Source organism: Mycobacterium aquaticum, from assembly GCF_002086485.1.
GTDB lineage: Bacteria > Actinomycetota > Actinomycetes > Mycobacteriales > Mycobacteriaceae > Mycobacterium > Mycobacterium aquaticum.
The window spans coordinates 171,248-286,590 of sequence record NZ_MVHF01000001.1 but is presented as its reverse complement, the minus strand read 5'-3'; the positions used below and the strand labels follow the sequence as shown (position 1 = coordinate 286,590).

Below are 115,343 nucleotides of genomic sequence, written 5' to 3'. Positions count from 1 at the left end.
CCGAGCGACGCAAGCGCCAGGACGTCGAGCTCGGGCCCGGCGAACGCAAGGTTCGTCGGAGTCGGCGCGTACACGCCCGACCAGTCGTCGACGACGATGTCGAGCGTCCCGTTCGGATCGAGGCGGTATACGCGGTTGGGCTGCCAGCAACCGATCCACAGACCGCCGGTGGCGTCGAAGGCGATGCCGTCGGGGACCACCCGGTCCAGTACCACGACCGGCTCCGGCTCACCGCCGGACAGCGGGACCCGTACGATCCGCGGCCAGGTCGACTCGACGATGTACAGCCAGTCACCGTGCAGCGCAAGTCCGTTCGCGAAATGCAGGCCGCCCAGCACCTGTTCGGTCGCGCCGTCGGGATCGATCCGTACGATCCGGCCTGTCGCTTGACCCCATTGACCGGAGTCCGAGACCCACAGCCGGCCGTCGCTGTCGAAGACCGGGTAGTTCGGGTAGCCGATGGCGGCACCGTACTGCTCGATGCGGCGGTCCGGCGCGATCTTCTGGACGCACCCGTTGCCGACGTCGCACACGTACACCGCACCCGCGCCGTCGAGCGCCAGGCCGAGCATGGAGCCTCCTGGCACCGTGCATACCGTCTCGAAGGTCCCGCCCTCGAGCCCGAATCGGTACAACTGGCCACCCTCGCCGCCCGCGTAGAGCACCTGCTCGGTCGGAGACCAACACACTCCCTCTGGATGCTGCAAGCCCTCGACCACGGTGCGCAGCCCGTGCCCGACGACCGACGCGGGAACACCCGCGGTGGTCTGCGGAGCGTTCGAGGGTCCCGTCACGACGCGACCTCGATAACAGTCGCCGCCCGCCGCCAACGAGCCAGTCCGACAACCTGATCGACGAGCATGCCAAGCTGCGGCGCAGCTGCCACGATCGGATCCGCGTCGCCGACCGGGGTCGAATTGATCGTGACGCCCAGGGGCGTCGGCCAGCCGCGCAAGGCGTGCGCGGTCTGCCTCAGCGCCGCCAGTGTGGTCGTGGTTGCCTGCCAACCGGCCGCGCAGACGATGCAGCCGATCGCGCGACCATCGAGGTAGGGGCGTTCGTCGTCGCGCAACTCCTCCAGATGGTCCAGCGCGTTCTTGATGAGCCCTGAAGGGCCGCCATGGAAACCCGGACTGGCGATGATCAACCCGTCTGCACGGCGGACCAGATCCAGCAGGCGACCGGCCCGCGGTTCCAGCGTGCCCCGCTCGGGTGCGTATGCCCGGAATTCCAGATCATCGGCCAACAGGATGTCGGTGTGCGCGCCGGCACGCTCGGCAAGGTCCAGAGCGGCGCGCAGCGCACGTTCCGACGACGAACCCTGTCGGGTCGTACCTCCGAGACCGAGGATTCGGGGCTCCCATTCACGTTCCACGTCAACCATCGTGGGTCTTTCTGTCCACCTTCACCATTAGCGCAGTGCACCAACCTCGGCCGGCTTCTTATCGCCCCATATAAGCGACCCGCTCCATCGCGAGTCGCGGGCTCGACAGCACGTGAGTGCCACCCGTGGGCCGGGCAGCGGCGATCCGCGCCATCGAGGCCTGCGCGAGCACGACCACATCGACCGCGGCCGCCAAACGGTCGAGTTCCTCGGCGACAATCGCGTCGTGTCGCGCCCGGTCACCGCGTTCCAGCGCGGCGAACGCACCATCACACAACCGCGAGACGACCTCGACGCCGGTGCGGCCGGCCTCGTGGGCGGCGGCTGCTACGAGATCTGTCGTCGGCACAAGCGTCGTCGGCAACGTGGCCAGCACACCGATGGTGGTTCCGAGCTCCACGGCACGCTCGGCCATGGCGCGGTCGACCCGATGCACGGGAATGTTTGTCCCCGAGGCGATCTCATCCACCACCGCGCCCACCGACGAGCATGTTACGAGTACCGCTTCGACACCGAAGTCGGCCAGCGCGGCAACGTGGCCACGAAGCCGCTCGCGCGTCACGTCGTCAACCGCACCGTCTCGGACCGCCTGCTTGAGCAGGAGCTCGTCGGCGATGACGATCGGCTGTACCCCGGGGAGCAACTCCGCGGCGAGGTCGGCGAACATCGGTGCGAGCTGGGAGACGGTGTGGACGATGCCGAGCTTCTGCATGGGAATCTTCCTTCGTGGGTGGGCCGGCACGTCGGTCAGTAGCACTCGGCCAGCAGGCCACCGTCAACGACGAGCGCTTCACCGGTAACGAAACTCGCGTCGTCGGACGCAAGGAACAGGACCGCTCGGGCGACCTCACGCGGCTGGCCGATCCGGCCGAGCGGGTACTCCCCTTCAGCCTGAGCGCGCAGGGCGGCGGGGTCCTCGGCCGCGGCGAAGTAGGCCTCGACCATCTCGGTCTGCATGTCCCCGGGCAAGACGGTGTTGCACCGGATGCCGTCCCGGCCGTACTTCACAGCAGCCGATTTGGTCAGGGCGAGCACACCGCCTTTCGCCGCGCCGTAGGCGGCGAGCATGGGGTCACCTGCGACGGCCAGAACCGAGGAGATGTTGACGATCGCACCACCGCCCGAGCCACGCATCGCGCGGATCGCATGCTTACAACCGAAGAACGGGCCCTTCAGGTTGACCGCGAGCACGCGATCGAGCTGCTCCTCGGTGGTCGCGGCCAGCTCCTGCTCGACCTGGATCGCGGCATTGTTGACCATGACGTCGAGGCGGCCGAACCGCTGTACTGCATCGTCGACGAGCGCCTCGACCTCATGCTCCTTGGAGACGTCGGTCCGGCGGTAGATACCGATGCCGTCCATCACTTCCGCACCGGCCTCGTCGTTGATGTCGCAGCCGAGGACATTCGCACCCTCGGCTGCGAACTCGCGCGCCAATGCGCTCCCGAGACCGGAGGCGATCCCGGTGACGATCACACTGCGTCCTTCGAACGTACCCATACCTGATCCTTCTCCTCTTGGTCGTCGGTCGCAGTCTGCCAACCGCCGGCGCCACTGCCCACTGTGTCGCGAAATGACCTGTGGGGCACGGCTTATACCGACAAACATGTGCCCGTTCGAGCGGTCAGGTGGTCTGAGCCAACGCGAGCGCCCGTAGCGCGAACCAGAGTTCGCTGACGTCGCCGGTGGAGCGCATCGAACGGCCCGTCAGCTCTTGTATCCGGGTGATGCGGTAGTTGACGGTCTGCGTATGGATGAAGAGCAGTTCGCTGGCCCGGGTGGGCGAACGGTCGCACTCCAGGTATGCCCGCAGTGTCTTGATCAGATCGGTGCCCTGCTCGCGGTCGTACTCGATGAGCGGGCCCAGCACGCGGTCGGCCGCCAGCTTGGATTCGGAGAGTGTGCGCGGGAGGAAGGACGGGCTGCTGTCGCCGTAGAGTGCCAGCGCCGAATCGTTCGGACTGATGGTCTCCAGCGCCCACCGCGCCTGGCGCACGGCATCGCCGAGGTTGCCGGGGCCCGCGAACGCGTCGCTCAGCCCAGCCCGCCACCGTTCCAAGGTGGTGCGCTCGGCAAGATCCACCTGCGGGACATCGACGGACCGGACCACCGCGACGGCGACCTGGCCGATTTCACCGAGCAGGAACGGGATTCCCCGGATCAGCCAGCGGCGCGCGAGTCTCTCGATCGCGGCTGGTCGACCGTCGATCGCCAGCGCGCGCAGGTCCCCCTGGAGGCGCCGCTCGCGGAACAGCGCAGTCAGGACCGCAGGCTCGAGCCGGGCGTTCAGGGTGTCGTTCAGCAGGCCGGCGCCCGCGCGGCGGGATCGTTCCACGGCTGCGTCGACGCGCCCGATCTCCAGTGCGCACGCGGCGGCGACCTGTTGCAGGACCGCAAGCCGCGGCCTCGAATCACCTTCCGGGAAGGCGATCAGGCACGCCGAGCGTTCGCTGACGATGGGCATTGTCAGCGCTGTCCGATCGCCGACAGCCAGGTTCATCACGAATGGCGCACGCCCCGATGAGCGGTGGACCTCGGCATCGTAGGCAGCCTTCCACGCACGGTCGGGAGCTTCTCCGCCGCGTATCAACGGATCCCACATCTCCGGGTCGACGACGTGCAGCCGGCAACTCACCACCCGGCTGAGACGCTCGACGAATTCGGTGCCGACGAGCGTCTCGCGAAGGCTCGCCATCACCTCGCCGTTCACCCGGGCGATCTGAGTGAACGACTGGTCCTCGCCGCGGGCATTGGCGGCGGCAACGAACCGTACGTACTGCGCGAAGCCGACGGCGTGCGCGCCATGGATCACCGGGAACCCCGCCCGGTCGGCAGTCGTGAGCATCTCGTCCGACAGGTGCGGACACCGATCGTCCTCGCCGATCACGATGCCGCTCAGGCCGGCCGCAACCATGCTCTCCACGAACTGCACCTGCGCCGACGCATCTTTCGGAACGATGTACCCGCAGGTCAGCACAAGATCGCCGGGGTCGAGCCAGTTCCATGGGTCGAAGGCGTCACACACATGCGCCCATGACACACGGCGGTCGAGCCCCGCCTCACCCGCAAGCAATGTCGCCTGGAGATGCCGCAGCTCGACCACGTCGCGGACGCTGACACTGCCGGGCACAGCAGTGGGCTTGCTGATCGGACGAGGCACATCAGCCGTCATGATCGGCCTGGCCCCGCGATCGTCAGGGTCCCTCGACTTGGGGTGCGTCGCCCGCCGGCACGACGATGCGCGCGGCAGGCAACGCTGGTCATCACGCGATTCTATCCAGCGGCAGCCCAACCGGCCCTATATCTGGACATAAATCCTCGCCATCGAACTGTGTTGGCACATAGCCGCGCCGGTGAAGTCAGATCTGAATCTGCCCGCCGTCGACGGCCAGCTCCGCACCGGTCATGAAGCTGCTCTCGTCCGAGGCCAGGAACAGCACCGCGGAGGCGATCTCCTCGGGGTGCCCCAGCCGCTTCATCGGCACCTGTGCAGCGAAACCGTCAAGCAAGCCCTGCTTCTGGTCGGCAGGCACCAAGTCGGTGAGTCCCGGGGTTTCGATCGGACCTGGGATGACGGTGTTCACCCGGATCCGGCGGTCGGCCAGTTCTGCGGCCCATGTGCGGCCGAGGGACCGGATGGCGGCCTTGGACGCCGCGTAGAGGCCGAACGCGGGTATGCCCTTGGTTGCCGCCGTGGACCCGGCGAGGATGATCGACGCGCCTTCGTTGAGCAGCGGCAACGTCTTCTGCACGGTGAACACGGTGCCGGCCACGTTGCGATCGAAGTTGTCCCGGTAGTGCTTCGGGGTCACGTCGGCGAGTGCCGCGAAATCGCCGCCTCCCGCGTTCGCGAAGACGACGTCGAGCCCTTTGCCGCGCTTGGCGATTTCGGCTGCCAAGATGTCGAGCTCTTCGGGCTTGCTGATATCGCTCTGCACGCCGTGGGCGCCGATCGAGGCAGCCGCCTCGTCGAGGCGAGTCCGGTCCCGGCCGGTGATGAAGACGTAGGCGCCTTCCTCGGCCAGGCGCCTCGCGGTAGCCAGGCCGATGCCCGAGGTGCCACCCGTGACGAGTGCTGTCTTGCCTTCTAGTTGTCCCACGATTGGGCTCCTTCTGTTTTGCGAGTTTCGGCGTTGCGCGCGCTATAACCTCGGTGATAGATCACCTATTCCGGCGAGTTCAGCACCGTCCACAATCGGTGGATGCGGCCATCGGATATCTCGGCCACGTCGAAGCCAGACGCCACAGTGGTGTCGTCTGGGGTGCGCACCTCCCAGGCCAGGAACCCCAGACCGCGTGTTTGCCGAACCACACCCGCTTTGACAAAGTGCAGTCCGGGCAATTTTGCCTGCAGCTCGGCCGCTTTGGCATTCAGTTCGACATGGCCCGTGGCGACACCTTCGTCATCGGTCCACCGCACATCGTCCGCGTAGGTCGTTGCGATCGCCTCGGCGCGGCGCCCCGGGTCACGCTCGTTGAACACGGCCAGCAGGTTGGCCTCCATCAGGCCGGTGATCTCGTCACTCATTGACTCGCCCTCCCTAATTTAGGTGATACTTCACCTAAATACTAGCTCGGTGCAGGCGGGAGTGAGCTGTTGTGATTGAGGTGGACCTCGATGTGCTCCAACGCGGCGGTGAACGGTGTGAGCAGGCTCTCGGGCAGCGGTTCGAAGAACAGGCTGCGTACGAGGTCGACATGGCCGGGAGCCGCGTCCTCGATGGCCCGCCGCCCGTTCGGGGTGAGCACGACGTTCGTCGTGCGACCGTCCCCGGCGCCCGTGCGCCGTTCGGTCAGGCCACGTTCTTCCATGCGCCGCAACTGGTGTGACAGTCGGCTGCGTTCCCAGCCGATCTGCGCGGCCAGATCACTGATGCGCATGCCCTCGTCGCGGTCACCGCTCAACGCGACGAGCACGTCGTAGTCGGACAGCGAGAGACCTGAATCCGCCTGCAACTGGCGGTTCATCTCGTAGCTCATCCGCAGCTGCACCCGCATGAAGGCGACCCAGGCGCGCTGCTGCCTGGGCGTCAGCCACTGCTGCTTGGGTGACGTGCCACGCACTTTTCTTGGCGTCACGAATGTCAGTATGACGGTCCGCGCGCAAATTTGAACCGGAACCTACGGCGGCACACAGCCCCGCAGCCGGTGTCGGCGTGGGGTGTGCACTCATTCCGACCGCCGACCAGGCACATTCAGCCCTATTCAAAGCGATCTGATGAACCTGTCCACAATCGAAATATACGATGATCGCCATGGTGCGACTTTTGTTGCGGACTGCAGTCTTTCTGGGATCGGCGGCGGTCGGGTTATTGGTGGCGGCTTGGCTGGTTCCCGGTGTGTCCGTGTCGATCTCGGGATTCGTCGTCGCCGTGGTGATATTCGCGGTCGCTCAGGCAATCCTGTCGCCATTCATCGCGAAGATGGCCTCGCGCTACGCTTCGGCATTCCTGGGCGGCATCGGACTGGTATCGACACTGATCGCTCTGTTCCTGGCGTCGACCCTTACCCACGGGCTGACCATCAGGGGGCTTGGTTCGTGGGTCTCGGCGACGGTAGTGGTCTGGCTGGCCACTGCGGTAGCCACTCTCGTGCTGCCGATGCTGATGATCGCACAAAGGCCTGGCTCGGCGCGCTCCAAAGGCTGAAGGCAACTGCAAATACGGGCCTTACCAAAGTGGCAGCGGAGTCACCCGGATTCATACCTGAAACACGGGACCTTCCAGCCGGTCTCGACGGCCTCAGCGGCGCGTGCTCCAGAGTGGGCATTGTAGAGCGCACAAGTCCCCGACGCGCCGATCCGTTCCGCTCAGCGGGACACCGTCATGACATTCTCCGGTTCGCTATTCTCCGAACGAGTTCGATCGAACTGTGCGGTGAATTCACGTCTTCCAAACTGGAGTAGCGACCCCTCTTCGGGGGACACCGGATACCAAGAATTGCGGCAGATAGCCCTATGCCGCACCCTCGGATACCGGTATATTTCGCCAGACGAACGGCCCCGGCGCCCAGAGGGAAGGGAGTGGGCCCGTGCATGAAGATCATTTCGGTCCAGTCGATTACGTAATCGTGGAGTTCTCCGACAGCTCGTCGGTGGCCGCCGGGTTCGATCGCTTGTTGGACCTGGTCGACCACGACCGGATCCGGGTGCTGGACTTGGAATTCATCACCAAGGCCGACGGTGTCGTCAGCTCGGTGCCTGCATCGCAATTCGGATCCCGATTTGCGGTCTTGGAGGGTGCGAATTCGGGACTGCTGGATCGCGATGACCTCGACACTGCCACGGCCGATCTGACACCGGGGATGACTGCCGCAGTGCTGGTATACGAGGAGCTCTCCATCCTGCACGTCATCGAGGCCTGGGAAAGCGCAGGTGCCACAATCCTGTCCGAAGGACCCGTCGACGTCGATGACATCGACGCTGCACTGCTAGGAGAATAGTCATGGGCCTGCTGAAAACCGCCGCTCGCGCTGCTGTGGCCAGCTCAGTACACGGCCGGGTCCAGCGGCGACAACAACAACGCTGGGCCGCCGCGATACAGCCCGTCGCCGCCGAGCATGCTGTGCCGTCGGCCGGCCCGGCGGCAGCACCACCGCCACCGGCGGCTGCAACCGATGACCTGCTCGCCGCACTCGAGCGACTGGGCAACCTGCGCGACAGCGGCGTACTGACGGAGGCGGAGTTTTCAGCCCAGAAGGCACGCCTGCTGGGCTGAAAAGCGCGGCAGCACACGGCGCCGACCTGGACGGTCGTGTCCCGCCGCATGATGTGGACATTGCCCACTCTCCGTCGTAGTCTGCCCCGCAACGCGGCCGAGCATGACGTCCATCGCGACGCCGATCGGCCCGAATGTGTCCCAGCCCATGAGGATTGGCCGAAACCAAGCGTGCCGCAGGGTCTGTCCGGTGCTCAACTGCTCACGCCGCCAAGCATTTGGGAGCGTTGCCGCCTGGCTTGTCCTTGTTTTCTTTTGCACCGCGAGATCGGTTTTCGGAGGCTACTGCGAATCAGCGTCGCCGGATCCAAAGTTGTGCCCCCTATTCGGGGGACAACACGAAGCGCGAGGATCGCAGATTGCTGCCGGGCCCGACATCACTGCTCTAGGCTCCGGTGATGTCCAATCAGTCACTGCGCGAACGGGTCATCGATATCGAAGATGCCGAGCAGGACGTCGCGCGCGGACGTGCACTGCGCAAGATGGCCCCGCGGCGAAGCCTGGCGCAGCTGGTGCCCAGCAGCCGGAGCGCGACGGAAATCCTCAGCGAGCAGAATCGCAACCGCGTGCCCGAGCTGGTGCCACTTCGGTTCGCGCGGATGCTCACCGACCCGTTCTCCTTCTACCGCGGCACCGCGGCGGTAATGGCCGCCGATCTGGCCACCAGCCCGTCCAGCGGTGTCCAGGTGCTGTGCAGCGGCGACGCACATCTGTCAAACTTCGGCATCTACGCGGCACCGGACCGCGAATTGATATTCGACCTCAATGATTTCGACGAGGCAGCGGTCGCGCCGGCGGAATGGGATGTCAAGCGTCTCATCACCAGCGCCATTGTGGGCGGCCGTCATGCCGGCTATCCCGAGAAATCGATCCGCACCCTGGCCGGGCAGGCGATCATCGCCTACCGGGACGGCCTGCAAACGATTTTGGACATGTCAGTCCTGGACCGGTACTACCTTCGGTTCGAGCCGGAACGCTACCGGCACCAGGTGTCCGGGTGTCTGGAAAAGGTCATCAACCGCACGGCACGACGGGCCCGTAAGCGCACATCGGTGCGGGTATTCGAACGGATCATGGCGCCCGGCGCGGACGGGGGGTTACAGCTGCGTGAGGATCCGCCGGTCCTGGAACACCTCGACATCGACCTGGAAACCGCGCTCATCGAGTCGTTCCAGGAGTACCTGGCCACCGTGCCTGCCGACGTGGCGCTGCTGCTATCTCACTTCCGCGTCACGGACATGGCCCGGCGCATCGTCGGCGTCGGCAGCGTCGGCACCCGCTGCTATCTGGTCATCCTGACCGGTCCCGCGGGCGAGCCTCTGATTCTGCAGGTCAAGGAGGCAAGCACCTCGGTACTTGAACAATACGGCGGTGTGCAGCAGCCGAGCCCGTTGCTCGCCGCAGCGCAGGCAAGCGGCGAAGGTAGACGGGTGGTCAGCGGGCAGCGGGTGCTCCAGGCGATGTCCGACGTGTTCCTGGGGACGGCCCGCGCTGACGGGCGCGACTTCTATGTACGCCAATTCCAGGACATGAAAGGCACCATCGAAACCGAAGGCATGTCCGTGACCGCGTTCGGAGACTACGTGTCCGCCTGCGCGCTGGCGCTGGCCCGCGCGCACGCCCAGAGCGCGAACGCGTCGGTCTTACGCGGCTATGTGGGCAACGGCGAGAAGGTCAGTGCCGCGCTGATCGAATGGTCGTACTCCTATGCCGACAAATCACTTGAGGATTTCTATCAGTTGCGGGCAGCCGCGAAAGCCGGCGAGATCGAGGTCGCCGACGACCCGGCTCGATAACCGTCACCTGCGGTGTCCCCCATTCTGCGGACAATCGAGATATCGGCGCCGCCCTTTGCCAATCAAGGTCACCGCCGGTGCCTAGAGTCGAGTCGGTGACCGTGAGCCGGGATTACGCCACGGGCGTGCAACGCGCCCTGTCGACGGCCGGTCTGTACTTCGCGGGCGTGGCTCCCATCGTCCAGTTCGCGATCTTCCACGCCGGCACGCCGGGCACCGCGGATCGGGGCGTGGTCTGGGTCGGGTTCACCGCACATGCCGTGACATGGCTTCTCGCGGTACTGCGTAAGGTGCCCGCACCGCTGGTACTGGTCACCTGGTCACTCATCGGTGTGATCCTCGCCGTAGAGGCGACGACGGCAGGCGCCACGGAACCTGTGGCGCCGAGAAACATCTCGCTCACCATCGCTGCGACCGCGGCCCTTCTGCTGCCCACCTGGCGGGCGATTGCTGCCACTACAGCCATCAGTCTCGCGAGTGCTGCAACGCTGCTGCTGACGGCCGCGCGAACGACCACTGCACTGTGGAGCATGGCTGCGCAGATCCCGGTGTACGCCGTCGGTGTGGCAGCGGCACTGGCCCTGGCGATGCGGGAACTCACAGGTGTCGCGCGAGCCGCCGACGACGAAGCTCGAACCCGGCTCGCAGCTGATCGGACCGTGCGCCGCAAGGAACTCGCGGGTGAGGCATCGCGGCGGCGCGCCCGGATCATCCACGACACAGTTGTCAACACCCTTGGTGCGATAGCAAACTCACGTATCGCAGCATCGGACACATTGGTGGCGCAACGGTGCGCCGAGGATGCGCGCCTTCTCGCGGCGCTGAGGTGCGGTGCCACCCCAATCGACCCCGCGGTGGGTGACGTGTTTACGCACGCCACCGAGGTCGGAATCACCTTGCACGGCGCCAACGTCGAAGTCCTTGCCGCGCGCCTCGATTCCGAAGAGTCGTGGCGGCGCCGTGAGATCGTCTCCGCGCTGAAGGAGACAGTCACCAACGTGGCCAAGCACGCCGAGGTCAGCGAAGCCTGGATGGTCTACGACGCAAGCATGTTCACTGTCACCGTGACCGACCGGGGCACCGGCATGCTGGATACCGGACCACTCACAGGCAGTTTGTCGGCGCGTGCCCAGGACGCGCAGGCGGAGTTCGACGCGACCAGCGACCCAGGGCGAGGCACCACGGTACGAATGCGGATCGCGCCGTTGCGCGACGGTTCCGCAGGCGTTTTCGAAGTGGCCGCGGCCAGGATGGCATCGGCCATCGCCGGGGTGATGCTTGCGCAGTTCGCAGCGGTCAGCGTAGTGACACTGTCCTTCGATTCCGCGTGGACTGTGCCGAACGTGCTGGCACCAACGGCGACCTGGCTGGTGGTCGCTGGGATACTGGCCCTCATCATCACGGGCGCCGCGGACTCACAGCGGCTCCCGGCCCGCAGGGCGATCGCAGTCTATCTGGGCATCATGGTGATGGCGGCGATCTACAACGCGACCAAGGCTGCGCCCGGCGCCTGTGGCCTGCATCCGCACCTGGCGTGGGTCGGCGACGCCGTGGCGACCATTTGCGCGGTGCTCGTCCTGATGGACGGGCGGGCCAGGGTGGTTCTTCCTGCCGTGTTGCTGACCGTCGTCGCGGTAGTGACATCACTACGAGATGTGCACGCGGAGTGCCGAGCGATGACGTTCGGTCTGTTCATCACCGACCTTCTGGTGATCGGCGCGTTCTACATCCTGCGTCGTCAGACGCTGAGGCTGTCGAATATCGTTGCGGCCCAGCATTCCGAGCAGATCCGGCGCCGCGAAGAACAGGAACGCCTGGCCGTCGAGTCGGCGTTGAACGACGACGGCTTCGACGCCACCCTGAGCCATTCCGAAGATATCCTGCAGGCGGTAGCCGACCGGCCGGCCCGAGTCCGGGACACATACATCCGTACGGCAGCGGGCCTGGAAGAAGGTTATCTGCGAGCCCTGATCGGTCTGACCACCGATGTCGTCGCCCCCGGTATCAAACAGCGCTTCGTCACGGCGATCGACACCGCGCGCACCGCGGGTGTGCGGGTCGGAGTCCATGCCGAGCCGGGCGTGATCACGGAGCAGTTCGCGGAATTCGCGGTCACTGCGGTACGGCCCGTCATCGACCGGTGTGCCGCGGGAGACGAACTGTCGATCGGTATCTTCGGCCCGGCAGTCGAACCAACTCTCATCATCGTCGCACCGCCGCATTCGCTGCGCGGCTACGCTGTTCGTTCACAGGATCAGGGGACGCAGATCAATGTCACCGCAGATCTTGGGCTGGTCGAGGTGAGGTGGTTCAGTGGCACACATCGCGATTGTCGATGACCACCTGCTGGTACGCGACGCCCTGGCACACGCGATGCGGGATGTCGGGCACGACGTCACAGCCGCGCGTACCTTGGCCGAATTCGTGGCGGATCCTTCGATCGAGCTGATTCTGCTCGATCTCGACCTCGGTGCTGCCGGACTGGCCGACGCGGGCTTCGTCACCGAGATGCGCGCCCGTGGAATTCCGGTGTTGATCGTGTCGGCGCTCGGCAGCGCGCGACACGTGCGCCGCATGCTGCAGGCCGGCGCGGTCGGGGTGGTCGCCAAAACCGACAGCGTGGCCGATCTGTCGGACGCCGTGGACGCCGCGCTGCGCGGCGAGCAATGGATGAGCCCAATGCTGGCGCAGGCGATCGCGGTCGACAACGTGGACCGCCCGAAGCTCTCCGATCAAGAACTCCTGGCCCTTCGGCTCTACGCCTGCGGCCTCAAATTGGACAGTGTCGCGCGTCGGATGGGTGTCGCCAGCAGCACGGCAAAGCAATACATCGACCGGGTGCGGGACAAGTACGCACAAGGCGGACACCAGGTACGCACCAAAGCCGAGCTCTACGCCATGGCGGTGCAGGACGGGTTCATATCGCGCGAATCGGATGCAGACGCCCAGCCGTAATCCCTGACCCCAGTTCGGGGGTCAAATACGGCCGGATCGACATTTCGGCCGGTTTGCCGCGGGGCTGCCCGCATAGGGTGGTCACCCGTGCAGTCAATTGGACTGTCGGACAACCCATCTGTGATGAGGAGCCCCCGCGTGTTGAGCACGTTCTGGAACTTTCTGTGGTCCACCCTGGTGATCTTCGCGGTCATCGCTTACCTCATGATCCTGTTCACCATCCTGGTCGACCTGTTCTGGCGGGACAGGTCCACGTCGGGCATCGTGAAGGCGATTTGGGTTGTGGCCCTGGTGGTTCTGCCGTACCTGACCGCGTTGGCCTATCTGATCGTGCGCGGCAAAGGCATGGCCGAACGCGCTGTGAACCAGGCAGCCTCCGAGAAGCGGCAGGCGGAGGACTACATCCGCGAGGTCGCCGGGCGCTCGCCGGTGCAGGAGATTGCTGAGGCCAAGAAGCTCTTCGACGAGGGAACCATCACGAAATCCGAATTCGAGCGGCTCAAGTCCGCGGCGTTCGCCGGATAGGAAAGGTCTACCGATGAGCTTGAGACGACGAGCATTTCTCGCGGGCGGCGCAGGAGCCGTGGCCGCTCTGTCCACCCAGACGCTGGCGGCATGTTCGAAACCGGAAGACGCCGCCATGCCGAATCCCGATGGCACTGCCAGCGCGGTGGCCCAGCTGCGGGCACAGTACACAGCCCAGTTCGACGCCGATTACGTCGACCACGTCATCATTCCGAATCACCTCGTGAGCGTCTATGACGGGCAGCGACCCGTCTTGCCGATGATCGACCTCGCGTTGTCCAAGGAGAATGCACTGCCCACCGATCTGTGGGGCTTGTTGAGCAAGACCTGGGCGCCCGATCCTCAGCAGGGCGTCACAGTCTTCCTGCAAGGGCTGGACAAACGTGGGCCAGACAACCTGCGCAAGCGCATCTACATGTCGGCGGTCACCCCGGATCTGTATGACACGAGGTATCGCAGCAAGGTCGTGCGGTTCTGGGACGGCTTGTTTGCACCTGCCAACGCAAACAAGCCACTGATGCACATTTATCTCGATACCTTCTGGGACCTGTACTGGGACTTGCACCTCGGGGTCAGCGGCCACGAGATTCCCGACCAGGTCCGCCAGATCGGATCCAGCTTCAACACAGTGCTGGCGTTCCGGGACCCGACTCAGAAGGTTGTCTACGACAACTACATGACCGTCCGGAAGAACCTCGACTTCCTCAAACAATGGATCGACGGCAAGCTCGCCGACATCACCACAGGCAAGCTCGTCGACCGCGACCAGACATTCGCGTGGTACTGGCTGAAAAACGGTGAGGAGAGCGAACACTTCAACCACCAGGACGTGGTGTTCGAGTGCTTCCACAACTTCGTGGCATTCAGTCAGTGGGGCAACAGTCTGTACAACATCATGGCCAAGCTTGCCGACGACGGCGGCGATGCCAAGGCCAAAGACTGGTTCACGAAGACCATGTCGGCAAATCCCGATAGCGCGGGTGCGCCTCCGTTCAGCCCACTCGAACGGTTCACCATGGAGCTGTTTCGCACTATTTCACCCAACGGCGGGAGCATTTCGGCGCTGACTGAACCTAACTCGCCCGCTTTCGAACGCAGTGGTTACATCGTCAGCCCTCACACCTCCACCAGCCATGACCCCGTCCAATGGAAGAATCCTGACGAGTTCGATCCGACTCGTTACACCGGAGTCCCAACCAGCAACGACGTCGATGAGGCACGCATCCGTCAGATTGGCTTGGCCAACTGTCCTTTTCCCCCAACAACATTCGCTGTCAAAGACGGACGCGACGCAGCAATGCACAACAGCGGCTTCGGCACGGTCTTCGGGGTCGTCGACAACCGACCGCTGCCGGTCTGCGACTATGCGGGATTCGCGCCGTTCGGGTTCGGCTATCGGCGCTGCCCCGGCGAGCAGCTGACCCTGATGGCCTTCGAGGACCTGCTCCGCAAGGCGCACAAGGACAAGCTGTCCTTCATCAAGATGCCTCAGGGCGGCGACCAACTCCCGATCGGGCCGAACACGGTGATCACCGACGACCTGGGATTCATCAGAGGCTGACCATCGCATCGTGACCGGTGGTTCACGGCGACGCGGTCACGGCACCACGCCGCCGAACCCGCCACCCTTAGCAGGGGCAGGACGGCGGCCGTCGAAATGTCGACGGCCGCAAGGGATCATCGTCCCGCGATCGCGTCGTGGATTCGTTGGGTCTTGGCGGAATTCCATTGCGGCGGATCCAAGATGTCCACCCAGAGTTCGGTCGCGTCGGGCCCGAACGCATGTCCGTAGCCGTAGGGCACGTCGGCTGAGAAGATCATGTCGAGCGTCACCTGCCAAAACGTCACGAACGGCAGCCACCGCATGCCCGGGTCCACATCGGGCCCTAGCGGTTCGCGCAACCAGTCCGGCCGGTGCAGCAGCAGATCGAACGACCACCACGTGATCGGATCGCTGGCATGCTGCCAGAACACCACTCGCGGAAACTCCCATGGTCCGGGCAGATTCGCGTCATCGACACGGGATGCAAACCTGATGTGGCGGCCCTCGTCGACGATCGGCAGGCGCTCCAATGACCCGGCATCCCGGCCAGCGGTGATTCTCCCCCATGGCTGAGCGAAGTTCGGCGTCCCCACCAACAATGCTCCGTCAGTGCGGCTGACGATGTCGGCGCCCGAAGCGAAGGCTGATTGTCCTCCGAACGAGCCCAGGCTCTCCCCGAATACCACCAGCTTGGGCCGCTTGCCCTCGGGCAACGTGCTCCACGTCCGGTGCACGGCTTCGAACAACGCCTGACCGGCCAGCCGTGGCGTCTCCCGGTCGGCGATGAACGACAGAGCGCTGGGCAGAAATGAATACTGCATCGCGGCGATGGCAGTGTCGCCGCCATTGACGTATTCAAACGCCGCCGCGACATTCGGATTCACCCAGCCACGACCCGTCGTCGTCACCACGGCCAGCACTTTGCGGTCGAAAGCGTGCGTGCGGTGAAGCTCATCGATCACCCGCTGGGCAATGCCATCGACGCTGTCTGCGGATTCCCGCCCGGCGTAAACCCGGATGGGTGTCAGCGCGCGGGCGCCGGTCACCGTCGAGATCTGTTCAGCGGTAGGCCCGCTCGCGACAAAGCTGCGTCCTTCCCGCCCGAGGCTGTCCCATGCCTCACGAGAAGCCGGTGAGCCTGAGCGCTCCGCAGCGCGCGGTTGAGCCACTCCCTCGGCAGTGCTCTCATCGACGGCCTGGGCAGATCGCTCTGCGACACTCAACAGTCCTCTGTGCAGCGCGCCGTCGAGGGCAACGACCATCACCACCGCGACGATCACAACGGCCGCGAGCCGCGCGACGGGACCGGGAACGATGCGACCTCCCACCGCCGTCAAACGACCGGCGACCCACCGCAGTCCACGCCCGATCGCCAGGAGCACTGCCGCCACCCCAACCGCGATCAGCAGAACGAGGACATAGAACGACCGTGACGCACGTGGCAGGCCGACCAGATCACGAAGGATCTGCTGCCACCACGACCCGAGTACCAAGAACGTGGGAATCACCACCAGCGCCGTCAGCGCGAGAGCCCACCATCCGAGCGTTCGGGTGCGCGCCGACCAGGCTGGCCTAATGCCGCACCGCCGAACCACCCACGCCATAGTGCACCCGAGGCCGTATCCGATCGCGACACTGATGCCCGTCGCCACCCCCTGCAGATACCACGCCCGCGGCAGCAATGACGGGCTCATCGACCACGCGAAGAACAGCAGCGCCATTGACAGTCCGACCGGATGCAGCGGGCGGGGGCAGCGGGAGAATCGCGAAAAGACGGGTGACATGACAAGAGAATTGCGAACGGTACGCGGCACGAAGTACCCATCCTTTATCCAACTGGTAACAATGGCGAAGGCTCCGAATCGGTTTCGTAGCAGCCATCCAGACCAGGTTTGTTGCAGTTGTCCACTGCAATCATGACAACCTACGTCGTCTCGCTGGTGTTCGGAACCAAATCCGAGCCACTGCGCGTTCGGCTGGCCCCCACTGTATTCGGCGAGAGACCGATCGACGGGCTCGCTGTCCGTCCCGCGTCGGCCCACCCTGTGGCCCGCTGACGGCAACCCGCTTTAATAGCTCAATGGCCACCTCGCGTGTCCGCGCCACCGCACTGGGCTACGCGCTTGTCGCGCCCAGCCTTTTCGGCGTCGTCACCTTCCTGTTGCTGCCCATGCTGGTGGTGGCGTGGCTGAGCCTGCACCGGTGGGATCTGCTGGGCCCGATCACGTACGTCGGGTTCGACAATTGGACTGCGGTGCTCACCGATTCGTCGTTCGCCACCTCACTGCTGGTAACCCTGTTGTTCGTGCTGTTGGTGGTGCCGGCACAAACCGCGCTCGGTCTGTTCGCGGCGACACTGCTGGCCCGCGGCCTGCCCGGCAGTGGCTTCTTCCGCACCGTGTATGTGCTGCCGTGGATCTGCGCACCGCTGGCCATCGCGGTGTTGTGGCGCTGGATCCTGGCACCGACCGACGGCGCCGTGAGCACCGTGCTCGGCCACCAGATCGACTGGCTCACCGATCCGGGACTGGCGCTGCCCCTGGTGTCGGCCGTGGTGATCTGGACCAACGTCGGCTACGTCACGCTGTTCTTCCTCGCAGGCATTCTCAACATCCCCGAAGACGTCCACAACGCCGCCCGCACCGACGGCGCGAACGCCTGGCAACGGTTCCGCCACATCACGTTGCCCATGTTGCGGCCCACCATGTTCTTCGTCCTGGTCACCGGAATCGTCAGCGCCGCCCAGGTATTCGATACCGTCTATGCGTTGACCGGTGGCGGACCCCAGGGACGCACCGATCTCGTCGCGCACCGCATCTATGCCGAGGCATTCGGCGCGGCCGCCGTGGGGCGCGCATCGGTGATGGCGATCGTGTTGTTCGTCCTGCTGGTCGGCATCACCGTGGTCCAGCATCTCTACTTCCGTCGCCGGATCAGCTATGACCTCACGTAACGTCGCGATCTACACCGGACTGGTGATGGGCGCGGTCATCACACTGCTGCCGTTCGGGCTGGGGCTGCTGACGTCGTTCACCTCGGCGCAGCAGTTCAACACCGATTCACCGTTGTCGCTGCCGAAACCGCCGACGTGGGAGAATTATCTGGGGCTCGCCGACGCCGGCTTCGGCCGGGCGATCGTGGTGACCGCACTGATGACCGCGGTGATCCTGATCGGACAGCTGGTGTTCTCCGTGCTGGCCGCCTATGCCTTTGCCCGGCTGCAGTTTCCGGGACGTGACGCGCTGTTCTGGATCTATATCGCCACCCTGATGGTGCCCGCGACGGTGACGGTGGTGCCGCTGTATCTGATGATGGCCGAAGCCGGTCTGCGTAACACGTTCTGGGCCTTGGTGTTGCCCTTCATGTTCGGCTCGCCGTACGCGATATTCCTGTTGCGCGAGTACTTTCGGTCCATCCCGGGCGACTTGATCAGCGCGGCCCGCCTCGACGGGGCCAACACGCTCGACGTGATCACCCATGTGGTGGTCCCCGCCAGCCGACCGATTCTGGTCACCCTGGGGCTGATCACCGTGGTGACCCAGTGGAACAACTTCCTGTGGCCATTGGTCATCACGAGCGGGCAGAAATGGCAGGTGCTGACGGTGGCGACCGCGGGCCTGCAGACCCAGTACAACGCGCAGTGGACGCTGGTGATGGCGGCGACGACGGTCGCGATCGTGCCACTGCTGGTGCTGTTCGTCGCGCTGTCCCGCAACATCGTTCGCTCGATCGTCGTGACGGGAATCAAATGAGGCCCCGCTTCTCGACGCTGGCCGCCGCGGGTCTGGCAATGACCATGGCGGTGCTCTTGGGGCTGGCCGTACTTCTGGGCCGCGACACCGAACCGTCGGGACACGTCGTGGTGACCGTGCGACTCTGGGATCAACAGGCCGCCGCGGCCTACCGGGAATCGTTCGCCGAGTTCAGCCGTGAGCATCCCGACATCGAGGTGCGCGTCAACACCGTGGCGTACTCGTCGTATTTCGACACCTTGCGGACCGACATGGCCGGTGGCAGCGCCGACGACATCTTCTGGTTGTCCAACGCCTACTTCGCCGGCTACGCCGACAGCGGTCGGCTGATGGACATCGGAAAGACCTTGGTTCCCAATGCCGCCCGCGCGTGGGAGCCCTCGGTGGTCAACCAGTTCACCCGCAGCGGCGCACTGTGGGGCGTGCCGCAACTGACCGACGCCGGCATCGCCGTGTTCTTCAACGCCGATCTGCTCGACGCCGCGGGGGTCGACCTCACCGAACTGCTCACCCTGCGCTGGTCCGATGGGGCGGACGACACGCTGCGTCCCCTGCTGGCCCGGCTCACCGTCGACGAGGACGGTCGTACCGCCGCCACCGAGGGGTTCGATGCGACCCGGATCCGGCAATGGGGCTACAACGCGGCCAACGACATGCAGGGCATCTACCTGAACTACATCGGGTCGGCCGGCGGCCAGTTCACCGTCGGCGATCGGTTCGCCTTCGACAACCCGCAAGCCGTCGAAGCATTCACGTATCTGGTGCGACTGATCAACACCGACCACGTCGCACCTCCGGCCTCGGTCACCAACGGCAACGGGGACTTCTCCCGCAACACCTTCCTGCAGGGTCGGATGGCGTTGTTCCAGTCCGGCACCTTCAACCTGGCGGCCATCGCCAACCAGGCGCCGTTCCACTGGGGTGTGGTGATGCTGCCCGAAGGACCGAAAGGCCGGGTCAGTGTCACCAACGGCATTGCCGCCGCTGCCAATTCGGCCACCAAGCATCCTGATGCGGTACGCCAGGTGCTGCAGTGGATGGGCAGCAAGCAGGGCAACGAGTTCCTCGGCGCGCACGGTGCCGCAGTGCCCGCCGTGCTGGCGGCACAGCCCGTCTACCACGATTACTGGAAATCGCGCGGGGTGGATGTGACCCCGTTCTTCCGCGTGCTGCGCGGACCGCATGTAGCGGCGCCGGGCGGGCCGGGATTTCCCGCCGGGTACCAGGCGCTGCGGCCCTATTTCGACGAGATGTTCCTGGGCCGTGCGGATGTCGCGACCAGCCTCGCCGATGCGCAGTGGGCCGCGAACGGCGCTGCGGCACGCTAGCCGGCCCGGGACATCTCCTCGGCCCAGGCCAGATGTCCTTCGAAGCCAAAGGATTTCGCCTTGTCGCGGTACTGCCGGACCAACTCCGGATACGCCGAGTCGCCCCGGGCCCCGGCCAGCAAGGCCCGCAGGCGCAGGGCCATGACGTCGAACAACACGAACCCCGGCTCGCCCGGCTCCGCCTCCAGCCGTTCGACCGCGGCCTCGACCTCGGCCAGGTCGTCGGCCGAACCACGGGCAACCAATTCCTCGGCCAGCGCGGTGACCGCGACCCCGCGGCCCAACCACCCGCCCGCGCCGATCTGCCCTGCGACGATACCGCGCAACGCGGTGATGGCACCGTCACGATCGCCCGCACGCACCTGCCTGCGAGCGAACGCGATATCGATGGGCGCCAGGACGGGCATCGTGAATCGCTCCTGTACGACAGCCTCGCGCGTCTGCTCCAGCAGTTCGAAACCCTCGGCGCTCTCCGGATCCGCCGCCACCAGCGCCAGTCCGCGTGCGCATCGCGCCGCGTCCAGCGCGTAGCCCTCACCGAGTTGTTCGGCGAATCGCAGGGTTTCGGCAGTCTCCTGCAGGATTTCCTCATCCACCCGCAGCGTGCCGTAAGCCCACCCGACATTGAAGCTGTAGACCAGCAGCACGCCGCGCGCCGCCGGGTTGATATCCCGCAACAACACCCACGCCCGGTCGAGTTCGTCGCGCCAGCCGGGCTGCCCCCAACTGGATCGTGCGACAGCCCCCAGCATCATCGCGATCAGCAACGGCGACTCCGTGACGATGCTGCCCCTGCGCGGATCCCCGCCCGACAGATCGATCACCCGTTGCGCCAGCCGCACCAGATCAGCCATCGCACCCATCGCGAATTTGGCGATGAGCGTGGTGTGCATGAGCCCGACGATGAGATCCGGGTCAGCGATCGCATCGAGAATGCCGACGAGCTCGGACGCCAACTCGTCGGCGGCTCGGAACTGGCCGTGTCCCAGCAGGGCTCCCACGTGTCCTGCCATGCCGATGGCCAGCGACCGCTTGTCGTCGGCCTCCTCGGCCAATGCCCTCAGTTCATCGAAACCGGTATCCGAAATGGCGCCACCGGAGCGAAAACTGGTGCCGGAGATCAACGCCCGCGGCGCGATCCGCAGGGCCGGTCGCTGCGGATCGTCGAGGGGCAACCGATCGGCGACCTGACCGGCGCGTTGCCAACTCATCCGGGCCGCCCGCACATCACGGAATCTGGACCAATCTCCGGCGCGCATGTGCCAGTCGTAGGCCTGACGGAGTTCGCCGCCGGCTTCGAAGTGGTCGGCGATCAACGCGGCGTTTTCGTCGCGCGGCTCGATGGCTGCGGCGACACATCGATGTAGCTGTGCGCGTTCGGATTTCAGTTGGGCACGGTACATGACCGACCAGATCATCGGGTGCCGGAACGCGTACTGCGCCTTGGGTGTGGACGCCACCTGTTCGATGAGCTCGGCCGTGATCAGCCTGCTGAGCTGAGTCGTGTCGGCGAACTGGGCCAGCAGAGCCTCGTCGAACCGGGCGCCCACCACAGCGGCGGCGCTCAACGTCCGCTTCGCAGCGGCGTCGAGCCGGTCGACCCGCGCGGCGATGGCAGCCTGCAACGTCGCGGGCACCGCCACATCGTCGGCGCCGGTCGGACACAGATAACAGCCGCGCCCACCGGCGAGGACACCGCGGTCGGCAAGATCGCGCACGATCTCCTGGACGAAGAACGGATTACCCGCGGCGCGTTCGGCGATCTGGCCGGCCAGGCCGCCGACCGACGCGTCGCGCCCGAGCAGCCCGGTGACCAATTCGGCGGTCTGTTCATCATCGAGCGGCGACAGCGCGATGGTCTGCGCGCCGGGATGCCGGCTGAGCGCCCCGTCGTACTCGGGCCGGTATGTCACCAGCACCAGCGACCGCGCCCGGGTCAACGTCGTGAGCAGATCCACCAGAACCGCGTCGCTGACCGGGTCGATCCAATGCACATCCTCGATCACGTACACGCTCGTGGCGGGGCAGGCCGTCACGACGGCGTCGACCAGTGCCGTCACCCGTCTGCGCCGGGTGTCCGCTCCGATCTCGGACAGCGGGGCGTCGGGGTCAGCGATGCTCAGCGCGTCTTCCAGCAGCACCCGGTCGGCATCGTCGATGTCGGGTAGCCGGGCCCGCAACAGATTCCGCGCCGTCGCGTCGTCACCGACCCCGTCGACGCCGAACATCGCCCGCATCAACTCCGAAACCACCGAGAGCGGGACGTCGGCGGTGTGCGACTCACAGAACGCCGAATACACCTGGATCCCACGGCCGACCGCGACGCCCACGGTCTCTGCGATCAAGCGGCTCTTCCCGATTCCCGGCGGCCCGACCACGCCCGCGACGCATCCCGCGCCGCCGGCGGTCCGGTCGAGCATGCCCACCAGGGCAGCCAGTTCCCAGCTGCGGCCGACGAGATGGGTGCTGCCGCGTCCCATGCGCGCCTGCTGATGCGGGGCGATCCCGACCAAGCGGCGAGCAGGCACCGGTTCGGTGGCCCCTTTGATCCGGACCTGCTGGGGTGCGTCCAGCACGACGGTGTGCTCGACCAGACGGGCGGTCGACTCGCTGAGCATCACCCCGCCGGCGGGAGCCACCGACTCCATCCGCTGCGCCAATCCGACCTGGGCGCCCACCGCGGTGTAGCCGAGCGGGCCGGAGCCGATGTCGCCGGCGATGACCTCACCGGAATTCAGGCCGATCCGCAGTTGCAGCGGCAACCCGTCGCGGCGGCCGACGTCGACGGCCAGCCGTTGCACTTCCTGCTGGATCTCCAAGGCCGTGAGACAGGCACGAAAAGCGTGATCCTCCAAGGCAACCGGAGCGCCGAACAACGCCATGACGCCGTCGCCGGTGAACTTGTCGACCGTCCCGCCGTAACGCTGGACCACCTCGGCGCAGCGCTGCACCAATTCGGTCATGATCTCGCGCAGACGTTCGGCACCGACCGCGGCCGCGATGTCCATCGAGTGCACGACATCGGCGAACAGAACCGTCACCTGCTTGTATTCGGCGGGCCCAGCCGGCTCGGCGAGCGGGGCGCCGCACGCGTCGCAGAAGCGCGCACCATCGCGCGCCACCCGGCCGCATCGTCGACACGTCACTACCGTCATCTGGCTCTCTACCGACCCCGAACTCCCCGCTCAGGATAGGTCTGCGGGCACGCCCTGATCGGTAGATTGTGCTGATGCCCGCCTACAACAGCCGCGCCCGGCGTCGTCTCGCCGCGGCGACCCTGCTGGCCGTGACGGTTTCGCTGACGACGCAAGCCTGCGCAGCCGGGCACTCCCCGAGCTCCACGGCACCGGAGGCGCCGCCGGCCGCGGCAACGGCGGCCCCCGCACCCGCGGCGCCGTTCACCGCAGCTCCCCCGCTCAACGGGCCGAACGACAACACACCGAAACCCGCCGCCGACGAGGACCGTGACATCGTCAAGACGGCGTCGCTGACGTTGACCGCCGTGGACACCACTGCGGCCGCCGACAAGGCCACCGCCATCGTCACCGATGCCGGCGGGCGCGTCGACAGCCGCTCGGAGGATGCCGGCTCCAGTTCGGGCCGCGCGCATGTCGCGCTGGTGTTGCGGGTACCGGTCGCCAAACTCGACAAGACGCTCACCGACATCAAAGGCCTCGGCACCGTCAATACGCTGGAGATCAAGGCCGACGACGTGACCAACCAGCGGGTCGATCTCGATGCGCGGATCACCGCACTGCAGACCTCGGTCGACCGGCTGCTCGGCATCATGCGCGACGCCAAGGATCCCGACGCGTTGATCAAGGCCGAGAACGCGCTGTCGCAGCGGCAGGCCGACCTGGACAGCCTGCGCGCGCAGCGGGCTCACCTCGGTGAGCAGATCGCGTTCAGCACGCTCAATCTCGATGTCTACGCCGAGAACTTCGGCGGCCCGATCAAGCAGTATCACGGGTTTTTCGGCCAGGTCGAGCGCGGCTGGGACGGCATGGTCGGCTTCGCCTCAGGAGCGGTCATGCTGTTCGGGTTGCTGCTGCCGTGGCTGGCGGCGCTGGCGCTGGCCGGCGGTGTGGGTTACGCGGCCATCCGGTTACTGACGCGGCGCCACTGACCCGTCACCGCCGAGGAAGGCTGGTGCCGAGCACCGTCAGCTCCAACGCCAACGCACTGCCGCACACCACGACCAACACCGCGAACGCCACCCAGTCCCGCGCCTTCGGCCGCGACGGCAGCGCCGAGATCTGGCCCGTACCACCGCGCGCGGTGATCGCATCGCCCATCTCGTCGGCTCGGCGCAGCGCCACGGTGACCGACGCCGCCAACAGATCGACGACGTCGCCGACCCGTTGCTTGCGACGGGCCCGGAACGACTCGGCGCGTTCCTTGGGCCGCAGCCTGCGTGCTGCATACAACGTGCGGAATTCATCGATCAGCATCGGGAAGGCGCGCAGCGCCAAGGCGATTGTCACCGCCCAGTCGTTCACGGGGATGCCAACGAACTTCAGCGGGCGGCCCAGTGTCGCGACCGCCGGGGCGATGTCGGCGACGTTGGTGGTCCAGGACACCAGAGCTCCGAGGCCGAGCAGGACGATCGACAACGCGGTGATGCGCAGGAAGTTGAAGAGCCCGCCGAGGCCGATGTGCATCGACCCGACATCGACGATCGGACTGCCGCCGGCCAGCGTTGCAGTCGCCGCACCCAGCGCCATCAGCACCCACAACCAGAACGGCACGGAGGGCACCGCGCCGCGCGGGATGTGCGCCAGCCGGGCCACCACGAGCACCAGTACCCCGACGAAGGCGATGGGCACCCAGCCGGGATAGAAGGTCAGCAGCACGCCGATGCCTGCCACGGCCAGCAGCTTGGTGCCGGCCCACAGTTGGTGGATGACGCTGTCGCCGGGCACCGGCCGCAGCAGCACCATGGGTCGGCGTTGCCCTCGTGTCGGCGCGGTCATCGGGCACCTCCTGCCGCGGTGGGCGCCATGGCCAGTTCCCCGTCCCGCAGATGCAACGTGCGCGGGCAGAGTCCCTCCAGGCCGGAGAAGTCGTGCGATATGACCACGACGGTCAAGCCGGTGTCACGGCGCAGATCTTCGAGCAATCGCAGCAGGCCCCGCTGGCTGGCGGCGTCCAGACCGGCCAGCGGCTCGTCGAGGATGAGCGCACGCGGGGCCCGGCCCAGCAAGCCTGCCAGTACCACCCGGCGCATCTGACCGCCCGAGAGCTGATCGATCCGGCGTTTGGCCAGCCCCGGGTCCAGGCCGACGGTGGCCAGCGTCGCCGCGACGCGAGCCTGGTCGTCGACCGCGAAGCCCGCGGACGATGCGATCTCGCGTTCGACACTGCTGCGCATCAACTGCAGCCGCGCCGCCTGGAACGACATCGCCACGGCCCCGACCTGACCGGACACCGGCGCGCCGTCGAGCAGGCACGCCCCGTAGGTGGGCACGGTGAGGCCGGCCATGATCCACGCCAGGGTGGATTTGCCGGATCCGTTGAGGCCGTGGACAAGCAGGCCGTCGCCCTCGTTCACGGTGAACGTGACGTCACGCAAAGCCGTTTTCGCCCACGGAGTTCCGCTGGCGTACTCGTGGCCCACGGCGGTCAGCTCCAACACCGGTGCGCCGGCTTCGTGCCCGGGAACCGAACCGGCAGGCACCGCGGCGGTCTGCACCATGTCGGTGTTGTCGCTCGTGCCGCCGAGGTTGATCGCGCGGTCGGCCGACGATGCTTCGGCGTCGTAGTGGGTGATGTGCACCAGTGACATCTCGTGGCGCCGGGTCAGTCCCGACAGCACGGTCATCAAGGTGTCGCGGCCGTTCTGATCGACCATGCTGGTGACCTCGTCGGCGATGAGCAGTGCGGGTTCGCGTGCCAGGGCCGCTGCCACAGCCAACCGCTGCAGTTCGCCTCCGGACAGTCCCCCGGTGTCCCGGTCGGCCAACCCGTCGAGGCCGACCTCGGTCAACAGCCGGTCCACATCCGTCGTCGTACCGGGCGGCAGTCCCCACACCACGTCGTCGGCAACCCGGGTACCGAGCACCTGACTTTCGGGGTGCTGCATGATCACCGCGGTCCCGCCGATGCGGCCGAGCCCCACCACACCCGAGCGTTCGACGGTGCCCGCGGTGGGCTCCCGGCCGGCCAGCACCAGCATCAGGGTGGTCTTGCCCGAGCCGTTGGGGCCGGTGACCGCGACGTGCTCGCCCGGCCGCAGGTCCATCGACAACGGACCCAGAGCGTCGTGGTCGACGCCCGGGTACCGGAATCGGACGTCGACCAGACGGGCCGGGACGGGCGCCACGGTTCCCGTGCCGCCGGGCGTGTCGAGTTTGTGGACGTCGGGGACGCCGGCCAGCCGGGTCAGCACCCGCGACAGCGCCCACCAGCCGACCAGGCTGACGAAGCAGATGCTGAAGATCCCCGAGCCCAGGATCAGCACGGGCCAGTAGTCCAGCAGCGTGGCGAAGCCGTGCTTGAGCGGGTCGGCGAAATCGCGCAGGACGGGGACACGGGCCATGGCCACGGCCAGACCGTCCATGTTCGCGGTCATCGATTCAAACGCGAGAATGCGCAGCCGCGACAGCACGGTCAGAGCCCCGACCAGCACCATGCCGAACAGCGCACCGGCCACGACGGCCGCGGCCAGAACGGTCGGGGTGCCGCGGCCACGCCGTTTCACGATCCCCGTCAGGCCACCGATGTACGCGCAGTTGACGACGGTCATGAAGCCACCGAGCCCGGCGATGAGGAACGCGATGGTGGCTCCGGCGACGGTCGCGGCCAGCAGCACCCGCATCCGGTAGCGGTACGCCAGCAGGCCCATCGGCACGGTGCCCAGCATCGAGAGGCCCGCCGCGAACGGAACCACCACCGCGATGATGGCCGTGGCGGCACACAGCGCCGCCATCACAGCGGCCTGGGCGAGTTCCCCGGGGGTCAGCGGACCCGCTTTTCGTGGCTGGGTCGCCGATCCCGGAGCGGTCATTTCTCGATTCTGCCAGCCAGAATTGGTGTGGTTCGGTGGCCGTAGTGTGACAGGCGACACGACGAGGTCCATGGACTACATAGAAATTCTATGTAATTATGAGGTATGCCGACCCCCATCGCGGAAGACGCCGCGGCGCACCACAAGACCGAACTCGGCGCGGAATTGCTCTCGGTCGTGGCGCGACTCAATCGTCTCGCCAATCAACGTACCCGGCTGCCGCTGCCATGGGCCCAGGCACGGCTGCTGTCCACCATCGAGGACCAGGGCCAGGCCCGCATCTCCGACCTCGCCTACCTCGACCACTGCTCGCAGCCCACCATGACGACGCAGGTGCGTCGCCTCGAAGACGCCGGACTGGTCTCCCGTACCGCCGACCCGGGCGATGCCCGCGCTGTCCTGATCCGCATCACCGACGAGGGCCGACGCACCCTCACCCGGGCCCGCATCGACCGGGCCGCCGCGATCAACCCGCGGCTCGATCGCCTGGCCCCCGAGGACCGCCAAACCCTGGCGGCCGCCGTGGAGGTCATCCGGCGGATCCTCGAAGACCGCGACCCGGCCGACGACAACTAGAACCGAACCGACAACAGACAAGGAGTTCTCGCCCTCATGTGGCGCCAACCCAAGGCCGTATGGGCCGTAGCCTTCGCCTCCGTCGTTGCCTTCATGGGCATCGGACTGGTGGACCCGATCCTCAAACCGATCGCCGACAACCTCAACGCCTCACCGTCACAGGTGTCGCTGCTGTTCACCAGCTACATGGCTGTGATGGGCGTGGCGATGCTGATCACCGGGGTGGTGTCGAGCCGGATCGGTCCGAAACGAACGCTGCTGCTGGGCCTGGTCATCATCATCGCGGGTGCAGGACTGGCCGGGATGAGCGAGACGGTCATGCAGATCGTCGGCTGGCGCGCCCTGTGGGGATTGGGTAACGCGCTGTTCATCGCGACCGCACTGGCTACGATCGTCAACTCCGCCAAAGGCTCTGTGGCACAGGCGATCATCCTCTACGAGGCCGCACTCGGCCTGGGTATCGCGGTCGGCCCACTGGTCGGCGGAGTGCTGGGGTCGATCTCCTGGCGCGGGCCGTTCTTCGGGGTGTCGGCGTTGATGGCGTTCGCCCTCGTGATCACCGCCTTCCTGCTGCCCGCCACCCCGCGCGCCGAGCGCGCCACCACGCTCGCCGACCCGTTCCGGGCGCTGCGCCACCGCGGGCTGCTCGGCGTGTCGATCACCGCGCTGCTGTACAACTTCGGCTTCTTCACCCTGCTGGCCTTCACCCCGTTCCCCTTGGACATGAGCGCCCATCAGATCGGGCTGATCTTCTTCGGCTGGGGCCTGGCGCTGGCGTTCACGTCCGTGGTGGTGGCCCCGCGACTGCAACACCGCTTCGGCACCGTGCGGGTGCTCATCCTCAACCTGATCGCCTTCACCGCGGTGCTGACTGCGATGGCGGTGTGGACCGATTCCAAGGCTGTGCTGGCAACAGGAGTCGTCGTCGCCGGCTTGTTCATCGGCGTCAACAACACGCTCATCACCGAGACCGTCATGAAGGCCGCCCCGGTCGAGCGCGGCGTGGCCTCGGCGGCCTACAGCTTCCTGCGGTTCGGCGGCGCCGCTGTCGCGCCGTGGCTGGCCGGCCTGCTCGGCGAGCAGGTCAGCGTGCACCTGCCGTACTGGGTGGGCGCCGGCGCGGTGCTCGCCGGGGCGGCCGTGCTGTTCGCGAGCCGCGCTCAGCTGAGCCACATCGACGACGACCACGCCATCGAGGACGAACTCGACGAGCTCACCGACGAGGCGACCGCGGTCACCATGGGCAGCGAAAGCTGAGTCTTCTCAACGTCGAAATCGACGCCAGGGTTGTGATTGTGTGAAAACAACGACCCTGGCGTCGATCTCGACGATCCACCGGGGGCTCACGCGCTACCGTCGGGTATGACCTCCACTGCCGAGCATCTGCGAAACACGCTGGACGGACGCTGGCGAGACACCAAAAACGCCATGCGGACCAATCTGTCGGACGAGAAGTTCCGGCCGCATTACACGCCGAACACCGCCATCGCCCGGGCCAAGGTCGCCGCGCAACTCAAGATCATGGCCGCAGCCGGCGCCGCGGAAGACGGGTTCCGTAAAGAGCACGGCGGCAACGGCGACGTCGGCGCCGCGATCAGCAGCATCGAGATGCTCGCCATGTCCGACCTGTCCCTCATGGTCAAGGCCGGCGTGCAGTGGGGCCTGTTCGGCGGTGCCATCGAGAACCTCGGCACCGAGCGCCACCACAAGGCCTACGTCCGGCGCCTCATCGACCTCGACCTGCTCGGTTGTTTCGCCATGACCGAGACCGGACACGGCAGCGACGTGCAATCCCTGGAGACCACGGCCACCTACGATCCCGCGACCGAAGAGTTCGTGATCCACTCCCCGACCCCGACAGCGCGTAAGGACTACATCGGCGGAGCGGCCGAAACCGCCCGTGTAGCAGCAGTTTTCGCACAGCTCATCACGCCCGACGGGGTCAACCACGGCGTGCACTGCCTGGTGGTGCCGATCCGTGACGACATGGGCAACGACATGCCCGGGGTGACGACCTCGGACTGCCACTACAAAGGCGGGCTGCCTGGCGTCGACAACGGCCGCATCGTGTTCGACCACGTGCGGGTACCGCGGGAGAACCTGCTCAACCGCTACGCCGACGTCGCGCCCGACGGCACCTACAGCTCACCGATCGAAAACCCCGGCCGCCGCTTCTTCACCATGCTCGGCACGCTGATCCGCGGCCGCGTCACCGTCGGCGGCAGCGCCGCAGCGGCGGCCCGCGTCGCTCTGGACATCGCCACGCGATATGCGTTGCAGCGCAGGCAGTTCGAAGCACCCAAGAGCGACAACGAAGTGCTGATCATGGACTACCTGGTGCACCAACGCCGACTGTTGCCGCTGATCGCCAAATCCTATGCACTGCAGTTCGCGCAGAACGAATTGGTGGCCAAGTGCCACGACCTGCAGACCTCGGACAATCCGGACGCCGAGGAACAGCGCGAACTGGAGGCCCGCGCGGCGGGACTGAAGGCCGCCAACACCTGGCACGCCAGCAAGGCCATCCAGGAAGCACGCGAAGCATGTGGCGGCGCAGGCTATCTCGCCGAGAACCGGCTGATCGCACTGCGGGCCGACACCGATGTATTCACCACATTCGAGGGTGACAACCACGTGCTGACCCAGTTGGTGGCCAAGGAGCTCCTGACCGCATATGCCGACGACATCAAGGGCATGAGCCCGGTGGAATGGGTGCGGTTCGCCGCCAACTTCGCCGGCGAGCGCGTCCTCAAACGCACCTCGGCCGAGACCATCATCCAGACCGTGCTGGACAGCCGCCAGGACAACGAGGAGGAAGGCAGCCTGTTCAACCGCGGCACCCAGGTCAAGATGTTCGAGGACCGCGAGGAGTACCTGTTGTCGACGGTCGCCCGGCGGTTGCAGGGCAAGGCCAAGGAGATGAGTGCCTTCGACGCGTTCAATGCCGTGCAGGACCACGTGCTGCACGCCGCGTCGGCGCACATCGACCGCATCATCCTGGAGGCGTTCGTCGCAGGCATCGCGGCATGCGAGGACGACACCGCGCGCGAACTGCTCGAAGACGTCTGCGACCTGTACGCGCTGTCGGTCATCGAGGACGACAAGGCCTGGTTCATGGAACACCGGTATCTGTCCACCGAACGGGCCAAGGCCGTCACCCGGGGCATCAACGAGCGCTGCCGCACGTTGCGGCCGCACGTCGAAACCCTCGTCGACGGCTTCGGCATCCCCGAGCAATTGCGTTACGCGGCAATGCTCGATCCGGCCGAACTGGTCAACGGCTAAGGGCTGGGCGGCAGCGGGTCGACAGCCTGCAGCTTGCCGTCGTCACCGATCCGGAACCGCACCGTTGCGATACCGGTGGGCGCCTTGGGCGAGTCCTGCCCTTGCTGCCACTGGTAGTTGACCACCACGCTGTCGTCGGCGTTGGTCACCACGTTGATGTACGGGCGCGGCTGCGGGGTCGCCGGGCCCAGCGGCGTCTGCCGGTCGAAGAACAGCAACTGGCCGACGCTGTTGGGCTGCGGGTTCTTCTGGCCCACCTGCACCCAGTACAGCCGGCAGTTGCCGGTGTGGCCGTCCCTGACCTGAGTCCACTGCGCCCCGGCTTCGGGATTGGGCAGGCTGGCGATCGCTTGGGCGACAGTGTCGGCACTTGGGCCGTCCGTCGGTTTGCAGGTGTCCGGTTTCGGCGGCGGCGCCGAGGACGGGCTCCAGCCGCAACCGGCCGCGACGAGCCCGACGAACGTGGCGATGGCGATCAGCCGAGGGTGCACGCCACGAGCCTAGCGAACCCTGGACAGTTCCTGGGGGCGCGCCGTCCTGGTGCGCGCGTACCGGAATACCGGCCTTCTGAGAGGGCTGATCCCTTACAGTGACGCCCGACCCCGACCGAAGGAGACGCTGATGGCCTGGTTCCTCGCCATGGAAGGACCATTCAACAAGGCTGTGCTGTACCAACTGCAGGAGTCGGCTGACGTCGACAAGATCGCCGAAGAATTGGCCAGCGCCGCGACCCTGGACCGCGCTGTGCCCGTGCCGGCCGTCCTGCAGAACAACACCCGCCAAGAGGTCACGGTGTACATCCGACCGGCGGCGTGGGGCGTGTGGACCTTCTATCAACTCACCGACGAGGAACGGCAGGCGCTGGCGTCGGCGGCTAATCCGTTGGTGGAAGCACTCGCCCAAGCTGCCCGGCAACAGCAGCAGGGCAAGAAGTAGGGCGTGGTTGCTCCCCCGGATGGACTCGAACCATCAACCGCCCGATTAACAGTCGGGAGCTCTGCCAATTGAGCTACAGGGGACTATCTTCTGCGTTAAGTCCGCGCGGAGCGTGCTCCGTGCGGGCCGAGCGTTGACTCTAGCGTACGGACCGCCGCTGCCGCCAATGCGCTCCCAGACGGGCGCGTCGGCGTGGCGGTGAGGCAGGATGGAAGCACATATTCGCCGTCTGGGAGGAACGCCGTGATCCGCTATGCCGCCGTGATCGCCGTCGGCTACGTACTGGGCGCCAAGGCGGGCCGACGCCGCTACGAGCAGATCGCCAGCACCTATCGCGCGGTAACCGGCAACCCCGCGACCAAGGCCGTGCTCGACGCCGGCCGTCGCACCATCGCCAAGCGCGTGTCCCCGGACCCGCAGTTCGTGACGATGACCCCGATAGACGCAGAAACGTCGGTGCTCTCCATGGAGAACACCGACGTTTCGAGGGCGAAACGGGCCCGGTAGTTAGCCGATGCCCTGATTGATGGTCTGGCCGGGCAGCAGCGGGCCGGTGGTCAGGCCGCCGTTCTGACCGGTGCCCTGCGGGCCGATCGAGAACGACGGGGCATAGCCGTTGCCGTTGTTGGAGTACGACAGGCACTTGCCGTCGTCCTTGTTGCCGAACCAGGCCAGGCAGGCCGGCCCCGCCGTGACGGTCTGCTGGCTCATGAATGCCGGGGCGGCCACCGAGGCGACCCCGGCCGCCACAAATGCGCCGACCGCGACGAACCGCCGCGTGCGGGTGCTGATCAATGTCACCAGAGTTGCCTTTCTCGCGTCGTCCAGGTCGACAGCGGGTTCACCATATCGTGATGTGAGCAATCACGCAGTCAGGTCGTCACCACTGGCCTGTTCCAGCAGGCTGCGGCGGTACGACTCCATCGCCACCAGGTCACCGAACAAAGCGTGGTATTCATCACCCTGTTCGACCGGCGACATGCGCTGCAGCTTGGATTTGACCTCGGCGATCTGCCGTCCGACCCACACCTCCTGCAGGCGGGCCAGCACGCTGCCGATGTAGCGCGGCAACTGCTCGTCGTCCTCGACGTTGATGGCCTCCACGCCCAGCTCGTTGACCAGGCTGGCCGCCGCAGGCGAGGTGGTCTGCTCGCGGACAACCTCGATCCACTGCGCACCCGAGAGCCCGGCCGCCGTACCGCCGGCCGCCTCGATCGCGGCCCGCACCGCGGCGTAGCCCGGATGAGTGAAGCTCTCCACGGTCAGCGAGTCGAACACCGGCCCGGCGAAGCCCGGGTACTGCAACCCGGCCTTGAGCGCCTCACGCTGCGGCCACAGCGTCGGGTCCGTGGGGTTGGGCCGTTGCACGGGTGGCGCTTTCGGACGCTCCTGCGGTTCCGGGGTCCGACGATCGTCACGGCGCGCCGGGCGGCCGGCTTCCTCCCGAACCCGACGGATGACCTGGGCCACGTCGTCCCAACCGACCCAGCCGGCCAGCTGGCGGGCGTACTCGTCACGCAGCGTGGGGTCTTTGATCCGGCCCAGCATCGGCACACACCGGCGCAGCGCACCCACGCGCCCCTCAGCGCTGTCGAGGTCGTGTTCGGCGAGCGCACTGCGAATGACGAACTCGAACAACGGGGTTCGCCGCGCCACGAGATCCCGCAGGGCGCCGTCACCTGAGCGCAGCCGCAGATCGCAGGGGTCCATCCCGTCGGCAGCCACTGCCACGAACGACTGCCCCGAGAGGTTCTGCTCGCCCTCGAACGCCTTGACCGCTGCGGCCCGCCCGGCCGCGTCGCCGTCGAACACGTAGATCAGCTCGCCGCGAAAGAAGTTGTCGTCCATCATGAGTCGTCTCAGCATGGACAGGTGCTGGTCACCGAACGCGGTGCCACACGAGGCCACCGCGGTGGTGACGCCGGCCAGGTGCATGGCCATCACGTCGGTGTAGCCCTCGACGACGACGGCCTGATGCCCCTTGGCGATGTCGCGTTTGGCCCGATCGAGCCCAAAGAGAACCTGCGACTTCTTGTAGAGCACGGTTTCGGGGGTGTTGACGTACTTCGCCTGGTTCTGATCGTCGTCGAACAACCGGCGTGCGCCGAACCCGATGGTCTCCCCAGACGACACCCGGATGGGCCACAGCAGCCGCCGGTGGAAGCGGTCCATCGGACCGCGTTTGCCTTCCCGGCTCAGCCCGGCCGCTTCGAGCTCCTTGAACTCGAAACCCTTGCGCAGCAAGTGCTTTGTCAGCTTGTCCCAACCTGACGGGGCAAACCCGCAGCCGAACTGTGCGGCCGCAGCGGCATCGAAGTTGCGCTCGGTCAGATACTTGCGCGCCTCGGCGGCCTCGTCGGACTTCAGCTCTTCGGCGTAGAACTCCTGCGCGGCGGCGTTGGCGGCCAGCAGCCGACTGCGGCTGCCCCGGTCGCGCTGCACGTTGGTCGTGGACGAACCGGTGTAGGTGACGGTGTAGCCGACGCGATCGGCGAGCAGCTCGACGGCTTCGACGAAGCTGACGTGCTCGATCTTCTGGATGAAGGCGTACACGTCACCGCCCTCGCCGCAGCCGAAGCAGTGGAAGTGACCGTGATTGGGCCTGACATGGAACGACGGCGACTTCTCGTCGTGGAACGGGCACAGGCCTTTGAGCGAATCCGCACCCGCGCGGCGCAGTTGGACGTAGTCGCCGACGACGTCTTCGATGCGGATTTTTTCACGGATGGCCGCGATATCGCGATCAGGAATCCGGCCGGCCACCGGCATAGTCTATGCGGCGTTTTCCCGGCGACCGACCGGGTTTGCTCCCGGTACCGTGACATCGTGAGCTATGGCGGGGGCCCGGGTGTGGATCCATTCGGCGGACAACGCTTCGGTGGACGGGTGCAGCCTCCGATCCTGGACAAGATCACATGAAAGAGGGCTGGGTCGAATCCCGCGGGCGCCGAACGGCTTACGCCAGCTACGGGCCTGACTCCGGCGAACCGACAGTGTTCATCGCCGGCGCAGGCTGCGGCAGGCGCATGGCGTTCGGGCTTGAGGTGCTCGAGGCGGCAGGCATCCGGCTGATCTCTGTGGACCGCCCAGGCCTCGGCGCATCCACCGCCGACCCGAACAAGACCCTCGACAGCGTGGCCGCCGATATCGCCGCCATGATCGACACCATCGTCGGGCGCCCGGTCCCTGTGGTCGCCAATTCGCAGGGAGCCCCGTTCGGGCTGGCTCTGGCCGCCACCGGCCGAGCCTCTCGGCTGGTGCTGGTGTCCCCGATCGACGACCTCGGTCATCCGCCGGTGGCCGCACAACTGCCACCGGCCCACCGCGAGTTCGTCGCCGCGATCGCCGCGGACCCCGAGGGTGCGATGCAGGATCTCTGCGGCTATACCGCGACCGCCCTGTTCGACATGATCATGGCCGACTATCCGGCGTCGGACGCCGTCGTCTACGACCAGCCCGGCTTTCGCGCGACGTTGCGGGAAGCCCTCGACGACGGTTTCGCGCAAGGGGCGGCCGGTTACGCCCGCGACACCGTGCTGGCGACATCGCCGTGGCCGGCGCACGTGCTGTCCCCGGGAGTCGACGTGCACGTGTTGTTCGGCGCCGACGACACCGTGCACTCCCCGGACCTGGGTGCCACGCTCACCGCGAGGATCCCCGGGGCTACGCGCAGCGTCATCGCCGATGTGGGTGGCGCGCTGTTGTGGGCCCGCCCGGAACTCGTGGTGGACCGGCTGCGCGGCTGATCAGCCCAGCGGGCGGGGCGAGCGTGCCTCGTGCACACGTTCCAGCCGGCCCTCGGTGTAGGACGCGATCTGGTCGATGACCACCCGCAGCCTGGCCCCGTCGTCGGCGGCTGCGATGAACTCCGGCGCGAAGAGGGGATCGAGGCTCACCGGGGCCTGCGCCCACAACGCCAGGGCGACCTCGTGGATGAGGGTCCGCTGGTCGGTCTGGATCTGCAGGTGCTGGTGGTCCGACATGATGAACTGCAGCGCCAGCATCTTCAAAACCGCCACCTCGGCCCGCACCGTGGCGGGAACCGCAAGGTCGGTGTCGAAGCGTCGCAGCGGGCCGTCGCCTGCGACCTTGCGGGTCTCGGTGATCGCGGCGTTGGCGAACCGGCCGACGAGTTCGCTGGTGAGCCGCTTGAGGGCGACCGACGCGGCCAACGTCCCGTCGTACTTGCCCACCCCGGTGACCACGGGCATACGCGAGAGGCGGTCCGCGGCGGCCAAGAGGTCGTCATGGCTGAGCACCGGAAACGATTTGGCACCCAACTGCGCGAGCGACGCCGCGGCGTCGGCGTCGGCGAGGATGCGCAGGTCGATGCGCCCGGAGATCACCCCGTCCTCGACGTCGTGCACCGAGTAGGCGACGTCGTCGGCCCAGTCCATCACCTGCGCCTCCAGGCAGGGCCGCTCGGCGGGAGCGCCGTCGCGCACCCATGCGGCGGCTTGAGCGTCGTCGTCGTAGAACCCGAACTTCTTGCGCCCACCGGAGCGCTGCCACGGGTACTTGGTGACCGCGTCCAGCGACGCCCGAGTCAGGTTCAGACCAGCCGAACGACCTTCACTGTCAAGGGCTTTGGGTTCCAGCCGGGTCAGGATGCGGAAATTCTGTGCGTTGCCCTCGAACCCGCCGAAAGACTGCGCGATCTCGTCGAGCGCGCGTTCGCCGTTGTGTCCGTACGGCGGGTGGCCGATGTCGTGGGCGAGGCCGGCCAGGTCGACCAGGTCGGGGTCGCAGCCCAGCCCGATCGCCATGCCCCGCCCGATCTGGGCCACCTCGAGAGAATGGGTCAGCCGGGTGCGCGGCGTCTCGCTCTGACGGGGCCCGACCACCTGCGTCTTGTCGGCCAACCGGCGCAAGGCCGCACTGTGCAGCACCCTGGCCCGGTCCCTGGCGAAATCGGTGCGGTGCACGGTGTCGGTTCCGGGCAGCGCGGCAGCCTTTGGCGCTTCGACCACGAGGCGTTCCCGGTCGAAGTCGTCGTAGGGGTCGTACCCGTCGTCGTTCACCGAGGCACAGTCTGCCAGGACGCAGCAGCAATACCGTGCAGCACATTAGATTGGCCGTCATGCGCATCGCCCGTCTGCTGCCCATGCTGCTCGCGGTCCTGATGGTCGGGCTGGTGGTGGCCCCGGGTGCCGGTGCGGAGCCGCCGCTGCGGTTGTCCACCCAGCTCACCGACAACGCGGGCGCGCTCTCGCCGCAGCAGCGCACCAGTGTGCAGAACGCGCTCGACAAACTCTACGACCAGCGGCGCATCAAGCTGTGGGTGGTTTTCGTCGAGGACTTCTCAGGGCAGAACGCGCTGGCTTGGACCCAGCGCACCATGACCATGAGCGATTTCGGTGACGACGACGCCGTGCTGGCGGTGGCCACCGTGGACCGTGCCTTCGCGTTCCAGGTGCCATCGACCGTCACCAACGTCAGTTCCTCGGACACCGACGACATCCGGCGCAACAGCATCACCCCCGCGCTGCGGCGCGACGACTGGGCGGGTGCGGCGATCGCCGCGGCCAACCGACTCAACACCGAACCGCAAGCCGCGGCAGGCATGTCGTGGCCCGCATTGGTGATCGCCCTCGGCGTGGTGCTGGTGCTGGCCGGGCTGGTGTTCTGGTGGGCGGCACGCCGACGGGCCAAGCGCCGCAAGGCCGAATTCGAGGCCGCCAAACGCGTCGACCCCACCGATCCGAATGCCCTGGCGACGGTACCGCTCGAGGCCCTCGACGAACTGTCCCGCTCGATCGTCGTCGACGTCGACAACGCGGTACGCACGAGCGACGCCGAATTGCAGCTGGCGGTAGAGGAATTCGGCCCGAAGCAGACCGAGGCGTTCAGCCGTGCGGTGGCCAACGCGAAAACCGCACTGGCGCAGGCGTTCAACGTGCGGCAGATCCTCGACGATGCGGTGCCCGAGACCCCGCTGCAGCGGCGGGACCTGTTGACCCGCGTGATCGTGGCGGCCGCCAAGGCCGATCGTGAACTCGACACGCAGAGCACGGCTTTCGACCAATTACGCGACCTGGTGATCAATGCTCCGACCCGGCTGGACGGCATGACCCAGCAGGTGGTGGACCTGACCGCGCGTCTGACGCCGGCACAACAGATGTTGGACACGCTGCACCAGCAGTTCGATGCGGCCGCACTGAGTTCGGTTGCGGGCAATGTCGATGCGGCCAAGGAACGGTTGGCTTTCGCCGACCGCAACATGTCGTCGGCCCGCAGTCTCGTGTCCCGTCCGGCCACCGACCAGACCGCGCTCGTGGACGCCGTGCGGGCCGCGGAGTCCGCGCTGGGTCAGGCCCGCACCCTGCTCGACGCGGTGGACAGCGCCGCGAGCGACATCAACCGGGCGATCGCCGGCCTACCCGCGGCGATCACCGATATTCAGGCCGGCATCGACCAGGCGAACACCCTTCTGGGACAGCCGGATACGCCGCAGTCCGCGGCCCTGGCGACCGCGCGCGACGCCGCCATGAAGGCCGCGGATGAGGCGCGCAACAGCGGCACTGCCGACCCGCTGGGCACCTTCACGCGGCTGACCAAGACCGACGCCGACCTCGACCAGCTGCTGGCCAGCGTGCACGCCCAGCGCGAGGCGGCCGACCGGCTGGCGCGCGCCCTGGACCAGGCCATCGACACCGCACAGTCCCGGATCAAGGCCGTGTCGGATTTCATCGACACCCGGCGCGGGAGCATCGGCCCGGAGGCGCGCACCCGGCTCGCCGAAGCCGGCAGGCAACTGGACGCCGCGCTCGCGAAACGCGGCGCGAACCCGAATGAAGCTGTCGCGCATGCCAACGGGGCGTCGACGCTGGCCGCGCAGGCGCAGGGGCTGGCCAATGACGACGTGCGCGCCGCGCAGCGCAGCTACACCTCGCAGTATGGCGGCGGTGGTGGATCGGACATGGGCGCGGTGTTGGGCGGCATCATCATCGGCAACGTGCTGCGCGGTGGCCTCGGCGGAGGGTTCGGCGGCGGTTACGGCGGTGGTCGCAGCATGGGCCGCCCGACGTCCTACGGCGGCGCGTCACGCTCGTCGGGCCGCAGCTACAGCGGTGGTAGCGGCCGGTTTTAGCTGCCGGCCTTGGTGACGAGCGCGACCTGCGTCGGCGCGACCGTGGTGCCGTCCTTGCGCCGGAATCCGATGCCCACCGGGTCGCCGGTCTCGGCCTCGATGAAGCGGTAATCACTGCTGTGCGGCCGGGCCAGGTGAACATGCCCCCATTGCCCGATGGCCGCCAATACCGGGATGAGGTCATGGCCGGCGTCGGTCAGCACGTACCGGCTGCGGGTGCGGTCACCCGGCTGCTGATAGTCGACGACTTCGAGGATGCCGGCCTCCACTAGTTCGGACAGCCGGGCACTGAGCACATCCGGGGCCACCCCCAGGACTTCGCGGAATTCCGAGAAACGTGACTTGCCCAGCAGCGCCTCGCGAATGATCAGCACGGCCCACCGCTGCCCCAGCACAGCCATGGTACGGGCGATGGGACAGGCGTTATCTGTCCACGGATCGGTACGCATACCGCTATTCTAGCTGAGTTGGGAATACCTACTCAGCGTGTCTGCTTGATGAAGGTGATGTTCGGGCAGTCAACCCACTTCGAAGGAGAATCGAATGTCACACCAGATCAAGGGATCGACGGCCGTGGTAACCGGTGGCCAGCGCGGGCTCGGCAAGGCGATCGTGGATGAACTCCTCGCCCGCGGCGCCGGCAAGGTCTACGCCACCAGCCGAAGCCCCGAGCCCAGCACCGACCCCAGAGTGGTCGTCGTCCAAGCCGAGGTCACCGATGCCCACTCGGTCGACAAGCTCGCCGAACTCGCCGGTGACGCCACGATCGTGGTCAACAATGCCGGCGTGACGGGCGGCAAGTCACTGCTGAGCAGCGACCTCGACGAAATCCGGTCCGTCATCGAGACCAACCTGTTCGGCGCATTGCACGTGACCCGCGCCTTCGCACCTCAGCTGGCAGGTGGCGGGACCCTCGTCAACATCGCCTCGGTGCTGTCCTGGCTCCCCGGCTTCGGCGCCTACGGCATCTCGAAAGCCGCACTGTGGTCGGCCAACAACTCGCTGCGACTGGAACTGCAGAACCAGGACACCGATGTGATCGGCGTGTACCTCGGTTACACCGACACGTCGATGGTGGCCGATCTCGATGTACCGAAGAACGATCCGGCCGACGTCGCGCGGCAGATCGTCGACGGTATCGAATCCGGTGCCGCTGAGGTGCTCGCCGACGAGCTCACCCGGCAGGCACGCGTCGGGGCCTTCGCCTGAGCGCCGGAGAGGGACAAGCCATGACGACGTATCGGGCCTTTCAGGTCACCGGCCAACGCAATTTCGAACTTGTCGAGCGCGAGGTGTTGCCACCCACCCCGGGTCACGTGCGAGTACGAGTCGACAGCTGCGGCGTCTGCCACAGCGATTTCCTCGCCGTCGAAGGACTGCGCCCCGACCCCGAGCGGCCGGTGGTTCCCGGCCACGAAGTCGTCGGCGTCATCGACGCTGTCGGCGAGGGTGTTACGAGCTGGGCGGCGGGCGACCGCGTCGGTGTGGGATTCCTCGGCGGCCAGTGCGGCGAGTGCGAGTCCTGTCGGCGAGGCGATTTCGTCAACTGCTCCGATCAGCCGCAGCCCGGGACCACTGAGGACGGCGGCTATGCGGAGATGCTGTACGTCAGGGCCACGGGACTGGTCCGCGTACCCGATCAGTTGGCCGCGGACGTCGCCGCTCCCCTGCTGTGTGCGGGCGTCACCACATTCAACGCTTTGCGCGCCACTGCCGCACCGCCCGGAGCGCTGGTCGCGATCCAGGGCCTCGGCGGCTTGGGGCACCTCGGGGTGCAGTACGCCAAGAAACTCGGGTACCGCGTCGCCACGATCGCTCGCGGCGCCGAGAAGGCCGAGCTGGCAATGACTTTGGGATCGGACCACTACATCGACAGCGCCGCGCAGGATCCGGGCGCGGCGTTGACCGCCTTGGGCGGCGCCGCCGCTGTCATCGCCACCGCAGCCAGCGGCGCCTCCATGAGTCCCCTGGTGGCAGGGCTGCGACCGCACGGACAGCTGGTCGTCGTCGGCGCCGCGCCGGACCCGATCGAGGTCAACACCGCCGACCTGATCTTCGGCGGCCGGAGCGTTGTCGGTAGCCTCACAGGTTCGTCGATCGAGAACGAGGACAGCCTCGCATTCAGCGCCGCCAACGGCATCGCGCCCATGATCGAGGTCATGCCGTTCGAGGAGGCTCCAAAAGCCTACGAGCGCATGATGTCCGGGCAGGCACGCTTTCGGATCGTCCTCGATGTCGCAGGATCACGGCAGTGACGCGGCACAGTAGCACCGTCGAGCACCCGAGCCGACGGCTGCTGATCGCGCTGCCCGATGAGTACGAGCAGGCCCGCCAACGTTACGAATCACTGGTTCCTGCCGTAGATCTCAGCGCGTATACAGCTGCGGCGAACTGGGACGAGGTGGTCGCGATCGCGAAACACGAAGCCCCACATGGCTTCATGCGCTACCACAGCATCGACGTCACGCCGACGATGGCACTGTCCGGTGCGACACGGCGCGCCACCGAATACCTGATGGGCAATCACACCATCGCCGAACGCATGTACCGTCACGACCCCGCGGTCATGCTGCACGCACCGCTGCGCACCCTTCTCTACGACGGGCCAGACGGCACCGTGCTGGCCGTGGACCAGCCCAGCCTGCTGTTCGCCAGCTACGACAACCCGGCGATCGCCGCAGTCGGCCGTGAACTAGACGGCCTGTTGGCAGCACTGGTCGAACTGCTCGACGGCGACGTCCCGCCGCAGCTGCGCTAGCCCCGTTTCCTCGGCGAGCAGACGCCGCGGTACCCGAAATGCGGCGTGTCGGGGACCGCAGCTGGGGGCCCCTCCCGCTTGCGGGGGACTGCTCGGCGGGGAAAGTCAGCAGCCCTTGAGGCGCACCGCGAGGTAGTCGGACACCTTGTCCAGCGCCACGCGCTCCTGGGTCATGGCGTCACGCTCGCGGATGGTCACCGCGCCGTCCTCGAGTGTGTCGAAGTCGACGGTCACGCAGTACGGCGTGCCGATCTCGTCCTGGCGGCGGTAGCGACGGCCGATGGCCCCGGCGTCGTCGAACTCGACATTCCAGCTCTTGCGCAGCTCGGCGGCCAGGTCGCGGGCCTTGGGCGACAGGTCGGCATGCCGTGACAGCGGCAGCACCGCGGCCTTGACTGGGGCCAGCCGCGGATCGAGCTTGAGCACCGTGCGCTTGTCCACGCCGCCCTTGGCGTTGGGCGCCTCGTCCTCGGTGTACGAGTCGACCAGGAACGCCATCAGCGAACGGGTCAGGCCGGCTGCCGGCTCGATCACGTACGGGACGTAACGGGTGTCGGTGGCCTGGTCGTAGAACGACAGGTCGGTGCCGGAATGCTCTGCGTGCGTGGACAAATCGAAGTTGGTGCGGTTGGCGATGCCTTCCAGCTCACCCCACGGATTGCCCGCGAAACCGAACTTGTACTCGATGTCGGTGGTGCCTGCGCTGTAGTGCGACAGCTTCTCCAGCGGGTGCTCGTAGAGGCGCAGGTTCTCCGGGTGGATGCCCAGGTCGATGTACCACTGCAGCCGGGTGTCGATCCAGTACTTGTGCCATTCGCCTGCGGTGGAGGGCTCGACGAAGAACTCCATCTCCATCTGTTCGAATTCGCGCGTGCGGAAGATGAAGTTGCCGGGCGTGATCTCGTTGCGGAAGCTCTTGCCGATCTGGCCGATGCCGAACGGCGGCTTCTTGCGCGCGGTGGTCACCACGTTGGCGAAGTTGACGAAGATGCCCTGCGCGGTCTCGGGCCGCAGGTAATGCAGACCCTCCTCGCTCTCGATCGGGCCGAGGTACGTCTTGAGCATCATGTTGAAGTCACGCGGCTCGGTCCACTGACCCTTGGTGCCGCAGTCCGGGCAGACGATCTCGTCCATCGGCACGGAGTCCGGGTCGTCGATGCCCTTCTTCAGGGCATAGGCCTCTTGCATGTGGTCCTGGCGGTGGCGCTTGTGGCAGTTCAAGCACTCCACGAGCGGATCGTTGAACACGTCGACGTGGCCGGAGGCCACCCACACCTGCCGGGGCAGGATGATGGCGGAGTCCAGGCCGACAACATCATCTCGGGACGTGACGACCGATTTCCACCACTGCCGCTTGATGTTCTCCTTGAGCTCGACACCAAGTGGCCCGTAATCCCAGGCGGACTTCGTGCCGCCGTAGATTTCGCCGGACTGATAGACCAGACCACGGCGTTTGGCCAGGTTCGCAACGGTGTCGATGATGGATGCCACGGTGCAACAGACTAGCGATACCGCCACGAGCACCGATAATCCGCCGGAACTGTTGACATGCGATTCCGTGCATGTATTCTGGCGGTTAATGAAAACCGTTTCCAACTTCGCCGATACTACGCCCCCGGATCCCCACGCCGATCACGACGCGGAGCACGATCACGCCGGCGTCCCGGCACCGGAACTGCCGCCGCGCCACGTGCTCGACACCGCCGGCGAACTGCTGCGCGCGCTGGCCGCGCCGGTACGCATCGCGATCGTGCTGCAGCTACAGCAGTCGGGGCGCTGTGTCCACGAGCTGGTCGACGCCCTCGACGTGCCGCAACCCCTCGTCAGTCAGCACCTGAGGATCCTCAAGCAGGCCGGCGTGGTGTCCAGTGAGCGGGCCGGCCGTGAGGTGCTCTACCGCCTCGTCGACCACCACCTGGCCCACATCGTCGTCGACGCGGTCGCCCACGCCTGCGAGGACCGGCGGTGACGGGCGCGGTCCGGTCCACCCGGCAACGGGCGGCGATCGCCGAATTGCTCAACGAGACCGAGGGCTTCCGCTCCGCTCAGGAGCTTCATGACGAGCTGCGCCGGCGCGGCGAGGGCATCGGCCTGACCACGGTGTACCGCACGCTGCAGACGATGGCCACGGCAGGCGTCGTCGACACCCTGCGTACCGACACCGGCGAATCGGTGTACCGCCGCTGCTCGGAGCACCATCACCACCACCTGGTGTGCCGCACCTGCGGCTCGACGGTCGAGGTCTCCGGTGGTGACGTGGAATCCTGGGCCGCCGAGGTCGCCCGCGAGCACGGGTTCTCCGACATCAGCCACACCATCGAGATCTTCGGGGTGTGTGGGGAGTGCGGCGGGTCGGCCGACTAGCAGCGCAGATATGCCAGCACAGCGAGAACCCGGCGATTCTGTTCGTGGTCGGGCGGCAACGTGAGCTTGGCGAATATGGAGCCGATGTGCTTCTCCACCGCACCGTGACTGATCATCAGTGTGCGGGCGATACTCGTATTGGATCGGCCCTCGGCCATCAGCGCGAGCACCGCTTGTTCCCGCTCGGTCATCTGCCTCAGCGGGTCGTCGCGACGGCGTCGTACCAGCAGCTGGCCCACGACGTCCGGATCGAACACCGTGCCACCCGAGGCCACCCGGTGCACCGCGTCGAGGAAATCGTCGATCGCCGCGACCCGGTCTTTGAGCAGATAGCCGATCGCACCGGCCCCGTCGGCCAGCAAATCATCGGCATACGAAACCTCGACGTACTGGGACAACACGAGCACAGGCGAACGGGGCACCCGCCGACGCGCCTCGACCGCGGCGCGCAGACCCTCGTCGGTATGTGACGGCGGCATCCGGACATCCACCACCGAGACATCCGGCCGGTGCTCTTCGATCGCCCGCACCAGCGACGGCCCATCACCTACCGCGGCGACGACGTCATGGCCGTTCTCGGTCAGCAGCCGGATCAGGCCCTCCCGCAGCAGCACGGCATCGTCGGCGACCACGACTCTCAACACGGCATCTCCACCCCGATCGTCGTCGGTCCACCCGCAGGGCTGACCACGCTCAACGCACCGCCGACCGCCCGCACCCGGTCGGCCAGGCCGGACAAGCCGTGGCCTTTGGCCACATGTGCACCGCCGTCGCCGTCGTCGACGATCTCGACGCCGAGCCGACCAGGCCCATGCGCCACGGTGACCCAGCAATTCGCGGCGCCGCTGTGCTTGGCGACATTGGTCAGCGCCTCGGCGACAGAGAAATAGGCAGCAGTCTCCACCGCGGCATCGAGCCGACCGGCAGGGGTGCCCAGGTCGGGGTCGATGACGAGCTCGACCGGGACAGTGCACCGAACTGCCAGCGCGGCCAGCGCACTGGGAAGCCCACGGTCGGTGAGCACCGGCGGCGCGATGCCGCGCGACAGCGCGCGCAGCTCGTCCAAGGTCTCCTGGGTTTGTCCGAGCGCCTCGTCGAGCGTCTGTCGCAGCGCCGCCGGATCCCTGTCCAGCTGCTGACGGGCGCGGCTCAGATCCATCGCGAGACGTACGAGTCGCTGTTGGGGTCCGTCATGGATATCCCGTTCCAGCCGGCGCAGCGAGATTGCCTCGGCCGAGGCTGCGGCGGCTTTCTGCTCCGTCAGCACGCTGATCGTCTGCCGCATCTCGGCCACACCGGTCAGCAGCAGACGGCTGAAGCCTGCCGACATGAGCGCGCAGCCCCGCACCACGAATGGCAGGCTGATCAGGCAGACCACGCCGATGGCAGTCTGCAGGCCGACCCGCGCAAAGGTGCCGTCGCCGAGCCCGATCAGCTGAGCGAGCGACTGATTGTGCGGGCCACGCGGGATGCTCCAATCCCACGCGACGGTCAACGTGCCGCCGATCGCCACCGCCCACCAGCTCACCACGATGCAGAACGTCGTCACCGCGATCGGGAAATACAGGATGCCGTGCGCGAGGTCGAGCCAGAACTGGATCTGGGTGAGCGGGTTGAGGATCCGTTTCCAGACGCCGGCACCCGGTTCGGGTGTCCGGTAGTTCGGCCGGGTGCGCGGCCGACGCAGCACGGCAGGAATGCGCCACCGCTCGACGTCGGCGAAGAAGCGCGCGACGAACAGCGTGCCGGCGAGAACGGGGAGGCCGACGAGGATGACCAGCGTGCCGAGGCCCGTCGACAGCCCGGTCACGGCGACACTGCAACTCGCGATGGCGAGCGGGAATCCGAGCAAGATGTAGCCGGTGTCGATGCGGAGCTGACGGAGGACGCCGACTCGTTCCGGCTGCGCCGCATGGGCCGGCGCAGGAGCGGTGCTCATGCTCTCGACGCTAGGCACTTCGCGGGCCCACTCCCATCCAGTACACCCGCGTGTTGACGGTAGGGGTTCCCCTACCCACGGCCACACGTTCCCGCCCCGTCTCCACTAGACCGAGTCGCGCGCCAACGCCAGTACGGTCTGCCGTGTCAACGGCGCCAGTTCGATGTCGCCGGGGTCGTGCGGGTCGATCCAGGCCATCTCCTCGATCTCGGCCGCGGGATGCGGTTCGCGATCGAGGCTGACCAGGTAGAGGTGCGCATCGACGGTATGGCCGGGTTCGTTGGCGGCGGTGGCGGTGTAGCGCCCGAGGGGACGCGCCGTCGCCGGATCGAACCGGGCGCCGAGTTCCTCGTCGACCTCGCGGCCGAGCGCAGCCAAGGGCTGCTCCCCCGGCTCGATCTTGCCGCCGGGCTGCATGAACGACGAGGTGCCCCGCTTGCGGACGACCAGCACCTGGTTGCGCTCATCGAGGACGACGGCCGCAACGATGTGGAGAACCGTCATGACATGAGGTCGCGACGCACGTCCGCGCCCGTCGCCAACACCATCAGGATCAGCGTGCGCAGAGCGTCGTCGGTGAGCCCGGCTGCCGGGAAGTTGTAACGCAGCATCACGTCAGCGACCTTCTTCGCGGGGCTCTTGCGCACCGACCCCTTCGGCGTCGCGCCGTTGGCGGGCGTGGTGACCAACTTCTCCACCAGGACCACCGAACCCAGCATGGTGCGGCTGGCGTGGCCGGCCACCCGTTCACGAATCTTGTTGTTGAGCGGCAGGTCCCACGCCAGCGGCTGGGTCAGCGACACCATCTCCAGTCCTTCGGCGATGGTGACGACCCGCACCGAGGCGACCGATCCGTCGACGGTGACGGTCAGGGCGTCGTCCTCCTCCTCGACGACGGACATCACCTCACCGAGCGCGGAGGCCAACTGCTGCAGCAGGCTGGTCATTCGGCCCTACCGAAGCGCCGGTTGCGGTTGACGTACTCCTCGCAGGCCGCCCACAGATCGCGACGGTCGTAGTCGGGCCACAGCTTGTCCTGGAACACGAACTCGGCGTACGCGGCCTGCCACAGCAGGAAGTTGCTGGCCCGCTGTTCCCCTGACGTGCGGATGAACAGGTCGACGTCGGGGATGTCGGGCCGGTGCAGGTGCTTGGCGAAAGAGGCCTCGCTGATGCGGCTCGGATTGATCTTGCCGTCGGCCGCTTCCTGGGCCAACGCCTGTGCCGCCTCCACGATCTCGGTGCGGCCGCCGTAGTTCACGCAATAATTGACGGTGATGACGTCGTTGCCGACGGTCATCTGCTCGGCGATGTCGAACTCTTTGATGACGCTGCGCCACATCTTGGGCCGCGAGCCGACCCAGCGCATGTTCACCCCCATCGCGTCCAGGTTCTCCCGGCGGCGGCGCACCACCTCGCGGTTGAAGCCCATCAAGAACCGGACTTCCTCGGTGCTGCGCTTCCAGTTCTCCGTGGAGAACGCATACACGCTGAGGTGCTTGATACCGAGTTCGATGGCGCCACAGGTGATGTCGATCAAAACCGCCTCGCCCATCTTGTGCCCCTCGGTACGGCCGAGGCCACGCTGGGTGGCCCACCGACCGTTCCCGTCCATCACCACCGCGACATGGTTGGGCACCTGGTCGGCCGGAATCAGCGGCGCGGACGCCTTGGACGTGTGCTGCGGCGGGCGCGAGAAACGGCCGTTGGTGTTGGACGGCAATTCCGGGAAGACCACCGGCCACGTCGACGTATCCGGGAAGACCGGATAGTCGTCAGGCGCCGGGGGCAGCTGCGGGTAGGTCGTCTTGCCCCGTTTGAATGCCATGTGCCATATCCTGCCCGACCAGCGCGGCCCGGCGGTCGGCGACCGTCCGATCCACGCGGTAGGCCCGTTCCACAAGAGGCAATGTCCGCAGCTGACGTTCCAGGTGCCACTGCAGATGCGCGGCGATGAGCCCGCTGGCCTGGCTGCGGTGCCCTGACGTCGTCGTCTCGGCATATTCCCAGTCGCCGTCGTGCAGCGCCGCCATCAGTTCGAGTACCGCCTGCGGCGGCGTGGACGATCCGCTGGGCCTGCAGTGCACGCAGACGCTGCCGCCGGCAGCGACGTGGAACGCGCGGTGCGGGCCGGGCGCGGCACAGCGGGCACATTCGGTCAGCGCCGGCGCCCAGCCGGCCACCCCCATCGCCCGCAGCAGATAGGAATCGAGCACCAGCTCGCGAGCCCGGGAGCCGTCGGCAACCGCCCGCAGCGCCGCCACCGTCAAGCGGTGCAGCGCGGGCATGGGCGCCCGCTCCTCGCCGGCCAACCGTTCGGCGGTCTCCAACATGGCGCACGCGCAGGTGTAGCGACCGTAATCACTGACGATGTCGGCGGCGAACGCGTCGATGGCCTGGACCTGGGTGACGATGTCGAGATTGCGGCCGGGATGCAGCTGAACATCGATGTGAGCGAACGGCTCCAGCCGGGCCCCGAACTTACTGCGGGTACGCCGCACCCCCTTGGCCACCGCGCGCACCAAGCCATGGTCGCGGGTGAGCAGGGTGACAATCCGGTCGGCCTCGCCGAGCTTGTGCTGGCGCAGCACCACCGCCCGGTCCCGGTACAGCCGCATCGTGACAGTCTCTCATCGTGGCCCGACAGATTTCGGAACGCACCGCCGATATCCTTCAAAGCGATGGGAAAATCCACGGCCACCGACGCGACCTCTCCGGTCTTCCCTACTCTCGTCAGCCAGCTGTACCAACTCGCCAGTGGCGCCGTCACATCCGAGCAACTGGTGCAGCGGTCACTGCATGCCATCGCCGCGAGCCAGTCCACCCTCAACGCGTTCCGGGTCGTGCTGGCCGAGCAGGCAATGGCCGACGCCGACGCCGCCGACCGCAAACGCGCGGCCGGTAAACAACTGCCGCTGTTGGGAATTCCCATCGCGGTCAAAGACGACGTCGACATCGCCGGGGTGCCCACCCGGTTCGGGACCGACGCAGAGGTTGCCCCGGCCACCGCCGACGCCGAGGTGGTGCGTCGCCTCAAGGAGGCCGGCGCGGTCATCGTCGGCAAGACCAACACCTGCGAGCTCGGGCAATGGCCGTTCACCGGCGGACCGGCATTCGGGCACACCCGCAATCCCTGGTCGCGCAAACACAGTGCGGGCGGCTCGTCTGGCGGCAGCGCAGCGGCCGTCGCCGCCGGACTGGTCAGCGCCGCCATCGGCTCGGACGGCGCAGGCAGCGTCCGCATCCCCGCCGCGTGGACTCATCTGGTCGGCATCAAACCGCAGCGCGGGCGGATCTCCACCTGGCCGCTACCCGAGGCGTTCAACGGCATCACCGTGCACGGGGTGCTGGCCCGGACGGTCACCGACGCGGCGCTGGTGCTCGACGCCGCGTCCGGTAATGCCCCCGGTGATCTGCACCAACCACCCGCTGTGCAAGCCGCCGACCATGTGGGGCAGGCACCCGGGCCGCTGCGGGTGGCGATGTCGACGGCATTTCCGTTCACCGGGGTGCGGGCCAAGCTGGACCCGGAGATCCTCGCTGCGTTGCAGACCGTCGCCGAGCAACTCGACCAGCTGGGCCACAGCGTCGTCCGCAGAGACCCCAGCTACAGCCTGCGAATGTCATGGGACTTCCTCTCCCGCTCCACCGCCGGGTTGCTGGACTGGGCCGAGCGACTGGGCGACCACGACCTCGCAGTGGACTACGACGAGCGCACGGTGATGAACATGCGCATCGGCCGGCTGCTGTCCCAGGACGTGTTGCGTAAGGCACGGGCCCACGAGGCAGAAGTTCGGCGCCGCATCGGCTGGATCTTCAATCTCGTCGACGTCATCATCGCGCCCACCACCGCGCAGCCGCCGCCCCTGACCCATGAGTTCGACCGGCGCGGATGGGCCGCCACCGAACGCAGCGCCATCCGGTACTGCCCACTGACGTGGCCATGGAACCTGTTGGGTTGGCCGGCGATCAATGTTCCGGCCGGATTCACCTCCGACGGGCTGCCCATCGGAGTGCAACTGATGGGCCCCGCGCACAGTGAGCCGCTTCTGATCTCGCTGGCCGCCGAGTTGGAGGCCCTCAACGATTGGGCGGCACGGCAACCCGTGCCGTGGTGGAACACGCCGGAGGACCGCCCGGTGAAGGTCATCGAGGACGTCACCGACACCCGGGATGCGTCGCTGGCGGCTGCGGCAGTCAACGCACTCACCTGAGTTCTCAAGCGCCTTCGCCGCGGTGAGCAAAGGATCGAGTAGTCGCCTACTCTATCCGCGCCACACAGGATCTTCCTAGCCTGATGCCAGGCGACCGACAGCCGCCGGTCCGCGTTCCCCAAGCATCTGGAGGCTCCCATGGCAATCAGGAATCTCACTCGATCAGCTGCGGCTGCGGTCATCGGCACGGCCGTCGTCATCCCGGTTCCGGCCGCAGCTGATCCCCTCCCCTACGGACCTGACACCTGCATCCAGGGTTACGTCTGGCGGGAGGCTCGCACCGGCGACACCGTCTGCGTCACCCCGGACGAACGGTCGACGGTACTTCAGCAGAATGCCAACCCCGGCGCGCACAAGGACCCCAACGGCGCGTACGGCCCGCAGAGTTGCGCCCAGGGTTACGTGTGGCGCGAGGCGTTCGACGGCGACACGATCTGTGTCACACCGGACTTCCGCCAGCAAATGCTCAATGACAATGCCGCCGCGGCGTCGCGCAAGCAGGCCACCCAGCCGGTGCCCACACCCGGCGCGTCCGCCAACGGGTCAACGGTGCTGTTCGAGGTCACCGGATCCGGCGAGGTGTACAACATCGTCACCGATCCCTCGGGAGCAGACGTCCCTGATCACACCAAGATCCCTTGGCAGCGCACCATGACCGTCGGACCCGATGTGCAGTTGCTGCAGGTCGTCGCGCCCGGTCGCGACACTCCCGGCCCGGGCTGCCGCATCACCGTCGACGGCAAGGTCGTCGTCGAACAGCCGATCGGCGGTAGCGCGCACTGCGTGTTCAGCCGATTCTGAGCGTCAGAACCCGAGCCGCCCCAGCTGTTTGGGGTCACGCTGCCAGTTCTTCGCGATCTTGACCCGCAGGTCCAGATAAACCTTTGTGCCGAGCAGCTTTTCGATCTGGGTGCGGGCCGCGGTGCCGACCTCGCGCAATCGCGCGCCGCCCTTGCCGATGACGATGCCCTTCTGGCTGTCGCGTTCGACGTAGAGGATCGCGTGCACGTCGATGAGATCGTCGCGGCCCTCACGTTCCTCGACGTCCTCGATCACCACCGCCAGCGAGTGCGGCAGTTCGTCGCGCACACCTTCCAGCGCGGCCTCGCGGATGAGCTCGGCCATGAGCACTTCCTCGGGCTCATCGGTCAATTCGCCGTCGGGATAGTAGGCCGGTCCGGGTGGCAGCTTGGAGACGAGGACATCGGTGAGCACATCGAGTTGTTCGTTGGCGGTCGCCGACACCGGGACGATCTCGGTGTCCGGGCCGACCAGTTCACTGACCGCCATGAGCTGCGCGGCGACTCGGTCCTTGGGCACCTTGTCGATCTTGGTGACGATGGCGATCAGCGTCGTCTTCGGTGCGACGGCGCGGATCTGCTGGTAAATCCAACGGTCTCCGGGCCCGATGGCCTCGTCGGCGGGGATGCACAAGCCGATCACGTCCACCTCGGAGTAGGTGTCCTTGACCAGATCGTTGAGCCGCTGGCCCAGTAGGGTGCGGGGCCGGTGCAGACCAGGTGTGTCAACCAGGATGATCTGGAAGTCCTCGCGGTGCACGATGCCGCGGATGGTGTGCCGGGTGGTCTGCGGCCGGTTCGACGTGATCGCGACCTTGCTGCCCACCAGAGCGTTGGTCAGTGTCGACTTGCCGGTGTTGGGCCTGCCGACGAAACAGACGAAGCCTGACCGGAATTCGCGCTCGTCGCTCATACCGGATTTCCTGCCCGGTCGGTGACGATCACCGCAGCGTCGCCTGAGAGTTCCCGCACCGCAGCCACTCCGGCGTCGTCTGCCGAACCGCCGACCAGGACCGCCGCCTCCAACCCCGCAGCGCCACTGGACACCGCGGCCGCGACCGCCGACTGCAGCGCCGTCAACTGCAGCGCCGCCAGTTGCACGGGCGCACCGGCGTAGGTGCGGCCGTCGAGATCGCGGACCGCGGCGCCCTCCGAGGCCTCCGCGCGGCCCATCGCCCCACGGGCGAGCACCACGAGTTTGGTGTCCTCGGCATCAAGTTCGGTCATCTGAGTCTTGTCCTCCTCGCGCGCGGGCCGCGGTTTGCTCGTCTTCGTCGGTCTCGATCGGACTCACCAGCACGGTGTTGATCCGCACCCGGCCGCGGTGATCGGGACCGCCTTCGGCGTACAGCCGGAGCCGGCCCCAGTTCACCTCCGCACCGGGCAGCGGGACGCGGCCCAGTTCCAGGGCGAGCAGGCCGCCGACCGTATCCACGTCCATGTCCTCGTCGGGCTCCAGGTCGTACAGTTCGCACAGGTCCTCGATGGGCAGCCGCGCCGACACCCGAAACTGCTTGTCGCCCAAGTCTTCGACGGGGGCCACCTCGTCGGTGTCGTACTCGTCGGCGATCTCACCGACAATCTCCTCCAGCACGTCCTCAATGGTGACCAGCCCGGCGATCGCGCCGTATTCATCGACCAGCAGCGCCATGTGGTTGCGGGCCAGCTGCATTTCGTTGAGCAGTTCGTCGAGCGGTTTGGAATCGGGGACGAACACCGCCGGACGCATCACCTGGGCCACGGTGGTGTCCCGTCCCCCGTTTGTGGAGTAATAGGTCTGCTGGACAAGGTCTTTGAGGTAGACGACGCCGACGACATCGTCGACGTTCTCGCCGATCACCGGCATCCGCGAATGTCCGCTGCGCACCGCCAGCGAGGTGGCCTGCCCAGCCGACTTGTCGCTCTCGATCCACACCATCTCGGTGCGGGGCACCATCACCTCGCGGGCCGGTGTGTCACCGAGCTCGAACACCGACTGGATCATCCGGCGTTCCTCGTCGGCCACCACGCCGCGCTGCTGGGCCAGATCCACCACTTCGCGCAGCTCGATCTCGGACGCGAACGGTCCGTTGCGGAACCCGCGGCCCGGCGTGAGCGCGTTACCGATCAACACCAGCAGCCGGCTGATGGGCGTCAGCAGCACCGAAATCGCTTGCAGCGGAATCGCGGACACCAGCGCGATCGAGTACGCGTTCTGCCGGCCGACGGTACGCGGACCGACGCCGATGGCCACGAAACTCGTGACAACCATGATGGCCGCCGCCGACACCAGGCCCCAGCTCACGCCGAGATGACCGTCGAGGTACGCCACCAACAACACCGTGGCACAGACTTCACACGTAATACGCAGCAGCACCACGAGATTGATGTAGCGCGGACGCTCCGCGACCACGCGGGCCAGCCGGACAGCGCCGGGCCGCTCCTCGCGCACCAGTTCGTCGATCCGGGCGATGGACACCGTCGACAACGCCGCGTCGATCGCTGCGAACAGACCGCCGAACCCGACCAGCGCGATGGCGCCGAGCAGTGGGGCGAGTCCGCTCACGGTTGGTCGCCGCAGTTGAATTCATCGAAGTATCGGGACTCGTCCAGCAGGCGCTGATCCTTCTGCGTCTGGCGGTCGTCGTGATAGGCCTGCACCTGGTTGGCCACCCACTCCTCGAGGAGCTGGCGCTGCAGGGCGAACATCTCTTTCTCCTCGTCGGGCTCAGCGTGGTCGTAGCCCAGCAGGTGCAGCACGCCGTGAACCGTCAGCAATGCCAGCTCCTGGCCGAGCGAATGCCCGGCCTTGACTGCCTGTTGCTCGGCGAACTCCGGGCACAGCACGATGTCGCCCAGCATCGCCGGGCCGGGCTCGGGCGAATCCGGGCGGCCACCGGGCTCCAGCTCGTCCATCGGGAAGCTCATGACGTCGGTGGGCCCGGGCAGGTCCATCCACCGCATGTGCAGGTCGGCCATCGCGGCGCTGTCCACCAAAACCATCGAAAGTTCGGCTGCCGGATGCACATCCATCTTCTCGATGACGAACCGGGCGACGCTGATCAGTTCCGATTCCGAGACGTCGATGCCCGACTCGTTGGATACCTCGATGCTCATCGCCGCGACCGCCCGGTGGACGATCGGCGCTGGGCCCGGTTCAGCAATGCCGGCTCCTCATGTCGTGCGTAAGCGTCGACGATTTCCGACACCAGCCGGTGGCGCACCACGTCGGCGCTGGTCAGTTCGGCGAAGTGGATGTCCTCGATGCCGTCGAGAATGGTCATGGCCGCGCGCAAACCGGAGGTGGCGCCGCCGGGCAGGTCCATCTGGGTGATGTCGCCGGTGACGACGACCTTGGATCCGAACCCGAGCCGCGTCAGGAACATCTTCATCTGCTCGGCGGTGGTGTTCTGCGCCTCGTCGAGGATGATGAACGCGTCGTTGAGGGTGTTGTGGGTGAGTAGGAAGTCCTCGGTGACGTAGAGCGAGTCCTGGGCCGCGACGCTGATGCACACGGCTTCCGTGGTGCCCGCCGGTTCGATGCGGTCGATGAACCGCATCGGCCGGCCGCCACCCGTCTCGTCGTACTTCGCCGCCTTACGCGACAGCCGGAACGGTACGACGCCTGCAGGTAGGCGGATGTCGAGAACGTGGGCGTCAGAACGGTGATGAACCTCGCGCCCCCGGGCCAGTCCGGGCTTGCGCCCGTCGGCATCACGCGTGCGTAGGTAGACAACCCCACCCAGTGACTCGACGAGGAAGATCACGTTGTCGCACAGCTGATCGGAAACTGTCGTGTACTGAATGCGGCATGTGCGGCCCTGCTGGGTGACGGGACCGCCGTCGGTATCGAGCAGACCTTGCAACACCGCGAGGCGCACATCGGCCGAGTTGAACAGATAGTCCTCGGGGACGAATTTGGAGTCAGATTTCTTGCCGGACAAGCCGAGGGCCTCGAGCGCTTCCGCCAGCTCCGGATCCTTGGTCGCGAAGGTCGGGGTCGCGCGGGAGGAGAAGCATCCGTCGCCCAACAACAACCCCAGGGCGTACGGATCCATCGGCACCGGCCGAGATTCGAACGTCACCGGAGCACTCAGCAGCGGCAGCTCGTAGCGGTGGGCGTGGGCCGATCGGAGATTCCCGATCATCTCCTTGGTCTCCAGCACCCGAGCCGGCTTGTTTCGCCGTCGGTCCGAAGCCGTGTAGACAGCCCACAGATGGTCGCCGGACGCCATCGTCGACGCGCCGTCCTGCGTGTATACCCGGTAGACCTCCTTGAAGCCCTGCGGGTAGACGCCCGTCACCTCGGTGGGCGAACCGTCCGAGCCGATCACGAAGTCGCCGACCTTGATCTCGCCGATCGCTCGGAAGCCGTCAGGCGTGAGCACGTTGGTGAACAAGGGCTGCGCCCGGCCCCGCATATAAGCCAGCGGCGCGACCTCGATCACCCCGGCGCTCATCAGCTTTGGGATCAGCTCGGGATCCATCATGTCGTGCAGGGCGTCGTAAAGCGGCCGCAGGTACGGGTCGATCTTCTCGCTCAGGGTGCCGGGCAGGAAGCCGAGGCGCTCACCGGCTTCGACCGCGGGCCGGGTCAGGATGATGCGGCTGACCTGCTTGGTCTGCAGGGCACTGACGGCCTTGGCCATGGCCAGATAGGTCTTGCCGGTACCTGCCGGACCGATGCCGAACACGATGGTGTGGGCATCGATGGCGTCGACGTAGCGCTTCTGGTTGAGCGTCTTGGGCCGGATGGTCTTGCCGCGCCGGGCCAGGATGTCCAGCGTCAATACCTCGGCGGGCGACTCGTCGTCGGTGCCGGTGAGGATCGCGACGCTGTGGCGCACCGCGTCCGGGGTCACCGCCTGTCCGCTGGAGACCACGGCCACCAACTCGGCGACGACACGTTCGGCCAAGGCGACGTCGGCGGGCTCGCCGGAAAAGGTGATCTCGTTGCCGCGCACGTGGATGTCGGCGGCGAGCAGGCGTTCGAGTGCCCTCAGGTTTCCGTCAGCCGAACCCAGCAGACCCACGATGATGTCGGGTTGAACACTGATGCTGCTGCGGACCGATTCCGATGTGGAGGCCGAGGAATCGGCTGTTGTCTCGCGGGGCGTCACGTGGGGTTTGGTTCCTACTTCCGGATGTCGAGTTATGGCAGTTCCAGGATGGTTTGCTCAGCCCAGTTTACCGCCGGTCGCTGACACCGTCCCAATGGATAAGCAGCGCCGACACGGAAAGGGCGCCCCAGCGGGGCGCCCTTTGCGATCAGTGATGAGCGTCAGTGGCTCTGGTGCACGGTGGTGTCGACCTGCGGCACGGTCACATGCGGGCCGATCTGGTCCAGCCAGTCGTGGTGGCTGACGTCCGCCTGCGCAGCGCCGGCCAAGCCCAGGACCGCGGCGGCCATTCCACTGGCGATCATGGTGGCAAATCCGAACTTCTTCATGGTGATCCCCGGACCCTTCGTCTTCTGAGGTGTCGGCCGGTGGTGTGTTCATCGCCGGTCTGATGGTTAGAACACGCAGGTCAGGGACTTAATTCCGATGGCAGAAATTGATCGGCAGGTGGCAGGAATTGATCGCATTCCACCTGTGTCACCGCCGAGTCGAAAACCGCGGCTGGCTACTGATCCACGCTGGTTACAGCGACCAACGGGTAGTGAGCGCACCGATCGCACCCAGCGCGACCGCCGCGGCCGTCGACGTGCGCAGCACCGTCGGCCCCAGCCGTACCGCCTTGGCTCCGGCCGCCGTCAGCGCGGCGATCTCCTCGTCGGCGATACCGCCCTCCGGACCGACGATCAACATCACTGAATCGGCTTGAGCGAGAGCCAGTTCGGTGATCGGCGCGGTCGCCGACTCGTGCAGCGCCAGCACGAGTGCACCGCCGGCCACCGCATCGGCGACGCGCCGGGTCAACTCGGCCGTCGACACCACGCCGTCGACCGTCGGGATGCGGGCCCGGCGGGACTGGCGGGATGCCGCGCGAGCCACCGCGTCCCACCGGCGTAGACCCTTGTCGGCCTTCGGACCGTCCCAGCGGGCCACGCAGCGGGCCGACTGCCAGGCGAGGAAAGCGTCCGCGCCGGCCTCGGTGGCCAGTTCCACGGCCAACTCGGAGCGGTCGGACTTGGGCAGCGCCTGCACGATGGTCACCTGCGGGCTGGAGGCGGCGACGACGCACCGCTGCAGCACCCGCGCCGACAACCGCCCTTTGGCGGTGTCCTCGACGACACAGTGCGCCAGGGTGCCCGCGCCGTCGGCGAGGTCGATCTCTTCCCCGGTACGGATGCGGCGCACATTGGCCGCGTGGAAGCCCTCGTCACCGTCGAGCAGTGCCAACTCACCGGCCGCGGGCAACGCGTCGAGGTAGAACAGTGCCCTCGTCACAGCGGTGCCACGACGTCAGCGGCCGGAGAACGTCTCGCGCAGCCGGCTGAACAGTCCGCCGTTCCCGGTCGCCGACGCCGACTGCGTCGAGCGCACCTCGGCGGTGTCACGGGTGCGGTTCTCCTTGAGCTTGGTCAGCAGCTCGATGTCGGTGTGATCGAGCCGCGTCGGCACCACCACGTCGACGTGCGCGTGCAGGTCGCCGCGCACGCCCGAGCGCAGATGCGGCATGCCGTGCCCGCGCAGCGTGGTGACCGCCCCGGGTTGGGTGCCTGCGGCGACGGTGATCTCGGTGTCGCCGTCGAGGATGCCCGTCACGGTGACGGTCGTGCCCAACGCGGCGTCGACCATCGGCACGGACACCGTGCAGTGCAGGTCGTCCCCGTCGCGCACGAAGATGGGATGTTGCTTTTCGTGGACCTCGACATACAGGTCGCCTGCCGGGCCGCCACCCGGGCCCACCTCGCCCTGGGCTGCCAGCCGCACCCGCATGCCGTCGCCGACACCGGCCGGGATCTTGACGCTGATCTCGCGCCGCGAGCGCACGCGGCCGTCTCCGCCGCAGCGGGTGCACGGATCCGGGATCACCTCGCCGACACCGCCGCACACGGGACACGGACGCGCTGTCATGACCTGACCCAGCAGCGACCTCTGCACGGTCTGGATCTCACCGCGTCCGCCACAGGTGTCGCACGTGACCGGGGTGGATTTTCCGTTGGTCCCCTTGCCCTGGCACAGGTCGCACAGCACCGCGGTGTCGACGGTGACCTGCTTGGTCACCCCGGTGGCGCATTCCTCCAGGTCCAGACGCATCCGCAGGAGCGAATCCGCACCCGGCCGGACCCGGCCGATCGGACCACGTGACGTGGTGCCGCCGCCGAAGAACGCCTCGAACACATCGCCGAGCCCACCGAAGCCGCTGAACCCGCCGTTCGCCGCGCCGCCGACCGACTCCAACGGATCCCCGCCCATGTCCACGATGCGGCGCTTCTCGGGATCGCTGAGCACCTCGTAGGCGAGCTGGATCTCGGTGAACCGAGCCTGGGCCTGCTCGTCGGGATTGACGTCGGGATGCAGTTCGCGGGCCAGCCGCCGATAGGCGCGCTTGATCTCCGAATCACTCGCACCACTGCTCACTCCGAGCAAGCCGTAATAATCGCGTGCCACGCTGACCTTGCCTGACCTTTCAGATGCCGCTCAGCGGCTGCCTAAGACTTCACCTATGTAGAGAGCAACCGCAGCGACATTAGCGATAGTTCCCGGATAGTCCATTCGAGTGGGTCCCACCACACCCATGCCGCCGTACACCTTGCCCGAACTGCCGTAGGTGGTACTCACCACCGACGTCCCCACCATCTGCTCGGCTTCGGTCTCGTGACCGATGCGCACCGTCACCTTGCCTGCCTCCTGCTGCGCGGCCAACAGCCGCAACACCACGACCTGCTCCTCCAGCGCTTCGAGCACCGACCGCAGCGAACCGCCGAAGTCTGCGGTGTTGCGGGTCAGGTTGGCCGTCCCGCCGAGCAGCAGCCGCTCCTCGACGTGCTCGACGAGTGTCTCGACCAGCACGGTGGCCGAGCGGCCGACCGCGTCGGCGAGGCCGCCGCTGCCGTTGAGCTGGCTGGCGAGATCGGACACCGCGACCGACGCCGCAGTCAGCGGTTTGCCCTCGAGTGCCTGGCCCAGCATCTCCCGCAGCTTGGACAGCTGGTGATCGTCGATGGCGTCGCCGAGTTCCACGATCCGCTGATCCACCCGGCCGGTGTCGGTGATGACGACCAGCAGCAGCCGGGCCGGGGTCAGAGCCACCACCTCGAGGTGGCGCACCGTCGACGTGGACAGTGTCGGGTATTGGACGATGGCCACCTGCCGGGTCAGTTGCGCCAGCAGCCGCACGGCCCGACGCAGCACGTCGTCGAGGTCGACGCCGGACTCCAGGAAGTTGAGGATCGCGCGCCGCTCCGACGACGACAGCGGTTTGACGTTGTCGATGCGGTCGACGAACTCCCGGTACCCCTTCTCGGTGGGCACCCGGCCCGAGCTGGTGTGCGGTTGGGTGATGTAGCCCTCGGCCTCCAACACCGCCATGTCGTTGCGCACGGTCGCGCTGGACACACCGAGATTGTGCCGTTCGACGAGAGTCTTCGAGCCGATGGGCTCTTTGGTGGCAACGAAGTCGGCAACGATGGCGCGCAGCACCTCGAAACGACGGTCGTCGGCACTACCCACGGTTCACCTGCCCTTCGAGTCGACGTCAAGCTCAGATCGCTTGATCTATTTTACTGACCAGCTGGACCTTTACCGACTCCGTAGTTGGTGCGGACAGACGGGTGCGGGTACTAGCCTTGGCAACCATGCCGTTGCCAAGACCGCGTACAGGTAGCCCGGAGGCAGGTCGGCGATGATCTTCAAAGGTGTCATCGAGGGCAAGCCGTACCCCGAACACGGGTTGACCTACCGCGACTGGTCACGCATCCCACCTCGGCAGCTACGGCTGGACGAGATCGTCACCACCACGACCGTGCTGGCCCTGGACCGACTGCTGTCGGAGGATTCGACGTTCTACGGCGACCTGTTCCCGCACGCGGTGAGATGGCGCGGCGACATCTATCTGGAGGACGGTCTGCACCGCGCGGTCCGTGCGGCGCTGCGAAACCGCACCATCCTGCACGCCCGGCTGTATGACATGGATTCGCCGCTGCCCCAGATGTGACAGCGACGGCCCAGCTACCGGGCCATGACCTCACGCAGGCTCCGGGGCCGCAAATCGGTCCAGGTCTGCTCGACATAGTCCAGGCAATCCGACCGGCTGCCCTCACCGAAGACCACCCGCCAGCCGACGGGCACGTCGGCGAACGCCGGCCACAGGCTGAATTGGTCCTCGTCGTTCACCAGAACGACGAAGGTGCCGCGCTCGTCATCGAACGGATTGGTGCTCATCGGTACTGGTCTCCTCTTCGCGCAAGCGCTCATCGGTACTCCTGATCGATCGGTCTCTGATGGCGGAGCCGGCTCCCAGGTCGGCGGCCAGCACGCGGTCGGACAGCAATCCGAGGCAGCTGAGGTTGGGGAAGCCGGGGCCCTGGTTCAAACCCGCCAGGCCTGGTAGGAACAGCTTCGGGGTCACGCCTGCGACCGCGAGATCGTCGCCGATGGACTCCTGCAGGTTCTCCCCCGTCAGCGGACGTCCCAGACCCAGTTCGAGCATGTCGAGGGCATCCTGGGCCAGCAGCGGAACGAACCACAATGCGTCCGCGCCGGATCCGTCGATCACCAGGTCGAAACCGTGCACGGTCTCCGAACGCTCGGCGCCCGTGTCGCTGAGCAGCGTCAACCGGATGCGTTCGTCGCGGGCGACGGCATGGGCGACCCGGCCGCGGAGATGCCGGATGCGGTCGTCGGCCAGCAGCGCTTCCTGAACCCGCGCCGAGAACACCCCACGGTCGGTGCGGTTCATGGCATCGCGGCGTTCGGACAGGGTCAGGCCCGACCAGTGGGTGGGATCCGAGTACAGGGTGTTCTCGAAGAAGCCTTCCCCCCGCGTGAAGAGAGTGACCTGCGGCGAGATCACCGTGATGGTCGAAACCCGGTGGCGGAAAAGCTCATTGAGCATGGTCGCCGCGGTTTCCCCGCCACCGATCACCGCCACCCGCTCCGCGGCGATCAGCTCTTGCGCAGCGGCGCGATGCCAGAACTGCGCGATGGACAGCACCCTCGGATTGCCGGGCAGGATGGACTTTTCGGCCTGCCCGGGTCCGGTCACCATGACCGCGTCGGCGCGCACGGTGTCGTGGTGGGTCTTCAACACCCAGGCGCTCTGGCCGTCGTCGACGCCGATCTCGGTCACCTCACCGGACACCACGGTCATCCCGACGTTGTCGGCCACCCAGTTCAGGTACTGGCTCCACCGGCGATGGGTCGGGGCAGGCCTGCCCCTGTCGACCCACTCGGCGAAGTGGCCGATGTCGATCAGGAACGACTGCCAGCTGTGCCGCATCATCCGTTCGTCGAGCTCGGCGTTGCGGCGCGGCACCAACGACGACCGGTACGGGAAGCCGACGTCCTTTTCGGGACTGGTGCCCAGCCGGTGCTGGCCGTCGGTCCAACCGCCGACGGCCTGCCAGTTGGCCGCGACGCCGGCACGTTCCACGACGACGACCTCGGGTGCGGGCACACCCATGGTCCGCAATTCGGCGGCCTTGGCTGCCACCGCGATCGCTTTGGGGCCGGCACCGATCACGGCCAGGGTGGGTGTGCTCACGCGGTCACCTCTCGCAGGGAGTCGAGCCAGATCGCTTGCAGGGCAGCGATGTCGGCGTCGGAGAGAATGTCGGGCAGGGTGCGCCACTGGGTGCCGAGGATCGCGGCGCCGTCGCCGTCGATCACCGCGGCCATGATGGTCAACTCGTGGCGCACCGCCACCTGCGGTTCTGGCACGGGCGACACCGCAGCTGTCAGGGACCGGTCCTGTTGCAGGGCGTTGTCCGCAGAGTTGAGTTCGATGCGGCCGAGGTAGTTCAGCAGGATCTGCGGATCCCGGTGGGCGCCAAGTCTTTCGGCGGTGTCAGGCCGAAGGTGACGCAGCAGGCCGTAGTCGATCGGGTCACCCGGGATGGCAGCGACCTCCGCTGCCACCCCGCGCGCATCGTCGGCGGTGAGCCGCAGCGGATAGATCATGCTGAGCAACCCCGCGGTGTCCCCGGTGTCGACGTCGCCGTCGTCATCATCGAGGCCCGTCGAGAGCACGCCGTCGGAGCGCCCGTAGGTTTCGAGCGCGAGCAACGGCGCGGGCGTGGGCTGTCCACGAAGCCTGCGCCAGGTGGTCAGCGCGCGGGCCGTCGTCGCCGCGAGCACTTCGGTCACCGGCACCGGTCCGGCCAGCAGCCGTGCGGTGACATCGGGTTCGGCGTACGCCATCTCGACCACCACGTCGCCCATCCGGTCGTGGGCCGGATCGATGCGTCTCATGCCGAGATCGGGATCGCCACCGTCGAATTGACGTTCCCAGAAATCGCACGTGTCGAGCTTGAGCGCACGGTCGGACAACAGGCGCGACCACTGCCGCAGCGAGGTGTGCTCGCGCACCGGCGTGGGCGTGCGCCCGGCCGCCAAGGCATGCCAAGCGGTTTCGAGTTCGCCGACCACGATCCGCCACGACGCCGGATCCAGCGCCAGCACATGGCCGGTGAGGATCAGCACGCCCGCGCCCGCGTCGGGATGGTGCAGCCACACCGCATCGAGCGTCGAGCCCTGTTGCGGGTCAATCCGTTCCACCGACAGTTTGGCCTGCTCGGCCACCGCGGCGGCCAGGTCACCGGACGCGGTCGCCTCGGAGAGCACCGCGCCTGCATCGTGGGCGACGAGCGTCATGGTGGCGCGGTCGAGCCGCGTGCGCAGAACCTCGTGCCCGTCGATCACGGTGCGCAGCACGGTGTCGAGGTGCTCGCGGGTGGTGCCCTCCGGCAGCCGGAACGCCTCGGTCTGCGCGAGCCGGCGTGGATCACCGTACTGGTAGAGCCAGCGACCGTTGGGCAGCAACGGGATCGGACCTGATTCCTCGTCACCGTCGTCGAGCCGGACCTCGTCGTTGTCGACGGCAGCCGCGAGTTCCCGCACCGACGAGCAGTCCAACATCAGCCGGGCCCGCATCGCGATACCACGGCGGCGCACGGCCTGCACCACCGACAGCGCCACGATGCTGTCCAGCCCCAGTTCGAGGAAGTCTGCCGTGACATCGACGTCACCTATGTCGAGCATGTCCGCGAGCACCTCGGCGAGCACCTTCTCGGTGTCTGTCGCCGGGGCGTCGGACCCGTCGACGCGGCCCGTCGCGTCGAACGCGGCCAGCGCGGTGTCGTCGACCTTGCCGTTGGTGGTCAGCGGAATCTCGTCCACCGCGATGATGTGGTGTGGCACCAGGTATCTCGGCAATATCGCCGACAACGTGTGACGCAGCTCGGCGGTGGGCACGTCGCCGCACACGTACGCCGTCAGGCGCGGCCCGCTGCGGTGCCGGCGTACCGCGACGTGGGCGTGCCGCACCCCGGGTTGTCTGCGCAGCACAGCTGCGACCTCACTCGGCTCCACCCGGAACCCGCGTATCTTGACCTGATCGTCGACCCGGCCCAGAAATTCGATGGCATGCGGGCCGGGACGTCGCCGCACCACGTCACCCGTCCGGTACATGCGCGCACCGGGTTTGAACGGATCGGCGACGAACCGGCTCGCAGTCTCCCCCGGCCTGCCGACATAGCCGCGGGTGAGTTGTCCACCGGCCAGGTACAACTCGCCGGCCACGCCGTCGGGAACCGGCCGCAGCCAGTGATCCAGCACGTATGCGGTGGTCGAATCGGTGGGCACGCCGATGCACGGCGCGGTGTGCTCCCTGATCGCGGCGACGACCGCCTCGACCGTGGTTTCGGTCGGCCCGTAACAGTTGTACGCCGACATCCAGGTGCGCTCGCACTCGTCTCGGATCCCTTGCCACGCAGCGCGGTCGATGGCTTCGCCACCTAATGCCAGCACGGCCAACGGCACCCGCGACAGCAACCCGGCTGCGCGCAGCTGGCTGAACATCGATGGTGTGGTGTCGATCATGTCGATCGCGTAGCGGCCGATGGTGTCGACGAGAGCCTCTGCGTCCCGCTGGATCTCGTCGCCGACGATGTGCACGGTGTGCCCGTCGAGCAAGGCCACGAGCGGTTGCCAGGCCGCATCGAAGGTGAACGACCAGGCGTGCGCGATGCGCAGCGGTCGGCCCAGCCGGTCGGCGGCAGGCCGCAGGATGCGGCGGGCATGATCAGCGCCGTAGGCCAGCAGCGCCCGATGGGTTCCGATGACGCCCTTGGGTTTACCGGTGGTACCCGACGTGAACACGATATAGGCGCCTTGCCCAGGGTGCACCGACGCCGGACGGTGCTCGGTGGCGGGCTCGCCGGCGACAGCGGCGAGCAGGGCCTCGTCGACGACGAGGCTCGCACCGGTCTGGCGGAGGATCTCGGCGACGCGCTCGTCGGGCATGGCGGGATCCAGCGGCACGATGAGTCCACCCGCCTTGAGGACCGCCAGCATGGCCACGACGTAATCGGGACCGCGGCGCAACCGGATCGGGACCGGGGTCTCGGTGCTCACCCCGCGGCGGTGCAAGCCGGCCGCCAACGTGTCGGCGGCCTCCTCGAGCTGACGGTAGCTCAGTTCGCCGCCCTCCCAGCTCAATGCGATCGACCCGAGCCGCTGCGCCGCGACCGTCGTGAACGCGGTATGGAACCCGCCGTGTCGTTCGGCGGTGTCCGCCGCGGCAGCGGGTTGCTGCTCGCCGGCCTGGGTGACCGTCACCTCGCGCAACGGGCGATCCCACAGCTGAAGGAGACGCTGCACGACGGCGAGAACACGCTGTCCGAGGGCCCGCGGGTCGAGCAATCCCAGTGCACCGTCGAGTGTTTCGACCAGGACAGTGAGCCTGCCGTGGGTGGGGTGCGCGGCAATGGTGACCGGGAAATGCGAGAGGCTTTCCAGCGCAGCCGGTTTCAGTACCGCTGCGGCGAGGGGAAAGTCGCCGCTGCCGACCAGGCCGCCGGGCGGGAAGTTCTCGTACACCAGCAGCGTGTCGTAGAGTTCGCCGATGTCACCGAGCGACCGCAGTTCGGTGTGGCTGAGATAGCTGTGGTCGCGCAAGTCGGCGGCCTCGCGTTGCAGCGCCTGGCATTGCCGGCTCACCGGCTGCGACGGGTCGAGGCGAACGCGCAGCGGCACGGTGTTGATGAACAGTCCGACCATCGCCTCCACCCCGGCAAGCTCGTCGGGACGGCCCGAGACGGTCACGCCGAACACCACGTCGGTGCGATCGGTGAACGCGGACAGGATGATGGCCCAGGCCATTTGGAACAGTGTGTTGACGGTGACGCCGCGCGAGCGGGCACCATTGAGGATCTCGGTGGTCTGCTGCTCGTCGAGGGTGACCTCGGTGCGTTCGGGCAGCCCGGGCCGCGGCTCCCGGCCCGACAGTGCGGGGGACAGCATCGTCGGGGCATCCAGACCCGCGAGGTGGGCGCGCCAGCGGGCCCGGCTGGCGTCCTGGTCGAGGCCGGCCAGCCAGCCGATGTAGTCGCGGTACGGCCGGGGTGATGCGGGCAATGCCGCGTCATCCCCCTTGGCCGCGTACAGCGTGAGGAACTCGCCGACGAACACCGGCAGCGACCACCCGTCGATGGTGATGTGATGGGCGACGATGACCAATCGCCAACGCAGCTCGGGCTTTTCGATGAGCAGGAACCGGATCAACGGACCGCGGCCCAGATCGAAAGGCCTGGCCCGCTCTTCGGCCTCGATGGTGAGGGCCTCTGTCTCGGTCGCGCTGACATGTCGCCATGGCACCGCGACTGCCGACGGAACAACCGCCACCGGACGACTCAGATTGCCTTGAAAGAAGCTGGCACGCAGGTTCGGATGGCGAACCAGCATCGCCTCGGCACAGCGCCGCAGCAACTCGACGTCCAGGAGCCCGTCGATGTCGGCCGCCATCGCGATGACATACGGGTCGACGCCTTCGTCACCGTCGGTCAACCCGGCCAGCGAGTACAGCCCCTGTTGCAGCGGGCTCAGTGCCAGGACGTCGTCGACGCCGCGCGGTGTTCCGGTTGCGGTCATGGTGTTCCGTCCGTGTCGTGTCCCCAGCCCGCGGTCAGCATCGCCAGCTCGTCGGCCGATAGACCGGACGCGGCCATGGGTGCGTGGTGGGTGTCGCCGGGTGCCGCACTGCTGGTGCCGATGTCGATCGCCGCGGCCAAGCCGGCCAGCTCCGGATGTTCGAACACCATGCGCGCCGTCATCGCCACCCCGGCATCACGCGCCCGTGCCGCCAACTGCACGGCCAGGATGCTGTCGCCGCCGAGGGCGAAGAAGTCGTCGTGGCGCCCGACCTCGTCGACGCCGAGCAGCTCGGCCAACTGGGCGGCGAGGGCCATTTCGGTCGCCGTGGCCGGAGGTTCGCTGCGCATCGTCGTCGTCGCCCGCGGTCGCGTCAACACCCCGAGGTCGTCGACGACCATGAGGGGCACCCCGCTGAATTCCTCTGGCAGCGCGGCACGTACCTCCTCCAGCACCTCGTCGGCACCACCGTCGACAACGATGTACCCGGCCAGCAGCGAGCCGCCACGGCTTTCCCAGTTCCTCGTGGCGGCCGCCGCGACGCCGTCGAGTGCCTCCAGCGCGGCCTGTAGCCGCGGGTCACCTGTGGTGACCGGTTCCAGCCGGCCGTCGGTGGTCCACCGGGCCCGGTCCCCCGTGCGGTACAGCTGCCCTGCACCGAAAGGGTTGGGCACGAACCGTTGCGCGGATGCCCCCGCCCCTCCCCGCGCCGCCTGGTCGACGGCACCACCGGCGAAGTAGACATCGCCGATCACACCCACGGCCGCGGGCTCGAGCCATTCATCGAGGACGTAGACGTGCGTCGCACCCTCGGTCTGCGGCAGCCCGGCCGGCGGCACCGCCCGCCGGCTCCAGTCCTCGACCAGCCGTGTCCGCTCGGCCGGTTCGATGACGCCGATGTCACGCAGCGTCTGGTCGGCGTCGGTGGCGAACGCTTCGAGGATGCGGTGCAGCCAACCCACGAGCCGCTGCGCGGTCGCGGGTTCGTACAGCTCGGTGCGGTAGATGACCGTGCCCTTGTATCCGGCGTCGGGCCGAGCGAAGAAGTTCAGCGACAGATCGGCATGCGCCACGTCGAACGTGGGTTCCAATGCGGTGAAACGCGTTTCACCGTCGGGGCCGGAGTCGATGACCTGCTCGGCCGGCAGATCCTCGCGCACGTGGACGACGACCCCGAACAGTGGGTTGCGGGACAGCGACCGTACGGGGCTCACGGCGTCGACGACGCGATCGAACGGCAGGTCCTGGTGCTGGTAGGCGGCCAGAGCCATATCGCGCGACCGTCTGAGCACCTCGCGCAGGGTTGGGTTGCCCGACAGGTCGTTTCGGAGCACGACGATGTTGATGAAGAATCCGATCAGCGCGTCGAGCTCGGGGGCCGTGCGCCCGGCGACGGGAGTGCCCAGCGGTATGTCGGTGCCCTGCCCCGCCTTGTGCAAGGCGATGGCGACAACGGCTTGCAGCAGCATGAATTCGGTGACGCCGAGTTCGCGGGTCAGTTCGACGAGCTTCGTGCGGGTCGCGGCGTCGATGGTGAAGTCGAACGCCCGCCCGTCACCGCTCGGCACGGCAGGACGCGGGAAGTCCGGGTGCAGGCCGTTCTCCTCGGGCAGCCCGGCCAGTTGTGTTGTCCAGTAAGCCCGCTGGACATCGACCGTGGCATCGTCTGCTGATCCTTGCCAGGCCGCAAAATCCGCATACTGCACCGGCAATGCCGTCCACTCCACCGGTTGTCCCGCGCGGCGCGCGTGGTATGCCGTGAGCAGGTCGGTGAACAACACCGCGCCCGACCAGTGGTCGGCGGCGATGTGATGCACGACGAGCGACAGCACAATTTCCTCACCGGTGGACAGCACCGCGGCGCGCACGGGCAGGTCGGCCTCGAGGTCGAAGCAGTACCTGCGTTCGGCGTCGAGTTCACGCTGCAGCCAGTCCTCCCCCTCCCCGCGGGCCCGGCGCACGGTCAGCGGGGCTCGCGGATGCACGGTCTGGTATGGCACGCCGTCGATTTCCCGATAGGTCGTCCGCAGGATCTCGTGTCGGTCGACGACGTCGTTGACGGCGGCGATCAACGCGTCGACGTCACATGGACCACTCAGGCGCGCCGCAAACGGCACGTTGTTCACGGGGTTGGGGCCGTCGATGCGGAACTGGAACCACTGCCGAAGCTGTGCGGCCGACATCTGCAGCGGCCCGTCGTGCGAGACCGCGACGATCGGCCTGCCCGTACTGGTACCGGAGGCGCGCAGCGCCTCGATGTGCGTGGCCAATCCCGCGACGGTGGCGTGCTCGAACACGTCCTGCACACCGACGTCGACGCCGCAGCGAGCCCGCACCGCGGCGACCAGCTTGGTGGCCAGCAGCGAGTGACCACCGAGGTCGAAGAACGAGTCGTCGGCCCCCACCGTGGCGCGGTCGAGCAGCTCGGCGAACAGTGCCGCGACATCGCGTTCGGTGTCCGTCGACGGTTCCCGGAATTCCTTGGTGGACGAGATCTCCGGTTCGGGAAGCGCCCTGCGGTCGATCTTGCCGTGTGCGGTGATCGGGATCTCGGGCAGCTCGACGTATGCCGCGGGCACCATGAATTCGGGCAGCGCCGCGCTGACCCTGGCGCGGATGCGGTCGATCTCGACCCTGTCGGCATCGGCGGCCGCGGTGATGTAGGCGACCAGGCTCTTGCCCAGGGTGGGTAGGTCGCTGACCACCACGACGGCCTGGCCGACGGACGGGTCGACGGAGATTGCCGCCGACACCTCGCCGAGTTCGATGCGGAACCCGCGGATCTTGACCTGTTCGTCTGCGCGGCCGACGAATTCGATGTCACCGTCGGCGTTGCGCCGGGCCAGATCGCCCGAGCGGTACATGCGGCCACCCGGATTGAACGGGTCGGCGACGAAGCGTTCCGCGGTCAGGCCCGGCCGGTGGTGGTAGCCGTGCGCGATATGTGTCCCGCCGATGTAGATCTCACCGATCACCCCGGCCGGGACGGGCTGCAGCGCGTCGTCGAGCAGGTGGATGGTGGTGTTGATCTTCGGCGTCCCGATCGGGACGATGCGGGCGCCCTGCTTGCCTTCCACCTTGTAGCGGGTGCAGTTGAGCACGGTCTCGGTCGGGCCGTAGAAGTTGTGCAGCAACGCATCGAACGTGGCGTGGAACTTGTCGGCGATCTCGCCGGGCAGGGCTTCCCCACCGATCGGCACACGCTGCAGGGTGCGCCATTCGTTGACCCCGGGCAGCGACAGGAACAGGCCCAGCAGCGACGGCACGAAGTGCATCGAGGTGATGCCCTCGTCGCGCAGAAGCTCGGTGAGATACCCGATGTCCGTCAGGCCGCCCGGTTTGGGGATGACGAGCCGCGCACCGGCGGCCAGCATGCCGAAGATCTCCCCGATCGATACGTCGAAGCTCTGCGAGGCCACCTGCAGCAGGCGGTCGTCCTGCGAGACCCCGTAATCACCACCGAACCACACGAAGTACTCGGCGATCGGGCGGTGCTGTACCGGAACACCTTTGGGGAGGCCCGTGGAACCCGAGGTGTAGATCAGGTACGCGGTGTTGTCCGGGTGCAGCGGACGTAGCCGCTCGGTGTCGGTCGGGTCGGTGCACGGCTGGTTCTCCAGGCCGGTGACCGGTTCGCGCAGCACGAATTTCGGGTCCGAGTCGGCGAGGATGTAGTCGAGCCGGTCTTGCGGATAGGTCGGATCGACCGGGAGGTACACCGCACCGGCCTTGACGATGGCCAGTGCGGTGATGACGAGCTCCGGTGACTTGTCCAACAGGACCGCCACCCGATCCTCGGTGCCGATGCCCTGCCCGATGAGCCAGTGCGCCAACCGGTTCGCCGACTCGTTGAGCTCGCGGTAGCTGTAGTGCCTGCCCTCGTACACCACGGCCGTCGCGTCGGGGGTCCGCGCGGCCTGCTCGGTCACCAGGTCGGTCAACGTGGTTGCCGGAGTGTGGAACTGCTCACCGGTGCTGACGGCGCTGATCCACTCGGCGTCTTCGGGGCTGAACAGCTGCAACCGCGACAGCGGCCGGTGCGGGTCGGTCAGCGCGTCATCGAGCAGAACGGCGTAGTGGCGCAGCATCTGGGCGGCCAGCGGGCCGTCGATGACTTCGGTGAGGTATTCGGCCTCGACGACAACACCACCGGTGGCGTCCCATTCGACCATGAAGCCCAGCGGCAGCTGGGTGTGCTGGCCGCGTAGCTCAGCGCGCCGGCACGTGACACCATCGGGGCTGAAACCGCCGCCGTCGGGTTCGCGGAAGCCGAAGCTCAGCCTGGTCATCCGTTCGGCGCCGTGGCGGCGGTCCGGGTTCAGCTCGCGCACCACGCGGTCGAGATTGACCCGCTGATGGGCGAACGCTCCCAGCGCGACGTCGCGGGTCGCGGTGACCAGTTCATGAAAGCCGGTGGCCCGGTCGATCCGCATGCGCAAGGCCACGGTGTTGCCGTAGTAGCCGATGGTCTCGTCGGACTCGCGGTTGAGCACCGGTGTGGCGACCAGGAAATCGTCGGTGTGTGTATAGCGATGGACCAGGACGCCGAAGGCGGCCAGCAGCACCATGTACGGCGTGGCACCGGTGTCGCGGGCCAACGCGGACACCTTCTCGACCGTGTCGGGCGCCAGCACCAGCGTGGTGCGCTGCGAGCGGAAGCTGCTCGGCACTGCTGAACCCGTGGGGCCGGGCAGTTCCAGCGGCTCCGGCGGGTCGGCGAGGACGTCGCGCCAGTAGGCGAGATCGTCGTCGGCCTCCGCGCCGCTGTGGCCCGGGTTCGCGTATGCCCGTGGTGTTTCCGGGAGTCGCGCTCCACCGTAGGCGCGGGTGAGATCGGTGAAGAATACCCGCCATGACCCGTCGTCCCAGGCGATGTGGTGTGCGACGAGCAGCATGACGTGATCGGCGGGACCGGTCTTGATCAGCGTGATCCGCAGCGCGGATTCGGCGCCCAGATCGAACGGGGTGCCGAACTCCCGCTGCGCGAGCACCTCGAGCCGCAATTGCCGTGCGCGCTCGGACTTGTCGGATAGGTCATGCGTCGTCCACGCGGGGAACACGTCGTCGTGCACGGTCGCACGAGGTTCACCGTTCTCGTCGGCGGCGAACGTCGTCCGCAAGATCGGATGTCGCTGTGCGACGGCGTTGACCGCGTCGTGCAGCGCCCCGGCATCGATCTGACCGGTGAGCCGGTAGGACAGGCAGACATTGAGCAGGACACCACTCGGGTCGAAGCCCTGCACGAACCACATCCGGCGCTGCCCGTCGGTCAGGGCACCGGGGTCCACCGCGGCGCGTTCGGCATCCACCACCGCCGAGGCGAGGCCGCGTTCGGCGAGCTTGCGCCGCATCAACTCCAGCCGTGCGTCGGTGGTGCCAGGTGCGTCTGCGATGTCAGTCACGCGAAAGGGTTTCCTTTTCAGATCTGTCGAGGTGCTCGATCAGCTCGGAGGCGCTCGCACCGCCGAGGATGGTGGCCAGCGGCACGGCGCGTCCGGTGGCCTTCTTGAGTTTCTTGCGGAGGTCGAGCGCCAGCAGCGAGTCGACTCCGAGGTCGAGCAGCGACGCGTCGAGGTCCAGCCGGGCGGTGTCACTGAGTTTGAGCACCGACCCCAGCGCGCCCCGGACGACTCCGGTGGTGTCCGACTGGGTCGGCGGCTCGGGAATCTCTGTCTCGTCGTGGTTCTCGGTGCCGAGAAATGCCCGCAACCGGTCGGCGTCCGCCGCGAAAATCAGCGGGTCCCCGGCATGATCACGCAGACTGGCCTCGACCGCGCGGGCCGGGTCCATGGGTTGCAGCCCAGACCGCTGCACTCGTTCGATCTCGTCGGCGGAAATGATGCCGCTGCCGGGCCACAGCCCCCACCGCACCGACGTGCAGTGCCTGCCCGCCGTTCGCAGCTCGGCAGCCAGCCCGTCCAGCAGCCGGTTGGCAGCCGCGTACGCCGCATGCCCGTACCCACCCCACAACCCGGACACCGAGGAGCACAACACAATTCGTGCGTCGGGACGCAGTGGCCACGCCGCGACGAGGTTGTTCGCGCCGCCGACCTTGGCCGCGAACGTGTCACGCACGGCCGTGCCGGTGATATCCCGCCGCGCCGCGATGGTCGCGCTCGCCGCGGTGTGGATCATCAGTGAGGCACCACCGCCCGCGAATTCGGCCGCCACCGCCGACACTTGCGCCGGGTCGGTGATATCGCAAGCCGGCGCGACGATCTCGACGTCGTGCGGCGCGGCGAGCTCCGCGAGCCGGCCGGTATCCATACCTCGGCGGCTGAGCAGCACGATGCGCTGTGCGCCGTGTTCGGCGAGATAGCGTGCATAGTGCAGGCCGACCGCGCCGGTGCCGGTGATCACGACCTGGTCGAACACGCCCGACTCGGCCGACCACGCCTGCGCCTGCGAGAATTCGTCGCGCATGGTGCGCCGCAACAACGCCGGGCCGTGCCCGTTATCGCGCACCGCGAGATCGCCGCTGCCACCCAGCATCGCCGTGACGGCCGATGCCGCCACCTCTGGAGGGAGATCGGCGAGTAGGTCCATACGGTGGAAGTTCTGCTCGGGATGCTCGTAGCCGACGCTGCGATGCATCGCAGCGAGCGCGTCGGCCCCGGGCAGTTCGCCGCCCACCGTGACCAGCCAGACGTCGCGGGTGTCGGCGGTGACCGCGTCAGGGTAGTCCAGCAGCCCGGCCTCGACTCGACGGCTCAGTTCCGTTGCGGCCCCGGTGGCGTCGGTAGGAAGATCCGGCGCGACCACGATGAGCAGATCGGCGTCGGCGACCTCCACCACGCGGACCGCGCCGCTGGCGTCGATCGCCGCGCGCAGTTGCGTGCTCACCTGTCCGCCGTCACCCAGATCCAGCACCGCTGCCCGGCGGACACCTTCCACGGCCGGCAGCGCACCCAGTTCTTGCCACTGCTCAGTAGCCACCGTCAGGCCCGGCAGCGGGGGCAGCGGCTGCGGCCGCGCCCACAAATGCTCGGCCCGCATAGGGGCGAAGGGAAAGTCGCGCAACGGTTTCGCCGGGCCGAGCAGGTCGGCCCAGCGAAAACCCGGATCGGCCTGGGCCGCGGTCGCGATGTTGGCCGAGAGCTCCTCGGCGAGTGGTTCACCGCGCCGCCCGGACCCCACCATCACCGCGGGGCTGCCTGCCAGATCGGCGTCGTCGAGCAGGTCTCCCATGGCGAACAGCAGCGCGGGGTGCGCGGACAGTTCGACGAAGATGCGGGCGCCCCGGCGGATCGCGGTTCCGATGGCGCGGTCGAAATGCACAGGGCTGCGCAGGTTGGTGTACCAGTAGTCTGCGAAATTCGTACCGGCCACCACCACGTCGGCAGTGGCCGAGCCGATGAACTGCACCGCGGAGTCGGTGAATTCACCAGCGGGCAGCAGTGTTTCGAGTTCGGGACGCACCTCGTCGAGCGCGGTGGTGTGCGCCGGGAACCGCATCTCGATTTCTTTGGCGAACGATCCGTTTCCGGTGACGGTGCGCACTGCCGCCGCAACGGCGGCGGCTTCCCCCGATACCGCCACCGACGAGCGGGAATTCACCACGGACAGTTCCAGCCACCCTGGAGTCTCGGCGATCACCTCGTGCGCCGCGTCGGCAGTGATGCCGAGCACCGCCACCCGGTACGGTCCGGTGAGCCGGTCGAGCACCGTCGCCCGGGCGACGACGATTGCGACCGCCTCGGACAGCGTGATGGCCCCTGCCAGGTAGGCCGCACCGATCTCGCCGAGCGAGTGCCCGACGGTGATATCGGGCAGCACACCGCATGACAGCCAGACCCGGGCCAACGCCACACCGTGCACGAACTGGGCGCCCTGGATCTGCTCCTGCGAGAACTCGTTGGTGTCAGCCGTCGCCGGAGCCAGCAGGTAGTCAAGGGGTGACGCCGCGCCGGCCGCGCGGAATGCCACGGCGCACGTGTCGGCCTCGGCCCGATAGTCCGGCAGCCCGGCATAGGGCTCGACTCCCATCGACGGCCACTGGCTGCCCTGGCCGGGGAACACGAACGCCACCCGTGGTTGCGAATTTCCTTGGTGTGAAGCACTTCCCGTCGACCTGGTGACCAGCCCGTGATCCTGGCCCGCAGCCACAGCGCGTAGCCCGTCGAGCAGTTCAGCGCGGTCGGCAGCCCGCACCAGGGCACGGTGCCGACGCGTCCGGCGGGTGCTCAACAAGGTCTGCGCCACGTCGGATGGTGTCGCGGCGGGGCGGGTGTCCAGGTAGCGCAGGACAGCGGCAGCATCCTGCGCGACGAGGTCTGGCGCGTGTGCGGTGAGCCGAACGGGGACGCGGCCGTCGGGAAACCCGCCCATCAGGCCGCCTCGTCCGATGGGATTGCGACGATGGCATGCGCATTGGTGCCGCTCATACCGAAGGCGGACACCGCGGCGATCCGTTGCCCGTTGACTGCGGGCCAGTGCGACTGTTTGGCGGCAACCCGCAATCCTTGTGCTTCCCAGTCGATTTCGCGGCTCACCTCGTCGACATGCAGGGTGGCCGGGATGGTGGCGCGGTGTGCGGCGAGCAGCACCTTGGCCAGCCCGAGACCACCGGCGGCTGCCTGTGCGTGCCCGATGTTGGATTTCACCGATCCGAGCACGGCACCCGCACGCGATGCGGTGACGCCATAGGTCTGGCTGAGCGAACGCAGTTCGGTGCGGTCACCCAGGCGGGTCCCGGTGCCGTGCCCTTCGATCATGCCGACATCCTCGGGCCGGATTCCCGCCTGCCGAATCGCCTTGTCGAACAACCGTTGTTGCGCTGCGCCGCTGGGCGCAGTGAGCCCGGTGGTGCGGCCGTCCTGGTTGACCGTGGTGGCGCGGATCTCCGCGAGGATGCGCCGCCCCTCGCGGCGGGCGTCCGCGCGGCGTTGCAGCACGAACATCGCAGCGCCCTCTGCCCACACCGTACCGCTGGCGTGTGCGCTGTATGGCCGGCAGTGCCCGTCGTCGGACAGTGCGTGTTGTTTCGAGAATTCGACGAAGTACCCGGGAGTGCCCATCACGCAGACGGCTCCGGCCAAGGCCATGTCGCAGTCACCGGCCCGCACCGCACCGACGGCGGTATGCAGTGCCGTCAGCGCCGACGAGCACGAGGTGTCGATGGTCAGGGCCGGTCCGGCGAGGTCCAGGGTGTAGGCGATACGGCCGGAGATCACTCCCAGCGAGGTGCCGGTGATGAGATGCCCGCTGTGGTACGAGAATTCGGAGAGTTCGGGCCCGTATTCCAGGCCGGAGGCCCCGATGTAGCAGCCCACGTCATGGCCGGCCAGGTCGTCGGGGTTGATGCCGCTGTTCTCCAGGGCCCGCCAGGCCAGGCGCAAACCGACGCGCTGCTGCGGATCCATGGCCACGGCCTCGCGCGGTGAGATGCCGAAGAACTCAGGGTCGAATGCGGCTGCGCTGGTGAGGAATCCGCCGCGATTGGGGATGGGCTTGAAGCCGTCGCGGCGCGAACCGTCGAGCAGGTCGCGGATGGCCCAGCCGCGGTCGGTCGGGAATGGGCCCAGGGTTTCGCGTTGTTCGGCGAGCAGTGTCCAGTAGTCCTCGGCGGTGTCGATACCACCGGGGGCCTCCAGCGCCATCCCCACGATCACGACGGCGTCGGCGGTGCACGTATGCGCGTCAGAGTTCATGGACCAGCTCCGCGACGTCGTCGATGTGGTCGTCGAGGTAGAAGTGGCCGCCGTCGAACATCGTTACCGTGAAGGCTCCCCTGGTGTGGGTTTCCCAGCAGCGCAACATGTTCTCGCTGACGCGATGGTCGGCGTCGCCGCCAAGGGCGTAGATGTCGGCAGCGATGGTCACGTCGGCCGCGCAGCGGTACCGGTTGTATGCCTGGTAGTCCGCGCGCACGGCCATCAGCAGCAGTTCGACGAAGTCTTCGTCGGCCAGCAACTGCGCGTCGGTGCCGCCGAGTTCCACCATCTCGGCCAGGATTTCGGACTCGGCCGTGGGCAGCTTCGGTGACGTGGCCGCCGCAGACGGCGCTTCGCTCGCCGACGCCCACAGCACCGCGACCTCGACACCCGCGCGCTCGGCGATCAGGGCGAACTCGAAGGCCACCACGGCGCCCATGCAGTGCCCGAACAAGCGCAGCGGCCCCATGCCTGCCCAGTCCCCCGCGTCGAACAGGTCGCGTGCGAGGTCCGCGACGGTTTGCGGGGCGGGATGAGTCAGTCGCTCCCCTCGTTGTGGATACTGCATGACGTAGGTATCGGACCCGGCCTCGGCCAAGGCCATGCCGAATCTCCGGTAGGCCAATGCCGCACCGCCCGCGTGCGGGAACACCAAGGTGGCCCCAGATGTGCCGGGATACCGCTTGATCCACGGTTTGATGCTCAGCTGCGCACCCGTCGCGTTGCCCGTCACGACGCGGACGCGGTGTCGAGCGCGGACAGCACGTCGGCGTCGTCCATCGCGGCAACCTCCAGGTACAGTTCGGCCACCTGTTCGAGGCGGCCGGGCTCGGCCTCACGCGTGGCCAGCCGATCCGCAAGTGCCTCCACGGTTCTGGTGGCGAAGATGTCGGGCACCATCACCGTCGGAGTGTCCAGCCAGTCCCGGATACGGGCGACGGCCGTGGTGGCCAGCACCGAATCACCTCCCAGTTCGAAGAAATCCTCGTCAACGCCGACCTTGTCGGTCGCCAGCAGTTCGGCCAGGATGCGGGCCAGTGCCTTCTGGACCACAGTCGACGGTGGCCGAACCTCTTCGCGGGCCCCGCCGGCGATCGCGTCGTCGAGCAGTTTGGTCACCGCGCGCCGGTCGGTCTTGCCACCCGTGGTGAACGGGAGCTGGTCGACCAGCTCGAAGTGGCGCGGAACCATATGCGGCGGAACGAGTTCCGCGAGTCCGGTGCGTAGCTCGGCACCGGTCACCGCGCCGTCGCGGGCGACGACCGCGGCGAGCACGTCGCCGACGGCGCCCGGCACCACGGCGGCCACCGCGGCGTGCACACCGGGCAACCGCTGCAACGCCGCTTCGATGTCGCCGAGTTCGATGCGGTAGCCACTGATCTTGACGCGGTGATCAGCGCGACCGACGAATTCCAGTGTGCCGTCGGGCCAATAACGGGCCAGGTCGCCGCTGCGGTACCAGGTGCGCCCGCAATAGGTCACGAACCGCTCGGCGGTCAGGTCCGGCTTGCCGCGGTAGCCGCGCGCGATCCCTCGGCCCGCGAACCACAGCTCGCCGGGCACCCAGTCGGGGCAGTCGGCACCAGCGGCGTTGACGACGCGGCAGGCGTTGTTCGCGAACGGCTTGCCGTAGGGCACAGCCGCCCAGTTGTCCGGCAGTTCTCCGGCCTCGAAAAGGGTTGCGTGGATCGCGGTTTCGGTGGCTCCGCCCAGGCCCGCCAACCGCACGCCGGGCGCCAGGGCCTGCAGCTTACGGACCATGGTGGTGCGGACCCAGTCCCCGCCTGTCGGTACCGCGCGCACCGACGGCAACGCGGCGCCGGTGGAAGCGGCCGTCTCGACCAGCATCTCCAGCGATCCGGGCAGGAAGTTGAGGACCGTGATGCCGTGGGTGTTGATCTGCTCGACCCAGTGGTGCGGATTGCGCCGGTCTGCCTCGTCGACCACCACGACTGTGGCGCCCGCAGCCAGCGTGCCGAACACATCGAGCACAGAGAGGTCGGACTCCAGGTGGGTCAACGCCAGGACACTGTCGTCCGGCCCGACACCGAAGTGTCCGTTGAGCACCTCGATCGTGTTCATCGCGGCGTCGTGGGTGACCTCGACACCCTTGGGTTCACCAGTCGAGCCCGACGTGAACAGTATGTACGCGAGCTCGTTGGGATCAGTTGTGGCAGGTTCGATCTCGTCGGCCCGCGCACCGACGCGCAGCGCTTCTGAGATGGTCAGGGCAGGCAGCCAGGTCGGCGGGCCGTCACCACAGAACAGCGCCATACGGACGTCGCCGCCTTTGAGCATCCGCTCGGCTCGCTGCGCGGGCTGATCGATCCCCACCGGCACGTAGACCGCGCCGACCGCAAGGATCGCCAGCAGCGCGGTGATCTGGTCGGGACCTTTGGGGCCCATGACCGCAACGCTTTCGCCGGTGCGGATCCCGGCAACCTTCAGAGCGGCGGCGACGGTGAGCACCTGCTCGCGCAGTTGCGCGTAGCTGAGCCGGCCGCTCGACCCGATCACCGCAGTCGCGTCGGGGCGCACGGCGGCCTGTGCGAAGAATCCGTGATGCAGCGCATGGCCGCTCGGCGCGGCGGTTTTCGCGTTGGCCGCATCGCGCACCGCGCGCTGTGGTTCGGTCAGCAGCGGTCGGGCCGGAGCTTCCCATGCGGTGTCGTCGGTGGCCAGCCGCCGTAGTTCGGCGATGTGGCGGTCGAACATGGCGTCGATGACGCCGGGCCGGAATGCGTCTTCCCGGACGTCCCAGTTGACCAGAACCCCGCCGTTGAATTCGGTGACCTGCGCGTCCAGCAGCACCTGCGGCCCTTGGGAATTGATCCAGATCGGGGTCCCGAAGGTCGCGGTGACCCGAGGACCGAACAGCTCCCCCAGCCCCAGCGCACTGGTGTAGACGACGGGCGCGAGCACCTGGGTGCCGCGGTGGCGGCTGAGATCACGCAGCACCGACAACCCGGGGTAGCCGGCGTGCCCGGCCGCGGCGCGGAAGGTGTCCTGAACCGCTCTGGCCCGGTCCGTGGCCGTCACGGTGCCGTCGAGATCGATGCCGAGTAGAAGCGATGAGGTGAAATCGCCGACGAGCTTGTCGACGTCGGGGTGCAGCTGTTCGCGACCGAAGAGCGGCACGTTGAGCAGGAAGCGCGACTCGGCCGACCAGCCGGCCAGGACTTCGGCGAACGAGGCCGCCAGCGCCATCGCCGGGGTGACGCCCCGGCGGCGCGCAGCTGCGTACAGGGCGTCGCGGGTGTCGGGGTCCAGCCAGTGGTGGCGCCGGGTGGTGTGGTGGGGGTCGGCCTGTTCGGCCGGCGGCACCAGCGGCAGTCGCGGCGGATCGGGCAGGTCGGCGATGCGTTCGGCCCACCACTGCCGGTCCGCATCGCTGTCGAGTTCCGGTGCTGCCAGCCGGTATTCGCGATACGTGTACTCCAGGGCAGGCAACTGCTCGCCACCGTAGAGGGCGGCAAGGTCGGACATCAACGTGCGGTAGCTCATGGCGTCAGCGGCCTGCATGTCGAGATCGACGTGCAAGCGCGTAGCTCCGCCGGGCAGCTGTGTCAGCGTCAGTTCGAACACCTCGCCGTGCAGCTGCTGATGAGACTTGGCACGGCGAATGGTCGCCAGCCGCTCTGCAACTCGCTCGGGTGTGGCCCCGCGCAGGTCTTCGACGGTGACCGGATAGCGCGCGGCGGGCTCAGCGATGCGCTGCGTTCCGTCGGGCAGGAATTGCACGCGCAGCATCGGGTGCCGTTCGGTCAGCGCGGTGGCGGCGCGTTGCAGCCGGTCGGGGTCAACCCCCTCGCCGTCGAACTCGACGTAGAGGTGCCCGGCCACGCCGCCGAGTTGCTGGTCACCTTCACGACCCACCCACATGGCGTGCTGCATGGGCGCCAGCGGGAACGGCTCCCCGGCGTCACGCGACTCCGGCGACGAAACAGACTGCGGAGCAGCATGATTGGATGTGCGGGCGGCCACAAGTTCAGCCCAGGCCGATACGGTCGGCGCGGCGGCCAGTGCGGCGAAGTCGACGTCGATGCCCGCCCGGCGCCAGCGGCCGGCCAGCGACATCATCCGGATGGAGTCCAGACCTTGTCCGATCAGGTCGGCGTCCGGATCGACGGCGTCGCTGCCGACACCGAGGAGGTCGGCCACCGCCTCCCGGATGCTCTGCGAGTCCGCGACGGCGCGATTGCTCATCATGACCTCCGACTGACGACAGATGATTTAGTGCAGGCTGCCCTAACTTTGTGGAGGCTACCCTATATTCGGGTGACCGAACACGCCTACCCCGAGGTGCCGCGACGTGACTCCGAACACTGCCCAGTTCGCCGAATCTGCAGCTCAATCGGCTTTGCGACAGGGTTTCACCGCTTTTCCCGCCGACCGCGCCCAGGCATATCGCGCAGCAGGTTATTGGGCCGATCGGCGCCTGGATTCGCTCCTACGGGACGCTGCCGAGCAGCGGCCGGACAAGGCCGCGATCGCAGATCCGACGGAAACCCGCACCTTCGCCGAGCTCGACGCACTTGCCGACCGCGCCGCAGCGGGCATCGCCGAGCTGGGCATTCAGCCGGGCGATCGAGTGCTGCTGCAACTGCCCAATACCGCCGAATTCGCCGTCGCCCTGTTCGGACTGCTGCGGGCCGGCGCGGTGCCGGTGATGTGCCTGCCGGGGCACCGGCTCGCCGAGCTCACGCACTTCGCCGAAGTCAGCGGCGCCGTGGCGCTCGTGATCGCCGACACCGCAGGCGGCTTCGACTACCGCACCATGGCCGCCGGGCTGGTGGCAGCACGTCCACAGGTGCGCCACGTGCTGGTCCACGGCGACCTGCCGGACAACCGCGAGGGGTTCCTGTCGTGGACGACGTTGTCGCGCAAGGCCACCGGCCCCGTCCCGCAGATCGACCCCGACCTTGCCGGCCCGGCACTGCTGCTGGTGTCCGGAGGGACCACAGGGGCGCCCAAACTCATCCCCCGCACCCACCAGGACTACGTCTACAACTGCACCGCCAGCGCCGGTCTGTGCGGGCTGAGTGCCGAGGACGTGTATCTGGTGGCGTTACCGGCCGCGCACAACTTCCCGTTGGCCTGCCCCGGCCTGCTCGGCGCGCTCAGCGTTGGCGCCACCACGGTCTTCACTGCCGACCCGAGCCCCGAATCCGCGTTCGCGGCCATCGACGCCCACGGCGTCACCGTCACCGCGCTGGTGCCGGCGCTGGCGAAACTCTGGGCACAGGCCTGCGATTGGGAACCGTTGGCGCCGAAGTCGTTGCGGCTGTTGCAGGTCGGTGGCGCCAAGCTGGCCGCCGAGGATGCCCGGCTGGTACGGGCCGCCCTGACACCGGGACTGCAGCAGGTGTTCGGGATGGCCGAGGGACTGCTCAACTACACGCGCGTCGGCGACCCCGCCGAGATCGTGGAGACCACTCAGGGCCGACCCCTGTGCCCCGCCGACGAGGTGCGCGTCGTCGACGAGGACGGCCATGAGGTGGCGCCCCGCGAAGAAGGCGAACTGCTGGTGCGTGGGCCGTACACGATCAACGGGTACTTCAACGCCGAGGCCGCCAACGAGCGGTCGTTCACCCCCGACGGTTTCTACCGAAGCGGTGACCGGGTACGGCGCAGCCCGGCCGGGTATCTGGAGGTCACCGGGCGGGTCAAGGACGTCATCCTGCGCGGCGGTGAGAACGTCTCGGCGCTCGACCTCGAGGAGCACCTGCTCACCCATCCGGCGATCTGGTCGGCCGCCGCGGTGCCGCTACCCGACGAGTACCTGGGTGAGAAGATCTGCGCTGCTGTGGTTTTCACCGGAGCGCCGGTGACATTGGCCGAGCTGCACACCCACCTCGAGGCGCGCGGTGTGGCGGCACATGCCCGGCCCGATGTGCTGGTGCCGCTGACGGCGCTGCCGACCACCGCGGTCGGCAAGATCGACAAGAAGGCGATCGTCGCGCAGTTGACGCAGTGAGCGCGAAACGGACGCCAGGGTTGTTCTCAGCGCGGGAGAGCAACCGTGGCGTCCGTTTCGGCGAACCTCAGCCCCGCGGCACCAGATGCGGCGCGAGCGTCGTGAGCTTCTCGCAGGTCTCTTCGAACTCACGATCGGGCGTGGAGTCGGCGATTATGCCCGCGCCGGCACGCAGCCATGTGCGACCGTCCGATTCGTAGGCCGAGCGCAGCGTCAGCGCCGCGTCCATGCCGCCGTCGGCCGAAAAAGTCACCACGGCACCGGAATACAGGCCGCGTGGGCTCTCGTCGAGACGCAGGATGGCATCGACACTTTCGGCCTTGGGAATGCCCGACGCGGTGACCGCCGGGAACAACGCTTCGAGCGCATCCATCCGGTCCATCGAGCGGAGCAACTGTCCACCGACCGTCGAGCCGAGGTGCTGCACGCTCCCCCGCTCACGCACCGTCATGAAATCGAGCACCACCGCGGTGCCGGGCTCGGCCACCTCGGTGATCTCCTGCACCGAGGTACGCACCGAAATGGCATGCTCGACAATCTCTTTCGAATTCGACTCGAGGTCCTCGCGAGCAGCCCGGTCGTGGTCCGGGCCGAGGCCGAAAGCCCGTGTTCCGGCCAGCGGTTCGGTCAGTACGGTGCCATCGGCGCGCACCGCCGCGACCAGTTCGGGACTGTAGCCCAACGCCCGGATTCCGCCGAGGCGCAACAGGAATGACCGCGCGGGGGTGTTGTGATGCCGGCCCAGCCGATACGTGGCCGGAAAGTCCACGGCGAACGGCACATCGAGCCGCCGCGACAGGATGACCTTCTGATAGCGCCCGCCGTTGATCTCGTCGATGGCAGTGGCGACACGACTGCGATAACCGGCCGCGTCGCGGCGGACGTCGACGGCTCTGGCCGTCGGAACCTCCCCGAGACCTTCGGCGAGCAGCCGGCGAAGCGTCTCGATCTGCCGGTCGTCCGCTCCGACCAGCCGGATCCGGTCGGTGGAGATGACGAATTGGGTTCGGGGGCGCAGGATCCGCGCCAGCGGCGTGCCGGGGGCCAACTTCTGCTGCAGCCCGAACCGGTAGGTGCCGAACTCGAAGGCCACCCAGCCGAACAGCCGGTCGGTCTCCAGCAGCATTCGGTCGACGGCCTCGCCCAGTGCAGCGCCGGGCGTGCCGCTCCAGGCCTGACGGCGCACGACCCCGTCCTGGATGACCCGTAACTCGTCGGAGTCGAGTTCGATGACGGCATCCACGCCGACGGCCAGCGTCCACTCGCCGTCGCGTTCGTATCCGACGTAGTCCTCGCCGTCGTGTTCGGGGAGCGCCCGGGCCAACTCGGCCACCAGGTCGATGGGATTCACGCCTGGCGGTAGCTCAAGGGCGATGGACTCGACTGATTCTGACGCCGCGCTGCTCACCTGGGACACGAGAAGTAAATGTAGCCTAACCTTGCTTACGCGGGCGGGCTACGCTAGCGGTCGGCGCTGTGATGCGCGTTATGCCAGCAACGTGCGCACCACACCGTCGGCCAGCAACCGGCCGCGGTCGGTCAGCACCAGCCGCTCGTCGGCACGCACGACCAGTCCCTCGTCGACCAATCCCGGCACCCGCGATCGCTCGTCGCCGTCGAGCAGACCGAGCGCCAGGCCGTCGCGCAGCCGCAGCCGCAACATCACGTCCTCGGTATGGCGGGCACCGGCGTCGAGATCCTCGAAATCGGCGATCGGCAGCTCACCGCGACCGAGGGCCTCGGCATAGGCGTTGGGATGCTTGACATTCCACCATCGTGTCGTGCCCAGGAATCCGTGCGCTCCCGGGCCTGCACCCCACCACTCGCCGCCCTGCCAGTACCCGAGGTTGTGCCGGCACTCGCCGCCGGGCCTGCTCCAGTTGGACACCTCGTACCACTGGAACCCGGAGGCGCTGAGGTGTGCGTCGAGCAATTCGTAGCGTTGTGCAAGCACGTCGTCGTCGGGTGCGGCGACCTCGCCCTTGCGCACGCGCCGGGCCAGCGCCGTGCCGTCCTCGACCACCAGCGCGTACGCCGAGACGTGGTCGACCCCGGCGTGCACGGCGGCGTCGACCGAGCGCCGCAGATCGTCGTCGGACTCCCCCGGGGTGCCGTAGATCAGGTCGAGGTTGACGTGCTCGAATCCGGCCGCGCGAGCCTCGGCGGCAGCGGCCAGCGCCCGGCCGGGCGAATGCGTGCGGTCCAGAACCGCGAGCACGTGCGGGACCACCGACTGCATGCCGAGCGAAACCCGCGTGTAGCCGGCGTCGCGCAGCGCCCGGAAAAACTCCGGTGACGTCGATTCGGGATTGGCCTCGGTGGTCACCTCGGCGTCCGGCGCCAGCGTGAAGTTGTCCCGCACGGCGCCGAGCACCGCGGCCAGCCCGTCGCTACCGAGCATCGACGGCGTGCCGCCACCGACGAACACCGTCTGCACCGGCACGGCGCCCACCCGGGCCGCCGCCAGCGCGAGTTCGATGCGCAGCGCCGCGAGCCAGCCGTCGGGGTTGGCACCCCCCAGCTCACCCGGGGTGTAGGTGTTGAAGTCGCAGTATCCGCACCGGGTCGCGCAGAACGGCACGTGGATGTAGATGCCGAACAGCCGACCTGCAGGCGTGGTACGCGTATTCATGCCGATGATTTTCCCAGACTTGTGCAGCGACGACTTTTGCTCACCGCGAGCGCAAATATGGCCCGGTTAGGGCAGGTGGCGACAATCGTGGCACAATAGCGGGCGTGACCCCCGCCCGTAACAGCACCACCCGCGTTCTGCTGGTGGCACGGCGGCATGTCGACTTCAAGCGCGTATGTAGCTGTTGCTGTCTGCCTTGATCCTGCGTTGATTTCGGACCCCGCCCGCCCAATACACTCAGCTGGCCGCCGGATCTGCGCCGCCGGACAGCCCCACCGGTGATCCAGCGCGATCCAGTAGCCGGCTCCAGCCTAGGAGCCACCCTCATGACCGAAGTCCAGACTGAGGCCAAAACCCGCCCCGCGAAGAAGGCCCGCGACGAAGGCCAGTGGGCGCTGGGCAGCCGCGACCCGCTGAACGCCAACGAGGTGTTCAAGCAGGAGGACGATGCGCTCAACGTGCGGGCCCGCATCATGGACGTGTACTCCAAGCAGGGCTTCGACAGCATCGACAAGACCGACCTGCGTGGCCGGATGCGCTGGATGGGCCTCTACACCCAGCGCGAGGAGGGCTACGACGGCACCTTCACCGGTGACGACAATGCCGACCTGCTGGAAGCCAAGTACTTCATGATGCGCGTGCGCTGCGACGGCGGCGCACTGTCGGCTGCCGCGCTGCGCACCATCGGTGAAATCTCCACCGAGTTCGCCAGGGACACCGCCGACATCACCGACCGGGAGAACATCCAGTACCACTGGATCCGGGTCGAGGACGTCCCGGAGATCTGGCGCCGCCTCGAAGCCGTGGGCCTGCAGACCACCGAGGCCTGCGGTGACTGCCCGCGCGTGGTGCTCGGCTCCCCGTTGGCCGGGGAATCCCTCGACGAGGTGCTCGACCCGAGCTGGGCGGTCGACGAGATCGTCCGACGCTTCGTCGGCAACCCCGAGTTCTCCAACCTTCCGCGCAAGTTCAAGTCGGCCATCTCGGGCCTGCAGGACGTCGCGCATGAGATCAACGACATCGCATTCATCGGCGTCAACCACCCCGAGCACGGGCCGGGCCTCGACGTGTGGGTCGGCGGCGGGCTGTCGACCAACCCGATGCTCGCCCAGCGGCTCGGCGCGTGGGTACCGCTGGCGGAAGTGCCCGATGTCTGGGAAGGCATCACGTCGATCTTCCGCGACTACGGCTACCGCCGACTGCGGTCCAAGGCCCGGCTGAAGTTCCTGGTCAAGGACTGGGGCGTAGAGAAATTCAGGGAAGTTCTCGAGACCGAGTACCTCAAGCGCCCCCTCATCGACGGTCCGGCGCCCCAGCAGGTGCCGCACATCATCGACCATGTCGGCGTACAGAAGCTTAAGAACGGTCTCAACGCGGTCGGCGTCGCCGCGATCGCGGGTCGGGTGTCGGGCACCATCCTGACCAAGGTCGCCGACCTCGCCGAGGCTGCCGGCTCTGACCGGGTCCGCCTGACTCCGTATCAGAAGCTGATCATCCTGGACGTGCCCGATGAGAAGCTTGACGAGCTGACCTCCGGCCTGGAAGCCCTTGGCCTGCAGGTCCGGCCGTCGCACTGGCGCCGCAACCTGATGGCCTGCACGGGCATCGAGTACTGCAAACTGAGCTTCGCCGAGACCCGGGTGCGCGCGCAGTCGCTGGTGCCCGAGCTGGAGGCCCGGCTCGCCGATCTCAACGCCGAGCTGGACGTGCCGGTCACGGTGAATCTCAACGGCTGCCCCAACTCATGTGCCCGCATCCAGATCGCCGACATCGGGTTCAAGGGCCAGATGATCGACGATGGAAACGGCCCTGAGGAAGGCTTCCAGGTCCACCTGGGCGGCAGCCTGGGCCTGGACAGCGGCTTCGGGCGCAAGCTGCGCCAGCACAAGGTGCTGGCCACCGAACTCGGCGACTACATCGAGCGGGTTGTCCGTAATTTCGTGAAACAACGTGAAGCCGGCGAGCGTTTCGCCCAGTGGGCCGTGCGGGCCGATGAGGCGGACTTGAGGTGAGTGGGTTGACTGAGACCGAGCTGAAGGAACTGGCCGAACTCGGTGCGGCCGAATTGGCCGACGCCAGCGCCGAGGAACTGTTGCGCTGGACCGACAAGCATTTCGCAGGTAATTACGTGGTCGCGTCCAACATGCAGGACGCGGTGCTGGTCGAGATGGCTGCGAAGGTGCGCCCGGGTGTGGACGTGTTGTTCCTCGACACCGGCTACCACTTCGCCGAGACGATCGGCACGCGCGACGCTGTCGAGCAGGTATACGGCGTGAACGTGGTGAACGTGCGCCCTGAGCACACCGTCGCCCAGCAGGACGAGCTGCTCGGCAAGGATCTGTTCGCGCGCGACGCAAGCGAGTGCTGCCGCCTGCGCAAGGTCGAGCCGCTGAGCAAGGCGCTGGCCGGGTATTCGGCGTGGGTGACCGGCATCCGCCGGGTGGAGGCGCCGACGCGCGCCAACGCGCCACTGATCAGCTGGGATGCCGCCTTCGGCCTGGTGAAGATCAACCCGATCGCAGCGTGGACCGACGAGCAGATGCAGGCCTATATCGAGGCCAACGACATCCTCGTCAATCCCCTTGTCTACGAAGGCTATCCGTCCATCGGGTGCGCCCCGTGCACCAGTAAGCCTGCCGCAGGCGCCGATCCGCGCAGCGGCCGTTGGGCCGGGCAGACCAAGACGGAATGCGGGCTGCACGCGTCGTGACTTCGCTGGTGCTGACCGCCCACGGCAGCAAGGATCCCCGATCGGCGGCCAATGCCCATGCCATCGCGGGCCATCTACGGCGCCTGCTGCCGGATGCCGCGGTGCAGGTGGCATTCTGCGAGCAGAACGCCCCGATCCTGACCGACGTGCTGCCCGACGCCGCGGCCGGTTCGGTCGTGGTGCCGCTGCTGCTGGCCAGTGCCTATCACGCTCGTACCGACATTCCCGCGCTGATCGCCGAGTCGGGGGCCGACGTCATCCAGGCGGACGTCCTCGGTGAAGACCCCCGGCTGCTGCAAGTGATGCGGGAGCGACTGGCGGCGCTGCGCGTGTCCCGCTTCGACAGCGAGCTCGGCGTGCTGCTGACCAGCGTCGGTTCGTCGCATCCGGCGGCCAATGCGCGTACCGCCGCGCTGGCGGAGACCATGGCCGAAGGCACCCGCTGGGCGGGCGTTCAGGTCGCCTTCGCGACCGGGCAGACCCCGTCGCTGCCCGACGCCGTCGAAGCGCTGCGCGCCCGTGGTGCGCAGCGCCTGGTGATCGCGCCGTGGTTCCTGGCGCACGGCAGGATCACCGATCGGGTTGCCGAGTTCGCTTGTGCCGCAGGAATTCCGATGGCCGAGCCACTCGGCCCCCACCGCCTCGTGGCAGCCACCGTGCTGGACCGCTACGAGGAAGCTCTGGCTGCGCGCACCGCCGACTTCGCTGCCTGACCCAGCCGCGTCTTCACCCCTCTCCGTGTCGAGGCATATCTCCACGGGCGTCTGCTTCTGCGCGTCTGCATGATTTGACCCATAGGCCGGTCAGCAAACACACGTTTCGCCCGATCCGCCGCGCGTTCTGAGTCCCATACCTTGGTGATCAGCCAGTTGAGCCGGGCGATCAGAGGGACAAGGTCGATCCGGCAGCATTGACAGAAATACCCTAGGGGGTATATTCGTTGGCAGATGTATACCCCCCTAGGTATATGAGCCCGGGGTCGAAGCAAAGGACCGAAACCATGAAGTTCATCCAGTACTACCTGGACTGCCTGTCGCACGCGTCGTACCTGATCGGCGACGAGACCACCGGGCGTGCCGTCGTAGTGGACCCGCAACGCGACGTCGCGGAGTACCTCGCCGACGCCGAAGAGGAGGGTCTGCGGATCGAATTGGTCATCGAGACCCACTTCCATGCCGACTTCGTGTCGGGCCACCTCGAGCTGGCCGAGGCTGCCGGCGCGACGATCGTGTACTCCTCGGTCGCCGCGCCCGAGTTCGACTTCATGGGAGTCGAAGACGGCCAACGCATTTCACTCGGAGACGTGACGCTGGAGTTCCGCCACACCCCCGGCCACACCCCCGAGTCGATGAGCATCGTGGTGTACGAACGCCCCGGAACCGCCCCCTACGGCGTGCTCACCGGCGACACCCTGTTCATCGGTGACGTCGGCCGGCCCGATCTGCTCGCCTCGATCGGCTACACCGCCGAGGAACTGGCCGAGAGCCTCTACGCCTCGCTGCATGAACAGCTCATGCCGCTGCCCGACGACACCCGCGTCTACCCCGCGCACGGCGCCGGATCGGCGTGCGGCAAGAACCTGTCCACCGACCTGTGGTCGACCATCGGCGACCAGAAGCGCACCAACTATGCGCTGCGCGCGCCCGACAAGCAGACCTTCATCGATCTGGTGACCGAGGGACAGCTGCCTGCGCCGGGCTACTTCGTCTACGACGCGATCTTGAACCGCAAGGACCGCGCCCTGCTCGACGAAACCCAGCTACCTCCCGCCATGGATTACCGGCAGGCCTCCGATGCCGTGGCCCGCGGCGCGATGCTGATCGACGGGCGCAGCCCCGAAGAGTTCGCGCAGGGCCATCTGCGTGGCGCCATCAACATCGGATTGGCCGGCCGCTACGCGGAATTCGCGGGTTCGGTGGTTCGCCCGGACACCGACATCGTCCTGGTCACCGCGCCCGGTCAGGAGCTGGAGGGCAAGAACCGGCTCGCCCGCATCGGATTCGACCGGGTGATGGGCTATCTCGCCGATCCCGAGCGGACCATGTTCGAGCACCGCGACGACGTGCGCATCGCGTCGCGGCTCACCGCGGTGGACTTCGGGCAGCGGGCCGCGGCGATCGAGGGCCTGCAGATCGTCGATGTCCGCAACCCGGGTGAAGCCGCTGCAGGCATGATCCCGGGCGCCGTCAACATCCCGGTCCGCCAACTGCCGGACCGGGTCGGTGAACTCGACGCGAACGCACCGACCGTCGTGTACTGCGCAGGCGGCTACCGCTCATCGGTGGCCGCAAGCCTCCTACGCCAACGCGGCTTCGCCGATGTCAGCGACATCGTCGGAGGCTACACCGCGTGGACCAACGCAACCCAGAACGCCTGAGCAGAAAGAGCTTTGACATGACCACCAAGCACGAGATCCTCATCATCGGTGGCGGAACCGCCGGCATCACCGTCGCGGCCCGCCTGCTGCGCAAGGGCCACCGCGACGTCGCGATCATCGAACCGTCGGACACGCATTACTACCAGCCGCTGTGGACTCTCGTCGGCGGTGGTCAGGCGCAGGCCCAGCAGACCGCGCGCCCAGTGGCCTCGGTACTGCCGAAGGGCGCGGTCTGGATCCACTCGGCGGCGCAGACGATCGATCCCGACAGCAACACCGTCACCTGTACCGACGGAGTCTCGTATTCCTACGACGTGCTGGTGGTCTGCCCCGGTATCCAGCTGGATTGGGACCGCACCGAGGGACTCGCCGAAACGCTTGGTAAGAACGGTGTTTCGTCGAACTACCGGTTCGACCTCGCACCGCGCACGTGGGACCTCGTCCGCAACATGACCTCGGGCACAGCGGTGTTCAGCATGCCGACCGGCCCGATCAAGTGTGGCGGCGCGCCGCAGAAGATCGCCTACCTCGCCGCGGATTACTGGCGCAGGACCGGCGTGCTCGACGACATCGACATCCACCTGGTGGTGCCCACGCCGCGGATCTTCGCCATCGACGCCATCGCGGACAGCCTGGAAAAGGTGGTGGCCGACTACGGCATCCATTTGCACACCGGTACCGAGCTCCGCTCGATCGACGCCGCGGCCCGCAAGGTCACCCTCGCCCCGGTCGGCACTGCCGGCACCGAGACCATCCTGTCCTACGACATGCTGCACGCCGTGCCGCATCAGTCGGCGCCGGACTGGATCAAGAAGAGCCCGCTGTCCACCGCATACACCGGTGGGGACCCGAACGGCTACGTCGACATCGACAAGCACACCATGCAGCACGTCCGGTACCCCAACGTCTTCGCCCTGGGCGACGCCGGCTCGTCGCCGAACTCGAAAACCGGTGCGGCCATTCGTAAGCAGGCACCGGTCGTGGCCGAGAACATCGCCGCGCTGCTGGCCGGCCGGCCGTTGACCGCGGCGTACAACGGGTACGCGTCCTGCCCGATCGTCACCTCGGCGCACGACATGCTGCTGGCCGAGTTCGACTACACGATGCAGCTCACCCCGTCCATCCCGGGTCTCGATCCCACTGTGCCGCACCGCAGCTACTGGTACCTCAAGAAATACGGGCTGCCCGCCCTGTACTGGAACCTGATGCTCAAGGGCCTGGCCTGATCGCCACCCAAACCTGTTACCGCTCCAGCCAACACCTCCAGGAGAACACCCATATGCCCACCGGGTCGACAGTCACCGCACCGGAACTCAACGAGCTCTTGAAACACGGCCGCGGGCCAAGGATGATCGACGTCCGCACCCCCGCAGAGTTCGAAACCGTCCATATCCCAGGCGCTTACAACGTGCCGCTGGATCTGTTGCGTGAACATCGCGACGAGATCGCCGAACACGTCGCCGACGACATCGTGCTGGTGTGCCAGTCGGGTCAGCGTGCCAGTAGCGCCGAGGACGCAATGCGCAACGCCGGGCTGACCAACGTGCGCATCCTCGAGGGCGGGATGACCGCTTGGCAGAACATGGGTTTCGACATCCGCCGAGGCACGCAGCGTTGGGACCTGGAGCGTCAGGTCCGACTGGTGGCCGGATCCCTGGTGCTGGGCAGCATCCTCGGTAGCCTCGCGGTACCGAAACTGAAGTGGGTGGCCGCGAGTATCGGCGCGGGGTTGGCCACCGCCGCGGTGACGAACACCTGCACCATGGGCATGTTGCTGGCGAAGTTGCCGTACAACCGCAGCCAATCCTGTGATGCGCAAACTCTCGTCGCGCCGCTGCTCGGTTCGCCGGCCTGTAAGGCCTGTTGATCATGATGATCGCGTTGACCGTGGTGCTCGCGGCCCTCGTCGGGATATCTCTGGGTCTACTTGGTGGCGGCGGTTCCATCCTCATGGTGCCGCTGCTGACCTACGTCGCCGGCATGGACGCCAAACAGGCAATTGCCACATCGCTTCTGGTGGTCGGTGTGACCAGCACGGTCAGCACCATCAGCCATGCCCGAGCCGGTCGCGTCCAGTGGCGCAGCGGCCTCCTGTTCGGAGCGGCAGGCATGGCCGGTGCCTATGCCGGTGGCCGGCTCGGACATCTGCTCCCCGGCTCGCTGTTGCTGATCGGGTTCGCCGTGGTGATGATCGCGTCGGCTGTCGCGATGCTCCGGGGCCGCACGCAAGTGACACCCGCGCAGGCTCCGCACCGCACACCGATCGGGAAAGCTCTGGCGCTCGGGGTGGCAGTCGGCCTGTTGACCGGAATCATCGGTGCCGGAGGCGGTTTCGTCGTGGTACCCACGCTGGCGCTGCTGGCCGGACTGTCCATGCCCGTTGCGGTCGGCACCTCGCTGCTGGTCATCGCGATGAACGCGATGGCCGGACTAGCCGGGCAGGTGACGACGCTGGCCGTCGACTGGAAGATGGCCGCGATGGTCACGGCTGCCGCGGTGGTGGGCAGCCTGGTCGGGACGCGGCTGACCGCTCGGGTCGACGCGAATGTGCTGCGGGCGGCGTTCGGTTGGTTCGTGCTGGTGATGGCGTCGGTGATCCTCGCCGAACAGGTGCACCCTGTGGTCGGCGTCGCCGTCGCGGGCCTGACCGTCGCCGCCGCGGGCTATCGGTACGCCTGCAGCCGATTCACCTGGTGTCCGCTCAACCGGCTGTCCGGTCGGGTGGCCCCCGCGACTTGACCCGCACTGATACCCCTAGGGGTACCATGAAAGCCACGACTTTATCGACTTCGAAAGGGGCACACCATGGTCGGTGACCAGGAAGCCATCGCAGCTGTCCTCAACCGCCTGCGCCGGGCCCAGGGCCAGCTCGCAGGCGTGATCGCGATGATCGAACAGGGCCGCGACTGCAAGGATGTCGTGACCCAGCTCGCCGCGGTATCCCGCGCACTGGATCGCGCCGGGTTCAAGATCGTCGCGACCGGGCTGCGCGAGTGCGTCACCACCGAACACCCCGACGGATCCGAGACCTTGGACGTGGCCCAGCTCGAGAAGCTCTTCCTGGCCTTGGCCTGAGACTGCTCAGGTGACGGTGAGCGCCTCGACCTCGCCGCGACGCGCGGTCTGCACGTCGCCGGCGATCTGCGGCACCCGCGTGGCCCGAACGTAGACCGTGTCGCCCTCCCGCAGCCCCAGCGCCTCGGCGTCACCGCGGGTGATCTGTGCGGTGAACGGCACGTTGTTAGCGGCGCTGGTGAGTTCGACGCGCACCTCGAAGCCGAGCATGACGATGCGGTCGATGGTCGCCCGCAGCACGCCGGTCGCCTCGGCCGTTCCGTCGCCGGCTGCGATCGCCAGCTCGGGGTTACGCCCGACCCGGATGTCGTGCGGGCGTACCAGGATTCCGTTGAGCTCCGAAACCGCTCCGAGAAACGACATCACGAACGCGTTGGCCGGCTCGTCGTAAACCTCGGTGGGCGAACCGACCTGCTCGATGCGGCCCTTGTTGAGCACTGCGATGCGGTCGGCCACATCCAACGCCTCGGCCTGATCATGGGTGACCAGCACCGTGGTGACGTGAACTTCGTCGTGCAGACGACGCAACCAGGTCCGCAGATCGTCACGCACCTTGGCGTCGAGCGCGCCGAACGGCTCGTCGAGCAGCAGCACCTGTGGATCGACCGCGAGCGCCCGAGCCAGCGCCATGCGCTGCCGCTGGCCACCCGAGAGCTGGTTGGGATAGCGCGTCTGGAAACCGCTCAGCCCTACCACTTCGAGCAGATTGTCGACCTTCTCCTTGATCTCGGCCTTGGGCCGCTTGCGGATCTTGAGGCCGAACGCCACGTTGTCCCGCACCGTCAGGTGCTTGAACGCCGCGTAGTGCTGGAACACGAAACCGATACCGCGCCGCTGCGGCGGCACACCGGTCACGTCATTGCCGTTGATGGTGATGGTGCCGGTGTCGGGCTGATCGAGGCCCGCGATCGCCCGCAGCAGGGTCGACTTGCCCGAGCCACTCGGCCCTAGCAGGGCGGTCAACGAGCCCCGCGGCACCTCGAAATCGATGTTGTCCAGTGCCGCGAACTCGCCATAGTGCTTGTTGGCGCCCCGAACGACAATCGCGTCGGTCATAGCTCTAGCTCCTTCTCGGGCCTACTGCTCGGTCCCGGTTCGCCGGCGGTCGAGGATCACCTGGACCACCAGCACGACGACGGCCACGGCCATCAACAAAGTCGAAACGGCATACGCGCCGTACACCGAGTCGGCGGTACCTCGGGTGTAGCGGTCAGCCACCAGCAGGGTCAGCGTCTGCGATGTCCCCGGCAGGTTGGACGACACCATGATCACGGCGCCGAACTCGCCGAGAGTGCGGGCCACCGTGAGCACGACGCCGTAGGTCAGTCCCCACCGGATCGACGGCAGGGTGACGCGCCAGAACGTCTGCCACCAAGTCGATCCCAGTGTGGCGGCCGCCTCCTCCTGATCGGTGCCGATCTCGTGCAGCACGGGTTCGACCTCGCGGATGACGAACGGGACGGTGACGAAAATGCTCGCCAGCACGATGCCCGTGAAGGCGAAGATGATCTTGACACCGAGGTCACGCTCGACGAATCCGAACAGGCCTGCCGAACCCCACAGCAGGATCAGCGCCACACCGACCACCACCGGCGACACCGCGAACGGCAGGTCGATCACGGCCTGCAGCGCACTCTTGCCGCGGAACTTGTTGCGCGCCAACACCAGCGCGGTCGGCACGCCGAACAACACGTTGAGCGGCACCACGATCGCAACCACCAGCAGCGACAACTGCAGCGCCGATATGGCCGCCGGAGTACCGACGGAGGCGAAGAACGAACCGATACCCGGCGAGAACGTGCGCCACAGGATCAGCCCGACCGGCACGATGACCAGAACCCCGACGTACGCCAGCGCCAGGTACCGCAGCAGAAGACGGAACCACGGTGACAACGTCATGCCGACAGCTCCTCACGACGCGCGGCACGCGACCCCACGGTCCGCAACACCAGCAGGATGAAGAACGAGATGACCAGCAGCACAATCGAGATCGCGGCCGCACCCGTGCGGTCGTCATTCTCGATGAGGGTCCGGATCCACTGCGAGGACACCTCGGTCTCGCCCGGCACGGCGCCACCGATGAGCACCACCGACCCGAACTCGCCGATCGCCCGCGAGAACGCCAACCCGGCGCCGGACAACAGCGACGGCAACAGCGACGGCAGGATCACCGTGGTGAATATGACGCGGTTGCCCGCGCCCAGTGACGCCGCCGCCTCCTCGGTCTCGCGGTCCAGTTCGAGCAGCACCGGCTGCACCGAGCGGACCACGAACGGCAGCGTGACGAACAGCAGCGCGACCCCGACACCCCATTTGGTGTGCTGCAGGTGCAGCCCGACCGGGCTCGCCGGCCCGTACAGCGCCAACATCACCAGGCTGGCGACGATGGTCGGCAGCGCGAACGGCAGATCGATCACCGAGTCGACGATGCGTTTGCCGGGGAACTCGTCACGAGTGAGCACCCAGGCCACCATGAGCCCGAACACCAGGTTGATCACCGTGACCCCGGCGGAGATGGACAGCGTCACCCGGAACGAGTCCAGGGCGGCGTTGGAGGTGACGGCCTGCCAGAACGCGCTCCACCCGCCGCCGACGGACTGCCACACGATGGCGGCCAGCGGCAGCAGCACGATGACGCTCAGCCAGATCGATGCCGCGCCGACCCGCAACGAGGTCGTGCCGTAGCGGCCGCGGAACACGCCGGGAGCGGAATCTCCCGGCGTGGTCACGGACGCCGAATCGGTCTCGGCTGAAGCGGTCATCCAGTCGCCTGCTTGTAGATCTTGGTGATCGACCCATTGTCCTTGTCGAACAGCGCCGGGTCGACCGTCTTCCAGCCGCCCAGGTCAGCGATGGTCCACAGCTTCTCCGGCGTCGGGAAGTCCTTGGCGAAGTCAGCGGCCACCGCCGGGTCGACCGGCCGGAAGCCGGCCTCGGCCCACAGCTTCTGTCCTTCCGGCGTGTACAGGAAGTTCTTCAGCGCATTGGCCTGCTCGGCGTGGGCGCTGGTCTTGACCACCGCGACCGGGTTCTCGATCTTGAAAGTGACCGGCGGGTTGATGTGCTCGACATCCTTGCCCTGCCGCTCGACGTTGATGGCCTCGTTCTCGTAGCTGATCAGCACATCACCGGTGCCCTGCAAGAACACGTCGGTGGCCTCCCGGCCCGAGCCCGGACGGGTCTTGACGTGCTCGGTGACCAGCTTGCTGACAAAGTCGATGCCTGCCGCGGTGTCCTTGCCACCGTTGCTCTTGGCCGCGTACGGCGCCAGCAGGTTCCACTTGGCCGAGCCGGAGCTCAGCGGGCTCGGCGTGACCACCTCGATGCCGGGCTTGAGCAGGTCGTCCCAGTCCTTGATGCCCTTGGGGTTGCCCTTGCGCACGACCAGCGACACCACCGAGCCGAACGGGATGCCCTTGGTGTTGCCGGCGTTCCAGTCGTCGGCCACCTTGCCTGCCTTGACCAGACGGGTGACGTCGGGTTCGACCGAGAAGTTGACGATGTCGGCAGGCTTGCCGTCGACCACGGCCCGCGACTGATCGCCCGACGCGCCGTAGGACGGCGTCACCCCGACGCCCTTGCCCTCATCCGTCGCGGCGAACGCGGGGATGATCTTGCTCCAGCCGGGTTCGGGCACCGCGTACGCGACCAGCGTCAGCGTCGTCTTGGTGCCTGCGGTCTTGTCGCCGCCCGCGACGTCGCTGGCGCCGCCGCCGCAGCCCACGACCAGCGCTCCGGTGGTTGCCAAAACGGCGGCGCTGCGCCAGACATTCTTGATGTTGAACCTGGTATCGAGCACTGCGGACGGGAGGAGCGAATTTAGCACTGAGAACCTTCCTTGCAAATGGCGGACAATACGAGTCCGTCACAACGGAAAGGCGCAGGATCAGTATCCGGGCAGAGAACAGCCGTTACCGACACCAAACCGCGGACGGGTTGGGGTCAGCGACAACAGTCGACGTCAGCAACAGCGCAAGAACCCACGGCGATGAGTGCCACGACGTGGCCCTCTGTCGCACCGGTCGCTGTCTGCATGGGCGAAGAATAACAGAATCCACCGGACGCGCTCGCCGAGCGCTCCGACGTCAGTGGGTCAGCAACCAGGTGACGATGACGAGCACGACGAGCAAAACCAGCGCAAGCGTCACCCGCGACCGGGGCATCCCATTCATACAACGTCCAATTCATCGTCCTCTTTGGTGCGGCGCAGCCGGTGCAGACCGTTGATGCCCTGCCCCAGCGCACCGTCGAGCAACACCGCGATGCCGTAGGCCAGCGCCAGCACCACGGGCATCACCACGGCCGTCTGAGCCACGAATCCCAATCCGGTCAACCACAGCTCGACGCCGTCCCACCAACTCAGGAGTGCGCCCATGGGGCCAGACTACGAGATGGCCCAAATTCGTCCGTCCCGAGCAGTTACCTTCGACACGCGCCGCTCGGGTAGACGTCGCAGGTACCGGCGGTCGATGATGTGCGGATGGTTCTGCAACAGACCGAGCCCGGTGAGGGTGTGTCACCCAAGGATGTCCAGCAAGCCATCCAGGAAGCCGACGCCCCGTTCACCGTGACGGCCCCCGTTCCGTACACCGGAAGCAATGCGCTGCGGAACCCGTTCCCGCCGATCGCCGACTACGCGTTCCTGTCGGACTGCGAGAACACCTGCCTGATCTCGTCGGCCGGGTCGGTCGAGTGGCTGTGTGTGCCGCGCCCCGACTCCCCCAGCGTGTTCGGTGCCATCCTCGACCGCGGCGCGGGTCATTTCCGACTCGGCCCCTACGGCGTCACGGTGCCAGCAGCGCGGCGCTATCTGCCCGGCAGCCTGATCCTGGAGACTACCTGGCAGACCCACACCGGCTGGGTGATCGTCCGCGACGCCTTGGTGATGGGGCCCTGGCACGACATCGACACCCGATCGCGGACCCACCGGCGCACGCCGATGGACTGGGACGCCGAACACATCCTGCTACGCACGGTGCGCTGCGTGAGCGGCACGGTCGAGATGGTGATGAGCTGCGAGCCGTCGTTCGACTACCACCGGGTGAGCTCGGCCTGGGAGTACTCCGGGCCGGCCTACGGCGAGGCCATCGCGCGAGCTAGCCGCAACCCCGATTCGCATCCCACGCTGCGGCTCACGACCAATCTGCGCATCGGCCTGGAGGGCCGCGAGGCCCGCGCCCGGACGCGCCTCACCGAAGGTGACAACGTGTTCGTCGCGCTGTCGTGGTCCAAGCATCCGGCGCCGCAGACGTACGAAGAGGCCGCCGACAAGATGTGGAAGACCAGCGAGTCGTGGCGGCAGTGGATCAATGTCGGCGACTTCCCCGACCATCCGTGGCGGTCCTACCTGCAGCGCAGCGCGTTGACACTCAAGGGCCTGACCTACTCGCCCACCGGCGCCCTGCTGGCCGCGCCCACCACGTCGCTGCCGGAAACCCCGCAGGGCGAACGCAACTGGGACTACCGCTACTCCTGGATCCGCGATTCGACATTCGCACTGTGGGGCCTCTACACGCTGGGCCTGGATCGTGAGGCCGACGACTTCTTCTCGTTCATCGCCGACGTGTCGGGGGCGAACAACGGAGAACGCCATCCGCTGCAGGTGATGTACGCCGTCGGTGGGGAACGCAGCCTCGTCGAGGAGGAATTGCACCACCTGTCCGGCTATGACAACGCCCGGCCGGTGCGCATCGGCAACGGCGCATACAACCAGCGCCAGCACGACATCTGGGGCACCATGCTGGATTCGGTGTACCTGCACGCCAAGTCGCGGGAACAGATTCCCGAGGCGCTGTGGCCGGTACTGAAGAACCAGGTCGAGGAGGCCATCAAGCACTGGCGCGAACCCGACCGCGGCATCTGGGAGGTGCGCGGCGAGCCGCAGCACTTCACCTCCAGCAAGATCATGTGTTGGGTCGCGCTGGACCGCGGCTCGAAACTGGCCGAGTTGCAGGGCGAGAAGAGCTACGCGCAGCAGTGGCGGGCGATCGCCGAGGAGATCAAGGCCGATGTGCTGGCCAACGGTGTGGACAAGCGTGGTGTGCTGACCCAGCGGTACGGCGATGACGCGCTGGACGCCTCACTGCTGCTGACGGTGTTGACCCGGTTCCTGCCGCCGGACGATCCCCGGGTGCGCGCGACGGTGCTGGCCATCGCCGACGAGCTCACCGAGGAGGGTCTGGTCCTGCGCTACCGCACCGACGAGACCGACGACGGCCTCTCCGGCGAGGAGGGCACGTTCACCATCTGCTCGTTCTGGTTGGTGTCGGCGCTGGTCGAGATCGGCGAGGTGAGCCGCGCCAAGCATCTGTGCGAGCGGTTGCTGTCGTTCGCCAGCCCGCTGCACCTCTACGCCGAGGAGATCGAACCGCGCACCGGTCGGCACCTGGGCAACTTCCCGCAGGCGTTCACCCACCTGGCGTTGATCAACGCGGTCGTGCACGTCATCCGCGCCGAAGAGGAGTCGGACAGCTCGGGTGTCTTCCAGCCCGCGAACGCACCCATGTAGGCGTCCGGGTCAGAAGTTGATCTCGAACTCGATCACGGTAGGCGCGGGCACGGCCAGCGCGACCGGGGTGAAGCGGCTGTCGTCGTAGGCGACGCCGGTGATGACCCGGCCGCCGAAACCGTCGGTCGTGGCAGGCACGCTCGCGGTCAGGGTCACCCGCCCCGCAGCGTGGTGGTCCAGGCGGAGGTAGAAATCCGTTCCCGGGGTGACGGGTCCGTCGATCACGGCGCCGTCGGCGTCGACGACCGTCCCGGCCGAAGCCGACAGGGCGGCCCGATCGGTCGCGTCGAGGCGGAAGGGCCCGAGCAGCCCGGCGTCGAGGGCAGCCCGCTCGTGATTCAACGCAGGCACCACCGTCGCCCGGCGCGCGGCAGCCGCTCCGGCGAGAAGGTACTGGTACAGGGCCACCACGCGTTCGGCGTTGCGGTAATGGCCGGAACCGTTGAGCCAGAACGTGACTGCCGCGACCTCGACGGTGGTCGCCGGGTCGGCGACGATCTGCAGCCGGTAGTACCGGTAACCCTGGTGACGCCGGCCCGGGCGCGTCGCGGCCGTGGTGCTGCCGATGCCGAGGGCCTTGCGGTAGCTACCCTGCCCGGCATCGATGTTGAGCCCGGAGGCGGCGACGTCGCGCCACTCGATTCCGTCGGCCGACTTCTGCAGGACGAATGAGACGGGCGAATCGGCGGTCAATTCGACTGTGTAGCCACCCAATTGCGGATCACCATCGAATTCGAACACCAGCGCGCCGGGCTCGCGCCGTTGTGCCACAGGCACATTCAACGGCCGGGTGTCCAGATCAAGTCCATTGGTGAAGTGCCAGATGGCGGCCTGCGTGGCGGCGATCGCCTCGTGCTCGGCCAGATGGGCTCCGAGCCGCCGCCCGGCGGCGCGCAGCCGACGACTCAACTCGGCTGTCCCGAGGGTCGGAAACGAATTGCGGATGATCCAGTCGACCTCGGCCTCATGGGTCCGCGCCGCCAGGTTCGGTACCGCCGACCAGTTCGCCGGCCGATAGCGCGACGGTGTCGTCGGCGCCACGCCGGTGAAGTCCACCGAGTAGGCGTCGATGTTCGGATTGAGCCTGATCAGGTCGGTGCGAGCGGTGGAGCCGTCGGCGAACACGATGGTGTCGACCGTCGGCGAATAGGTACCGCCGCGGTAGCGCGTCATCCGGGCGATCTCGACATCGCGGGCACGCACCCGGCGTCGCACGGCAACAGGCGTCGAGACGGGAAGAAGTGCAGGCAGAACAGGCATTGCAGGTTGGCTTTCTGGTGGCTGAGAAGAGCGCGAATCGGCGCACCGCCAGATAGGGGCGGGCCTGAAACGCGGGGGCCGGCGTCAGAAAATCAACAACAACAACAGAGCACGACGAAGGCGCGCGCCATACCAGAGCGCATCGATCCGTCGTGAGCCATGACCACACCATACGGCACACATCGATTAATGCCCAGTTCACATCGACGTGACAGGTTTGAATCGGTTTGCGCGCTAACCCTGTCGGAAGCGGTGACAGGACGTATCGTTGCCGCCGCACCCGCACTTCAGACCAGTCGGAGGGGCCACATGACGTCGGCACAGAACGAATCCCAGGCGCTCGGCGATCTCGCTGCACGGCAGCTAGCCAACGCCACCAAGACCGTCCCGCAGCTATCGACGATCACACCGCGGTTTCTGCTGCATCTACTCAGTTGGGTGCCGGTCGAGGCCGGCGTCTACCGCGTGAACCGGGTCGTCAATCCCGAGCAGGTGGCGATCCACGCCGAGGAGGGCACCGGCACCGAAGAACCGCTGCCCGAGACCTACGTCGACTACGAGACCAGCCCGCGCGAGTACACGCTGCGCTCGATCTCGACGCTGCTCGACGTCCACACCCGGGTGTCGGACCTGTATTCCAGCCCGCACGATCAGGTGGCCCAGCAGCTGCGGCTGACCATCGAGACCATCAAGGAACGCCAGGAGTCCGAGCTGATCAACAACCCCGAATACGGGTTGCTGTCGCAGGTGACCCCCGAGCAGACCATCCAGACCCTGCGTGGCACCCCGACGCCCGACGACCTGGATTCGCTGATCACCAAGGTGTGGAAGACCCCGGCGTTCTTCCTGACCAATCCGCTCGGTGTGGCCGCGTTCGGCCGGGAGGCAACCCGCCGGGGTGTGCCGCCACCAGTGGTCAGCCTGTTCGGGGCCCAGTTCATCACCTGGCGCGGCATTCCCATCGTGCCGTCGGACAAGGTTCCGGTCGAGGACGGCAAGACCAAGTTCATCCTGGTGCGCACCGGCGAGGAGCGTCAGGGTGTGGTTGGCCTGTTCCAGCCGGGGTTGGTCGGCGAGCAGGCCCCGGGCCTGTCGGTGCGCTTCACCGGCATCAACCGGTCGGCGATCGCGTCCTACCTGGTCACGCTGTACTCGTCGCTGGCGGTGCTCACCGACGATGCGCTGGCAGTCCTCGAGGACGTCGGAGTGGACTACTTCCATGAGTACAAGTGAGTACAAATCGCTAGATGCTGAGGGAGATCTGCCGATCAGCGCGGCCGAGTTGGCCGCGCTGGCGACGCAGCTCTACGCCACCAGCATCCGGCCGGGTCCGGACAGCCCGCCGGTGACCACCCAGGTGGCACCGCGCGGGACGACCCCCGATGCCACGGCAGCATCATCGGCCGTCACCACGGCGGCCGGTTTGGCACACCCCGCCACTCCCCCGGCGTTCGTCTCGGTTCCCGACGTTGCGCTGCCGGCGCCGACGTCGCCTGAGCCCGACGGCATTCCGGGAGTCGTCCCGGTCGCGCCCCGCGGCAACGCGGCGAGCCCCATCGCACCCTTCGGTGGTCTGGAGGCCTTCGCGGTACCGACGGGCCTGGTCCCGACGGTGCCGGGGGTGTTGGCCGGTGGGCCCCCGTCAGCGCCGGTGGCGCCCCGAGGTTCGGCCCCCACCTGGCCGGGGGCCGTCCCGACGGTGCCGGATCTGGATTGGTCGGGTTCGCCGGCACCCTCCGACGATGCCGCGGGCTACTACTTCCTGCAGACCCCGACGGCTCCCGCCGATCCGACCCCGGCTGTACCGGACGACCACGAGATCTTCGACGTCAACGCGATCCGCGCCGACTTCCCGATCCTGCGGGAGACCGTCAACGGCAAACCGCTGATCTGGTTCGACAACGCGGCGACCACCCAGAAGCCGCAGTCGGTGATCGACCGGTTGGCGTACTTCTACGCCCACGAGAACTCCAACATCCACCGTGCGGCGCATGAGTTGGCAGCCAGGGCCACCGACGCCTACGAGGACGCCCGTGAGGCGGTCCGACGGTTCATCGGAGCGTCGAAGGCCGAGGAGATCATCTTCGTACGCGGCACCACCGAGGCCATCAACCTGGTGGCCTATGCCTGGGGTGGCAAGCATCTGGGCCCGGGCGACGAGATCGTCATCACCCACCTGGAGCATCACGCCAATATCGTTCCGTGGCAGCTCATTTCGCAGCAGACCGGTGCGGTCCTGAAGGTGGCGCCGGTGGACGATGCGGGCAATCTGCTGTTGAGCGAATTCGAGGACCTGCTCGGTCCCCGAACGAAACTTGTTGCCGCCACCCAGGTTTCAAACGCACTGGGCACCGTCACCCCGGTCAAGACGATCGTCGAACTCGGCCACCGTTACGGCGCCCGGGTGCTCATCGACGGTGCGCAGTCCATCCCGCACATCGCGATCGACGTGGCGGAGACCGGGGCGGATTTCTTCGTCTTCTCCGGGCACAAGATTTACGGGCCGACCGGCATCGGAGCGCTCTACGGCCGCGAGGATGCGCTGGCCGAAACCCCGCCGTGGCAGGGCGGCGGCAACATGATCGCCGACGTCACCCTGGAACGCTCGCTGTATCAGGGTCCGCCGAACAAGTTCGAGGCAGGCACGGGCAACATCGCCGACGCGGTCGGGCTCGGCGAGGCGCTGCGCTGCGTCGAGCGGGTCGGCATCGACCGCATCGCCGCCTACGAGCACGCGCTGCTGGAGTACGCCACCCCGCGCCTGGCGGCCATCCCGGGAGTGCGTCTGGTGGGCACGGCCGACGAGAAGGCCAGCGTGCTGTCCTTCGTGCTGGCCGGGCATGAACCGCTCGAGGTCGGCAAGGCACTGAATGCCGAGGGCATCGCCGTGCGCGCCGGGCATCACTGCGCCCAACCGATCCTGCGCAGGCTCGGGCTTGAGGCCACGGTGCGCCCATCGTTCGCGTTCTACAACACCTTCGAGGAGATCGACGTGTTCATCGACGCGGTACGCCGCATCGCCGAGGGCTCACCCTAGACTCGCGGGCAGACGCAAACATGCCCCAAATCCCTTGATTTGGGGCATGTTTGCGTCTGCTCGGCCAAAGTAGTAATCACGCTGCGCCGATATGTGGGATCGATGGGCGCCCCAGACCATGATTCCGGGTATGCGACACACCGGATACTCGACGGTCGACACGTCCCGGAAGGTCATCGACACCGCGATCGGCATCCTGGTCGGCCTGCGTGGATGCTCGCCGGACGAGGCGTTCGTCGAGCTGTCGCGAGTGGTGCGGCAGACAGGCATCGGGTTGGGCAGTGTCGCGGCAGGACTCGTGGCGGTCGCGACCGCTTCCACCTGCGCCGAGCATGCCGAAGCGTTCGCCATCTGGGGTGAGCTGATCGCGCGCAGCCGGTCCGCCACACTCGCATGCTCGTCGTAGCACGAGATCCAAAGCGGCTGCAGTGCAAGCGATCCGCTTGCGGTCACCGTGAACGTAAGCATTCTCACGCGGTCGAGTACCCGCTAGAACAGTGACGATGTCCGATCTTCTGCTCCGCGCGCCGAGCGCATCCAATGTCGCCGCGCGGGTGCGCGTCCGCGCCGCGACCACGGCACATCGCGTCTCCCTTGACGTCGATTCGTCGATCGACGCCGTCACCGCAGCAGCAATCCAAAGCCTATGGCGCACCGTGGGCCAACCGGGAACTGGGGCCCGCGTGTCAGTGGGGCGTTCCGACATTGCGAACTCGTCGGTAGTCGCGGCATTCGAGGCACGTGCCTGGGCAGACCTGGTGCTGAGTTCATTTGCCCGCGAGACGAACCTGCTGATTCCGAGTACCAGATTCCTGATCGTCGGCACCGGCGATGTCGCAGATGCCCTGGCCGCCGCGATCATCCGGTTCGGCGGCCGCATCCAATTGACCGCAGATGAACCGGTCGGGCTGTGGGACATTGCCGTCAGGCACGCCGCACCATCGCACCGGATCATCGAATCGCCTTTCATACCAGCCGATGTCGACGTCGTGATAGCTACCGGAGTCGGCCATCGGAAGTTGACGCCGGATGCGGTGGCTGCAGGAGACCGCCCGCTGCTGGTGGTGAATGCGGGGACTCACGCCACCGTGCACCCCGACACCTTCACTGCCGCCCGCACTTTGCGCGGATTGGGCCACTTCGAGGGACCGCGTCCGATCTTCGTGGTGCCACCTGTGGAAACGGACGCCCTGCACCACACCGCAGCCGAAATCCGTGCGGCATACGCCGTTCTGCTGGTCACGGTGGGAGCGCAGCGTGCCGATATCGCGCTGGCCGAAGCATTACAGCCGTGACGGCCTCGGTACACGAACCCGCGGTGTGGACGTCGGGACGCGAGAAGATCGACTGGGCGCGGCGTTTCATGCCCGTCACAGCCGCACTGAGTGCACAACTGCGTGCCAGTGGAATCGTCGCAGGGCGGCGGATCGGCTTGTCACTCGTGCTGGAGCCCAAGACCGCCAACCTGGCGCTGAGCATGGCAGCCGCGGGTGCGGACGTTTCGGTCGTCTGCGACGGCGCATGCACCCGTGACGATGTCGCCGCGGCTCTGCGGCAGGCCGGCATCGCGGTCTTCGCGCAGGCCGACGGTGACCGGGACATCGACCGACGGCTGGCGCTGGAGTTTCTGGACCGAGGTCTCGACATCCTGGTCGACGATGGTTCGAGCGTGATCCGGCTCGCTCACGCCGAACGCCCCGAACTCCTCGGCACCCTCATCGGGGCGTCGGAGGAGACCACCAGCGGACTCTGGCCCCTGCACACCATGTCACGGGAGGGCCGGCTGCGGATCCCGGTCATCGCAGCCAATGACGCCCGCTGCAAGACACTGTTCGACAACGGATACGGCACCGGCCAGTCGACCGTCCTGACCATGGTCGATCTGCTGGGCACCACGTTGACCGCCAAAGCGGTCGCGGTGGCCGGATACGGTTACGTGGGTCGGGGCGTCGCGCGCGCGGTGAGCGCTCTGGGTGCGAGGGTCACGGTCGCCGAGCGTGACCCGGTCAAGGCCCTGGAGGCGCTGCACGCCGGTTTCGCTGTGGCCCCCCTGACTGAGGCCGCCGCGGCGGCCGACTTGCTGATTTCGGCGACCGGGGTGGCCCACACCATCGATCTGGAGCACCTGCTGTCGCTTCCCGACGGCGCGGCGGTGGCTGTAGCCGGTGGCGTCGATCAGGAGATCGGCATCGACGCCGTCGTCGCCGCAGGCGCCCGGCGCCGCACCGTCGGTCACCGTGTCGAGGCGTTCGATCTGCCCAACGGGCGTTCGATTCTGATCCTCGATGACGGCAATTGCATCAACTGCACTGCCGGAGAAGGCAATCCGATCGAGATCATGGACCTCTCGTTCGGGGTGCAGCTGCTGGCCATCGAATACCTGGTCACTTCCGGGACAGAGCTGCCGCCCGGCGTCCATCCGCTGCCCGCGTCGGCGGACAACCGAGTGGCACAGGCCAAGCTCGACAGCCTCGGCGTACGTATCGACGGGGCAGGTGAACACAGATGACCGCGCTGGCGACCCTGCAGGACGTCACCGTCACCTACCGCGCGGCGAAGCGGCCGGCAATCAGCGATGTGAACCTGGTAGTGCATCCCGGTGATCTGATCCTGCTCGCCGGACCATCGGGATGCGGGAAGAGCACGGTGATGCGCGCGCTCAACGGCCTTGTCCCCCACTCCTACCGCGTCGATATCACCGGTTCGATCCTGGTGGACGGGGTGGATACCGCCACCTCGTCCATCCGCGACATCGCCGAGTCGGTGGGAACGCTGCTGCAGAACCCCGCCAAGCAGGTGGTCGGGCATTCGGTGCTCGCCGACATCGCGTTTGGACTGGAGAATCGCGGACTGCCGGCCACGCAGATCCTCGACCGCGTGCACGCCGTGGCCGACACCCTGCAGATAGACAACGACCTGCTCGGCGCCTCCACCCACGAATTATCCGGGGGCCAGCTGCAATTGGTGGCATTCGCCGGCATCCTGGTGCTGCGGCCCCGGTTGATCATCGCAGACGAACCGTTGGCCAATCTCGATCCGGACGCCGCAGTCCGGGTGTTGCGCGCACTGCGCCGGCATGTCGACGACGGTGGTGCAGCGCTGGTCATAGAGCACCGGGTCGGCGATGTGGTCCCGGTGGCACCGAACCGCGTGCTGCAACTGGACCACGGTCGCGTCACATACTCGGGCGATCTGGAGGGCTTTCTCCGGGCCGCCGACCCTGACGCCGTCAGTTTGCCGTTCGACGCCCTGGTCACGCGTGCGGCCGAGCTGTCGGAACAGCGGACGACGGCGCCGGCCGTACCGGGCCCCTCGCTGCTGCGGTACGAGGACGCGTGCATCGGTTACGCCGGCACGCCGGTGCTGGGCGCGGTCACGGCCGATCTGCTTGCGCGCCAAAACATCGCGGTACTGGGCCGCAATGGTGCGGGCAAGTCGACGTTGCTGCGCGCCGCGGTGGGCCTGGTCGAGGTGCTCGACGGCCTCGTCACCTTTGCCGGCCGGGAGATCGCCGACTACCGTGCCGCCGAACTGACCGCATTGTGCGGGTATCTGTTCCAGAATCCGGCCCAGGCGCTCTTCGCCGGGACCGTCGCCGATGAGCTGGCGTTCGGCCCGCGCAACCTCGGCTTCGACGAGTCGGAAATCCAGGCGGTGTCTGCCGAAGCTCTCGCCACAGTCGGCCTCGCCGACATCCCCGATATCTGGAACCGCTCTCCGAGAACGCTGTCGTTCGGCGAGCAACGGCGCCTGGCGCTGGCATTGGCGTTGACATTGCGGCCACGGTCGTTGATCTTGGACGAACCGACCGCGGGCCAGGATGAGCGGTCCGCCAGCCATTTCCTCGACGCCATCTGGGCGCTGCCGGACATTCAGAGCATCTACTTCATCACCCATGACGTCGACCTGGCGCTGTGGCGCTCCGACCGGATCATCGTTGTCGACGACGGCAGGTTGATTGCCGACGGATCCCCGGGCCAGATCGTCGCAAATGTCGGCCTGTGGCATGACGACACCGCACCGGCCACTGGGCGGGCGGTACTGCGCGAGACCGACTATGTTCGCGCCGCACGATCGATATCCCTTGCCGGAGAAGCTATTCCACCTCCGCACGAACTGGCCCGCCAACTCAGCCGCGCCATAGCGGCGCCCCGATAACGGAGGAATCAAGATGACCGCAACCCGTTCCGCGCAGAAGCCTTGGGCCGTCACATCACGCACCGTCGTGTTCGGCGCAGTCGGCGCCGCGCTCTACGGCGTGCTGGGCGTGTTCAGCTTCATCATCCCTGGCACCGCAAATGTGTCTCTGCGCCCCGCGCTTGCCATCATCCCGTTCGTCGGCATCCGCTTCGGTCCTGTCGCCGGATTTTTCACCGGTGTCGTCGGCAACGCCATCGTCGACCAAATCCAGGGATTCGGCTTCCTCACCTACTGGAACTGGAGCCTTGCCAACGGTCTGGTGGGCTTGATCGCGGGACTCATCGCCAACTACTACCCTCAACCGGATTCACAGTCGCGACAGGTGATTCGAGCGATCATCATCTCGGCGGTCGCCGTCGTCGTCGGCCTCTCGTTCACCGTCACCGATATCTTCCTCGGCAACACGTTTGGGTACTGGTTGACCGCGGCCTATATACCCGCGATCCTGAACACCACACTGGTTTCCGTGATCCTGGTTCCGGTACTGGACCGGGCCTGGCAGCCTCTGGCCAATCGCGCCGGCCGATAGTGGAAACCATTCGATACCTCGCGGCAAATTCCTTCCTGGGCCGCCGCGATCCACGGGTGCTGATCCTGGTCAGCGCCCTGACCATCGTCGTCGTCGCGCAGATCCAGGACGTCCGACTGATGGCCGTCGCCGCCCTGCTGGCGCTGGCGTACTACCTCTCGGCAGGCATCCCGTTCGCCGAGGTGCGCACCAACTGGTTGTTCGTCTGTGTGTTCGTGCTGCTGCTGGCCGGAGTGAACGGGGTGATCGCCGGCGCAGGCCAATACGCCGGTGTCGCAGCCGAACTGTTCACGATCCCCGGTATCGGCGTCGCGGTGTCGACTGCGACCGTGTCATACACGGTGACGATGCTGCTTCGATTCCTGGCGATCGCGGCCACGGGTTTCCCGCTGTCCTTCGCGGTCCGGCCCGGTGACCTTTCGGTGGCCTTCGCGCGCCTGGGAGTTCCGTCGCGATTCGCCTACGGTATCGACCTGACATTCCGGTTCATCCCGACACTGGCAGCGAATCTACGGGAAACCACTGCGGCACAGCGACTACGGGGTTACGAGACAGGACATACCCGCAATCCGGCGCGCCGGATCAGCCGCCTACGGCCGCTCGTTGTTCCCGTCACGGTCAGCGCGTTCATCGACGCCGAGGATGTCGCCGACGCACTGGACCTGCGAGGGTTCGGATCTCAGCGCCGCACCTGGCTGCGCACCCTGCGGTTGAACGGCACCGACATGACCCTCATCGGGTTCTGCGCAGCGACGACGGTAGCCTCGGTGACCGGCCACATGCCCGGATTGTGGGTCGGATGACCGGCACTCGGGTCCACACCGCACCGTGGGTCCTCACCGGTACGCGGGCCATCCGTCACGGTGCAGTGGCCGTCACCGGTTCGCGGATCGCCGAAGTTGGCAGCGTGGATGAATTGCGCAGTGCCGGCGAGGTTGTCGAATGGTCAGGCACCTTGATCCCCGGCCTGGTCAACGCCTACACCCACCTGCAATACACCCACATGGCTGCGCTCGGACAGAGCAGCTACGACAGTTTCGAAGCATGGTCGACGGCCTTCGAAGCGGAGTATTCGCGCCGCGGAGACTGGCGTGCGTCGGCAGAACTGGGACTGGAAGCCGCAATCCGCAGCGGCACCACCGCGATCGGCGACGTTGTGACGCATGCCGAAGCACTCAATGTGCTGTCTGCCGGCCGGATGCACGGAATCGCCTACTGGGAGGTGATGGCGTGGCATGACACCGACTGGTCGGAGCGCGGCCGGCAGGAGACCCTCGCAGTACTGGCGCAGGCCACCGGCCCGGTCGGGTTGTCGCCGCACGCACCGTATTCCCTCGACACCGGGGTGCTCGACGACCTGGGCAGGCTGGCCCGAGAGCTCGGATTGCGCAGCCACGTCCACGTCGCCGAATCGTCCGCCGAGCACGACTACATCGCCGACGGTGCCGGACCGCTGGCCGAGCAATGGCGGGCCTGGGGACACGGTGAATTCGCCTTGTTACGCGGAGGTGGCGCCGCGGTACGTCCGGTGATCTACGCCGACACCCTCGGGGTGCTGGGCGCGCACACCCACATCGCCCACGGTATCTACGTCGACGCCGACGACCGCGCCAGATTGCGGGACACAGGCACCGTGGTGGCTTTGTGCCCGCGTTCCAACGAGGTCCTCGGCTTGGACGCCGCACCTGTTGCGGACTACCTGCGGGAAGGCAATCCCATTGCGGTCGGCACCGATTCACTGTCGTCGAGCCCGTCGGTGGATGTGCTGGCCGATGTCGCGGCGCTGCACCGCATCGCCCGAGACCAGGGTTACACCGCGCCGGATCTGCATGCGAGGCTCTTCACCGCGGCGACGGCCGGGGGCGCGGCCGCGATGGGCCTCGGTGACGAGTTCGGCACCCTGACCGCCGGGAAGCTCGCGGATATCACCGTTCTCGGCATCGAGGAATCCACCGCGGCCGATACCCTGGCTGCCATCGTCGAGGCGGGCGAAGGCTCGGCCGTCGCCACGATCATCGATGGCGAGACCCGCTTTGTACGTACGGCGGTGTCGGCACAGCGATGAACCGGGAAGTGTCATGAGCCCCGATATCCGGATCTTGGAGTCCGACGACGATCTGATCCACGCGAGCAACATCTTTCGTACCGCGATGATCGGGTTCCCACCGCTGAACGAGCGCCAGCGTGACCTCATCGGACGGCTGCTCGAACCGGGGCGTACGTTCGGCGCGTTCCTCGACGGACGGCTGGTCGGCACCACCGACTCGGCGGCGAGTTCACTGACCTTGCCGGGAGGCAAACGGGTGGGCCACGCCGCGGTCACCCACGTCGGCGTACTGCCGTCGCACACCCGACGTGGGATTGCCACGGAACTGATGCGGCACCAGCTGCGCGACATTCGAGATCGAGGAGAGGTGGTGGCGACGCTGCGAGCGTCGGAAGCCACCATCTACGAGCGGTTCGGCTACGCGGTCGCCAGTTTCTCCACCGCAGTGGAGGTGTCGACGACACGCGCCCGCACCCGGCCGGACGTGCCGCAAGGCGGGCCCGTCCGGCTGATCGAACCCGACGAATCCTGGCGACTACTGCCACAGATCTACGCCGCCAACCCGTCCGAGCGGCCGGGCACCATCGACCGGCCGGAGGTCTGGTGGCAGTCGCGCAGGCTGCGGGCCGCGGAGGCCGGCGAAGTCAGCCACACGGTGGTTCACGGTGAGGCCGGTGCGGAATCCGGCTTCGCCCGATATCACCCTGCCGATACAGAAGCATGGTTCACCAGCGAGCACCGCAGCGTGGTCGTCGACGATCTCGTCGCGCCCACCGAGCACGCCTATCTCGGCCTGGTGCGTTTCTTCCTCGACCTCGATCTCGTCGACCGGGTGGTGTTCCAAATGCTGCCAACCGACGATCCCCTGCCGTGGCTGCTCACCGACCGGCGGGCGGCACGCAGCCTGGGGGTTCGCGACGAAACATGGCTGCGGATCGTCGATGTCCCAGCTGTATTGGGCGCTCGAACGTACAACGACGGCGGCGCGTTCACTCTGCGGGTTCACGACGAACTGATACCGGAGAACTCGGGAACCTATTCGATCTCGGCGTCCGGTGCCGGCACGGTGAGCGGCGAGGCGCAATTGGAGGCGGGCGTCGGTGCGGTGGCCGCAGCGCTGCTGGGCGCCACGTCGTGGCGCACCTTGGCTCTCAACGGGTCGGTGCGCGTAGCCGATCCCACCGCGCTGGCGGCTGCCGATCGCCTGTTCTCCGTCCCGCTGCAACCGCACAGCGGCATCCTGTTCTGACATCGCCGCCCGACCCGCGGGCCAAAACTTCGGTGTGATCGAAACCGTTGGCCACCAACGTTTCCTGGTCCACCATGGTCCCATGAGTTCGGTGAGGTCATGGCGGCGTACGCGCGATGACGTTATTTGAGGTCACCGACCTCGCCGTCACATTTCACACCGGGAACCGCGCGCGCGGACGGCGAGTGGTGCAAGCGGTGGAATCCATCAGTTTCTCGGTCGAGGCCGGCCAGACCGCGGCGATCGTCGGCGAATCCGGATCCGGAAAGAGCGTCTCGCTGCTCGCCGCCACTCGGCTGCTCGATTCCCGTGCCCGCGTGACCGGTTCGGTCCGGTTCGCCGACCGCGACCTGCTGTCCTCGCCCGATCGGGAACTACGCCGAATCCTCGGCAAGGACATCGGTTTCGTCTTCCAGGACCCGCAGAGCAATCTGCACCCGTTCAAATCGATCGGACACCAGATCGACGAGGTGCTGCGGATCCACACCGGCACCGGCAGGCGGCAACGACGCAATCGGGTCGAGGAGTTGCTCACCGAAGTCGGCATTCCGACCGACGGCTACGACAGCTTCCCTGCGGAATTCTCCGGCGGCATGCGGCAACGCGCGATGATCGCGATGGCAATCGCATTGAACCCGTCGCTCATCATCGCCGACGAACCGACCACAGCACTGGATGTCAGCGTCCAGGCCGGCATTCTCAAACTGCTCAAGCGACTGCAACGCGAGCACGGCACCGCAATACTCTTCGTCAGTCACGACCTCGGTGTGGTCCACGAGATCGCCGACACGGTGACCGTGGTCAAGGACGGCCGCGTCGTCGAAAGTGGTTCCCGGGAGCAGATCTACGGGGACCCCCAGGAGCCATACACCCGCGCCCTGCTGTCGGCCTCCAAAGTGCATACCGTGGAGGTCCCACCGCGGGACACCATCGAGCGTTCCGGCCAACCACTGCTGACCGTGCGGGGATTGCGCAAGAGCTACCCGACCCGGATACGACGGCATCGCAGGACCGTCGTGGACGGTCTGGACTTCACCGTCGACCCGGGTGAGATCGTGGGTCTGGTGGGCGAATCCGGTTCGGGAAAATCCACGATCGGCCGGATCATCGCCGGGTTGCAATACGCGGACGCGGGCGAGATCACATTGGCCGGAACGCGGTTTCCCACCGGCATCGCCGACGGTGTGCCGCCACTGTCGGCCACCTCGCGCCGCGATGTGCAACTGGTGTTCCAAGACCCGTATGCGAGCCTCAATCCGCGCCGAACCATCGCAGGATCCCTCGCTGAGCCGCTGCATGCCCACCGTGTCGACCGCGACGCTGTGGCAGCCCGGGTGAGCGCCGCCGCCGACGACGCCCGCCTCCCCCACGTGCTGCTGGACCGCTACCCTGCCGAGCTGTCCGGTGGCCAACGGCAGCGCGCCGCGATCGCCAGGGCCCTGGTGTTGCAACCCCGGCTCATCGTCGCCGACGAAGCCCTGTCCTCTCTCGACGTGACGACTCAGACTGAGATCATCTCTCTGGTCCTGCAATTGGTGCGCGAGCACCGCACCGCCTTCTTGTTCGTCACCCACGATCTGGGTGTGGTGTCGTCGATCGCACACCGCGTGATCGTGCTCGGACCGGATGGGGTGGAAGAGATCGGTGCCACCTCCGAGGTCTTCGCAGCACCCCGCTCGGCGTACACCCGCCGACTGCTCGATGCCATTCCTCGACTGAAGGCCTCATGACCGATCTGCTGCTGAAACCCTCTGTCGGCACCGATAACCCAACGCCCGTTCGCGGCGGCAAGGTACGTGTGCTGCTGCGCGACCCGAGTCTGATCGCAGGTGCGGTCATCGTCGGGGTGGTGCTGCTGGCCGCACTGACGGCCCCGGTGGTTGCCGCGGTCATCGGCCATGGACCGAACGAGCAGTTTCCCGATGAAACCCTCGATGCGACAGGGCTACCGATCACCGGCGGACACGGATTCCTGTTCGGCGCCGATGGCAGTGGCCGCGACGTACTCATCCGCACGCTGTACGGCGCGCGAGTATCCCTGGCCATCGGGATACCCGCCACCACGATCGCGATGCTCGTCGGCGCCGTCGTCGGACTGACCGGCGGCTACTTCGGAGGACGGCTGGACGCGGCGCTGTCCGAGCTGACCAACATCGCACTGGCGTTTCCCTTCCTGGTCACAGCGCTGAGCGTGGTAACCCTCAACCGGGGCACGGCGGGTACCACCTTGGTCGATCCGATCGTCGTGGTCATCGGCATCATCGCGCTGTTCTCGTGGACGTATTTCGCTCGGCTGGTCCGAAACTCGGTTCTTGAGATCAAGTCAAAGCCGTTCGTGCTGGCGGCGATCGGGGCGGGCAGCCCGCCTTGGCGGGTGATCCTGCGCGAGATCCTGCCGAACATAGCCCCGACCATCGTCATCTACTGGGCGGTTCAGCTGCCGGTCAACATCATCGCGGAGGCGTCGCTCTCCTATCTGGGGGTCGGCATCCGGCCACCAACCCCCAGCTGGGGCACCATGATCGCCAATGCGCAGGACACCGCGCTCTATCAGTCTCAGCCGCTGATGCTCATCGCACCGGCCGGCGCGCTGTTCCTCACGGTGCTCGGCTTCAACGTACTGAGTACCGCGCTGCGTAACCGCTTCGACCCGAGCGTGGTTCGGTGAGACGAACCCTGCTCTGGCGTTCCATCCGGATGGTCCTCACGGTGTTCACGGTGGTGCTCGTGACCTTCGGGCTCACCAAGATCGCCTACCAGAACCCGGCGCGGATGCTGGCTCCGGAGAACGCATCCCAGCAGACCGTGGATGCCATCGCCAACAGCTTGCGGCTCAACGCTCCCTGGTACCTGCAACTGTGGCACTACGTGGTGCGCGGCCCGGAGATCAAGGGAACTCCCACCGGTCTACTCAATTGGCCTCCGAGCCTTGGCTATTCGTACCGTGAACAACGCCCGGTCACCGAGCTGATACTGGAGAAGATCCCGGCCACGCTGAGCCTTGCCGTCGGTGCACTCGTCGTGTGGATCGCGCTGTCGGTAATATTCGGCGTGTACGCGGCCCGAAAACCGGGTGGCGTCTTCGATGGGATCAGCTCAGCGATTTCTTATGTGTTCCTGTCGATTCCGACTTTCGTCACGGGTGTGATCCTGCTGTTCGTGCTGTACTACCAGCTGTCGATGGCCGGCGTGAAGTGGTTTCCCAGCGGAGGATATGTCGCGCTGAGTGCCTCACCTTCGGAGTGGGCGAGGCATCTGCTGTTGCCGTGGCTGACCCTGGTCCTCGCTGAGCTGGGCCTGTTCCAGCGTGTGGTGCGCGCGGCGGTGCTCGAGGTGTCCAACAAGGACTTCATCCGGACGGCCCGCGCGAAGGGAGTGTCCCCCAACGGTGTCTACTTCAACCATGCCCTGTCGGCGGCGCTCAACCCCATCCTGACGCTCGGCGCAATCGAATTCGCCACGATACTCGGTGGCGCGATCATCACCGAACAGATCTTCGGCATCGACGGTGTCGGACGTCTGGCCGTCAACGCGGCCAACAACGGCGACGCTCCCGTTGTCATCGGTTGCACGTTGCTCGGTGCCGTCATCTTCGTGGTGTCCACCTTCGCCATCGACGTCATCACCGCGGCCCGCAGCGGCAAATAACCTGCGGATCAGACGAATCCGCACGCTCACCCAGAAAGGTCCGAACTGTGAAACTCAGAGGCCGTCCCGCCATCGCGGTCGCCTTGACCACCGCACTGCTGGCCGCAGCCTGCGGCCACAGCGACACTCAGTCCGCTGCAGGAGACCGCGCGGCGTCGCACGGCGGGACACTGCATGTCGCCTCGGTCGGCGATGTCGATGCTCTCGACCCGCTGATCGCCTACTCCGCGGAGGCCTGGCAGGTCATCAGGGCAACCACGCGCCAGCTTGTCACCTACGCAGGCAACAAGGAGAGCATCGGCAAGGACACCGCCGTGGTGCCCGATCTCGCCAAGAGCTGGGACATCAGCCCTGACCGCAAAACCTACACATTCCACCTGCGCGACAACATCAATTTCTCCGGAGCCAGCAGCCGTCCCATCACCGCGCAGGACTTCGTGTACGCGGTCAAGCGGTT

The 115,343-nt window shown here is 67.2% G+C and carries 101 protein-coding genes, 1 tRNA gene and 4 pseudogenes (2 of these 106 running past the window's edge); 53 read left to right on the top strand and 53 right to left on the bottom strand.

Going from position 1 to position 115,343, the window contains the following annotated elements:
- The 8 genes from BST13_RS01235 to BST13_RS01200 form a co-directional block, all read right to left on the bottom strand.
- Positions 1–794 carry the 5' portion of an SMP-30/gluconolactonase/LRE family protein gene (locus tag BST13_RS01235; protein ID WP_083159781.1) on the bottom strand. Its footprint begins 67 nt before the window's first position, so only the first 794 of its 861 coding nucleotides appear in the window; it begins with the start codon at positions 792–794; its stop codon lies beyond the left edge, outside the window.
- Positions 791–1,375, bottom strand: a complete 585-nt coding sequence (locus BST13_RS01230; RefSeq protein WP_245839240.1) for an NADPH-dependent FMN reductase — start codon at positions 1,373–1,375, stop codon at positions 791–793. The genes BST13_RS01235 and BST13_RS01230 overlap by 4 nt, the downstream gene beginning before the upstream one ends.
- A gap of 67 nt (positions 1,376–1,442) precedes the next feature.
- Positions 1,443–2,096: an aspartate/glutamate racemase family protein gene (locus BST13_RS01225; RefSeq protein ID WP_083159776.1), complete on the bottom strand. Its 654-nt coding sequence runs from the start codon at positions 2,094–2,096 to the stop codon at positions 1,443–1,445.
- Between the two features lie 35 nt (positions 2,097–2,131).
- On the bottom strand, positions 2,132–2,884 hold the full coding sequence (locus BST13_RS01220; RefSeq protein ID WP_158087074.1) for an SDR family NAD(P)-dependent oxidoreductase: 753 nt from the start codon (positions 2,882–2,884) through the stop codon (positions 2,132–2,134).
- Positions 2,885–3,008: 124 nt separating this feature from the next.
- Positions 3,009–4,556 (bottom strand): PucR family transcriptional regulator, encoded by a 1,548-nt coding sequence (locus tag BST13_RS01215; RefSeq protein WP_083159772.1) that lies wholly within the window; start codon positions 4,554–4,556, stop codon positions 3,009–3,011.
- Between the two features lie 187 nt (positions 4,557–4,743).
- A complete protein-coding gene (locus tag BST13_RS01210) occupies positions 4,744–5,484 on the bottom strand; it encodes an SDR family NAD(P)-dependent oxidoreductase (protein WP_083159770.1) in 741 nt (246 codons plus the stop codon).
- Between the two features lie 65 nt (positions 5,485–5,549).
- Positions 5,550–5,912 (bottom strand): nuclear transport factor 2 family protein, encoded by a 363-nt coding sequence (locus BST13_RS01205; protein WP_245839238.1) that lies wholly within the window; start codon positions 5,910–5,912, stop codon positions 5,550–5,552.
- 41 nt (positions 5,913–5,953) lie between these two features.
- A complete protein-coding gene (locus tag BST13_RS01200; protein ID WP_245839236.1) occupies positions 5,954–6,463 on the bottom strand; it encodes a MarR family winged helix-turn-helix transcriptional regulator in 510 nt (169 codons plus the stop codon).
- Positions 6,464–6,639: 176 nt separating this feature from the next.
- Between BST13_RS01200 and BST13_RS01195 the strand changes: the two genes are divergently transcribed.
- The 8 genes from BST13_RS01195 to BST13_RS01160 all read left to right on the top strand — a co-directional run bounded on the left by BST13_RS01195 (position 6,640) and on the right by BST13_RS01160 (position 14,937).
- A complete protein-coding gene (locus BST13_RS01195; protein ID WP_083160060.1) occupies positions 6,640–7,032 on the top strand; it encodes a phage holin family protein in 393 nt (130 codons plus the stop codon).
- A 382-nt stretch (positions 7,033–7,414) separates the two neighbouring features.
- On the top strand, positions 7,415–7,825 hold the full coding sequence (locus tag BST13_RS01190; RefSeq protein WP_083159768.1) for a DUF6325 family protein: 411 nt from the start codon (positions 7,415–7,417) through the stop codon (positions 7,823–7,825).
- Positions 7,826–7,827: 2 nt separating this feature from the next.
- Positions 7,828–8,100, top strand: coding sequence for an SHOCT domain-containing protein (locus tag BST13_RS01185; protein ID WP_083159766.1), 273 nt, complete (start codon positions 7,828–7,830; stop codon positions 8,098–8,100).
- 398 nt (positions 8,101–8,498) lie between these two features.
- Positions 8,499–9,896: a DUF2252 domain-containing protein gene (locus BST13_RS01180; RefSeq protein WP_083159764.1), complete on the top strand. Its 1,398-nt coding sequence runs from the start codon at positions 8,499–8,501 to the stop codon at positions 9,894–9,896.
- Between the two features lie 95 nt (positions 9,897–9,991).
- Positions 9,992–12,235 carry a hypothetical protein gene (locus BST13_RS01175; protein ID WP_083159762.1) on the top strand — a complete coding sequence of 748 codons (2,244 nt, stop codon included), beginning with the start codon at positions 9,992–9,994 and terminating at the stop codon, positions 12,233–12,235.
- Positions 12,210–12,851 carry a response regulator gene (locus BST13_RS01170; RefSeq protein WP_245839234.1) on the top strand — a complete coding sequence of 214 codons (642 nt, stop codon included), beginning with the start codon at positions 12,210–12,212 and terminating at the stop codon, positions 12,849–12,851. The genes BST13_RS01175 and BST13_RS01170 overlap by 26 nt, the downstream gene beginning before the upstream one ends.
- A 138-nt stretch (positions 12,852–12,989) precedes the next feature.
- The gene (locus tag BST13_RS01165; RefSeq protein WP_095533361.1) at positions 12,990–13,376 is read left to right on the top strand and encodes an SHOCT domain-containing protein; all 387 of its coding nucleotides are present in this window, start codon (positions 12,990–12,992) and stop codon (positions 13,374–13,376) included.
- 13 nt (positions 13,377–13,389) lie between these two features.
- Entirely contained in the window at positions 13,390–14,937 is a 1,548-nt protein-coding gene (locus BST13_RS01160) for a hypothetical protein (RefSeq protein WP_245839232.1), read from the top strand.
- 116 nt (positions 14,938–15,053) lie between these two features.
- Here the strand turns inward: BST13_RS01160 and BST13_RS01155 are convergent, their stop codons facing one another.
- Positions 15,054–16,703 (bottom strand): alpha/beta hydrolase, encoded by a 1,650-nt coding sequence (locus BST13_RS01155; protein WP_211295978.1) that lies wholly within the window; start codon positions 16,701–16,703, stop codon positions 15,054–15,056.
- 132 nt (positions 16,704–16,835) lie between these two features.
- Here BST13_RS01155 and BST13_RS38940 point away from each other — a divergent pair, with 132 nt between their 5' ends.
- The 4 genes from BST13_RS38940 to BST13_RS01140 are packed head-to-tail and all read left to right on the top strand — an operon-like array spanning position 16,836 to position 19,999.
- Positions 16,836–16,976, top strand: a complete 141-nt coding sequence (locus BST13_RS38940) for a hypothetical protein (protein WP_158087073.1) — start codon at positions 16,836–16,838, stop codon at positions 16,974–16,976.
- Between the two features lie 23 nt (positions 16,977–16,999).
- A complete protein-coding gene (locus BST13_RS01150; protein WP_083159758.1) occupies positions 17,000–17,872 on the top strand; it encodes a carbohydrate ABC transporter permease in 873 nt (290 codons plus the stop codon).
- On the top strand, positions 17,859–18,671 hold the full coding sequence (locus BST13_RS01145) for a carbohydrate ABC transporter permease (protein WP_083159756.1): 813 nt from the start codon (positions 17,859–17,861) through the stop codon (positions 18,669–18,671). The genes BST13_RS01150 and BST13_RS01145 overlap by 14 nt, the downstream gene beginning before the upstream one ends.
- Positions 18,668–19,999: an ABC transporter substrate-binding protein gene (locus BST13_RS01140; protein WP_083159754.1), complete on the top strand. Its 1,332-nt coding sequence runs from the start codon at positions 18,668–18,670 to the stop codon at positions 19,997–19,999. Before BST13_RS01145 ends, BST13_RS01140 begins: the two co-directional genes overlap by 4 nt.
- Here BST13_RS01140 and BST13_RS01135 read toward each other — a convergent pair.
- Positions 19,996–23,154, bottom strand: a complete 3,159-nt coding sequence (locus tag BST13_RS01135; protein WP_083159752.1) for an ATP-binding protein — start codon at positions 23,152–23,154, stop codon at positions 19,996–19,998. The genes BST13_RS01140 and BST13_RS01135 overlap by 4 nt on opposite strands.
- A gap of 143 nt (positions 23,155–23,297) precedes the next feature.
- Between BST13_RS01135 and BST13_RS01130 the strand changes: the two are divergent.
- Positions 23,298–24,156 (top strand): annotated as a pseudogene (locus BST13_RS01130) (DUF4349 domain-containing protein); the annotation flags it as partial.
- On the opposite strand, the gene BST13_RS01125 reads toward BST13_RS01130, so the two are convergent.
- Entirely contained in the window at positions 24,130–24,972 is an 843-nt protein-coding gene (locus BST13_RS01125) for an energy-coupling factor transporter transmembrane component T family protein (protein ID WP_083159750.1), read from the bottom strand. The pseudogene BST13_RS01130 and the gene BST13_RS01125 overlap by 27 nt on opposite strands.
- Complete coding sequence (locus BST13_RS01120; RefSeq protein ID WP_083159748.1) at positions 24,969–27,005, bottom strand: ATP-binding cassette domain-containing protein; 2,037 nt, start codon at positions 27,003–27,005, stop codon at positions 24,969–24,971. Before BST13_RS01120 ends, BST13_RS01125 begins: the two co-directional genes overlap by 4 nt.
- Before the next feature lie 105 nt (positions 27,006–27,110).
- On the opposite strand from BST13_RS01120, the gene BST13_RS01115 reads away from it, so the two are divergent.
- The 3 genes from BST13_RS01115 to BST13_RS01105 all read left to right on the top strand — a co-directional run bounded on the left by BST13_RS01115 (position 27,111) and on the right by BST13_RS01105 (position 30,866).
- A complete protein-coding gene (locus BST13_RS01115; RefSeq protein ID WP_083159746.1) occupies positions 27,111–27,581 on the top strand; it encodes a MarR family winged helix-turn-helix transcriptional regulator in 471 nt (156 codons plus the stop codon).
- A 36-nt stretch (positions 27,582–27,617) separates the two neighbouring features.
- Complete coding sequence (locus BST13_RS01110; protein WP_083159744.1) at positions 27,618–28,838, top strand: MFS transporter; 1,221 nt, start codon at positions 27,618–27,620, stop codon at positions 28,836–28,838.
- 105 nt (positions 28,839–28,943) lie between these two features.
- The gene (locus BST13_RS01105; RefSeq protein ID WP_083159742.1) at positions 28,944–30,866 is read left to right on the top strand and encodes an acyl-CoA dehydrogenase family protein; all 1,923 of its coding nucleotides are present in this window, start codon (positions 28,944–28,946) and stop codon (positions 30,864–30,866) included.
- Here the strand turns inward: BST13_RS01105 and BST13_RS01100 are convergent.
- On the bottom strand, positions 30,863–31,357 hold the full coding sequence (locus tag BST13_RS01100; protein ID WP_083159740.1) for an LppP/LprE family lipoprotein: 495 nt from the start codon (positions 31,355–31,357) through the stop codon (positions 30,863–30,865). The genes BST13_RS01105 and BST13_RS01100 overlap by 4 nt on opposite strands.
- 130 nt (positions 31,358–31,487) lie before the next feature.
- On the opposite strand from BST13_RS01100, the gene BST13_RS01095 reads away from it, so the two are divergent.
- Positions 31,488–31,802, top strand: coding sequence for a hypothetical protein (locus BST13_RS01095; protein ID WP_029373115.1), 315 nt, complete (start codon positions 31,488–31,490; stop codon positions 31,800–31,802).
- Positions 31,803–31,812: 10 nt separating this feature from the next.
- Here BST13_RS01095 and BST13_RS01090 read toward each other — a convergent pair.
- Positions 31,813–31,885: transfer RNA gene (locus BST13_RS01090), tRNA-Asn, on the bottom strand.
- A gap of 160 nt (positions 31,886–32,045) precedes the next feature.
- On the opposite strand from BST13_RS01090, the gene BST13_RS01085 reads away from it, so the two are divergent.
- Positions 32,046–32,309, top strand: coding sequence for a hypothetical protein (locus tag BST13_RS01085; RefSeq protein WP_083159738.1), 264 nt, complete (start codon positions 32,046–32,048; stop codon positions 32,307–32,309).
- On the opposite strand, the gene BST13_RS01080 is transcribed toward BST13_RS01085, so the two are convergent.
- Positions 32,310–32,603, bottom strand: a complete 294-nt coding sequence (locus BST13_RS01080; protein WP_425436960.1) for a DUF7155 family protein — start codon at positions 32,601–32,603, stop codon at positions 32,310–32,312. It lies immediately after the preceding gene.
- 63 nt (positions 32,604–32,666) lie between these two features.
- Positions 32,667–34,565, bottom strand: coding sequence for a DNA primase (dnaG, locus tag BST13_RS01075; protein ID WP_170064245.1), 1,899 nt, complete (start codon positions 34,563–34,565; stop codon positions 32,667–32,669).
- Positions 34,566–34,717: 152 nt separating this feature from the next.
- On the opposite strand from dnaG, the gene BST13_RS01070 reads away from it, so the two are divergent.
- Positions 34,718–35,548 carry an alpha/beta fold hydrolase gene (locus BST13_RS01070; RefSeq protein ID WP_083159734.1) on the top strand — a complete coding sequence of 277 codons (831 nt, stop codon included), beginning with the start codon at positions 34,718–34,720 and terminating at the stop codon, positions 35,546–35,548.
- Here BST13_RS01070 and BST13_RS01065 read toward each other — a convergent pair whose 3' ends face one another.
- Entirely contained in the window at positions 35,549–36,823 is a 1,275-nt protein-coding gene (locus BST13_RS01065; RefSeq protein ID WP_083159732.1) for a deoxyguanosinetriphosphate triphosphohydrolase, read from the bottom strand.
- A gap of 59 nt (positions 36,824–36,882) precedes the next feature.
- On the opposite strand from BST13_RS01065, the gene BST13_RS01060 reads away from it, so the two are divergent.
- On the top strand, positions 36,883–38,892 hold the full coding sequence (locus BST13_RS01060) for a TPM domain-containing protein (protein ID WP_083159730.1): 2,010 nt from the start codon (positions 36,883–36,885) through the stop codon (positions 38,890–38,892).
- Here BST13_RS01060 and BST13_RS01055 read toward each other — a convergent pair.
- A complete protein-coding gene (locus BST13_RS01055; protein ID WP_083159728.1) occupies positions 38,889–39,341 on the bottom strand; it encodes a winged helix-turn-helix transcriptional regulator in 453 nt (150 codons plus the stop codon). The genes BST13_RS01060 and BST13_RS01055 overlap by 4 nt on opposite strands.
- Positions 39,342–39,435: 94 nt before the next feature.
- On the opposite strand from BST13_RS01055, the gene BST13_RS01050 reads away from it, so the two are divergent.
- The 3 genes from BST13_RS01050 to BST13_RS01040 are packed head-to-tail and all read left to right on the top strand — an operon-like array spanning position 39,436 to position 41,650.
- The gene (locus tag BST13_RS01050) at positions 39,436–40,101 is read left to right on the top strand and encodes an SDR family oxidoreductase (RefSeq protein ID WP_083159726.1); all 666 of its coding nucleotides are present in this window, start codon (positions 39,436–39,438) and stop codon (positions 40,099–40,101) included.
- Between the two features lie 20 nt (positions 40,102–40,121).
- Positions 40,122–41,147, top strand: coding sequence for an alcohol dehydrogenase catalytic domain-containing protein (locus BST13_RS01045; RefSeq protein ID WP_083159724.1), 1,026 nt, complete (start codon positions 40,122–40,124; stop codon positions 41,145–41,147).
- Positions 41,144–41,650, top strand: a complete 507-nt coding sequence (locus BST13_RS01040; protein ID WP_245839231.1) for a DUF302 domain-containing protein — start codon at positions 41,144–41,146, stop codon at positions 41,648–41,650. Before BST13_RS01045 ends, BST13_RS01040 begins: the two co-directional genes overlap by 4 nt.
- Before the next feature lie 105 nt (positions 41,651–41,755).
- Here the strand turns inward: BST13_RS01040 and BST13_RS01035 are convergent, their stop codons facing one another.
- Entirely contained in the window at positions 41,756–43,141 is a 1,386-nt protein-coding gene (locus tag BST13_RS01035; RefSeq protein ID WP_083159722.1) for a glycine--tRNA ligase, read from the bottom strand.
- An 88-nt stretch (positions 43,142–43,229) separates the two neighbouring features.
- On the opposite strand from BST13_RS01035, the gene BST13_RS01030 reads away from it, so the two are divergent.
- Positions 43,230–43,619 carry an ArsR/SmtB family transcription factor gene (locus BST13_RS01030; RefSeq protein WP_083159720.1) on the top strand — a complete coding sequence of 130 codons (390 nt, stop codon included), beginning with the start codon at positions 43,230–43,232 and terminating at the stop codon, positions 43,617–43,619.
- Positions 43,616–44,014: a Fur family transcriptional regulator gene (locus BST13_RS01025; protein WP_062827306.1), complete on the top strand. Its 399-nt coding sequence runs from the start codon at positions 43,616–43,618 to the stop codon at positions 44,012–44,014. The genes BST13_RS01030 and BST13_RS01025 overlap by 4 nt, the downstream gene beginning before the upstream one ends.
- On the opposite strand, the gene BST13_RS01020 is transcribed toward BST13_RS01025, so the two are convergent.
- The 6 genes from BST13_RS01020 to recO form a co-directional block, all read right to left on the bottom strand.
- A complete protein-coding gene (locus BST13_RS01020; RefSeq protein WP_083160048.1) occupies positions 44,011–44,655 on the bottom strand; it encodes a response regulator transcription factor in 645 nt (214 codons plus the stop codon). The genes BST13_RS01025 and BST13_RS01020 overlap by 4 nt on opposite strands.
- Positions 44,652–45,953, bottom strand: coding sequence for a sensor histidine kinase (locus BST13_RS01015; protein ID WP_083159718.1), 1,302 nt, complete (start codon positions 45,951–45,953; stop codon positions 44,652–44,654). Before BST13_RS01015 ends, BST13_RS01020 begins: the two co-directional genes overlap by 4 nt.
- A 105-nt stretch (positions 45,954–46,058) precedes the next feature.
- Complete coding sequence (locus BST13_RS01010) at positions 46,059–46,457, bottom strand: NUDIX hydrolase (RefSeq protein ID WP_083159716.1); 399 nt, start codon at positions 46,455–46,457, stop codon at positions 46,059–46,061.
- Positions 46,454–46,900 carry a hypothetical protein gene (locus BST13_RS01005; RefSeq protein ID WP_083159714.1) on the bottom strand — a complete coding sequence of 149 codons (447 nt, stop codon included), beginning with the start codon at positions 46,898–46,900 and terminating at the stop codon, positions 46,454–46,456. The genes BST13_RS01010 and BST13_RS01005 overlap by 4 nt, the downstream gene beginning before the upstream one ends.
- Positions 46,897–47,781, bottom strand: coding sequence for a decaprenyl diphosphate synthase (locus BST13_RS01000; protein ID WP_083159712.1), 885 nt, complete (start codon positions 47,779–47,781; stop codon positions 46,897–46,899). The genes BST13_RS01005 and BST13_RS01000 overlap by 4 nt, the downstream gene beginning before the upstream one ends.
- The gene (recO, locus tag BST13_RS00995) at positions 47,729–48,571 is read right to left on the bottom strand and encodes a DNA repair protein RecO (RefSeq protein ID WP_083159710.1); all 843 of its coding nucleotides are present in this window, start codon (positions 48,569–48,571) and stop codon (positions 47,729–47,731) included. Before recO ends, BST13_RS01000 begins: the two co-directional genes overlap by 53 nt.
- Positions 48,572–48,634: 63 nt before the next feature.
- Between recO and BST13_RS00990 the strand changes: the two genes are divergently transcribed.
- Together BST13_RS00990 and BST13_RS00985 are read left to right on the top strand one after the other, a co-directional pair.
- Positions 48,635–50,167 carry an amidase gene (locus tag BST13_RS00990; RefSeq protein ID WP_083159709.1) on the top strand — a complete coding sequence of 511 codons (1,533 nt, stop codon included), beginning with the start codon at positions 48,635–48,637 and terminating at the stop codon, positions 50,165–50,167.
- Between the two features lie 138 nt (positions 50,168–50,305).
- Complete coding sequence (locus BST13_RS00985) at positions 50,306–50,968, top strand: hypothetical protein (protein WP_083159707.1); 663 nt, start codon at positions 50,306–50,308, stop codon at positions 50,966–50,968.
- A 3-nt stretch (positions 50,969–50,971) separates the two neighbouring features.
- Here BST13_RS00985 and era read toward each other — a convergent pair whose 3' ends face one another.
- From era to hrcA, 11 genes and pseudogenes are all read right to left on the bottom strand, one after another.
- On the bottom strand, positions 50,972–51,880 hold the full coding sequence (era, locus tag BST13_RS00980; protein WP_083159705.1) for a GTPase Era: 909 nt from the start codon (positions 51,878–51,880) through the stop codon (positions 50,972–50,974).
- A complete protein-coding gene (locus tag BST13_RS00975; RefSeq protein ID WP_083159703.1) occupies positions 51,877–52,194 on the bottom strand; it encodes a cytidine deaminase in 318 nt (105 codons plus the stop codon). The genes era and BST13_RS00975 overlap by 4 nt, the downstream gene beginning before the upstream one ends.
- Positions 52,181–53,512, bottom strand: coding sequence for a hemolysin family protein (locus BST13_RS00970; protein ID WP_083159701.1), 1,332 nt, complete (start codon positions 53,510–53,512; stop codon positions 52,181–52,183). Before BST13_RS00970 ends, BST13_RS00975 begins: the two co-directional genes overlap by 14 nt.
- Positions 53,509–54,063 carry an rRNA maturation RNase YbeY gene (ybeY, locus tag BST13_RS00965; protein WP_062827298.1) on the bottom strand — a complete coding sequence of 185 codons (555 nt, stop codon included), beginning with the start codon at positions 54,061–54,063 and terminating at the stop codon, positions 53,509–53,511. The genes BST13_RS00970 and ybeY overlap by 4 nt, the downstream gene beginning before the upstream one ends.
- Positions 54,060–54,395 (bottom strand): annotated as a pseudogene (locus BST13_RS39595) (PhoH family protein); the annotation flags it as partial. The gene ybeY and the pseudogene BST13_RS39595, both read right to left, overlap by 4 nt.
- 264 nt (positions 54,396–54,659) lie before the next feature.
- Positions 54,660–55,004: pseudogene (locus BST13_RS39590) on the bottom strand (LAGLIDADG family homing endonuclease); the annotation flags it as partial.
- A 351-nt stretch (positions 55,005–55,355) separates the two neighbouring features.
- Positions 55,356–56,066: pseudogene (locus BST13_RS39585) on the bottom strand (PhoH family protein); the annotation flags it as partial.
- A 161-nt stretch (positions 56,067–56,227) separates the two neighbouring features.
- Positions 56,228–56,395: a hypothetical protein gene (locus tag BST13_RS38135; protein ID WP_095533360.1), complete on the bottom strand. Its 168-nt coding sequence runs from the start codon at positions 56,393–56,395 to the stop codon at positions 56,228–56,230.
- A gap of 193 nt (positions 56,396–56,588) precedes the next feature.
- Positions 56,589–57,338, bottom strand: coding sequence for a 16S rRNA (uracil(1498)-N(3))-methyltransferase (locus BST13_RS00955; RefSeq protein WP_083159697.1), 750 nt, complete (start codon positions 57,336–57,338; stop codon positions 56,589–56,591).
- 15 nt (positions 57,339–57,353) lie between these two features.
- The gene (gene dnaJ, locus BST13_RS00950; RefSeq protein WP_083159695.1) at positions 57,354–58,505 is read right to left on the bottom strand and encodes a molecular chaperone DnaJ; all 1,152 of its coding nucleotides are present in this window, start codon (positions 58,503–58,505) and stop codon (positions 57,354–57,356) included.
- Between the two features lie 30 nt (positions 58,506–58,535).
- The gene (gene hrcA, locus BST13_RS00945) at positions 58,536–59,567 is read right to left on the bottom strand and encodes a heat-inducible transcriptional repressor HrcA (RefSeq protein ID WP_083159693.1); all 1,032 of its coding nucleotides are present in this window, start codon (positions 59,565–59,567) and stop codon (positions 58,536–58,538) included.
- A gap of 172 nt (positions 59,568–59,739) precedes the next feature.
- Here hrcA and BST13_RS00940 point away from each other — a divergent pair, with 172 nt between their 5' ends.
- Positions 59,740–60,051, top strand: a complete 312-nt coding sequence (locus BST13_RS00940) for a type II toxin-antitoxin system VapB family antitoxin (RefSeq protein WP_064942496.1) — start codon at positions 59,740–59,742, stop codon at positions 60,049–60,051.
- Between the two features lie 14 nt (positions 60,052–60,065).
- On the opposite strand, the gene BST13_RS00935 is transcribed toward BST13_RS00940, so the two are convergent.
- Genes BST13_RS00935 through BST13_RS00900 form a run of 8 tightly spaced genes read right to left on the bottom strand, consistent with a single transcriptional unit; the run spans position 60,066 to position 79,846 of the window.
- Positions 60,066–60,278: an MbtH family protein gene (locus BST13_RS00935; protein WP_083159691.1), complete on the bottom strand. Its 213-nt coding sequence runs from the start codon at positions 60,276–60,278 to the stop codon at positions 60,066–60,068.
- The gene (gene mbtG, locus BST13_RS00930) at positions 60,256–61,599 is read right to left on the bottom strand and encodes an NADPH-dependent L-lysine N(6)-monooxygenase MbtG (protein WP_083159689.1); all 1,344 of its coding nucleotides are present in this window, start codon (positions 61,597–61,599) and stop codon (positions 60,256–60,258) included. Before mbtG ends, BST13_RS00935 begins: the two co-directional genes overlap by 23 nt.
- Positions 61,596–65,984, bottom strand: coding sequence for a non-ribosomal peptide synthetase (locus BST13_RS00925; RefSeq protein WP_083159687.1), 4,389 nt, complete (start codon positions 65,982–65,984; stop codon positions 61,596–61,598). Before BST13_RS00925 ends, mbtG begins: the two co-directional genes overlap by 4 nt.
- Positions 65,981–71,386, bottom strand: coding sequence for a non-ribosomal peptide synthetase (locus tag BST13_RS00920; RefSeq protein ID WP_083159685.1), 5,406 nt, complete (start codon positions 71,384–71,386; stop codon positions 65,981–65,983). Before BST13_RS00920 ends, BST13_RS00925 begins: the two co-directional genes overlap by 4 nt.
- The gene (mbtD, locus tag BST13_RS00915; protein WP_083159683.1) at positions 71,379–74,312 is read right to left on the bottom strand and encodes a mycobactin polyketide synthase MbtD; all 2,934 of its coding nucleotides are present in this window, start codon (positions 74,310–74,312) and stop codon (positions 71,379–71,381) included. The genes BST13_RS00920 and mbtD overlap by 8 nt, the downstream gene beginning before the upstream one ends.
- On the bottom strand, positions 74,312–75,634 hold the full coding sequence (locus BST13_RS00910; RefSeq protein ID WP_083159681.1) for a beta-ketoacyl [acyl carrier protein] synthase domain-containing protein: 1,323 nt from the start codon (positions 75,632–75,634) through the stop codon (positions 74,312–74,314). Before BST13_RS00910 ends, mbtD begins: the two co-directional genes overlap by 1 nt.
- Positions 75,624–76,370: a thioesterase II family protein gene (locus tag BST13_RS00905; protein ID WP_095533359.1), complete on the bottom strand. Its 747-nt coding sequence runs from the start codon at positions 76,368–76,370 to the stop codon at positions 75,624–75,626. The genes BST13_RS00910 and BST13_RS00905 overlap by 11 nt, the downstream gene beginning before the upstream one ends.
- Entirely contained in the window at positions 76,367–79,846 is a 3,480-nt protein-coding gene (locus tag BST13_RS00900) for a non-ribosomal peptide synthetase (protein ID WP_281254705.1), read from the bottom strand. The genes BST13_RS00905 and BST13_RS00900 overlap by 4 nt, the downstream gene beginning before the upstream one ends.
- Positions 79,847–79,949: 103 nt before the next feature.
- Between BST13_RS00900 and BST13_RS00895 the strand changes: the two genes are divergently transcribed.
- On the top strand, positions 79,950–81,614 hold the full coding sequence (locus BST13_RS00895) for a (2,3-dihydroxybenzoyl)adenylate synthase (RefSeq protein ID WP_083159679.1): 1,665 nt from the start codon (positions 79,950–79,952) through the stop codon (positions 81,612–81,614).
- Positions 81,615–81,681: 67 nt separating this feature from the next.
- Here BST13_RS00895 and BST13_RS00890 read toward each other — a convergent pair whose 3' ends face one another.
- Together BST13_RS00890 and hemW are read right to left on the bottom strand one after the other, a co-directional pair.
- Positions 81,682–83,031: a salicylate synthase gene (locus BST13_RS00890; RefSeq protein ID WP_083159677.1), complete on the bottom strand. Its 1,350-nt coding sequence runs from the start codon at positions 83,029–83,031 to the stop codon at positions 81,682–81,684.
- 69 nt (positions 83,032–83,100) lie between these two features.
- Complete coding sequence (hemW, locus tag BST13_RS00885) at positions 83,101–84,246, bottom strand: radical SAM family heme chaperone HemW (RefSeq protein ID WP_083159675.1); 1,146 nt, start codon at positions 84,244–84,246, stop codon at positions 83,101–83,103.
- A gap of 104 nt (positions 84,247–84,350) precedes the next feature.
- Here hemW and BST13_RS40360 point away from each other — a divergent pair, with 104 nt between their 5' ends.
- The 9 genes from BST13_RS40360 (at position 84,351) to BST13_RS00845 (ending at position 92,408) form a co-directional block, all read left to right on the top strand.
- A complete protein-coding gene (locus BST13_RS40360; RefSeq protein WP_407662091.1) occupies positions 84,351–84,446 on the top strand; it encodes an Ms4527A family Cys-rich leader peptide in 96 nt (31 codons plus the stop codon).
- A gap of 126 nt (positions 84,447–84,572) precedes the next feature.
- Positions 84,573–86,258: a nitrite/sulfite reductase gene (locus BST13_RS00880; RefSeq protein WP_083159673.1), complete on the top strand. Its 1,686-nt coding sequence runs from the start codon at positions 84,573–84,575 to the stop codon at positions 86,256–86,258.
- Positions 86,255–86,956, top strand: a complete 702-nt coding sequence (locus BST13_RS00875) for a phosphoadenylyl-sulfate reductase (RefSeq protein WP_083159672.1) — start codon at positions 86,255–86,257, stop codon at positions 86,954–86,956. Before BST13_RS00880 ends, BST13_RS00875 begins: the two co-directional genes overlap by 4 nt.
- Positions 86,935–87,669 (top strand): sirohydrochlorin chelatase, encoded by a 735-nt coding sequence (locus BST13_RS00870; protein ID WP_083159670.1) that lies wholly within the window; start codon positions 86,935–86,937, stop codon positions 87,667–87,669. The genes BST13_RS00875 and BST13_RS00870 overlap by 22 nt, the downstream gene beginning before the upstream one ends.
- Before the next feature lie 287 nt (positions 87,670–87,956).
- On the top strand, positions 87,957–89,333 hold the full coding sequence (locus BST13_RS00865) for an MBL fold metallo-hydrolase (protein ID WP_083159668.1): 1,377 nt from the start codon (positions 87,957–87,959) through the stop codon (positions 89,331–89,333).
- Positions 89,334–89,350: 17 nt separating this feature from the next.
- On the top strand, positions 89,351–90,559 hold the full coding sequence (locus tag BST13_RS00860) for an NAD(P)/FAD-dependent oxidoreductase (RefSeq protein WP_083159666.1): 1,209 nt from the start codon (positions 89,351–89,353) through the stop codon (positions 90,557–90,559).
- 53 nt (positions 90,560–90,612) lie between these two features.
- Positions 90,613–91,200, top strand: coding sequence for a rhodanese-like domain-containing protein (locus BST13_RS00855; RefSeq protein ID WP_083159664.1), 588 nt, complete (start codon positions 90,613–90,615; stop codon positions 91,198–91,200).
- A gap of 5 nt (positions 91,201–91,205) precedes the next feature.
- The gene (locus BST13_RS00850) at positions 91,206–92,072 is read left to right on the top strand and encodes a sulfite exporter TauE/SafE family protein (protein ID WP_083160042.1); all 867 of its coding nucleotides are present in this window, start codon (positions 91,206–91,208) and stop codon (positions 92,070–92,072) included.
- 66 nt (positions 92,073–92,138) lie between these two features.
- Positions 92,139–92,408 carry a metal-sensitive transcriptional regulator gene (locus BST13_RS00845; protein ID WP_083159662.1) on the top strand — a complete coding sequence of 90 codons (270 nt, stop codon included), beginning with the start codon at positions 92,139–92,141 and terminating at the stop codon, positions 92,406–92,408.
- A 6-nt stretch (positions 92,409–92,414) separates the two neighbouring features.
- Here the strand turns inward: BST13_RS00845 and BST13_RS00840 are convergent, their stop codons facing one another.
- From BST13_RS00840 to BST13_RS00820, 6 genes are all read right to left on the bottom strand, one after another.
- Entirely contained in the window at positions 92,415–93,464 is a 1,050-nt protein-coding gene (locus tag BST13_RS00840) for a sulfate/molybdate ABC transporter ATP-binding protein (RefSeq protein ID WP_083159660.1), read from the bottom strand.
- Positions 93,465–93,485: 21 nt separating this feature from the next.
- Entirely contained in the window at positions 93,486–94,307 is an 822-nt protein-coding gene (gene cysW, locus BST13_RS00835) for a sulfate ABC transporter permease subunit CysW (RefSeq protein ID WP_083159658.1), read from the bottom strand.
- A complete protein-coding gene (gene cysT / locus BST13_RS00830) occupies positions 94,304–95,170 on the bottom strand; it encodes a sulfate ABC transporter permease subunit CysT (protein WP_083159656.1) in 867 nt (288 codons plus the stop codon). Before cysT ends, cysW begins: the two co-directional genes overlap by 4 nt.
- Entirely contained in the window at positions 95,167–96,207 is a 1,041-nt protein-coding gene (locus BST13_RS00825; RefSeq protein WP_083159654.1) for a sulfate ABC transporter substrate-binding protein, read from the bottom strand. Before BST13_RS00825 ends, cysT begins: the two co-directional genes overlap by 4 nt.
- A gap of 143 nt (positions 96,208–96,350) precedes the next feature.
- Entirely contained in the window at positions 96,351–96,443 is a 93-nt protein-coding gene (locus BST13_RS40355) for an Ms4533A family Cys-rich leader peptide (protein ID WP_425436958.1), read from the bottom strand.
- 133 nt (positions 96,444–96,576) lie between these two features.
- Complete coding sequence (locus BST13_RS00820) at positions 96,577–96,783, bottom strand: hypothetical protein (RefSeq protein WP_029367232.1); 207 nt, start codon at positions 96,781–96,783, stop codon at positions 96,577–96,579.
- A 165-nt stretch (positions 96,784–96,948) separates the two neighbouring features.
- On the opposite strand from BST13_RS00820, the gene BST13_RS00815 reads away from it, so the two are divergent.
- Positions 96,949–98,916 (top strand): glycoside hydrolase family 15 protein, encoded by a 1,968-nt coding sequence (locus BST13_RS00815; protein ID WP_425436963.1) that lies wholly within the window; start codon positions 96,949–96,951, stop codon positions 98,914–98,916.
- 9 nt (positions 98,917–98,925) lie between these two features.
- Here BST13_RS00815 and BST13_RS00810 read toward each other — a convergent pair whose 3' ends face one another.
- A complete protein-coding gene (locus tag BST13_RS00810; RefSeq protein ID WP_211295976.1) occupies positions 98,926–100,176 on the bottom strand; it encodes a thioester domain-containing protein in 1,251 nt (416 codons plus the stop codon).
- A gap of 309 nt (positions 100,177–100,485) precedes the next feature.
- On the opposite strand from BST13_RS00810, the gene BST13_RS00805 reads away from it, so the two are divergent.
- The 14 genes from BST13_RS00805 to BST13_RS00745 form a co-directional block, all read left to right on the top strand.
- Positions 100,486–101,409 carry a family 2A encapsulin nanocompartment shell protein gene (locus tag BST13_RS00805; protein WP_029367235.1) on the top strand — a complete coding sequence of 308 codons (924 nt, stop codon included), beginning with the start codon at positions 100,486–100,488 and terminating at the stop codon, positions 101,407–101,409.
- Positions 101,396–103,213, top strand: coding sequence for a family 2A encapsulin nanocompartment cargo protein cysteine desulfurase (locus BST13_RS00800; RefSeq protein ID WP_083159648.1), 1,818 nt, complete (start codon positions 101,396–101,398; stop codon positions 103,211–103,213). Before BST13_RS00805 ends, BST13_RS00800 begins: the two co-directional genes overlap by 14 nt.
- 130 nt (positions 103,214–103,343) lie before the next feature.
- The gene (locus BST13_RS00795) at positions 103,344–103,619 is read left to right on the top strand and encodes an ANTAR domain-containing protein (protein ID WP_083159646.1); all 276 of its coding nucleotides are present in this window, start codon (positions 103,344–103,346) and stop codon (positions 103,617–103,619) included.
- Positions 103,620–103,716: 97 nt separating this feature from the next.
- Positions 103,717–104,508: a hypothetical protein gene (locus BST13_RS38935; RefSeq protein WP_158087072.1), complete on the top strand. Its 792-nt coding sequence runs from the start codon at positions 103,717–103,719 to the stop codon at positions 104,506–104,508.
- Positions 104,505–105,722 carry an adenosylhomocysteinase gene (locus BST13_RS00790; protein WP_158087071.1) on the top strand — a complete coding sequence of 406 codons (1,218 nt, stop codon included), beginning with the start codon at positions 104,505–104,507 and terminating at the stop codon, positions 105,720–105,722. Before BST13_RS38935 ends, BST13_RS00790 begins: the two co-directional genes overlap by 4 nt.
- Complete coding sequence (locus BST13_RS00785) at positions 105,719–107,371, top strand: ABC transporter ATP-binding protein (RefSeq protein ID WP_083159642.1); 1,653 nt, start codon at positions 105,719–105,721, stop codon at positions 107,369–107,371. The genes BST13_RS00790 and BST13_RS00785 overlap by 4 nt, the downstream gene beginning before the upstream one ends.
- A 13-nt stretch (positions 107,372–107,384) precedes the next feature.
- Positions 107,385–107,942 carry an ECF transporter S component gene (locus tag BST13_RS00780; RefSeq protein WP_083159629.1) on the top strand — a complete coding sequence of 186 codons (558 nt, stop codon included), beginning with the start codon at positions 107,385–107,387 and terminating at the stop codon, positions 107,940–107,942.
- Positions 107,942–108,745 (top strand): energy-coupling factor transporter transmembrane component T family protein, encoded by an 804-nt coding sequence (locus BST13_RS00775; RefSeq protein ID WP_158087070.1) that lies wholly within the window; start codon positions 107,942–107,944, stop codon positions 108,743–108,745. Before BST13_RS00780 ends, BST13_RS00775 begins: the two co-directional genes overlap by 1 nt.
- A complete protein-coding gene (locus BST13_RS00770; RefSeq protein ID WP_083159627.1) occupies positions 108,742–110,007 on the top strand; it encodes an amidohydrolase family protein in 1,266 nt (421 codons plus the stop codon). The genes BST13_RS00775 and BST13_RS00770 overlap by 4 nt, the downstream gene beginning before the upstream one ends.
- Positions 110,008–110,020: 13 nt before the next feature.
- Entirely contained in the window at positions 110,021–111,238 is a 1,218-nt protein-coding gene (locus BST13_RS00765; RefSeq protein ID WP_083159625.1) for a GNAT family N-acetyltransferase, read from the top strand.
- Positions 111,239–111,354: 116 nt separating this feature from the next.
- Positions 111,355–112,968, top strand: coding sequence for a dipeptide ABC transporter ATP-binding protein (locus BST13_RS00760; RefSeq protein WP_083159623.1), 1,614 nt, complete (start codon positions 111,355–111,357; stop codon positions 112,966–112,968).
- Positions 112,965–113,906, top strand: a complete 942-nt coding sequence (locus BST13_RS00755) for an ABC transporter permease (protein WP_083159621.1) — start codon at positions 112,965–112,967, stop codon at positions 113,904–113,906. The genes BST13_RS00760 and BST13_RS00755 overlap by 4 nt, the downstream gene beginning before the upstream one ends.
- On the top strand, positions 113,903–114,886 hold the full coding sequence (locus BST13_RS00750; protein WP_095533358.1) for an ABC transporter permease: 984 nt from the start codon (positions 113,903–113,905) through the stop codon (positions 114,884–114,886). Before BST13_RS00755 ends, BST13_RS00750 begins: the two co-directional genes overlap by 4 nt.
- 47 nt (positions 114,887–114,933) lie before the next feature.
- Positions 114,934–115,343 carry the beginning of an ABC transporter substrate-binding protein gene (locus tag BST13_RS00745; RefSeq protein WP_083159606.1) on the top strand. 1,357 nt of this gene lie beyond the right edge of the window, so the window shows 410 of its 1,767 coding nt (coding positions 1–410); the start codon lies at positions 114,934–114,936; its stop codon lies off the right edge, out of view.

Coding starts and splice junctions, on each gene's coding strand:
- BST13_RS01225 (WP_083159776.1), bottom strand. CDS start 2,096: ATGCAGAAGCTCGGCATCGTCCACACCGTCTCCCAGCTCGCACCGATG.
- BST13_RS01220 (WP_158087074.1), bottom strand. CDS start 2,884: ATGGGTACGTTCGAAGGACGCAGTGTGATCGTCACCGGGATCGCCTCC.
- BST13_RS01215 (WP_083159772.1), bottom strand. CDS start 4,556: ATGACGGCTGATGTGCCTCGTCCGATCAGCAAGCCCACTGCTGTGCCC.
- BST13_RS01205 (WP_245839238.1), bottom strand. CDS start 5,912: ATGAGTGACGAGATCACCGGCCTGATGGAGGCCAACCTGCTGGCCGTG.
- BST13_RS01195 (WP_083160060.1), top strand. CDS start 6,640: ATGGTGCGACTTTTGTTGCGGACTGCAGTCTTTCTGGGATCGGCGGCG.
- BST13_RS01185 (WP_083159766.1), top strand. CDS start 7,828: ATGGGCCTGCTGAAAACCGCCGCTCGCGCTGCTGTGGCCAGCTCAGTA.
- BST13_RS01180 (WP_083159764.1), top strand. CDS start 8,499: ATGTCCAATCAGTCACTGCGCGAACGGGTCATCGATATCGAAGATGCC.
- BST13_RS01160 (WP_245839232.1), top strand. CDS start 13,390: ATGAGCTTGAGACGACGAGCATTTCTCGCGGGCGGCGCAGGAGCCGTG.
- BST13_RS01155 (WP_211295978.1), bottom strand. CDS start 16,703: ATGTCACCCGTCTTTTCGCGATTCTCCCGCTGCCCCCGCCCGCTGCAT.
- BST13_RS38940 (WP_158087073.1), top strand. CDS start 16,836: ATGACAACCTACGTCGTCTCGCTGGTGTTCGGAACCAAATCCGAGCCA.
- BST13_RS01150 (WP_083159758.1), top strand. CDS start 17,000: ATGGCCACCTCGCGTGTCCGCGCCACCGCACTGGGCTACGCGCTTGTC.
- BST13_RS01145 (WP_083159756.1), top strand. CDS start 17,859: ATGACCTCACGTAACGTCGCGATCTACACCGGACTGGTGATGGGCGCG.
- BST13_RS01140 (WP_083159754.1), top strand. CDS start 18,668: ATGAGGCCCCGCTTCTCGACGCTGGCCGCCGCGGGTCTGGCAATGACC.
- BST13_RS01135 (WP_083159752.1), bottom strand. CDS start 23,154: ATGACGGTAGTGACGTGTCGACGATGCGGCCGGGTGGCGCGCGATGGT.
- BST13_RS01125 (WP_083159750.1), bottom strand. CDS start 24,972: ATGACCGCGCCGACACGAGGGCAACGCCGACCCATGGTGCTGCTGCGG.
- BST13_RS01120 (WP_083159748.1), bottom strand. CDS start 27,005: ATGACCGCTCCGGGATCGGCGACCCAGCCACGAAAAGCGGGTCCGCTG.
- BST13_RS01115 (WP_083159746.1), top strand. CDS start 27,111: ATGCCGACCCCCATCGCGGAAGACGCCGCGGCGCACCACAAGACCGAA.
- BST13_RS01110 (WP_083159744.1), top strand. CDS start 27,618: ATGTGGCGCCAACCCAAGGCCGTATGGGCCGTAGCCTTCGCCTCCGTC.
- BST13_RS01105 (WP_083159742.1), top strand. CDS start 28,944: ATGACCTCCACTGCCGAGCATCTGCGAAACACGCTGGACGGACGCTGG.
- BST13_RS01095 (WP_029373115.1), top strand. CDS start 31,488: ATGGCCTGGTTCCTCGCCATGGAAGGACCATTCAACAAGGCTGTGCTG.
- BST13_RS01070 (WP_083159734.1), top strand. CDS start 34,718: ATGAAAGAGGGCTGGGTCGAATCCCGCGGGCGCCGAACGGCTTACGCC.
- BST13_RS01060 (WP_083159730.1), top strand. CDS start 36,883: ATGCGCATCGCCCGTCTGCTGCCCATGCTGCTCGCGGTCCTGATGGTC.
- BST13_RS01055 (WP_083159728.1), bottom strand. CDS start 39,341: ATGCGTACCGATCCGTGGACAGATAACGCCTGTCCCATCGCCCGTACC.
- BST13_RS01050 (WP_083159726.1), top strand. CDS start 39,436: ATGTCACACCAGATCAAGGGATCGACGGCCGTGGTAACCGGTGGCCAG.
- BST13_RS01045 (WP_083159724.1), top strand. CDS start 40,122: ATGACGACGTATCGGGCCTTTCAGGTCACCGGCCAACGCAATTTCGAA.
- BST13_RS01030 (WP_083159720.1), top strand. CDS start 43,230: ATGAAAACCGTTTCCAACTTCGCCGATACTACGCCCCCGGATCCCCAC.
- BST13_RS01015 (WP_083159718.1), bottom strand. CDS start 45,953: ATGAGCACCGCTCCTGCGCCGGCCCATGCGGCGCAGCCGGAACGAGTC.
- BST13_RS01010 (WP_083159716.1), bottom strand. CDS start 46,457: ATGACGGTTCTCCACATCGTTGCGGCCGTCGTCCTCGATGAGCGCAAC.
- BST13_RS01005 (WP_083159714.1), bottom strand. CDS start 46,900: ATGACCAGCCTGCTGCAGCAGTTGGCCTCCGCGCTCGGTGAGGTGATG.
- BST13_RS01000 (WP_083159712.1), bottom strand. CDS start 47,781: ATGGCATTCAAACGGGGCAAGACGACCTACCCGCAGCTGCCCCCGGCG.
- recO (WP_083159710.1), bottom strand. CDS start 48,571: ATGCGGCTGTACCGGGACCGGGCGGTGGTGCTGCGCCAGCACAAGCTC.
- BST13_RS00990 (WP_083159709.1), top strand. CDS start 48,635: ATGGGAAAATCCACGGCCACCGACGCGACCTCTCCGGTCTTCCCTACT.
- BST13_RS00985 (WP_083159707.1), top strand. CDS start 50,306: ATGGCAATCAGGAATCTCACTCGATCAGCTGCGGCTGCGGTCATCGGC.
- era (WP_083159705.1), bottom strand. CDS start 51,880: ATGAGCGACGAGCGCGAATTCCGGTCAGGCTTCGTCTGTTTCGTCGGC.
- BST13_RS00975 (WP_083159703.1), bottom strand. CDS start 52,194: ATGACCGAACTTGATGCCGAGGACACCAAACTCGTGGTGCTCGCCCGT.
- ybeY (WP_062827298.1), bottom strand. CDS start 54,063: ATGAGCATCGAGGTATCCAACGAGTCGGGCATCGACGTCTCGGAATCG.
- BST13_RS38135 (WP_095533360.1), bottom strand. CDS start 56,395: ATGAAGAAGTTCGGATTTGCCACCATGATCGCCAGTGGAATGGCCGCC.
- BST13_RS00940 (WP_064942496.1), top strand. CDS start 59,740: ATGATCTTCAAAGGTGTCATCGAGGGCAAGCCGTACCCCGAACACGGG.
- BST13_RS00935 (WP_083159691.1), bottom strand. CDS start 60,278: ATGAGCACCAATCCGTTCGATGACGAGCGCGGCACCTTCGTCGTTCTG.
- BST13_RS00925 (WP_083159687.1), bottom strand. CDS start 65,984: ATGACCGCAACCGGAACACCGCGCGGCGTCGACGACGTCCTGGCACTG.
- mbtD (WP_083159683.1), bottom strand. CDS start 74,312: ATGGGCGGGTTTCCCGACGGCCGCGTCCCCGTTCGGCTCACCGCACAC.
- BST13_RS00910 (WP_083159681.1), bottom strand. CDS start 75,634: ATGAACTCTGACGCGCATACGTGCACCGCCGACGCCGTCGTGATCGTG.
- BST13_RS00900 (WP_281254705.1), bottom strand. CDS start 79,846: ATGATGAGCAATCGCGCCGTCGCGGACTCGCAGAGCATCCGGGAGGCG.
- hemW (WP_083159675.1), bottom strand. CDS start 84,246: ATGAATACGCGTACCACGCCTGCAGGTCGGCTGTTCGGCATCTACATC.
- BST13_RS00880 (WP_083159673.1), top strand. CDS start 84,573: ATGACCGAAGTCCAGACTGAGGCCAAAACCCGCCCCGCGAAGAAGGCC.
- BST13_RS00870 (WP_083159670.1), top strand. CDS start 86,935: ATGCGGGCTGCACGCGTCGTGACTTCGCTGGTGCTGACCGCCCACGGC.
- BST13_RS00865 (WP_083159668.1), top strand. CDS start 87,957: ATGAAGTTCATCCAGTACTACCTGGACTGCCTGTCGCACGCGTCGTAC.
- BST13_RS00860 (WP_083159666.1), top strand. CDS start 89,351: ATGACCACCAAGCACGAGATCCTCATCATCGGTGGCGGAACCGCCGGC.
- BST13_RS00855 (WP_083159664.1), top strand. CDS start 90,613: ATGCCCACCGGGTCGACAGTCACCGCACCGGAACTCAACGAGCTCTTG.
- BST13_RS00850 (WP_083160042.1), top strand. CDS start 91,206: ATGATCGCGTTGACCGTGGTGCTCGCGGCCCTCGTCGGGATATCTCTG.
- BST13_RS00845 (WP_083159662.1), top strand. CDS start 92,139: ATGGTCGGTGACCAGGAAGCCATCGCAGCTGTCCTCAACCGCCTGCGC.
- BST13_RS00840 (WP_083159660.1), bottom strand. CDS start 93,464: ATGACCGACGCGATTGTCGTTCGGGGCGCCAACAAGCACTATGGCGAG.
- cysW (WP_083159658.1), bottom strand. CDS start 94,307: ATGACGTTGTCACCGTGGTTCCGTCTTCTGCTGCGGTACCTGGCGCTG.
- cysT (WP_083159656.1), bottom strand. CDS start 95,170: ATGACCGCTTCAGCCGAGACCGATTCGGCGTCCGTGACCACGCCGGGA.
- BST13_RS40355 (WP_425436958.1), bottom strand. CDS start 96,443: ATGCAGACAGCGACCGGTGCGACAGAGGGCCACGTCGTGGCACTCATC.
- BST13_RS00820 (WP_029367232.1), bottom strand. CDS start 96,783: ATGGGCGCACTCCTGAGTTGGTGGGACGGCGTCGAGCTGTGGTTGACC.
- BST13_RS00810 (WP_211295976.1), bottom strand. CDS start 100,176: ATGCCTGTTCTGCCTGCACTTCTTCCCGTCTCGACGCCTGTTGCCGTG.
- BST13_RS00805 (WP_029367235.1), top strand. CDS start 100,486: ATGACGTCGGCACAGAACGAATCCCAGGCGCTCGGCGATCTCGCTGCA.
- BST13_RS00800 (WP_083159648.1), top strand. CDS start 101,396: ATGAGTACAAGTGAGTACAAATCGCTAGATGCTGAGGGAGATCTGCCG.
- BST13_RS00795 (WP_083159646.1), top strand. CDS start 103,344: ATGCGACACACCGGATACTCGACGGTCGACACGTCCCGGAAGGTCATC.
- BST13_RS38935 (WP_158087072.1), top strand. CDS start 103,717: ATGTCCGATCTTCTGCTCCGCGCGCCGAGCGCATCCAATGTCGCCGCG.
- BST13_RS00785 (WP_083159642.1), top strand. CDS start 105,719: ATGACCGCGCTGGCGACCCTGCAGGACGTCACCGTCACCTACCGCGCG.
- BST13_RS00780 (WP_083159629.1), top strand. CDS start 107,385: ATGACCGCAACCCGTTCCGCGCAGAAGCCTTGGGCCGTCACATCACGC.
- BST13_RS00770 (WP_083159627.1), top strand. CDS start 108,742: ATGACCGGCACTCGGGTCCACACCGCACCGTGGGTCCTCACCGGTACG.
- BST13_RS00765 (WP_083159625.1), top strand. CDS start 110,021: ATGAGCCCCGATATCCGGATCTTGGAGTCCGACGACGATCTGATCCAC.
- BST13_RS00760 (WP_083159623.1), top strand. CDS start 111,355: ATGACGTTATTTGAGGTCACCGACCTCGCCGTCACATTTCACACCGGG.
- BST13_RS00755 (WP_083159621.1), top strand. CDS start 112,965: ATGACCGATCTGCTGCTGAAACCCTCTGTCGGCACCGATAACCCAACG.